This window comes from Subtercola boreus, assembly GCF_003399625.1.
GTDB classification, from domain to species: domain Bacteria; phylum Actinomycetota; class Actinomycetes; order Actinomycetales; family Microbacteriaceae; genus Subtercola; species Subtercola boreus_C.
The window spans coordinates 169,653-284,180 of the sequence record NZ_NBXA01000026.1; the positions used below are offsets into that span (position 1 = coordinate 169,653).

The 114,528-nt window shown below is 69.1% G+C and carries 102 protein-coding genes (2 of these 102 running past the window's edge); 44 read left to right on the forward strand and 58 right to left on the reverse strand.

Annotated features, from left to right (window positions below; translation table 11 throughout):
• The 3 genes from B7R21_RS14260 to B7R21_RS14270 all read right to left on the reverse strand — a co-directional run.
• Window positions 1-962, reverse strand: partial view of a DNA-directed RNA polymerase subunit beta' gene (locus B7R21_RS14260; RefSeq protein WP_116283910.1) — the beginning only. The gene continues 2,938 nt to the left of window position 1, outside the view; the window shows 962 of its 3,900 coding nt (coding positions 1-962); it begins with the start codon at window positions 960-962; the stop codon falls past the left edge of the window.
• 83 nt (window positions 963-1,045) lie between these two features.
• Window positions 1,046-4,537 carry a DNA-directed RNA polymerase subunit beta gene (gene rpoB, locus B7R21_RS14265; RefSeq protein ID WP_116283911.1) on the reverse strand — a complete coding sequence of 1,164 codons (3,492 nt, stop codon included), beginning with the start codon at window positions 4,535-4,537 and terminating at the stop codon, window positions 1,046-1,048.
• 382 nt (window positions 4,538-4,919) lie between these two features.
• The gene (locus tag B7R21_RS14270) at window positions 4,920-5,849 is read right to left on the reverse strand and encodes a hypothetical protein (RefSeq protein WP_116283912.1); all 930 of its coding nucleotides are present in this window, start codon (window positions 5,847-5,849) and stop codon (window positions 4,920-4,922) included.
• A 454-nt stretch (window positions 5,850-6,303) separates the two neighbouring features.
• Between B7R21_RS14270 and B7R21_RS14275 the strand changes: the two genes are divergently transcribed.
• The 4 genes from B7R21_RS14275 (at window position 6,304) to B7R21_RS14290 (ending at window position 9,832) form a co-directional block, all read left to right on the forward strand.
• Window positions 6,304-7,134 carry a spermidine synthase gene (locus B7R21_RS14275; protein ID WP_116284258.1) on the forward strand — a complete coding sequence of 277 codons (831 nt, stop codon included), beginning with the start codon at window positions 6,304-6,306 and terminating at the stop codon, window positions 7,132-7,134.
• A 45-nt stretch (window positions 7,135-7,179) separates the two neighbouring features.
• Window positions 7,180-8,571, forward strand: coding sequence for a PQQ-dependent sugar dehydrogenase (locus tag B7R21_RS14280; protein WP_253259822.1), 1,392 nt, complete (start codon window positions 7,180-7,182; stop codon window positions 8,569-8,571).
• 40 nt (window positions 8,572-8,611) lie between these two features.
• Window positions 8,612-9,124 carry a tetratricopeptide repeat protein gene (locus B7R21_RS14285; protein ID WP_253259823.1) on the forward strand — a complete coding sequence of 171 codons (513 nt, stop codon included), beginning with the start codon at window positions 8,612-8,614 and terminating at the stop codon, window positions 9,122-9,124.
• Window positions 9,125-9,265: 141 nt separating this feature from the next.
• Window positions 9,266-9,832 (forward strand): SprT-like domain-containing protein, encoded by a 567-nt coding sequence (locus B7R21_RS14290; RefSeq protein ID WP_116283914.1) that lies wholly within the window; start codon window positions 9,266-9,268, stop codon window positions 9,830-9,832.
• On the opposite strand, the gene B7R21_RS14295 is transcribed toward B7R21_RS14290, so the two are convergent.
• Window positions 9,822-10,124, reverse strand: coding sequence for a DUF427 domain-containing protein (locus B7R21_RS14295; RefSeq protein ID WP_116283915.1), 303 nt, complete (start codon window positions 10,122-10,124; stop codon window positions 9,822-9,824). The two genes, B7R21_RS14290 and B7R21_RS14295, sit on opposite strands and share 11 nt — an antisense overlap.
• Window positions 10,125-10,181: 57 nt before the next feature.
• The gene (locus tag B7R21_RS14300; RefSeq protein ID WP_116283916.1) at window positions 10,182-10,727 is read right to left on the reverse strand and encodes a hypothetical protein; all 546 of its coding nucleotides are present in this window, start codon (window positions 10,725-10,727) and stop codon (window positions 10,182-10,184) included.
• 61 nt (window positions 10,728-10,788) lie between these two features.
• On the opposite strand from B7R21_RS14300, the gene B7R21_RS14305 reads away from it, so the two are divergent.
• The 4 genes from B7R21_RS14305 (at window position 10,789) to B7R21_RS14320 (ending at window position 15,165) form a co-directional block, all read left to right on the forward strand.
• A complete protein-coding gene (locus B7R21_RS14305) occupies window positions 10,789-11,406 on the forward strand; it encodes a hypothetical protein (RefSeq protein ID WP_253259824.1) in 618 nt (205 codons plus the stop codon).
• Window positions 11,406-12,065 (forward strand): DUF1684 domain-containing protein, encoded by a 660-nt coding sequence (locus B7R21_RS14310; protein WP_116283917.1) that lies wholly within the window; start codon window positions 11,406-11,408, stop codon window positions 12,063-12,065. The genes B7R21_RS14305 and B7R21_RS14310 overlap by 1 nt, the downstream gene beginning before the upstream one ends.
• A gap of 355 nt (window positions 12,066-12,420) precedes the next feature.
• Window positions 12,421-14,067, forward strand: coding sequence for a DEAD/DEAH box helicase (locus tag B7R21_RS14315; RefSeq protein ID WP_116283918.1), 1,647 nt, complete (start codon window positions 12,421-12,423; stop codon window positions 14,065-14,067).
• Window positions 14,068-14,205: 138 nt separating this feature from the next.
• Complete coding sequence (locus B7R21_RS14320) at window positions 14,206-15,165, forward strand: nucleoside hydrolase (RefSeq protein WP_116283919.1); 960 nt, start codon at window positions 14,206-14,208, stop codon at window positions 15,163-15,165.
• A gap of 43 nt (window positions 15,166-15,208) precedes the next feature.
• Here the strand turns inward: B7R21_RS14320 and B7R21_RS14325 are convergent, their stop codons facing one another.
• The gene (locus tag B7R21_RS14325) at window positions 15,209-15,748 is read right to left on the reverse strand and encodes an NUDIX hydrolase family protein (RefSeq protein WP_116283920.1); all 540 of its coding nucleotides are present in this window, start codon (window positions 15,746-15,748) and stop codon (window positions 15,209-15,211) included.
• Window positions 15,749-15,882: 134 nt separating this feature from the next.
• Here B7R21_RS14325 and B7R21_RS14330 point away from each other — a divergent pair, with 134 nt between their 5' ends.
• Genes B7R21_RS14330 through ybaK form a run of 5 tightly spaced genes read left to right on the forward strand, consistent with a single transcriptional unit; the run spans window position 15,883 to window position 23,662 of the window.
• Entirely contained in the window at window positions 15,883-21,237 is a 5,355-nt protein-coding gene (locus tag B7R21_RS14330) for an ATP-dependent helicase (RefSeq protein WP_116284260.1), read from the forward strand.
• Window positions 21,230-22,009 carry a DNA-formamidopyrimidine glycosylase family protein gene (locus B7R21_RS14335; protein ID WP_116283921.1) on the forward strand — a complete coding sequence of 260 codons (780 nt, stop codon included), beginning with the start codon at window positions 21,230-21,232 and terminating at the stop codon, window positions 22,007-22,009. The genes B7R21_RS14330 and B7R21_RS14335 overlap by 8 nt, the downstream gene beginning before the upstream one ends.
• Before the next feature lie 43 nt (window positions 22,010-22,052).
• Window positions 22,053-22,334, forward strand: coding sequence for a metal-sensitive transcriptional regulator (locus B7R21_RS14340; RefSeq protein ID WP_116283922.1), 282 nt, complete (start codon window positions 22,053-22,055; stop codon window positions 22,332-22,334).
• A gap of 30 nt (window positions 22,335-22,364) precedes the next feature.
• Complete coding sequence (locus B7R21_RS14345; protein ID WP_253259826.1) at window positions 22,365-23,132, forward strand: alpha/beta hydrolase; 768 nt, start codon at window positions 22,365-22,367, stop codon at window positions 23,130-23,132.
• A 29-nt stretch (window positions 23,133-23,161) separates the two neighbouring features.
• Window positions 23,162-23,662 (forward strand): Cys-tRNA(Pro) deacylase, encoded by a 501-nt coding sequence (ybaK, locus tag B7R21_RS14350; RefSeq protein ID WP_116283923.1) that lies wholly within the window; start codon window positions 23,162-23,164, stop codon window positions 23,660-23,662.
• 36 nt (window positions 23,663-23,698) lie between these two features.
• Here ybaK and B7R21_RS14355 read toward each other — a convergent pair whose 3' ends face one another.
• From B7R21_RS14355 to B7R21_RS14365, 3 genes are all read right to left on the reverse strand, one after another.
• On the reverse strand, window positions 23,699-24,553 hold the full coding sequence (locus B7R21_RS14355; RefSeq protein ID WP_253259827.1) for an ATP-binding cassette domain-containing protein: 855 nt from the start codon (window positions 24,551-24,553) through the stop codon (window positions 23,699-23,701).
• Window positions 24,550-25,596, reverse strand: coding sequence for an ABC transporter permease (locus B7R21_RS14360; RefSeq protein ID WP_116283925.1), 1,047 nt, complete (start codon window positions 25,594-25,596; stop codon window positions 24,550-24,552). Before B7R21_RS14360 ends, B7R21_RS14355 begins: the two co-directional genes overlap by 4 nt.
• Before the next feature lie 69 nt (window positions 25,597-25,665).
• A complete protein-coding gene (locus B7R21_RS14365) occupies window positions 25,666-26,631 on the reverse strand; it encodes a sugar ABC transporter substrate-binding protein (RefSeq protein WP_116283926.1) in 966 nt (321 codons plus the stop codon).
• A gap of 149 nt (window positions 26,632-26,780) precedes the next feature.
• Between B7R21_RS14365 and B7R21_RS14370 the strand changes: the two genes are divergently transcribed.
• Window positions 26,781-27,947, forward strand: coding sequence for a Gfo/Idh/MocA family protein (locus tag B7R21_RS14370; RefSeq protein WP_116283927.1), 1,167 nt, complete (start codon window positions 26,781-26,783; stop codon window positions 27,945-27,947).
• A gap of 78 nt (window positions 27,948-28,025) precedes the next feature.
• Here the strand turns inward: B7R21_RS14370 and B7R21_RS14375 are convergent, their stop codons facing one another.
• Genes B7R21_RS14375 through iolC form a run of 8 tightly spaced genes read right to left on the reverse strand, consistent with a single transcriptional unit; the run spans window position 28,026 to window position 37,172 of the window.
• On the reverse strand, window positions 28,026-28,799 hold the full coding sequence (locus B7R21_RS14375) for a TIM barrel protein (RefSeq protein ID WP_116283928.1): 774 nt from the start codon (window positions 28,797-28,799) through the stop codon (window positions 28,026-28,028).
• A complete protein-coding gene (gene iolG, locus B7R21_RS14380) occupies window positions 28,796-29,806 on the reverse strand; it encodes an inositol 2-dehydrogenase (protein ID WP_116283929.1) in 1,011 nt (336 codons plus the stop codon). The genes B7R21_RS14375 and iolG overlap by 4 nt, the downstream gene beginning before the upstream one ends.
• A 53-nt stretch (window positions 29,807-29,859) precedes the next feature.
• The gene (locus B7R21_RS14385) at window positions 29,860-30,777 is read right to left on the reverse strand and encodes a sugar phosphate isomerase/epimerase family protein (protein ID WP_116283930.1); all 918 of its coding nucleotides are present in this window, start codon (window positions 30,775-30,777) and stop codon (window positions 29,860-29,862) included.
• Entirely contained in the window at window positions 30,774-32,684 is a 1,911-nt protein-coding gene (gene iolD, locus B7R21_RS14390) for a 3D-(3,5/4)-trihydroxycyclohexane-1,2-dione acylhydrolase (decyclizing) (protein WP_253259828.1), read from the reverse strand. The genes B7R21_RS14385 and iolD overlap by 4 nt, the downstream gene beginning before the upstream one ends.
• 17 nt (window positions 32,685-32,701) lie before the next feature.
• Window positions 32,702-33,676: a 5-deoxy-glucuronate isomerase gene (iolB, locus tag B7R21_RS14395; RefSeq protein WP_116283932.1), complete on the reverse strand. Its 975-nt coding sequence runs from the start codon at window positions 33,674-33,676 to the stop codon at window positions 32,702-32,704.
• 31 nt (window positions 33,677-33,707) lie between these two features.
• A complete protein-coding gene (locus B7R21_RS14400; RefSeq protein ID WP_253259829.1) occupies window positions 33,708-35,243 on the reverse strand; it encodes a CoA-acylating methylmalonate-semialdehyde dehydrogenase in 1,536 nt (511 codons plus the stop codon).
• A 58-nt stretch (window positions 35,244-35,301) separates the two neighbouring features.
• Window positions 35,302-36,201 (reverse strand): class I fructose-bisphosphate aldolase, encoded by a 900-nt coding sequence (locus tag B7R21_RS14405; protein WP_172592224.1) that lies wholly within the window; start codon window positions 36,199-36,201, stop codon window positions 35,302-35,304.
• Between the two features lie 8 nt (window positions 36,202-36,209).
• Window positions 36,210-37,172, reverse strand: coding sequence for a 5-dehydro-2-deoxygluconokinase (gene iolC / locus B7R21_RS14410; protein WP_116283934.1), 963 nt, complete (start codon window positions 37,170-37,172; stop codon window positions 36,210-36,212).
• A 150-nt stretch (window positions 37,173-37,322) separates the two neighbouring features.
• Between iolC and B7R21_RS14415 the strand changes: the two genes are divergently transcribed.
• Together B7R21_RS14415 and B7R21_RS14420 are read left to right on the forward strand one after the other, a co-directional pair.
• Window positions 37,323-38,084 (forward strand): GntR family transcriptional regulator, encoded by a 762-nt coding sequence (locus tag B7R21_RS14415; protein ID WP_116283935.1) that lies wholly within the window; start codon window positions 37,323-37,325, stop codon window positions 38,082-38,084.
• Between the two features lie 23 nt (window positions 38,085-38,107).
• A complete protein-coding gene (locus tag B7R21_RS14420; RefSeq protein WP_116283936.1) occupies window positions 38,108-39,493 on the forward strand; it encodes an 8-oxoguanine deaminase in 1,386 nt (461 codons plus the stop codon).
• 169 nt (window positions 39,494-39,662) lie between these two features.
• Here the strand turns inward: B7R21_RS14420 and B7R21_RS14425 are convergent, their stop codons facing one another.
• The 5 genes from B7R21_RS14425 to B7R21_RS14445 all read right to left on the reverse strand — a co-directional run bounded on the left by B7R21_RS14425 (window position 39,663) and on the right by B7R21_RS14445 (window position 44,912).
• Complete coding sequence (locus B7R21_RS14425) at window positions 39,663-41,144, reverse strand: mannitol dehydrogenase family protein (protein WP_116283937.1); 1,482 nt, start codon at window positions 41,142-41,144, stop codon at window positions 39,663-39,665.
• Between the two features lie 129 nt (window positions 41,145-41,273).
• Window positions 41,274-42,260, reverse strand: coding sequence for an ABC transporter substrate-binding protein (locus B7R21_RS14430; RefSeq protein ID WP_116283938.1), 987 nt, complete (start codon window positions 42,258-42,260; stop codon window positions 41,274-41,276).
• A gap of 71 nt (window positions 42,261-42,331) precedes the next feature.
• The gene (locus tag B7R21_RS14435) at window positions 42,332-43,420 is read right to left on the reverse strand and encodes an ABC transporter permease (RefSeq protein ID WP_116283939.1); all 1,089 of its coding nucleotides are present in this window, start codon (window positions 43,418-43,420) and stop codon (window positions 42,332-42,334) included.
• A complete protein-coding gene (locus tag B7R21_RS14440; RefSeq protein ID WP_116283940.1) occupies window positions 43,417-44,184 on the reverse strand; it encodes an ATP-binding cassette domain-containing protein in 768 nt (255 codons plus the stop codon). The genes B7R21_RS14435 and B7R21_RS14440 overlap by 4 nt, the downstream gene beginning before the upstream one ends.
• Window positions 44,181-44,912: a nucleoside/nucleotide kinase family protein gene (locus B7R21_RS14445; protein WP_116284263.1), complete on the reverse strand. Its 732-nt coding sequence runs from the start codon at window positions 44,910-44,912 to the stop codon at window positions 44,181-44,183. The genes B7R21_RS14440 and B7R21_RS14445 overlap by 4 nt, the downstream gene beginning before the upstream one ends.
• Before the next feature lie 204 nt (window positions 44,913-45,116).
• On the opposite strand from B7R21_RS14445, the gene B7R21_RS14450 reads away from it, so the two are divergent.
• The 3 genes from B7R21_RS14450 to B7R21_RS14460 are packed head-to-tail and all read left to right on the forward strand — an operon-like array spanning window position 45,117 to window position 48,322.
• A complete protein-coding gene (locus B7R21_RS14450) occupies window positions 45,117-45,845 on the forward strand; it encodes an SDR family oxidoreductase (RefSeq protein ID WP_116283941.1) in 729 nt (242 codons plus the stop codon).
• A 57-nt stretch (window positions 45,846-45,902) separates the two neighbouring features.
• Window positions 45,903-46,982: a LacI family DNA-binding transcriptional regulator gene (locus B7R21_RS14455; protein WP_253259861.1), complete on the forward strand. Its 1,080-nt coding sequence runs from the start codon at window positions 45,903-45,905 to the stop codon at window positions 46,980-46,982.
• 2 nt (window positions 46,983-46,984) lie between these two features.
• The gene (locus tag B7R21_RS14460; RefSeq protein WP_172592186.1) at window positions 46,985-48,322 is read left to right on the forward strand and encodes an AGE family epimerase/isomerase; all 1,338 of its coding nucleotides are present in this window, start codon (window positions 46,985-46,987) and stop codon (window positions 48,320-48,322) included.
• 244 nt (window positions 48,323-48,566) lie between these two features.
• Here the strand turns inward: B7R21_RS14460 and B7R21_RS14465 are convergent, their stop codons facing one another.
• From B7R21_RS14465 to B7R21_RS14475, 3 genes are read right to left on the reverse strand one after another with little or no spacing between them, the layout of a single operon-like run.
• The gene (locus B7R21_RS14465; RefSeq protein WP_116283943.1) at window positions 48,567-49,466 is read right to left on the reverse strand and encodes a tagatose-bisphosphate aldolase; all 900 of its coding nucleotides are present in this window, start codon (window positions 49,464-49,466) and stop codon (window positions 48,567-48,569) included.
• A complete protein-coding gene (locus tag B7R21_RS14470) occupies window positions 49,463-50,920 on the reverse strand; it encodes an FGGY-family carbohydrate kinase (protein WP_116283944.1) in 1,458 nt (485 codons plus the stop codon). The genes B7R21_RS14465 and B7R21_RS14470 overlap by 4 nt, the downstream gene beginning before the upstream one ends.
• Window positions 50,921-50,923: 3 nt before the next feature.
• Entirely contained in the window at window positions 50,924-51,958 is a 1,035-nt protein-coding gene (locus B7R21_RS14475; protein ID WP_116283945.1) for a LacI family DNA-binding transcriptional regulator, read from the reverse strand.
• A 157-nt stretch (window positions 51,959-52,115) separates the two neighbouring features.
• On the opposite strand from B7R21_RS14475, the gene B7R21_RS20465 reads away from it, so the two are divergent.
• On the forward strand, window positions 52,116-53,405 hold the full coding sequence (locus tag B7R21_RS20465) for an HAD-IA family hydrolase (protein WP_116283946.1): 1,290 nt from the start codon (window positions 52,116-52,118) through the stop codon (window positions 53,403-53,405).
• 77 nt (window positions 53,406-53,482) lie between these two features.
• On the opposite strand, the gene B7R21_RS14485 is transcribed toward B7R21_RS20465, so the two are convergent.
• From B7R21_RS14485 to B7R21_RS14495, 3 genes are all read right to left on the reverse strand, one after another.
• Window positions 53,483-54,886, reverse strand: coding sequence for an alpha-amylase family protein (locus B7R21_RS14485; RefSeq protein WP_253259830.1), 1,404 nt, complete (start codon window positions 54,884-54,886; stop codon window positions 53,483-53,485).
• Window positions 54,887-54,913: 27 nt separating this feature from the next.
• Window positions 54,914-55,939 (reverse strand): NADPH:quinone reductase, encoded by a 1,026-nt coding sequence (locus tag B7R21_RS14490; protein ID WP_116283947.1) that lies wholly within the window; start codon window positions 55,937-55,939, stop codon window positions 54,914-54,916.
• A gap of 125 nt (window positions 55,940-56,064) precedes the next feature.
• Entirely contained in the window at window positions 56,065-56,988 is a 924-nt protein-coding gene (locus tag B7R21_RS14495) for a LysR family substrate-binding domain-containing protein (protein WP_253259862.1), read from the reverse strand.
• Between the two features lie 51 nt (window positions 56,989-57,039).
• On the opposite strand from B7R21_RS14495, the gene B7R21_RS14500 reads away from it, so the two are divergent.
• Together B7R21_RS14500 and B7R21_RS14505 are read left to right on the forward strand one after the other, a co-directional pair.
• Window positions 57,040-57,486, forward strand: coding sequence for a DUF5997 family protein (locus tag B7R21_RS14500; protein ID WP_116283949.1), 447 nt, complete (start codon window positions 57,040-57,042; stop codon window positions 57,484-57,486).
• A 71-nt stretch (window positions 57,487-57,557) separates the two neighbouring features.
• Window positions 57,558-58,778, forward strand: coding sequence for a VIT1/CCC1 transporter family protein (locus B7R21_RS14505; protein ID WP_116283950.1), 1,221 nt, complete (start codon window positions 57,558-57,560; stop codon window positions 58,776-58,778).
• Between the two features lie 121 nt (window positions 58,779-58,899).
• Here B7R21_RS14505 and B7R21_RS14510 read toward each other — a convergent pair whose 3' ends face one another.
• Window positions 58,900-59,382, reverse strand: a complete 483-nt coding sequence (locus B7R21_RS14510; RefSeq protein WP_172592187.1) for an FBP domain-containing protein — start codon at window positions 59,380-59,382, stop codon at window positions 58,900-58,902.
• A 14-nt stretch (window positions 59,383-59,396) separates the two neighbouring features.
• Entirely contained in the window at window positions 59,397-61,322 is a 1,926-nt protein-coding gene (gene nhaA, locus B7R21_RS14515; RefSeq protein ID WP_116283952.1) for a Na+/H+ antiporter NhaA, read from the reverse strand.
• 146 nt (window positions 61,323-61,468) lie between these two features.
• On the opposite strand from nhaA, the gene B7R21_RS14520 reads away from it, so the two are divergent.
• The gene (locus B7R21_RS14520) at window positions 61,469-62,452 is read left to right on the forward strand and encodes a LacI family DNA-binding transcriptional regulator (RefSeq protein ID WP_116284266.1); all 984 of its coding nucleotides are present in this window, start codon (window positions 61,469-61,471) and stop codon (window positions 62,450-62,452) included.
• Window positions 62,453-62,522: 70 nt separating this feature from the next.
• Here B7R21_RS14520 and B7R21_RS14525 read toward each other — a convergent pair whose 3' ends face one another.
• Window positions 62,523-63,023, reverse strand: a complete 501-nt coding sequence (locus B7R21_RS14525) for a glutathione peroxidase (RefSeq protein ID WP_116283953.1) — start codon at window positions 63,021-63,023, stop codon at window positions 62,523-62,525.
• Between the two features lie 43 nt (window positions 63,024-63,066).
• On the opposite strand from B7R21_RS14525, the gene B7R21_RS14530 reads away from it, so the two are divergent.
• Both B7R21_RS14530 and B7R21_RS14535 read left to right on the forward strand, forming a co-directional pair.
• Window positions 63,067-63,876 carry a thymidylate synthase gene (locus B7R21_RS14530; protein ID WP_116283954.1) on the forward strand — a complete coding sequence of 270 codons (810 nt, stop codon included), beginning with the start codon at window positions 63,067-63,069 and terminating at the stop codon, window positions 63,874-63,876.
• 10 nt (window positions 63,877-63,886) lie between these two features.
• Window positions 63,887-64,381, forward strand: a complete 495-nt coding sequence (locus B7R21_RS14535; RefSeq protein ID WP_116283955.1) for a dihydrofolate reductase — start codon at window positions 63,887-63,889, stop codon at window positions 64,379-64,381.
• A 326-nt stretch (window positions 64,382-64,707) separates the two neighbouring features.
• Here the strand turns inward: B7R21_RS14535 and B7R21_RS14540 are convergent, their stop codons facing one another.
• Together B7R21_RS14540 and B7R21_RS14545 are read right to left on the reverse strand one after the other, a co-directional pair.
• Window positions 64,708-64,974, reverse strand: coding sequence for a thioredoxin family protein (locus B7R21_RS14540; protein WP_116283956.1), 267 nt, complete (start codon window positions 64,972-64,974; stop codon window positions 64,708-64,710).
• Window positions 64,975-65,027: 53 nt separating this feature from the next.
• Window positions 65,028-65,894, reverse strand: a complete 867-nt coding sequence (locus B7R21_RS14545) for an HpcH/HpaI aldolase/citrate lyase family protein (protein WP_116283957.1) — start codon at window positions 65,892-65,894, stop codon at window positions 65,028-65,030.
• 231 nt (window positions 65,895-66,125) lie between these two features.
• Between B7R21_RS14545 and B7R21_RS14550 the strand changes: the two genes are divergently transcribed.
• From B7R21_RS14550 to B7R21_RS14565, 4 genes are all read left to right on the forward strand, one after another.
• Window positions 66,126-67,277: a LolA family protein gene (locus B7R21_RS14550; protein WP_116283958.1), complete on the forward strand. Its 1,152-nt coding sequence runs from the start codon at window positions 66,126-66,128 to the stop codon at window positions 67,275-67,277.
• An 8-nt stretch (window positions 67,278-67,285) separates the two neighbouring features.
• Window positions 67,286-68,296 (forward strand): ABC transporter ATP-binding protein, encoded by a 1,011-nt coding sequence (locus tag B7R21_RS14555; protein ID WP_116284267.1) that lies wholly within the window; start codon window positions 67,286-67,288, stop codon window positions 68,294-68,296.
• The gene (locus tag B7R21_RS14560) at window positions 68,283-69,173 is read left to right on the forward strand and encodes an ABC transporter permease (protein WP_437184191.1); all 891 of its coding nucleotides are present in this window, start codon (window positions 68,283-68,285) and stop codon (window positions 69,171-69,173) included. Before B7R21_RS14555 ends, B7R21_RS14560 begins: the two co-directional genes overlap by 14 nt.
• 213 nt (window positions 69,174-69,386) lie before the next feature.
• Window positions 69,387-70,040, forward strand: coding sequence for a hypothetical protein (locus tag B7R21_RS14565; RefSeq protein ID WP_253259831.1), 654 nt, complete (start codon window positions 69,387-69,389; stop codon window positions 70,038-70,040).
• Between the two features lie 27 nt (window positions 70,041-70,067).
• Here the strand turns inward: B7R21_RS14565 and B7R21_RS14570 are convergent, their stop codons facing one another.
• Window positions 70,068-71,012, reverse strand: a complete 945-nt coding sequence (locus tag B7R21_RS14570; protein WP_116284269.1) for a LysR family transcriptional regulator — start codon at window positions 71,010-71,012, stop codon at window positions 70,068-70,070.
• 174 nt (window positions 71,013-71,186) lie between these two features.
• Here B7R21_RS14570 and B7R21_RS14575 point away from each other — a divergent pair, with 174 nt between their 5' ends.
• From B7R21_RS14575 to B7R21_RS14595, 5 genes are all read left to right on the forward strand, one after another.
• Window positions 71,187-74,678 carry a proline dehydrogenase family protein gene (locus tag B7R21_RS14575; RefSeq protein WP_116283960.1) on the forward strand — a complete coding sequence of 1,164 codons (3,492 nt, stop codon included), beginning with the start codon at window positions 71,187-71,189 and terminating at the stop codon, window positions 74,676-74,678.
• Window positions 74,679-74,854: 176 nt separating this feature from the next.
• Window positions 74,855-75,889: a hypothetical protein gene (locus tag B7R21_RS14580; protein WP_116283961.1), complete on the forward strand. Its 1,035-nt coding sequence runs from the start codon at window positions 74,855-74,857 to the stop codon at window positions 75,887-75,889.
• Between the two features lie 116 nt (window positions 75,890-76,005).
• Window positions 76,006-77,643, forward strand: a complete 1,638-nt coding sequence (locus B7R21_RS14585; protein WP_116283962.1) for an ABC transporter substrate-binding protein — start codon at window positions 76,006-76,008, stop codon at window positions 77,641-77,643.
• Between the two features lie 115 nt (window positions 77,644-77,758).
• Entirely contained in the window at window positions 77,759-78,493 is a 735-nt protein-coding gene (locus B7R21_RS14590) for a LysR family transcriptional regulator substrate-binding protein (RefSeq protein ID WP_116283963.1), read from the forward strand.
• A gap of 4 nt (window positions 78,494-78,497) precedes the next feature.
• Complete coding sequence (locus B7R21_RS14595; protein WP_253259832.1) at window positions 78,498-79,067, forward strand: GNAT family N-acetyltransferase; 570 nt, start codon at window positions 78,498-78,500, stop codon at window positions 79,065-79,067.
• 44 nt (window positions 79,068-79,111) lie between these two features.
• Here the strand turns inward: B7R21_RS14595 and B7R21_RS14600 are convergent, their stop codons facing one another.
• The 7 genes from B7R21_RS14600 to B7R21_RS14640 all read right to left on the reverse strand — a co-directional run bounded on the left by B7R21_RS14600 (window position 79,112) and on the right by B7R21_RS14640 (window position 87,600).
• Entirely contained in the window at window positions 79,112-79,666 is a 555-nt protein-coding gene (locus B7R21_RS14600; RefSeq protein WP_116283964.1) for a YbaK/EbsC family protein, read from the reverse strand.
• A gap of 202 nt (window positions 79,667-79,868) precedes the next feature.
• Window positions 79,869-80,489: a YdeI/OmpD-associated family protein gene (locus B7R21_RS14605; protein WP_116283965.1), complete on the reverse strand. Its 621-nt coding sequence runs from the start codon at window positions 80,487-80,489 to the stop codon at window positions 79,869-79,871.
• Window positions 80,490-80,874: 385 nt separating this feature from the next.
• Window positions 80,875-82,479 (reverse strand): MFS transporter, encoded by a 1,605-nt coding sequence (locus B7R21_RS14615; RefSeq protein WP_116283966.1) that lies wholly within the window; start codon window positions 82,477-82,479, stop codon window positions 80,875-80,877.
• A complete protein-coding gene (locus B7R21_RS14620; protein WP_216364247.1) occupies window positions 82,472-83,167 on the reverse strand; it encodes a PadR family transcriptional regulator in 696 nt (231 codons plus the stop codon). The genes B7R21_RS14615 and B7R21_RS14620 overlap by 8 nt, the downstream gene beginning before the upstream one ends.
• Window positions 83,168-83,171: 4 nt before the next feature.
• On the reverse strand, window positions 83,172-85,196 hold the full coding sequence (locus B7R21_RS20750) for a galactosyltransferase-related protein (protein ID WP_253259833.1): 2,025 nt from the start codon (window positions 85,194-85,196) through the stop codon (window positions 83,172-83,174).
• Window positions 85,193-86,467 (reverse strand): glycosyltransferase, encoded by a 1,275-nt coding sequence (locus B7R21_RS14635; protein WP_116283968.1) that lies wholly within the window; start codon window positions 86,465-86,467, stop codon window positions 85,193-85,195. The genes B7R21_RS20750 and B7R21_RS14635 overlap by 4 nt, the downstream gene beginning before the upstream one ends.
• Window positions 86,464-87,600 carry a glycosyltransferase family 4 protein gene (locus tag B7R21_RS14640; protein WP_147305901.1) on the reverse strand — a complete coding sequence of 379 codons (1,137 nt, stop codon included), beginning with the start codon at window positions 87,598-87,600 and terminating at the stop codon, window positions 86,464-86,466. Before B7R21_RS14640 ends, B7R21_RS14635 begins: the two co-directional genes overlap by 4 nt.
• Before the next feature lie 164 nt (window positions 87,601-87,764).
• On the opposite strand from B7R21_RS14640, the gene B7R21_RS14645 reads away from it, so the two are divergent.
• From B7R21_RS14645 to sufU, 5 genes are all read left to right on the forward strand, one after another.
• A complete protein-coding gene (locus tag B7R21_RS14645) occupies window positions 87,765-88,787 on the forward strand; it encodes a WcbI family polysaccharide biosynthesis putative acetyltransferase (protein WP_116283970.1) in 1,023 nt (340 codons plus the stop codon).
• Complete coding sequence (locus tag B7R21_RS14650) at window positions 88,784-89,899, forward strand: hypothetical protein (RefSeq protein ID WP_172592188.1); 1,116 nt, start codon at window positions 88,784-88,786, stop codon at window positions 89,897-89,899. Before B7R21_RS14645 ends, B7R21_RS14650 begins: the two co-directional genes overlap by 4 nt.
• A complete protein-coding gene (locus tag B7R21_RS14655) occupies window positions 89,896-91,344 on the forward strand; it encodes a glycosyltransferase family 2 protein (RefSeq protein ID WP_116283972.1) in 1,449 nt (482 codons plus the stop codon). Before B7R21_RS14650 ends, B7R21_RS14655 begins: the two co-directional genes overlap by 4 nt.
• Before the next feature lie 77 nt (window positions 91,345-91,421).
• On the forward strand, window positions 91,422-92,801 hold the full coding sequence (locus B7R21_RS14660; RefSeq protein ID WP_116283973.1) for a cysteine desulfurase: 1,380 nt from the start codon (window positions 91,422-91,424) through the stop codon (window positions 92,799-92,801).
• The gene (sufU, locus tag B7R21_RS14665; RefSeq protein ID WP_116283974.1) at window positions 92,798-93,250 is read left to right on the forward strand and encodes a Fe-S cluster assembly sulfur transfer protein SufU; all 453 of its coding nucleotides are present in this window, start codon (window positions 92,798-92,800) and stop codon (window positions 93,248-93,250) included. The genes B7R21_RS14660 and sufU overlap by 4 nt, the downstream gene beginning before the upstream one ends.
• 352 nt (window positions 93,251-93,602) lie before the next feature.
• Here sufU and B7R21_RS14670 read toward each other — a convergent pair whose 3' ends face one another.
• From B7R21_RS14670 to B7R21_RS14740, 15 genes are all read right to left on the reverse strand, one after another.
• Window positions 93,603-94,313: an esterase/lipase family protein gene (locus tag B7R21_RS14670; RefSeq protein WP_253259834.1), complete on the reverse strand. Its 711-nt coding sequence runs from the start codon at window positions 94,311-94,313 to the stop codon at window positions 93,603-93,605.
• Window positions 94,310-95,260, reverse strand: coding sequence for an alpha/beta fold hydrolase (locus tag B7R21_RS14675; RefSeq protein WP_116283975.1), 951 nt, complete (start codon window positions 95,258-95,260; stop codon window positions 94,310-94,312). The genes B7R21_RS14670 and B7R21_RS14675 overlap by 4 nt, the downstream gene beginning before the upstream one ends.
• A gap of 3 nt (window positions 95,261-95,263) precedes the next feature.
• Window positions 95,264-95,545, reverse strand: a complete 282-nt coding sequence (locus B7R21_RS14680) for a hypothetical protein (protein ID WP_116283976.1) — start codon at window positions 95,543-95,545, stop codon at window positions 95,264-95,266.
• A gap of 105 nt (window positions 95,546-95,650) precedes the next feature.
• On the reverse strand, window positions 95,651-95,971 hold the full coding sequence (locus B7R21_RS14685; protein WP_147305903.1) for a hypothetical protein: 321 nt from the start codon (window positions 95,969-95,971) through the stop codon (window positions 95,651-95,653).
• Window positions 95,972-96,076: 105 nt separating this feature from the next.
• A complete protein-coding gene (locus B7R21_RS14690; RefSeq protein WP_116283978.1) occupies window positions 96,077-96,796 on the reverse strand; it encodes a GntR family transcriptional regulator in 720 nt (239 codons plus the stop codon).
• Between the two features lie 104 nt (window positions 96,797-96,900).
• Complete coding sequence (locus B7R21_RS14695) at window positions 96,901-97,992, reverse strand: LLM class flavin-dependent oxidoreductase (RefSeq protein WP_116283979.1); 1,092 nt, start codon at window positions 97,990-97,992, stop codon at window positions 96,901-96,903.
• Window positions 97,993-98,074: 82 nt separating this feature from the next.
• The gene (locus B7R21_RS14700; RefSeq protein WP_116283980.1) at window positions 98,075-99,409 is read right to left on the reverse strand and encodes an NtaA/DmoA family FMN-dependent monooxygenase; all 1,335 of its coding nucleotides are present in this window, start codon (window positions 99,407-99,409) and stop codon (window positions 98,075-98,077) included.
• On the reverse strand, window positions 99,406-100,713 hold the full coding sequence (locus B7R21_RS14705) for an NtaA/DmoA family FMN-dependent monooxygenase (protein WP_216364249.1): 1,308 nt from the start codon (window positions 100,711-100,713) through the stop codon (window positions 99,406-99,408). The genes B7R21_RS14700 and B7R21_RS14705 overlap by 4 nt, the downstream gene beginning before the upstream one ends.
• On the reverse strand, window positions 100,710-101,576 hold the full coding sequence (locus B7R21_RS14710) for an LLM class flavin-dependent oxidoreductase (protein ID WP_216364251.1): 867 nt from the start codon (window positions 101,574-101,576) through the stop codon (window positions 100,710-100,712). The genes B7R21_RS14705 and B7R21_RS14710 overlap by 4 nt, the downstream gene beginning before the upstream one ends.
• Window positions 101,573-102,385 carry an alpha/beta fold hydrolase gene (locus tag B7R21_RS14715; RefSeq protein ID WP_116283981.1) on the reverse strand — a complete coding sequence of 271 codons (813 nt, stop codon included), beginning with the start codon at window positions 102,383-102,385 and terminating at the stop codon, window positions 101,573-101,575. The genes B7R21_RS14710 and B7R21_RS14715 overlap by 4 nt, the downstream gene beginning before the upstream one ends.
• Window positions 102,385-103,692 carry an NtaA/DmoA family FMN-dependent monooxygenase gene (locus B7R21_RS14720; protein ID WP_116283982.1) on the reverse strand — a complete coding sequence of 436 codons (1,308 nt, stop codon included), beginning with the start codon at window positions 103,690-103,692 and terminating at the stop codon, window positions 102,385-102,387. The genes B7R21_RS14715 and B7R21_RS14720 overlap by 1 nt, the downstream gene beginning before the upstream one ends.
• Window positions 103,693-103,765: 73 nt before the next feature.
• Window positions 103,766-105,301: a sugar ABC transporter ATP-binding protein gene (locus B7R21_RS14725; protein WP_172592189.1), complete on the reverse strand. Its 1,536-nt coding sequence runs from the start codon at window positions 105,299-105,301 to the stop codon at window positions 103,766-103,768.
• On the reverse strand, window positions 105,298-106,329 hold the full coding sequence (locus tag B7R21_RS14730; RefSeq protein ID WP_116283983.1) for an ABC transporter permease: 1,032 nt from the start codon (window positions 106,327-106,329) through the stop codon (window positions 105,298-105,300). Before B7R21_RS14730 ends, B7R21_RS14725 begins: the two co-directional genes overlap by 4 nt.
• 119 nt (window positions 106,330-106,448) lie before the next feature.
• Window positions 106,449-107,591 (reverse strand): sugar ABC transporter substrate-binding protein, encoded by a 1,143-nt coding sequence (locus tag B7R21_RS14735; protein ID WP_116283984.1) that lies wholly within the window; start codon window positions 107,589-107,591, stop codon window positions 106,449-106,451.
• 247 nt (window positions 107,592-107,838) lie between these two features.
• A complete protein-coding gene (locus B7R21_RS14740) occupies window positions 107,839-108,510 on the reverse strand; it encodes a LuxR C-terminal-related transcriptional regulator (RefSeq protein ID WP_116283985.1) in 672 nt (223 codons plus the stop codon).
• A gap of 217 nt (window positions 108,511-108,727) precedes the next feature.
• Between B7R21_RS14740 and B7R21_RS20185 the strand changes: the two genes are divergently transcribed.
• Together B7R21_RS20185 and B7R21_RS14750 are read left to right on the forward strand one after the other, a co-directional pair.
• Window positions 108,728-109,888 carry a sensor histidine kinase gene (locus tag B7R21_RS20185; protein ID WP_172592190.1) on the forward strand — a complete coding sequence of 387 codons (1,161 nt, stop codon included), beginning with the start codon at window positions 108,728-108,730 and terminating at the stop codon, window positions 109,886-109,888.
• Window positions 109,885-111,141 (forward strand): hypothetical protein, encoded by a 1,257-nt coding sequence (locus B7R21_RS14750; protein WP_116283986.1) that lies wholly within the window; start codon window positions 109,885-109,887, stop codon window positions 111,139-111,141. Before B7R21_RS20185 ends, B7R21_RS14750 begins: the two co-directional genes overlap by 4 nt.
• Window positions 111,142-111,211: 70 nt before the next feature.
• Here the strand turns inward: B7R21_RS14750 and B7R21_RS14755 are convergent, their stop codons facing one another.
• Together B7R21_RS14755 and B7R21_RS14760 are read right to left on the reverse strand one after the other, a co-directional pair.
• Entirely contained in the window at window positions 111,212-111,478 is a 267-nt protein-coding gene (locus B7R21_RS14755; RefSeq protein ID WP_172592191.1) for a hypothetical protein, read from the reverse strand.
• A 90-nt stretch (window positions 111,479-111,568) separates the two neighbouring features.
• Window positions 111,569-112,483, reverse strand: a complete 915-nt coding sequence (locus B7R21_RS14760; RefSeq protein WP_116283988.1) for a LysR family transcriptional regulator ArgP — start codon at window positions 112,481-112,483, stop codon at window positions 111,569-111,571.
• Window positions 112,484-112,551: 68 nt separating this feature from the next.
• On the opposite strand from B7R21_RS14760, the gene B7R21_RS14765 reads away from it, so the two are divergent.
• The 3 genes from B7R21_RS14765 to B7R21_RS14775 all read left to right on the forward strand — a co-directional run.
• Window positions 112,552-113,184: a LysE/ArgO family amino acid transporter gene (locus B7R21_RS14765; RefSeq protein ID WP_216364252.1), complete on the forward strand. Its 633-nt coding sequence runs from the start codon at window positions 112,552-112,554 to the stop codon at window positions 113,182-113,184.
• Between the two features lie 269 nt (window positions 113,185-113,453).
• A complete protein-coding gene (locus B7R21_RS19760; protein WP_147305904.1) occupies window positions 113,454-113,717 on the forward strand; it encodes a hypothetical protein in 264 nt (87 codons plus the stop codon).
• Window positions 113,718-114,200: 483 nt separating this feature from the next.
• A protein-coding gene (locus tag B7R21_RS14775; RefSeq protein WP_172592192.1) for an MBL fold metallo-hydrolase crosses the window boundary here: on the forward strand, window positions 114,201-114,528 show its start. 677 nt of this gene lie beyond the right edge of the window; the window shows 328 of its 1,005 coding nt (coding positions 1-328); it begins with the start codon at window positions 114,201-114,203; its stop codon lies beyond the right edge, outside the window.

Genomic DNA, 114,528 nt, shown 5'->3' on the forward strand with positions numbered 1-114,528 from the left:
GGGATCACGGGGACCACGTCGAGAACCATCGCGGCCGGCGAGTTGCCGGTGATCAGGAACGAGTTGACGACCCGGAGGCGCTTGATGGCGCGGATCTTCTTCTGGCCCTTGCCCTCGGAGATCTGCAGGTGCAGCGTGTCCGACTCAGTTGCAAGATCAAAAGCTTCCAGGCGCTTCTTGATCGCCTCGGCACCCATGTAGGCCTCGAAGTACTGGCCGTAACGGTCCTGCAGCTCGTGGAACACGGAGTCTTCGGGCTTCAGCTCGCCGACCTTGAGGCTGCGGAAGTCCTCCCACACGCGCTCGAGCTGGGCGATCTGCTCGTCGAAGGACTTGCGGGCCTGGCCCATCTCCTTCTCGGCGCCGTCTTTCGTCCGGCGCTTCTGGTCGCTCTTGGCGCCTTCTGCCTCGAGGGCAGCCAGGTCGTTCTCGAGCTTCTGAAGACGGTCGGCGATCCGGCTGTCGCGCTGGTCGCTGAGGGCCTTGATCTCGAGCCGGAGCTCGTTCTCGAGGCCGGGCATGTCTTCGTGACGGCCGTCCTCGTCGACCGAGATGATCATGTAGGCCGCGAAGTAGATGACCTTCTCGAGGTCTTTCGGAGCCATGTCGAGCAGGTAGCCGAGGCGGGACGGAACGCCCTTGAAGTACCAGATGTGCGTGACGGGGGCGGCGAGCTCGATGTGGCCCATACGCTCACGGCGCACAGACGACTTCGTCACCTCGACACCGCAGCGCTCACAGACGATGCCCTTGAAGCGCACTCGCTTGTACTTGCCGCACGAGCACTCCCAGTCACGGCTCGGCCCGAAGATCTGCTCTCCGAAGAGGCCGTCCTTCTCGGGCTTCAGTGTGCGGTAGTTGATCGTCTCGGGCTTCTTGACCTCACCGTGCGACCACTTGCGGATGTCATCAGCCGTAGCGAGACCGATCCGCAGTTCGTCAAATGTTGTAACGTCGAGCAATTTTTTCTTCTCTCCTGGAAAAACGTCAGCTAAAGAGGGTTTTGACCCGATTCGCGATCTCGCGAATCACATCATTGGCTAACTCAGATGTCGTCGATGGACGAGTTCTCGAACCGCGTGGAGATGTTGATACCGAGCTCTTCCGCAGCGCGGAACACCTCGTCATCGGTGTCGCGCAGGCTGACTGCGGTGCCGTCCGCCGAAAGAACTTCGACGTTGAGGCAGAGCGACTGCATCTCCTTGATGAGCACCTTGAAGGACTCGGGGATACCCGGCTCCTGGATGTTCTCACCCTTGACGATCGCTTCGTACACCTTCACGCGGCCGAGGATGTCATCCGACTTGATCGTCAGAAGCTCCTGCAGTGCGTACGCGGCGCCGTAGGCCTCGAGTGCCCACACTTCCATCTCACCGAAGCGCTGCCCACCGAACTGTGCCTTACCACCCAGCGGCTGCTGCGTGATCATGGAGTACGGACCGGTCGAACGAGCGTGGATCTTGTCGTCGACGAGGTGGTGGAGCTTCAGGATGTACATGTAGCCGACCGAGATGGGCTCGGGGAACGGCTCGCCGGAGCGGCCGTCGAAGAGCGTCGCCTTGCCGGTGCCGTTGATGAGACGGTCGCCGTCACGGGTCACGAGGGTCGAATCGAGCAGACCACCGATCTCCTCCTCGAGCGCGCCGTCGAACACCGGGGTGGCGACCTTGGTGTTCGGGGCAGCCTCGTGCGCGGCCTCGGGAAGACGGCCGGCCCACTTGTTGCTCTTGCCCTCGACCTTCCAGCCCTGCTTGGCGATCCAGCCCAAGTGGATCTCGAGAACCTGGCCGAAGTTCATTCGCCCAGGGATACCGAGCGGGTTCAGGACCACGTCGACGGGGGTGCCGTCTGCAAGGAACGGCATGTCCTCCACCGGCAGGATCTTCGCGATGACGCCCTTGTTGCCGTGGCGGCCCGCGAGCTTGTCGCCCTCGGTGATCTTGCGCTTCTGGGCGATGTAGACGACCACGCGCTGGTTGACGCCGGAACCGAGTTCGTCGTCGTTCTCGGCAGAGAACTCCTTGACGGCGATGATGGTTCCGCGCTCGCCGTGGGGCACCTTCAGCGAGGTGTCGCGCACTTCGCGGCTCTTCTCGTTGAAGATCGCGCGGAGCAGGCGCTCCTCGGCACTCAGCTCGGTCTCACCCTTGGGTGTGACCTTGCCGACGAGGATGTCGCCGGGGCGGACCTCTGCGCCGATCCGGATGATTCCGCGCTCGTCGAGGTCGGCGAGCAGCTCCGGGCTGACGTTCGGGAGGTCACGGGTGATCTCCTCCTTGCCGAGCTTGGTGTCGCGGGCATCCACTTCGTACTCTTCGATGTGGATCGAGGAGAGCGTGTCGTCCTTCACCAGGTTCTGGCTGAGGATCATCGCGTCTTCGAAGTTGTAGCCCTCCCACGGCATGAACGCCACGAGGAGGTTCTTGCCGAGCGCGAGCTCACCGTTCTCGGTGGCGGGGCCATCGGCGATGACCTCTCCGACCTCGACGCGGTCACCCTCGTTGACGATGACGCGCTGGTTGTAGCTCGTGCCCTGGTTCGAGCGGTCGAACTTGCGGAGGTAGTAGGTCTCGACCCCACCCTCGTCGAGGAGCACCGACACGGCATCGGCACTGACCTCCTGCACGACACCGGCGTGCTGGGTGGTGACCACGTCACCGGCGTCGACGGCCGCGAAGCCCTCCATACCGGTTCCGACCAGGGGGCTGTCGCTCATCAGGAGCGGCACGGCCTGGCGCTGCATGTTCGCACCCATGAGGGCGCGGTTCGCATCGTCGTGCTCGAGGAAGGGTATGAGGGACGTCGCGACGGAGACCATCTGGCGCGGGGAGACATCCATGTAGCCGATGTCCTCGATGGGGAAGAGGTCGACCTCGCCACCCTTCTTGCGGGCGAGCACGCGGGGCTCGGCGAAGCGGGCCTCCTTGGTGAGCGGCGCGTTGGCCTGCGCCACCACGTACTCATCCTCTTCGCTCGCGGTGAGGTAGTCGATGGTCTCCGAGACGACGCCGTCGATGACACGACGGTACGGGGTCTCGATGAAACCGAACGAGTTGATGCGGGCGAACGACGCCAGCGAACCGATCAGGCCGATGTTCGGGCCCTCAGGGGTCTCGATGGGGCACATGCGGCCGTAGTGGCTGGGGTGCACGTCGCGAACCTCGACGCCGGCACGCTCACGGGACAGACCACCCGGGCCGAGCGCAGACAGTCGACGCTTGTGCGTCAGGCCGGCGAGCGGGTTGTTCTGGTCCATGAACTGCGACAGCTGCGAGGTGCCGAAGAACTCCTTGATCGCGGCGACGACGGGGCGCACGTTGATCAGGGTCTGCGGGGTGATCGCCTCGATGTCCTGCGTGGTCATCCGCTCACGCACCACGCGCTCCATACGGGAGAGTCCTGTACGGACCTGGTTCTGGATGAGCTCGCCGACGGCACGGATGCGACGGTTGCCGAAGTGGTCGATGTCGTCGATGTCGAGACGGATCTCCACAGCCTTGCCACCGCGGGTACCCGGGAGCGTGGTCTGGTTCTCGTGGAGGGCCACGAGGTACTTGATCGTCGCGATGATGTCGGCGTTCGTCAGAACGGAGTTCGACAGCTCGCTCTCGAGACCGAGCTTGCGGTTGATCTTGTAACGACCGACCTTCGCGAGGTCGTAGCGCTTCGGGTTGAAGTAGAAGTTGTCGAGCAGCGCACGTGCGGCCTCGGCAGCAACCTGCTCGCCCGGGCGGAGCTTCCGGTAGATGTCCTTGAGGGCTTCTTCCTTCGTCAGGATGGAGTCCTTCTCGAGGGTTGCCTCGATGGAGGAGTAACCCTTGAACTGCTCGAGGATCTCCTCGCTCGTGAGGCCGAGGGCCTTCAGGAACACGGTGACGCTCTGCTTGCGCTTGCGGTCGATGCGCACGCCCACCTGGTCGCGCTTGTCGATCTCGAACTCGAGCCAGGCACCGCGGCTCGGGATGACGCGGGCCGAGTAGATGTCCTTGTCGGAGGTCTTCTCGAGCTGGCGGTCGAAGTAGACGCCCGGGCTCCGCACGAGCTGGGACACGACGACACGCTCGGTGCCGTTGATGATGAACGTGCCCTTTTCGGTCATCAGGGGGAAGTCGCCCATGAAGACGGTCTGGGTCTTGATCTCGCCGGTGAGGTGGTTCATGAACTCGGCCTCGACGTAGAGCGGGGCGGCGTAGGTCTTGCCGCGCTCCTTGCACTCGTCGATGGTGTACTTCTCGGGCTCGAGGAACGGGCTCGTGAAGCTGAGCTGCATGGTCTCGCCGAGGTCTTCGATCGGGGAGATCTCCTCGAAGATCTCATCGAGGCCGGAGTGCTCAGGAAGGTCTTTGCGACCCTGCTCCTTTGCTTCAGCGACGCGTGCCTTCCACACGTCGTTGCCCACGAGCCAGTCGAAGCTCTCGGTCTGCAGGGCAAGCAGATCGGGAACAGTCAGGTTGTCAGAAATTTTGGCGAACGAGAGTCGCGATGCTCCGCGACCGTTCTTGGGTGTGGTGGTGGTTGCGTTGCTCGCAGCAGCCAAGGAAATAACCTCCGTGGACCCCGTCGGGTCTCAGTACTGGGTTTACTTTTGGTCGAACTCGCCAGACCCTCGAACAAAACCCGCCTGACTTTTGATGTGCACAGGGGTTCTGGAGTGATGCTGCGGTTTCGCCTGACGAAGAAGAAACTGCAGCGCGAGCCGACCGCAATATGAAGGCATAGGAGTACTGGGAGCGCAAGGAACAACTATATGCCGTTCCCGGCCCGCTGTCCACTCGAATGTTGACCATTTTCGTGCTCTGCGGTATAACCGCGCCCTGCGTTCCCCCATTCCCATCCGCCGGCGCCCCCTGCCCGCCTCGTCGGACCCCCTTTTCCCCGCCCGCCGCTGCTTCGTCCGCCGAGGTGCTCCTGAAAGAGGTTCAGGGTGACGATGCGTCCCTGGCGGACGCAACGACGGTCTCCATCCTCTTCTGATCCTTCTCCTGCGGGGTCTGAGACGATCTCCAGCGATGCTCACGCCGACGCACCCGATGGAGGATGATCCGTTCGATCTCTGGCCAACGGAACATGACGTGCTCGTACGTCAGCCGCAGGTTGAGATGGTCGGTGCGGAAGAGTTCGAGGTTGCGTTCATGATCGACGGCGAAGGCACGGTCGTCGTCATGGAAGGCCCGCCCGTCGAGTTCGATCACGAACCGGTCGCCGACCAGGAGATCGACCCGGCCGACGCCACGCCGACGCGCCTGGGTTCTCACCCCGATTCGGAGGGAGGCCAAGCGGTAACGCACCAGCGACTCAAGCCCGGACTCGCTCGCGGGATCCGACCGGTCGATGACTCGACGGTGCTTCTCTGAGCGCGATCCCACTGAGGCGCGCAGCCGCCAGATCGTCACGAGTCGCTTGTTGAGCGCCGAGTCGACGATGGCCACGGCATTCTCCGGAGTGCAGCATGAAATGGCGTGGTCGAGCGCAGCGGGGATCGGCTGGATGGCGATCGGAAGTCTCCCTCGATCCGGCAGCCAGTGCACGCAGAGGTCGCTGCTCCGACTCGACACAGACGGCACTGTGCTCGAATTGCTCGGAACAGCCACGTGGAGTCTGAGGTCGGGCGGAACCCACAGCCCGTACAGTCGCGCCGCTGATGGCCCGGTCAGAGATCCGCCGGCCCTGACCGCACGCACGACCGTGATGTGCGCATCCGGCAGGGCATACCAGCCGCGGGCAATGCGTCTGATGAACCCGGCTCGGCATGCCCGCTGCAGATCGCGAAAAGCGATGCCGCGGCCGCTCAGCTGGGAGCCGTGGACCACGCCGGGCCACGGGAGGAGTTCAGGAGCAAAATCGTTCATGGTCAGCATCCTGCGCGCGCCGCGCACGACCCCCTGGCCGAACAGGGGAATCTGTGGACAACTGCCGTGATTCGGCTCCTGTGGAGGAGACTCGCGGGGCCCTCCGGCGCGGCCGGGCTTGATTCACCGACGACAACAAACCCGGGCCGTAAAAGAGGTTGTGACGCCCGCGCTGGCACTGAGCGACGTGTTGCCACCTCTGTTCCTCTTTTACGCATGAGACGGCTCGCGGGAGTCGGCGGGGGTGACGAGGGTGGGGAATGGGAGGGGGCACGGGGGTGGGGAATGGGGGGTGGGGAATCGGGGGGTGGGGAATCGGGGGGTGGGGAATCGGGGGGTGGGGAATCGGGGGGTAGGAAGGGGGGCGGGGTAGCGTGGGGGCGTGAGTGAGAACCGCGGCAGGCGCCGCACGGGAAGCGGCGGCGAGCATCCGAGCGTGACGCTCGGGAACGGGATGCGCGCAGTGGTCGAGGCCGACCGGCATCAGCCGGGGGCCTTCACGCTGGTGGTCGACGGCACGCCGCAGTCGCATGTCGCACTCGACGACCCGACCTACCTCGCGTTCGAGTACGTGCGACGCATCGGGCACGGGATCGACCTCGTGGCGCCGGAGGGCGAGGCGATCACGGCGCTGCACCTCGGCGGCGGGGCGTTCACACTCCCCCGGTACGCGGCGGCGACGCGGCCCGGGTCTCGGCAGCAGGTCGTCGAGCTCGAGAGCGAGCTGGTCGACTTCGTGCGGGAGCAGTTGCCGCTTCCGCAGGGCGCGCAGATCCGGGTGCGGCACGGCGACGCGCGGGAGGTGCTCGGCAAGCTTCCGCCTGGGCTGAAGGGCACGATCGACTTTCTTGTGGTGGACGTGTTCTCCGGGGCTCGCACGCCTGCACACGTGACAAGTGTGGAGTTCTACGCGTTGGCATCCGCGCTGATGGCGCCGACGGGCATCCTCGCCGCCAATGTGGCCGACGGCGCAGGGCTCGCCTTCGCACGCAGCCAGGCCGCGACGCTCTCGGCGGTGTTCGCGCACGTCGCCCTGGTCGTCGACCCGCAGGTGCTGAAGTCCAGGCGGTTCGGCAATGTGGTGATGTTCGCGTCGGATGCCCCCCTGCCGTTCGAGCGGATGCCCCGGCTGGTGGCGAGCGATCCGACCCCCGCGAAGGTGGTCGACGGAGGGGAACTGCGGGCGTTCATCCAGAGCGCGCCGGTGGTGACCGATCAGACGGCCGTGCCGTCGCCGCCGCCTGCACGCAGCATCTTCCAAGTGAAACCGGGCAGTGTGGGGTAGGACCGCAGTTCCCGCTGAGAGACCGGAGGCCGACCGATGACGAGAATGGCGAACAGCTCACTCGGCGGGCGGCGGATGGATGACGGGCAGGGGCGGCCCGGGCGCCGGGGCGCGATCGGGGCTGTTGCAGGACTCGGGGTGGCCATCGTGTTGGCGGTCAGTGGGTGTACCGACGGCGATCCACTGGTGACGCAGCCGGGGCCGGGCGCGGGCGGGACGGCGAGCGTCGCCCCGACGGGTACGGGCGTGCCGACGGCGGCCGCGACCACGCCCGCGACGGGCGGGGCGGCCACGGGTACCGGAGCTGCGTGGGGCGGCGCGGGGACCGGCGGTGTGGGGGCGTCGACGACGGGTGGGTTCCACCCCGTGGGCGACCCCGTGACCGTCGCCGTCGAGCTGGATGCGCCGTGGGCCATCGCGACCCTGCCCGACGGAACGGTGCTCGTGGACGAGCGGGACACCGGTGTGGTGAAGGAGATCCGGTCCGATGGGAGTGCGGGCGCGATCGGCACGGTGCCAGGAGTGGCTGCCGCCGGGGAGGGTGGACTGCTGGGTCTCGCAGCCTACGTCGACACGGCTGGCGTCATCGGCGGCACGGCGGCTGGCGGCACCGGGGCGGCTGGCGGCACCGCGCCGACCTACCTCTACGCCTACCTCACCACCGCGAGCGACAACCGCGTGGTGCGGATGCCACTCGAGGGCAGCCCCGGCGCCTTCAGCCTCGGCGCCGCGAGTGACGTTCTCACGGGCATCCCGAAGGCCTCGAATCACAACGGCGGACGGATCCTGTTCGGGTCCGACGGGATGCTGTACATCACTGCCGGCGACGCCAACCAGTCGGCGAATGCTCAGAACGTCGAGTCGCTGTCGGGCAAGATCCTGAGGGTGACGCCGACGGGGGCGATTCCGGCCGACAATCCGTTCGCCGGGTCGCCGGTCTACAGCCTCGGGCACCGCAATCCGCAGGGTATGGCATGGAGCTCGGATGGCACGATGTACGCGGCCGAGTTCGGCCAGAACACGTGGGACGAGCTGAACGTCATCACTCCGGGCGCCAACTACGGCTGGCCGGGTGTCGAGGGGCTCGGCGACGGCGGGCCCGGCGGCACCCTAAATGGCTTCACCAACCCGATCGTGCAGTGGACGACGGATGAGGCGAGCCCGAGCGGGCTCACCATGATCGGCGGCACGCTCTTTCTGGCGGGACTCGGCGGCGAGCGCCTCTGGTCGATCAGCCCGAGCGGTGACACTCCCGTCCTCAACAGCACCCTCGTGACGAACTACTACCAGGGATCGCTCGGACGGATCAGGGACGTGGCGGTGACCGCCGATGGCACCGGACTTCTTCTCGTCACCAACAACACCGATGGCAGAGGTTCTCCACAGGCTGGAGACGACCGACTGGTCCGTGTTGCTCTCTCCCCCGGCGCATCCTGAGCCGTAAGCTGAAGCAGAACCGAACCAGGAGCGCCCACCCTTGAGCATCATCACCGGCTACGACCCGAAGACCCTCCGCGAGACCGTCGACGTGGCCGCCGCGGAGCAGCGGCTCACCGAACTCGGCTCGCTCCGGAGCCTGTCGGCACTCAACGAGAAACTGTCCCTGCTGCGCCTGCTCGGTCGACTCGACGAGGCCTGGGACATCGCCAACGAGGCGCTTCGCCAAGCCCGATTCTCGGGCGATCGCGAGCAGGGGCTGGCCGCCCGCATCCGCCGCGCCCAGGTCCAGCAGTACCAGGGCAAGCTCGTGCCCGCCCTCACCGACCTGACGATCTGCGCCGAGGAGGCGCACGGTCACGAGTGGACTGCGCTCGAGGCCACGGCCCTCCACAATCGCGGGCGAGTGCTCTTCGACCAGCGCGAGTACCGCGAAGCCCTTGCCGACTTCAAGAATGCGGTGGTGCTGTGGGAGAAGTCCGGGGCCTCCATGGACCAGCTCGAGAGCTCCCTCGTGGCGATCGGCGTGGCCGAGGCGTTCCTCGGCAAGTAGCCGCCCGGTGCGGCGCGGCCTCCGCCCGGTGTGGTGCGGTGGGCGCCCGGTGTGGCGCGGTGGGCGCCTGACATGGCGCGGCCGAACGGACCGAGGGCGAGGTTCGGCGGCGATGTCGGCCGGGTGACTTAGGCTTCAGGCGTGGCAGACCTACACCGCGTGAGAACCTGGGCAGAAGCCCTCATTGCGCTGCACCTCGACAGTGATCCGAACCGCGGTGATCCGACCCGCAGTGATCCGAACCGCGGGGATCCGACCCGCGGCCGGTGGACGTTCGGGTTCGACAACGCGAAGACCCGGGCCGGCCAGTGCAACTACTCCCTGCGACGGATCACGGTCTCGCGCTACCTCGCGGCGCGCTACGAGGACGACGAGATCCACCAGGTGCTGCTCCACGAGATCGCACACGCCATCGCCGGATCCCGGAGCGGTCACGGCCCGAGGTGGCGGGCCGTCGCAAAGGAGCTCGGCTACGAGGGGAAACGCCTGCACCAGGGTGCGATCGCCGACGAGCTGGCACCCTGGATCGGCACCTGCCCGAGCGGACACCTGCACTACCGCTACCGCAAGCCGGCACGGGTGCTGGGCTGCGGGGCGTGTTCGAAGCGCTTCGACAGGGCCCACGTCATCCAGTGGGTGCACCGCGAGATCCCGGCCGCATCGAGGCGACAGGCCGGGACCCCGCGGCAGGGGGCGGCTACTCGGTGACGTTCACTTCTTTCCAGAACGCCACGTAGTCGCTGAAGTCCTTACCGACGCGGTCGATGCCCGACGCGTACGGCTTCGGGTAGCTCCAGGCGCGATCCTTGAGGGTCTCGTCGCCGGATTTCACGCTGAAGTACTGGCACTCGCCCTTCCACGGGCAGGTGTAAGGCGTTGCGCTCGTCACGAGGTAGTCCGAGTTGACGCTCGACGGCGGGAAGTACCAGTTGCCCTCGATGGCGATCAGGTCTTCTTTCGGGGCCTCAGCGATGACGGTTCCGTTGATGACAGCTTTCATGGGTGACCTCCAGATCGTTCGCGACCACCGATCGGCCGCTCACCACCATGCAACCACTCAGCTCTGTGAATCGATACCGCTTGCTTCGGCGACCACCTCGGCGTAGCCGGCCGACACGAGCGCGCGCCCGTTGACGGATGCCGACAGCAGGTGCCCGACCGCACGCTCGAGCCCGGTGAACGAAGCACACGCGGCGGCGGCCTCCGGCGAGGAGAAGTCGATCCCGAGGGCTGCCAGCGCATCGATCACGGCTCCGGCGGCGAGGGTGTCTTCGACAGTGTCCTCCGCGGCGATGACGGCGACCGAGACACGGTCGCCGGCCAGAACCTGCTGTTCGAGCATCCACCGTGCCGCGCGAGTGCGCGTTCGGAGATCGGCATGGATGACCGGCACCCCCTCGAGCGTCGGCACCGCGATGGGCGCAAGCGGTTGGCCGGCAGCCGGCACGTCGGGGAGGGCATCCACCCAGACCAGCACGTCCGCCTGCCGCCCCACGGTCTCGAGCGCTCCGGCACCCCTGCCGAACCGCACCTGGTAGTGGGTCTGGGCGGAGGTGGCGCGGGTCTCGGAGACGGGCTGCGGGTCGGTCTCACTCGTGTTCACCCGACAATCGTAGTGCTGTCAACAGGGCGCGGACGGGGCCGGGGTGAGTGAGACTGGGAGCATGAAGGTGATGCTGAAACTGACTCTCGACTGTTCCGTCGACGCCGCATGGCGGGCGCTGCAGAGCCCGACGGTGTTCCGTGAGGTGTCTGCGCCGCTGCTGAAGGTGGTGTCGCTCGAGGAGGGCGGCTTCAGCACGACCTGGCCCGAGGGCAAGAACCGGGTGGAGATCGAAGCGCTCGGGCTGGTTCCGATGGGTCGGCAGGTGATCGACATCGACCGCACGCGCACCCAGCACCCGGGGGTGCGCATCATCCACGACAAAGGGTACGGGGCCTCGGGCGCTCTCACGCTGATGAAGACGTGGGACCACCGGATGGCCGTGTCGGCCGACCCGTATGACCCGTCGAAGACGCTCTACCGCGACCGGTTGATCATCGGAGCGGGCGCGCTGACCCCGGCGATCTGGGTGAGCATGTGGGCGTTCTGGCAGATCCGCGGGATCCGGCTGCAGCAGCTCGCGCCGACCTGGTCGTTCGAGCCGAAGCATGCGGCGCCGGTGGTGGACGAGGTGGCGGAGGAAGTCGCGGCGTCGGGCCGTGGCGCCGCGCCGGGAGAAGCTGGCGCGGCGCCATTCAGCGGCGGCGCGGCGGCATCCAGCGGCGGCGCGGCGCTCTGATGGCCGACGCACGCACCGCGATCGAGACGCTCGACTGGCGCCAGCAGGTGTTCGCGCTCTACGCCGAGACGAGGAGGCTGGCGGCCGGCCCCGACACCGCGGTCGGATCGCACGGCACCGATCCCGCCGTGGAGGCGCACACCTTCTGGCGGGGAGCGCGCGACGAACTGTTCGCCACGCATCCGCAGACCCCGCTGTTGCCGGACGAACGGGAGGGGTTCGCGGGCCTGCCCGTCGCAGACTACGACCCGGCATGGCGGTTCGAGGTCGAGCTCGTCGAACCCGAGGAGCCCGCCCGCTTCGACTTCGAGACCGGCACCGACGGGGTCGTTCCGTTCGAGCTGGTGGGCCGCGCGGATGTTCCTGGCGTGGGCCTCCTCGACGTGTGGCGGCTGCAGTCCTACGGCGGCGGGCTGTTCCTGCCGATACGGGATGCCCTGGCCGGACGGCGCGGCGGCACGTACGGGGGCGGCCGGTACCTGCTCGACACCATCAAGGGTGCATTCCTCGGCGAAGGGGCCGCGCCGGCCTCGCTCGTGCTCGACTTCAACTTCGCGTACAACCCGTCGTGCGCATACGACCCCGCGTGGGCCTGCCCGCTGGCCCCGGCCGGCAACCGGGTGGCTGCCGAGATTCCGGTGGGTGAGCTGTACCACTGAGCGGACGGTCGCGCCGGTCGGGTGACCGTGCGCGGTGCGGGCGTCATACGCTAGGCTTGGACTACTTGCGAGCGCAATCGCGCGCTCCCTGCGTCGTAGAACGCACCTCTTCGTCACCGAACGGCTCTCAGAAGGCCCTCGTCACGGAGATGAATTCTCACGGCGAACGGATGTGCCCACCGGCACCTTCGCCACACTTCCACCGAAGTCCGGCCAACGATCGTGCGCCCAGCCCCGAGCTGAGGCCACGTGAGCCGGAATGAGATCGCGCAGACGCACTCCGCCAGGCACCAGAACGTGCCCGGCACGCGCAGTTCTCCGGCGGAACCGATGCCTGGAAGGCACCGAAACCCCCATGACCATTGCTCCTCCCACCACTCTGGCCGCTGCATCCGAAGCCACCGGCCCCTCGTTCGCCACTCTCGGCGTTCCCGCCCCGATCGTCGCCAAGCTGACAGCTGAAGGCATCACCAGCCCGTTCCCGATCCAGGTCGACACCCTTCCCGACACCCTGAACGGGCGCGACGTGCTCGGTCGCGGCAAGACGGGCTCGGGCAAGACGCTCGCGTTCTCCATCCCGATGGTCGCCCGCCTCGCCGGCGCGCTGGCCGGCGGCAAGCGTCGCCCGGGTCACCCGGTCGGGCTGATCCTCGCGCCGACGCGTGAGCTCGCCACCCAGATCTCGGCCGTACTGCAGCCGCTCGCCGACGCCTACGGGCTGAAGTCGACCACCATCTTCGGTGGCGTCTCGCAGGGCCGCCAGGTCACCGCGCTGAAGGCCGGCGTCGATGTCGTCGTGGCATGCCCCGGCCGCCTCGAAGACCTCATGAAGCAGGGCTTCGTGTCGCTCGACGCCGTGGAGATCACCGTGCTCGACGAGGCCGACCACATGGCTGACCTCGGCTTCCTGCCCGTCGTGACCCGCATCATGTCGAAGACTCCCGAGCACGGCCAGCGCCTGCTCTTCTCGGCCACGCTCGACAACGGCGTGGACAAGATCGTGAACCGGTTCCTCCACAACGAGGTTCTGCACTCGGTGGATGAAGCCAACTCCCCCGTCGCGGCCATGACCCACCACGTGTTCGAGGTGAACGACGCCGAGGCGAAGACCGCTCTCGTTCGAAAGCTCGCCTCGGGTACCGGCCGCCGCATCCTCTTCATGCGCACCAAGCACCACGCCAAGAAGCTGGCGCGCCAGCTGATCGACGCGGGCATCCCGGCCGTCGACCTGCACGGAAACCTCTCGCAGGTGGCCCGTGACCGCAACCTCGCCGCGTTCAGCGCCGGCGACGTGAGCGTTCTGGTGGCGACGGATGTCGCGGCCCGCGGTGTGCACGTCGATGACATCGAACTCGTGATCCACGTCGACCCGCCGGCCGAGCACAAGGCGTACCTGCACCGCTCGGGCCGCACGGCTCGCGCCGGCAGCGCGGGTGACGTCGTGACGATCATCCTGCCCGCCCAGCGGAAGGATCTCGACCAGCTCATGCGGAAGGCTGCGATCTCCGTGGCCGTCGAGCGCGTCGGTCTCGAATCGCCGTCGGTCGACGAGCTGGTCGGCGAGGTGGCTGCGTACGTCAAGCCGTCGGATGCTCCCGTGACGCTCACCGGTGGTGGCCGTTCCGGCGGCCAGGGTGGCGGCTCGCGCGGCGGCAACGGCGGTAACGGTGGCGGTCGCGGTGGACGCGGCGGCCAGGGCGGCGGCTCGCGTGATGGCGGCGGCTCGCAGGGAGCCAACGCCCAGCGGAAGCGCGGCCTGCGTGACGGCGCTTCGGCCGGTGCTGGTGCAGGGACCGGTTCCGACCGCCCGCGTCGCGGCGGTGCCGGTTCGGGTTCCGCCGGCGGAGCGGGCGGTGCCGGCGGCGGTGCCCGTCGCGGCGGCGGCCAGGGCGGCGGCGGTCGCGGCGGCCAGGGCGGTTCGACCACGGTGTGGTCGAGTGCCGGCGGATCGCAGACGGCTCCGCGCCCGCAGCGTTCGGCCCCGCGCCGCGCCCAGGGCTAGCCTCCCCCGGGGCCATCCCCGGGTCTCCGTCTCATCGAAGGGACCCCTCTCGTTCGAACGCTTCAGCGTCGGGACGAGAGGGGTCCCTTTGTCGCGCGGTGAGCGAGGGAGCAGGCGGGGGTGGGGTATTTTGGGCTGATGAGTCACACGAATGTCCTGCTCGACGTCGACACGGGGGTGGACGACGCCATGGCGATCCTGTTCGCTGTCGCGCATCCCGCGATCAACCTGCTGGGGGTGAGCTGCGTGGCGGGCAACGCCGCCCTGCCGCAGGTCGTCGAGAACACGGTGAGGGTGCTCGACGCGGCGGGGGCGGGCGACATCCCGGTCGCCGCCGGCGCGACGCGACCCCTCCTGGCGCCGGCCCGCGATGCGTCGCACGTACACGGCTCAGACGGGCTCGGCGGCATCGAGCTGCCCTCGACGACCCGCAGGTCGGTGGCCCAGGGTTCCGTCGCGATGCTGCGGGAGCAACTGCTCGCGAGCTCCGAGCCGGTGACGATCATCGCGCTCGCGCCTCAGACGAACCTCGCGCTGTTGCTCCGTACGCATCCGGAGGTCGCGGAGAAGATCGAGCGGATCCTGTTCATGGGCGGATCCGCCAGCGTCGGCAACGCCACGCCCACTGCGGAGTTCAACGTGTGGCACGACCCCGAGGCGGCCGCGATCGTGCTCGACTCGGGCATCCAGACGTTCATGTACGGTCTCGACGTGTTCAACCGGGTGGCTGTTCCGCTCGAGACGAGCGAGGCCTTGCAGATGAGCGGGAAGCGGGCAGAGCGGCTGGCGGGGGCCCTGCTCTCGCACCGCATCGGCATGGGGCCCGGCCGGCAACCCGTGTACACCGGGCTGATCGGCGACGCGGGCGCGGTGTGCGCTCTCGTCGATCCCGACGCCCTCACGGTCGAACGGCTGCCTGTCTTCGTCGAGCTCGCCGGAGCGAGCCGCGGCCAGACGGTCGTCGACCGGCGCCAGTTTCCGGGAGAGGACCGGATGCACGGGCTTCACTCGGCCGTCGGACTCACGGATGTCGCGCTCGAGGTGGATGCGGAACGCTACGTCGAGCTGTTCCTGCGCACGGTCGCGCTGCTCGACTAGCGAGGGCGGGGGCGCCGGCGCACGCAGGCGACGCGAGCGGCCGTCAGGCCAGCCGGCCCACCGACGCGAGCGCCGCGCGCAGCAGGGCGCCCCGGCCGCCTTCCATCTCCGCGTGGACAGCGTCGCTCGATGCCTCCTCGGGCGTCATCCACGTGAGTTCCAGGGCGTCCTGGCGTGGGTCGCAGGTACCGGTGACCGGGATGACGTAGGCCAGCGAGACCGCGTGCTGGCGATCATCCGTGAAGGCGCTGACACCCGGCATCGGAAAGTATTCGGCCACCGAGAACGGGATCGGGCTGGTGGGCAGCTGCGGGAACGCCATCGGGCCGAGGTCCTTCTCGAGGTGCCGGAACAGGGCATCGCGCAGGGTCTCGCCGTACATCACGCGGCCCGAGACGATCGTGCGTGTCATGTTGCCGCTCGACGAGACGCGCAGCAGCACGCCCACCTCGGTGACCTGCCCGAGACCGTCGACCCGCACGGGAACCGCCTCGACGTAGAGCAACGGCAACCGCCGTCTGATCTCTTCAAGCTCCTGGTCACTCAACCAGCCGGAGTTCGGGTCAGGGGTGCGAACGCTCATGCTTCATTCTCACCCATCCCGCAAGGGTTGCCGCTCACTTGGAGTCGAACGAGGCGAGTGTCAGTGGTATCGGCGAGGATGGAGGGGTGAAGAAGCAGACGGGAAGAGCGGCACGTGGCGGGGCGGTCTCCAGCGTGCTCGCACGGTTCTCGCCCGCGACCCGTGAGTGGTTCGCCGGCGCCTTCGCCGCGCCGACGGAGGCTCAGATCGGGGCCTGGCAGGCCGTGTCGGAGGGTGCGCACGCCCTGGTGGTGGCGCCCACCGGGTCGGGCAAGACGCTGGCGGCATTCCTCTGGGCGATCGACCGGCTGATCGCCGAGCCGGTGGGGGTTCCGGATGCTACGCCCGCAGCCGGGGCGAACGAGAAGCCTGTCGGTACACGCGTGCTCTACATCTCGCCGCTGAAGGCCCTCGCCGTCGACGTGGAGCGGAACCTCCGCGCCCCGCTCGTGGGCGTCACGCAGACCGCGAAACGCCTCGGCACGACGCCGCCCGTCGTGACCGTGGGCGTGCGTTCGGGCGACACGACGGCCAGTGACCGTCGCACCATGATCAAGAACCCGCCCGACATCCTGATCACGACGCCGGAGTCGCTCTTTTTGATGCTCACCTCCGCGGCCCGGGAGACGCTGTCAGATGTGCAGACGGTGATCATCGACGAAGTGCACGCTGTGGCCGCCACGAAGAGAGGTGCGCACCTCGCCGTGAGCCTCGAGCGGTTGGATGCCCTGCTGGAGCGACCAGCGCAGCGCATCGGTCTCTCTGCCACTGTACGACCGCCTGAGGAGGTGGCGAGGTTCCTGGCCGGCGGGGTGCCGGTGACGATCGTGGCACCCGTGTCGACGAAGAAGTTCGACCTGCGGGTCGTGGTGCCGGTCGAGGACATGAGCGACCTCGGCGCCGCCCCTGCCCTCGAGGGTTCCGCCGCAGCAGCGACACCTCAGCAGGGCTCGATCTGGCCGCACGTCGAGGAGAGCATCGTCGACAGGGTGCTGAAGCACCGCTCGTCCATCGTGTTCGCGAACTCTCGTCGGCTCGCCGAGCGATTGACAGCTCGATTGAACGAGATCTACGCCGAGCGCCAGGGTCTCGAGGTCGATGGCGACGGATTCGTGCAGCGGGTCGACGGTGCGGGAACGGATGCGGCATCCACCGCCCAGCGTTCGGCTGGCGCGCCCGCCCAGGTGATGGCGCAGAGCGGCCAGACCAGCGGAGCATTGCCGCTTCTCGCCCGCGCACACCACGGTTCTGTGAGCAAGGAACAGCGGGCGATCATCGAGGACGACCTGAAGAGCGGGCGGCTTCGCTGCGTGGTTGCGACATCGAGCCTCGAACTCGGCATCGACATGGGAGCGGTCGACCTGGTGGTGCAGGTCGAGTCACCGCCCTCGGTCGCCAGCGGGCTGCAGCGTGTCGGGCGGGCCGGGCACCAGGTCGGGGAGGTGTCGCGCGGGGTCATCTACCCGAAGCACAGGGCCGACCTCATCCACTCGGCCGTGGCCGCCGACCGCATGACGAAGGGTCTCATCGAGACGCTCAACGTGCCGAAGAACCCGCTCGACATCCTCGCCCAGCAGACGGTCGCGGCCTGCGCGCTCGAGTCGATCGACGTCGAGGAGTGGTTCGACCAGGTCAAACGGAGCGCCCCGTTCAACGCGCTGCCCCGTTCGGCCTACGAGGCCACGCTCGACCTGCTGGCCGGGCGCTACCCTTCCGACGAGTTCGCCGAGCTCCGCCCGCGCATCGTGTGGGATCGCGACGCCGGAACGATCACCGGCCGGCCGGGCGCCCAGCGGCTCGCGGTCACCAGCGGCGGAACGATTCCCGACCGCGGCCTGTTCGGCGTGTTCATGGTCGGCGAGAAAGCGTCGCGGGTCGGCGAGCTCGACGAGGAGATGGTCTATGAGTCGCGTGTCGGCGACGTCTTCGCGCTGGGGGCCACGAGCTGGCGCATCCAGGAGATCACCCACGACCAGGTGCGCGTGACCCCGGCATTCGGCGAGCCGGGCCGGCTGCCGTTCTGGCGCGGAGACGGGCTCGGACGACCGGCCGAACTCGGCCGCGCGATCGGGGCATTCACTCGGGCTGTGGGCGGGGCCACCGAGGCCCGCGCCCTGGAGCTGGCCCGCGCGGCAGGCCTCGACGAGAACGCGGCGACGAACCTCGTGACGTTCGTCTCCGAACAGCGCGAGTCGACCGGGCACGTGCCGAGCGACCAGACGCTGGTGGTCGAGAGGTTCCGCGACGAGCTCGGGGACTGGCGCGTCATCCTGCACTCCCCCTACGGGATGCAGGTGCACTCGCCGTGGGCGTTGGCCATCGGGGCGCGAATCCGCGAGCGGTTCGGGGTCGACGGCGGGGTCGTGGCAAGCGACGACGGCATCGTGGTGCGACTGCCCGACACCGAGAGCGAGCCGCCGGGCGCCGACCTGTTCGTGTTCGACGCCGACGAACTCGAACTGCTCGTGACCACCGAGGTGGGCGGGTCGGCCCTGTTCGCGTCGAGGTTCCGCGAGAGCGCGGCGCGGGCGCTGCTGCTGCCCCGGCAGAATCCCGGCAAACGGTCACCGCTCTGGCAGCAGAGGCAGCGATCGGCAGCGCTGTTGGAGGTCGCCCGGCGGTATCCGACGTTCCCGATCATCCTCGAGACCGTTCGTGAGTGCCTTCAAGACGTCTACGACCTGCCCTCGCTGAAAGCGTTGGCGGGGGAGATCGAGAGCCGGCGCATCCGCATCATCGAGACGGAGACGCCCGAGCCGTCGCCATTCGCGCGGTCGCTGCTGTTCGGCTACGTGGCCTCGTTCGTGTACGAGGGCGACAGTCCCTTGGCGGAGCGCCGGGCCGCGGCGCTGTCGCTCGACCCGACACTGCTGGCCGAACTGCTGGGGCGGGCAGAACTCCGTGAGCTGCTCGACCCCGGCGTCATCGAGCAGACCGAACGCGAACTGCAGCGGGTCGCTTCGGGGCGGCAGGCGACGGGAGTCGAAGGAGTTGCCGACCTGGTGCGGATGCTCGGCCCACTCAGCATCGACGAACTCGCCGAGCGACTGACCGACGGGGACTCCGCCTCTGGGCATGTGGCTGCGCTGCTCGACGCCCGGCGGGTGCTGGCGGTGACGATCGCGGGCGATGCCCGGTTCGCGGCCATCGAAGACGCGAGCCGGCTGCGGGATGCCCTCGGCGTGCCGATCCCGTTCGGCGTGCCCGATGCCTTCATCGAGCCGGTGGACGACCCGCTCGGCGACCTGGTCGGGCGATACGCCCGCACGCACGGGCCGTTCACAGCGCCGGAGGTGGGCGTGCGGCTCGGCCTCGGGTCGGCGGTGGTGCACGAGACGCTGAAGCGGCTCGAGGCGGCGCGGCGTGTGGTGGAGGGCGAGTTCCGGCCGACCGGGGTGCCGGGGGCACGGGGAATGGGCGGCACGAGTGCTGTGGGCGCGGGTGTCGGCGGCGCGGGTGCTGCTGGCGCGGGACTTGTCGATGGCGCGGACGGTGGCGGCAGTGCTGCCGGGGGCGCTGACTCCCGCGGCGACGTTCGCGAGGTCATCCCGCTCACGCCGGAGTTCTCGCGGTTCGCCCACGCTGCTGCGTCGAGCGAGTGGTGCGACAACGAGGTGCTCCGGCGGCTCCGCAGTCGTTCGCTCGCCGCCTTGCGGCACGAGGTCGAACCTGTCGACGCCGCGGCGTTCGCACGTTTCCTGCCGGTCTGGCAGCACGTCGGAGCAAACCTCCGCGGGGTGGACGGCGTTCTCACGGTGATCGAGCAGCTCGCCGGGGTGCCCGTGCCCGCCTCCGCCTGGGAGACGCTCGTGCTCCCCGCGCGCGTGCGCGACTACAGCCCGGCGATGCTCGACGAGCTGACGGCGGCGGGCGAGATCGTCTGGTCGGGCAGCGGATCCCTGGCCGGCAGCGACGGCTGGGTGTCCCTGCACCTCGCCGACACGGTGCGCGTCACCCTCCCCGAGATGCCGGAACTCGAGCCGAGCGACCTGCAGTCCGCTGTGCTCAAGACGCTGGCCGGTGGCGGGGCGTACTTCTTCCGGAACCTGTCCGACGCGGTCGCCGACGAGCTGGGCAGCGCGGCCGAGAAGGCCCGGGTCGAGGCGGCCGAGAGCGCCGCCGATGCGCAGCGCGTTCTCGCCGAGTCACTCCGGCCGAGGAGTCCGCGGCGCACGCCGAAGTCGGGCGTCGGGGCGGGCGGGTCAGGGGTGGGTGCTGGACCGTCAGGTGCGGGTTCATCGGCCGCGGGTGTATCAGCGGGCAGCGAGCTCGAGGCTGCGGCCGTGGGCGCCACCCCCGTGCATCCGGTGCCCTCTGCCCTGCCCGGTGCGGGATTCTTCACCGACGAGCAACTTGTGACCGCACTGTGGGATCTCGTCTGGGCCGGCCGCATCACGAACGACACCCTTGCACCGCTGCGTACGCTCACCGGCGGGGGCGCATCGGCGCACACCGTCAAACGCTCTGCACCGCGGGCGCGCATGTACCGGGGTCGCGCGTACTCACGACCGACGATGGCCACCCGGGTGGGCCCGCCGACGGCCGGTGGGCGCTGGTCGATGCTTCCGCGAGCGGAGCGGGATGCGACGCTCCGCGCCCACGCGACCGCTGAGTTCCTGCTCGACCGGTACGGCGTGGTCACCCGTGGATCTGTGATGAGCGAACACCAGCCCGGCGGATTCGCGCTGACCTACCGCGTTCTCAGCCAGTTCGAGGAGACCGGGCGCTGCCGTCGCGGCTACTTCATCGAAGGGCTCGGCGCCTCGCAGTTCGCGACCGGCGGCACCGTCGACCGACTGCGAGCGTTCTCGGCCGACGTCCTGCGCGACCAGCGCGGCGAGTCGGGCGATGCGCCGCGCTCCGCGGGCGGAGCTGGTGAGCCACGCGGCGGAGGCGGGATGCTCGGGCACGACCCGCGCGCTCCGCAGGTGTCCGATGCGGCAACCGTCCAGCAGTCGACTTTCCCCTTCGAGCAGGGATCGCGCCCAGTGGGTGCGCAAACGGGAAAGTCGACAGCCCGTGGGGGCGCGGAGGCGGGGGCGGGAAGCGCCCGGGCGGGCGCGGGGGCAGGAGGCGCGGGAGGCGGCGGCGCTCCGCGCGGGCGGGGGCGCGGGCGGGAGGAGCGCACGCGTGCACTGACGCTCGCCGCCACCGATCCCGCGAATCCGTACGGTGCCGCGCTGCCTTGGCCGCAGGGCGAGGGGCACCGCCCGGGACGGAAGGCGGGGGCACTGGTGGTGCTCGTCGACGGGGAGCTTGCGCTCTATGTCGAACGCGGAGGCAAGACCGTGCTGGCGTTCAGCGAGAACGAGGAGGCGCTCATCGAGGCAGCCGATTCTCTCGCCCAGACGGTGTTGTCGGGGCGGGTCGACAAGCTCACGATCGAGAAGATCAACGGCGAATTCTCGGTGGGGACATCCGTGGGCCGGATGCTCGAGATCTCCGGGTTCAGCAACACCCCCCGAGGACTGAGGTTGCGGAGTGCCTGAGGGCGATACCGTCTACCGCACGGCGGAGCATCTCAACGCGGTGCTCGCCGGTACGGTGCTGACCGGCTGCGACATCCGCGTTCCGAAGTTCGCGACCGTCGATCTGACCGGCGAGACCGTGGACGACGTTGTCAGCCGCGGCAAACACCTGCTCATGCGGATCGGAGAGTTCAGCATCCATTCGCACCTGAAGATGGAGGGCACCTGGCACCTCTACCGGCAGGGAACCCGCTGGCGGAAGCCCGCGTGGAAGGCGCGCGCGATCCTGTCGAACGCGGAATGGACGGCCGTCGGCTTCGAACTCGGGCTCGTCGAGGTGCTGCCACGGGATCGCGAGGACGAAGCCGTCGGATACCTCGGGCCCGACCTGCTCGGGCCGGGCTGGGACGCGGAAGAGGCCGAGCGACGACTGGCGAGCGACCCGGCCCGCGAGATCGACGTCGCCCTGCTCGACCAGCGGAACCTCGCCGGGCTCGGAAACGTGTACGCGAACGAGCTGTGCTTCCTGCGCGGGGTGCTGCCCACCCGGCCCGTCGGCGAGGTGCCGAGACTCGAGGCGGTCGTGGGGCTCGCCTCCCGCCTGATTCTTGCCAACCGGGACCGCGTGGAGCGCACGACCACGGGCGACCTCCGGCCGGGAAAACAGGTCTGGGTCTACAACCGGGCAGGCCAGCCGTGCCGGCGGTGCGGCACGACGATCCTGGCCGGCAAGCTCGGAGCGACGGAACTCTCGCTCCGCGACACCTACTGGTGCCCGCGCTGCCAGACCTGAGCCGCCGGCCTCAGCTCCCAGCGGTCCGCAATAGGGTGAACCTGTGATCGAAGACATCAAGAAGCGGGCGCTGCACCGCACCAAGATCCTCGAAGGCCAACTCCGCGGGCTCGAGAAGGCGATTGAGAACGAGGACTACTGCATCGACATCATCACGCAGTCCCTCGCTATCCAGAAGTCCCTGGGCTCCCTCAACAAGCTCATGGTCGAGAACCACCTGAAGACGCATGTGAGCGAGATGTTCGACGAGGGCGGGGAGCAGCGCGAGACAGCCATCGACGAGCTGGTGCGCATCTTCGAACTGAGCCGTAACCGCAGCGAGTAGCCAGCCGAACCGGCTGGTAGATTCAGGGGCGTGACCGACTTCCCCCTCCGCAGTGCCATCGACGATGCCGTGGTCGTCTGGTCGGTTCCGGCCGCCGAACTGGCCGAGCGACTGCCGAACAGCCCCCTCATTGTCATCATGCACGGCTACGGCTCGCACGAGAACGACCTGATCTCGCTCGCACCGCTGCTCCCGGCGGGCACGATCGCGGCCTCCCTGCGGGCACCGCTGGTCGCGCCGCAGCCCATCGTCGACGGTTTCGCCTGGTTCACGATCGGCCGACCCGGCAACCCTCGCATCTCGGGGCTCGACGACGCTGCCGCATCTGTTCTCGAGTGGCTCGACCGGGTCGAAGCCGCCTGTGGAACCCCGCCGAGCATCACAACGCTCGGCTTCTCGCAGGGCGGGGCCATGGCCGTGCACCTGCTGCGCACGGCTCCCGCGCGGTTCGCCGCCGCAGTGAATCTGTCGGGCTTCACCGTCACCGGCGACGCACCCGGCGACCAGGTTCTGGCCGAGGTGAGGCCCCCGGTGTTCTGGGGGCGGGATGTCGCGGACCCGGTCATCACCGCCGAGGCCGTCGCGCGCACCGAAGCGTGGCTGCCCGGCCACTCCACCCTCACGGCGAAGCTCTACCCCGGCATCCTGCACGGGGTGTCGCAGGAGGAGATCGGCGACGTCACGGTCTTCCTGCAGGCAGCGCTCGGCCTGGGCGACCCAGCCGGCGCAGCCGAAGCACCGGCACCGGCACCGGCACCGGCACCCGCACCCGCACCCGCACCCGAAGCTCGCGGCTAGCGGCGACCGGGCCTTCGGGATACTCCGTCATGGCACGATCACCGGGGCCGGGCGAAGGCCCGACGACGGCCGCCACGGTCGCCCTCACCGCAGCCGGTGTCGCGTTCATCCCACACCCCTACCCGCACGACGCTTCGACCTCGGACTTCGGCTCCGAAGCCGCAACGGCACTCGGCATCGACCCTGAGCGCGTCTTCAAGACCCTCATGGTCGACACCGACCGGGGGCTGGCGGTCGGCATCGTCTCCGTCTCCTCGAAGCTCGATGTGAAGGCCCTGGCCGGCGCGATCGGCGCCAAACGGGGCGCGATGGCCGAGCCGGCCGTCGCCGAGCGGAAGAGCGGCTACGTTCGGGGCGGTATCAGCCCGTTCGGCCAGAAGACGCCGCTCCCGACGGTTCTGGATGACCTCGCCATCCTGTTCGACACGATCTTCGTCTCGGGCGGCCGCCGCGGGTTCGACATCGAGGTGAGGCCCGAGGACCTGCTGGCCGTCACCGGCGCACAGCTGGCGACGATCCGCCGCGAATGAGCGCGGAGAAGGATCGTCGCCAGCAGTGCCCCGGGGTCATTCGGCCTGCTGGTTCTCGGCTTCCAGCTCTTTCACCAGGGGCGAGTCCGCCCCGAGCTCCCGTTCGAGTTCATGTGTCAGCGAATCGAGTTCCGCGCCGCCCGCCATCAGGCTGGTCAACTCCCCCAGCGTGATCTTCGACTTCTCGAAGTCGCCGATGCTCTCGCCGCGGTTCAGCAGCAGGAACCGGTCGCCGACAGGGAAGGCGTGGTGCGGGTTGTGGGTGATGAACACCACCCCGAGACCCCGATCGCGGGCCCTGGCGATGTAGCGCAGCACCACTCCAGACTGCTTGACGCCGAGCGCGGCGGTCGGCTCGTCGAGAATGAGCACCCGTGCACCGAAGTACACAGCCCGGGCGATCGCCACGCACTGGCGCTCTCCGCCGGAGAGGGTGCCGATCGGCTGATCCACGTCGCGGAGGTCGATGCCCATGTTGAGGAGCTCGGTGAGGGTGATCCGCTTCATCTCCTTGACGTCGAGACGACGGAACGGACCCGAGCCGCGGGTCAGCTCGGAACCCAGGAAGAAGTTCCGCCAGACCGGCATCAGGGGAACCACGGCGAGGTCCTGGTAGACCGTCGCGATACCCCGGTCGAGCGCCGCCCTCGGCGACGAGAAGGTGACGGGCTCGCCGTCGAGCAGCAGCTGCCCCTCGCTCGGCGTGTGAGCCCCGGCGAGGATCTTGATGAACGTGGACTTGCCGGCCCCGTTGTCGCCGAGCACGCAGGTGACCTGCCCCGCGTTGACGACGGTGGAGATACCTGCGAGAGCGTTGACCGCCCCGTAGCTCTTGCCGATGTTGTTGACCTCGAGGATGGTGATCCGGGTCTTCGGTTCTGTGCTGGTCACTGGGCTCCTCCTGAAGCTCGTCTGCGAACCCAATGGTTGAGGAAGACGGCGAGCAGCAGCATGGCGCCGAGCACCGTGCGGAGCCAGTTCGTGTCCCACTGCGCGAAAGTGATGCCCTGGAAGACCATTCCGTAGATCAGCGCGCCGAGTGCCGCGCCGACCGCCGATCCGTATCCGCCGGTGAGCAGGCAACCGCCGACGACCGCGCAGATGATGTAGATGAACTCCTGGCCGACGCCGGTGTTCGCCTGCACGGTCGAGGTGCGGAACAGCGAGATCATGCCGACCAGCCAGGCAGCGCCCGCGGTGGTCATGAAGAGGCCGATCTTGGTCTTCATCACCGGCACACCCACCTGGCGGGAGGAGTTCAGGGCGCCGCCGACGGCGAAGATCCAGTTGCCGGCGCGGGTGCGCAGCAGCACCCAGGTGGCGATCGCCGTGACGACGATCCACCAGACGACGGAGACGTAGAACACCCCGCCGCCGATCGTGATCGACGAACCGAACAGGGGCTGGATCGAGTCGTAGTTCGGAACCTTGGCCATGCCCTGGATCGAGACCTGCCCGGTGAGGAGCTTCGTCACGGCGAGGTCGGCCCCGGCCAGCACGAAGAACGTGCCGAGGGTGACGATGAAGCTCGGCAACCCGGTGCGCATCACCACGTAGCCGTTCAGGGCGCCGATGGCGAGCGCGACGATCAGCGAGATGACGGCCGCAACCCAGATGTTCAGCCCGAACTGGGTGGTCAGGATGCCCACGATCAGGGCGGTGAAACCGGTCATGACGCCGGCGGAGAGATCGAACTCGCCGCCGATCATCAGCAGGGCCACGGCAACGGCCATGATGCCGAAGGTGGAGGCGGATTCGAGCCACACTCCCGCCCCGGGGAGGGTCAGGAAGGTGTTCGTGTAGATCGAGAAGAAGACGAGAACGGCGAGGGCGGCAACGAAGGCCCCCGTCTCGGGCCGGGCGAGAACGCGCCGGATCGGACGGCGTTCGACACGGGGTCTGAGAGCGATCGTCATGATGTCGGTCGTGGTCACGGTGTGTCCTTTCGGGAGAGGGATGCGGCGGGGCGGCCCACGGGCCGCCCCGCCGTCTGGACCAGCGTGTTAGCGCGTGCCGTTCTTGGCGAACTCCGCAACCGAGGCGGCATTGTCCTTCGTGATGAAGGCCGGGCCGGAGTACACGGGCTGGCCGCCTCCGATGATGTTTCCGTTGATGCTGTCGAGGTACAGCGCCGTCACGCCGAGGAATCCCTGCACGTAGGGCTGCTGGTCGACGGCGAACAGGATGGTGCCGGCCTGGATGTCGGCCACGACGTCCTCGGAGAGGTCGAAGGTCGCGACCTGCGCCTTGCTGCTCGACTCGCTGACGGCACCGACGGCGTCGAGGGCGTACTGGCCGCCGAGCGTGAGAACTCCGTCGATGCTGGGGTCTGCCTGCAGCTTCGACTTGATGGTCGCCTTGACCTCGGAGTCGTTGGTGCCGTCGACCTGGAGGTTGGTCATGGTTCCGGAGAACTTCGATGCTGCGGACTTGCAGCGCTCTTCGAGACCGACGTTTCCGGCCTCCTGGATGACGCAGAGCACGTTCTTCACACCGGAATCGCTGAGCTTGGCGCCCACCGCTTCACCGGCGACGGTCTCGCTCTGCCCGATGTGGGTGATGGCTCCGAATTCGGCGGAGCGCTCGATGCCCGAGTTGATGGTGACCACGGGGATGCCCGCGGCGACGGCCTTCTTGATGCTCGACTCGAGCCCGTCGGGGTTGGCCATCGAGACGACGATGCCGTTGACCTTCTGGGCCACGGCGTTGTCGATGAGCTGCGACTGCTTCGCCGGGTCGGGATCAGCGTTGTAGGTGATCGTCGAGCCGTAGTTCGTTCCGGCCTGTTCTGCTCCGGATTTCACGCGGTCCCAGAAGGCGTCGCCCGGTCCGGAGTGCGTGATGACCGCGTAGGTGAACTTGCCACCACCCGCGGCTGCGGTGTTCGTCGTCTGGCCTGTGCCTGAACAGGCTGTGAGCAGAAGACCGGCAACGGCGGCAATGCCGATGCCTGCGAGGAGTCTCTTCATTGGGTGCATTCCTTTTTGTGGGCGACGTCTGTGTCGGCATGAGTCTGCGCTACCGACAGACCGGCTGTCAATAGTTTGTCCATACATTCTGTCATTAGACGTATTCTGGATACTCTCGATCGCTTTCAACGAAGAACTGGGGATACCGGATGACCGACCGCACACACATCGGAGTGGGACTCGTCTCTGTGGGATGGATGGGGCGCCTGCACTCGCGCGCCTACCTCGCGGCAGCACACCACTATCCGGAGCTCCCCGTTCGGGCCGAACTCGTCGTAGCCGCCGATCCGGATGCCGCCTCGAGGGAGCACGCCACCGATGTGCTCGGTTACCTCGATGCTGTCAGTGATTACCGCGAGGTGCTGTCCGACCCGCGCGTGGACGTCGTTTCCATCTGCTCCCCCAATTTCCTCCACCATGAGATCGCCCTCGCCGCAATCGCGGCCGGCAAGCCGTTCTGGATCGAGAAGCCGATGGGACGAGGCGTCGCCGAGTCCCGCGAGATCGCCGAGGCTGCACAGGCCGCCGGCCTCGTCTCCTCCGTCGGCTTCAACTACCGTCACGCACCCGCGATCGGACACGCCCGGCACCTGGTGCAGAGCGGAGCTCTCGGCACGGTCACGAATGTGCGTGTCGCCTTCCTGGCCGACTACTCGGCCGATCCGCTCGGCGCCCTGACGTGGCGCTTCAAACGTGAGCTCGCCGGCAGCGGTGTGCTCGGCGATCTGCTCTCGCACGGCGCCGACCTCGCGCAGTATGTGGTGGGGCCGATCTCGTCGGTGACGGCGATGACGGAGACGTTCATCCGGGAGCGTCCGCTTCCAACGGGCGGCGCTGCGAGTCACTTCAGCCGGGGTGCGGAGGATGCCCCGATGGGCACCGTCGAGAACGAGGACTACGCAGCCCTCCTCGCGCGCTTCGCCGGCGGCGGGGTCGCCGTGCTGGAGTCGAGCCGCGTCGCCGTCGGGCCGCGCGCCCAGTACGTGCTCGAAGTCTTCGGAACGAAGGGGTCGCTCCGCTGGGACTTCCAGCGGATGAACGAGCTCGAGATCGCCGACGACCTGTCGGGCTACCGCACGGTGCTGATGGGACCCGGGATGGGCGAGTTCGCGCGCTTCCAGCCGGGGGCCGGCACCGCGATGGGGTTCGACGACCTCAAGACCGTCGAGGCAGCCCTGTTCCTCCGCTCGGTGCTGGAGAAGCAGCAGTACTCGGCGTCGGCGACCGATGCCTGGGCGGCGGCGGAGATCGTCTCAGCCGCAGAGTCGAGCGCAGCGTCGGGCGGCTGGGTGAACGTCGGCCAGACGACGGCGTGAGTCGCAGGCCGGGCGGCAGCTGGCTCCCGGCATCAGTGCCCGCCGCCGCCCGAGCGGCGCCCCGCTGCCCCGCCGTCGCTAGGCGAACGCGGCCGCGAATGCGTCGAGCGCAGCATCCGTGTCGCCGCTCGCCCAGCCCTCGAGGCCGACGACGCCCTCGTAGCCGAGCGACCGCAGTTCGGCGGCGACGGCTTCGTACCGGATCTCCCCCGTGCCCGGCTCGCAGCGCCCGGGTACGTCGGCGACCTGGATCTCGCCGATCCACGGCAGAGCCTGCCGCACGAGTTCGATGAGGTTCCCCTCACCGATCTGCGCGTGGTAGAGGTCGAGGTTGAGCCTCAGGGCCGGGCTGTCGACCGCCGAGACGAGCGCGATCGTGTCTGCGGCCCGGGCGAACGGGGTTCCCGGATGGTCGACCGCCGTGTTGAGGTTCTCGAGCGTGAAGACGCGGCCCGCCTCCTCGCCGAGTTCAGCGATGCGCCGGAGGGTGTCTGCCGCCGTGATCCAGTCGGCCCCGCTGACCGCGAGGCGCGGCAGCACCGGCAGGCCGTCCGTATCCAGCCCGGTGCCGTGCAGGTTGAGCCGGGGAGAGTCGATGACCTCCGCCCGGCGGAGCGACTCGGCGGCCGTCGAGAGCAGCTCGGCGATACCGTCCTCGCTGGTCAGATCCCCCCGGAGGTAGCCGGTCATCGACGAGATGACCGCCCCGGTTGAGGCGATCGCGGGGAGGTCTTTTGTGCTCCAGTCCCAGATCTCCACCTCGAAGCCGCGCTGGTGGAGGCGCGACACCCGTTCGGTGAACGGCAGGTCGAGGTACAGCATCTCGGCCGACGCGGCCAGCCGGAACGTCATGCGAGGTCCACGGTCACCGAGACACGCTGCTCGGCTGAGCGCTGGGCGGCGTCGGCCAGGATCAGCGCCGCGCGGCCGTCTTCGAAGGTCGGACTGCTGGAGGCCTCCCCGCGAGCGAGCCGGATGAACTCCTCGAGCTCGGCCGCGTAGGCCCCGGCGTAACGCTCCAGGAAGAAGTCCTGGAACGGCGGGCGGGCTTCAACGGCTTTTGCCGTCGACACGCTCACGAGACTGGTGCCCTCATTGGCGACGTGCAGCATGCCCTTCGCGCCGAAGGCCTCGATGCGCTGGTCGTAGCCGACCGCGCTGTGCCGGGAGTTCGTGATGGTCACGATGGCTCCGGATGCTGCGCGGAGCACTGTCACGGCGGTGTCGAAGTCCCCGTGCTCCCGTGCGCCCGGGTCGAACGTGCGGGTTCCCGTGGCGCTCACCTCCACGATGTCGGAGACGAAGAACCGGGCCATGTCGAAGTCATGGATCGTCATGTCGCGGAAGATGCCGCCCGAGACGCCCACGTAGGCCGCGGGCGGAGCCGAGGGGTCGCGGCTGATGATCGAGAGCTGTTCGATGTCGCCGATCTCCCCGGCGGCCACCCGGCGGCGGGCTTCAGCGAACCCGGGATCGAACCGGCGGTTGAAGCCGAGCGCGATCGGGACCCCGGAGGAGGCGACCCGGGGCCGGAGGGCTTCGACCCGCGAGATGTCGAGGTCGATCGGCTTCTCGCAGAGCGCCGGGATGCCGGCGTCGATGGCCGCCGAGATGAGGTCGACGTGCGTGGCGGTGGGCGAGGCGATCAACACCGCATCGACCTCACCCGAGGCGAAGACCTCCTCGGCGGAATCGGTCACCCGGCCGCCATAGGTTGCCGCGGCCTTCTTCGCGCCGTCGATGAACGGGTCGCACACCCAGCTGAGGGTGGCGTTCGGGGAGGCCGCGATACTGGCGGCGTGCACCATGCCGATGCGGCCGGTGCCGATGAGACCGAAGCGGAGGGGTTTCTGGGTCACGTGCGTCTGTTCCTTCGTTGGGGTGGTGAGGGCTGAGGGTGAATTGGGGCGCGTCACGCCCACGCGCTGAGCGCGTCGCGGTTCCGTCGCTGGTCGTCGGCACGCTGCTGTTGGAAGGTCGTGAGTGACAGGTCGGCACCGTTCAGTACGTCCTGTTCCACCACGACCCAGCCGTCGAAACCGCGTTCGTCGATTGCGGCCATGACGCCCGCGAGGTCGATGTCGCCGCGACCGAAGGCGACGAACGATCCGGAGGACCAGACCTCGCGCATCCCGCCTCCCGCGGCCAGCACGCGCCGGAGTTCGGCGAGGTCGACGTCTTTGAGGTGCAGGTGGTTGATGCGGTCGCCCCAGCGGCGGGCGGCATCGATCGGGTCGCCGCCGGCGATGAAGAGGTGGCCGGTGTCGAGGGTGAGATCGATGTCGACGACAGAGAGGAAGCGATCGATCTCGGCGGGCGATTCGACGAAGGTGCCCGCGTGGTGGTGGAAGGTGGGCTCGAAGCCGGCCTTCCGCACCCGCTCCGCAGCGCGCCCAGCGTTCGCGGCGAGCCGCTGCCAGCCGTCGTCGGTGAGCGGATCCTCTACGGCGCCTCGCCCGGGAGCGGCGCGGCGCGGCGCCGATCCGTCGTCGGCCAGGGTCGGCAGCGGCAGTCGCGCCGGCCCTGACTCCGCCGCATCCGAGAACACCCGGAGCGCCTCGTCGAGGCTCGGCAGCGAGGCCTCGAACGCCTCATCGTCGGAGAAGGGCAGCTGCACCCAGCCGCCTGCCAGCTCGAGCCCGAACCGGTCGAGGCGCTCCCTGAGTTCCTTCCCCCGGCCGAAGTAGCCGAGGGGCCCGAGATCGACCCCGCCGTAGCCGGACGCTGCAAGGATGTCGAGCATGTCGTCGGCGGCGACGGTCTCCGCCCCCTCCGGTGTCAGCTCGAAGACGCCGAAACTCACCGGCGCGCCGGCGACTGTTGCCTTCATGGTGTGTGTTCCTCTCCGAGGAGCGGCCGCTGGGCGGCACGCAGGGTTTCGTATTCGACCCGGGCGTTCCGGGTGGAGGGCAGCGTCGAGACCTCGGCCACCGGCACGTCCCACCAGCCCCCGCCGTCGGGGCCGTAGATTCGGGGGTCGCTGTTGATGTGGATGAACGTCGACCGGGTCGACGCCTTCGCCGTACGGATGGCCCTGCCGAGGTCGTCGATCGCGCCGGCACCGGGCTCCACCTCGATCACGTCGATGCCGTAGCTGCGGGCATTCATCGCGAGATCGACCGGCAGCGGCTGTTCGCTCTGGAAGTTGCGGGCCTCGGGGTCGTAGTGCCGGTAGAGGGTGCCGAACCGCTCCGATCCCACCGTCTCCGAGAGGTGCCCGATCGAGGCGTAGCCGTGGTTCTGGATCAGCACGACGATGATCTTGATGCCCTCGGCGACAGCGGTGACGAGCTCACTGTTCAGCATCAGGTACGACCCGTCGCCCACCATGACGATGACATCGCGGTCGGAGCCGTCGGCGAGCGCCCCGCGCTTCACGCCCAGCCCGCCGGCGATCTCGTAACCCATGCACGAGAAGGCATATTCGACGTGGTATCCGAGGGGATCGCGCACCCGCCACAGTTTGTGGAGGTCGCCCGGCAGCGAACCGGCCGCCTGCACGATGACGTCTGCGGGATCGCTCGCCGACTGCACGGCGCCGATGATCTCGGGTTGGCCGGGCCGGTCGAGTCCGGATGGCGCGAACGCGGCATCGACGGAGGCATCCCACTCCGCCTTCTCCCGCCTGATGAGGCTGGCATAGTCGGCTGTCACGGCGACCCCGTCGGTGTGGGCCAGCAGTTCGTCGAGCGCCTCCCGAGCGTCGGCGATGACAGGCAGCTGTGTGCCGTGCTTGTAGGCGTCGAAGGGTGCCACGTTGATGTTGACGAACCGCACCCCCGGATCCTGGAACACGGTGCGCGACGCGGTCGTGAAGTCGCTGTAGCGGGTGCCGATTCCGATGATGAGGTCGGCCTCGGCGGCCAACCGGTTCGCCGCCGTCGTTCCGGTCGCGCCGATGCCGCCGAGGTACTGCGGGTGGTTCCAGGCCAGGGCTCCGCCGCCCGCCTGTGTGGTGGCGACCGGGATGCCCGTCTTCTCGGCAAACGCCTGCAAGGCCTTCTCGGCGCCGGAGTACAGCACGCCTCCCCCGGCGACGATCAGCGGGCGCCGGGCATCCCGCAGCGCCTCGATCGCGCGGGCGAGCGCCAGACGCTCGGGAAGGGGACGCCGGAGGTACCATTCCCGCTCCTCGAGGAACGCCGCCGGCACGTCGAGCGTCTCGGCCTGCACGTCTTCGGGCAGTGCGATGGTCACCGCTCCCGTGTCGGCGGGGTCGAGCAGCACGCGCATGGCGCCGAGGGCGATCGAGTAGAGCTGCTCAGGCCTCTGCACGCGATCGAAGAACTTCGAGAGCGGCCGGAAAGCGTCGTTCACCGTGAGCCCGATGTCGTGGGGCTGTTCGAGCTGCTGCAGCACCGGATCCGCCACCCGGGTGGCGAAGGTGTCGCTCGGCAGAAGGAGCGCGGGCAGTCGGTTCGTGGTGGCGAGGGCGGCGCCGGTGAGCATGTTCGTGGCCCCGGGGCCGACGGAGGCGGTGGAGGCGAACGTCGCCAGGCGGCGGTGCATGCGGGCGTAGCCGACCGACTGGTGCACCATGGCCTGCTCGTTCCGAGCCTGGTAGTACGGCATCGACGCGGGTGAATCCACGTTGACCTGCTTCAGCGCCTGGCCGATACCCGCCACATTGCCGTGCCCGAAGATGCCGAAGACGCCCGGGATGGTGCGCTCACGGTGGTCGCCGTCGACGGTGTACTGGTTGGCCAGGAAGTGGATGAGGGCCTGGGCGACCGTCATTCGCTGTGTTGCCGCCATCAGTGCCGGCCTCTCTCTTCGGGTGTCTGGGTGGGGTCGGGGCCGTAGGGCAGCCGGGGGTCGACGTGCTGGTCGTTCCACGTCTCGCGCACCCACGCATGGGCGGGGTCGTCGCTGATCAGCCACACCCGCTCGGGACCTGGGCCGGCCATCACGTTGAGGTAGTACAGGTCGTATCCCGGTGCAGCGACGGCGGGACCGTGGTAGCCGAACGGCACCAGGGCGATGTCGCCCGTCTGCACCATCCGGTTGATGTCGATCTGCCCGGCCGGGGAGGAGTAGGTGCTGAACAGGCCGAAGGCCGCATCCGTTGCATTCTGCGCCACGGATGGCGCGCCCGCCACCGGCGCCGTCTCGAAGTAGTAGATCTCCTCGAGCCGCGACTCGTGACCCGGCACCAGCTCGTCGTGCTTGTGAGGGGGATACGACGACCAGTTCGCAGCCGGCGTGATCACTTCGCAGACGATGAGGCGCGCCGCATCCAGAGCCGCAGGCGTGCCGAAGTTGTGCACCTGGCGACTGGATGCCCCGGCCCCCCGCAGTTCGACCGGCGTCTCGCTCGCGGCGATCAGGCGGGTGGGATGGAGCTCGGTGGTGGGCGACTCGGCTACCGCCACTCGTCCTTCGCCCCGGAGCTCGGCGGTCTCGTCGGCCGAGAGGTAGAGCACGTCGGTCGGGCCCGAGAAGACGGAGGGGCGACCGGCGAGGGCCGTCTCCGTCCTTTCGGAGGCCGGCCGTTCGGAGGCTGCGGTTCCGGATGCCGCCCCGTGCGTCACGGTGAAACTCCCGGAGAGCGGCACGATGATGCGTTCGACCCCCGTCTCGCCGAGCGCCAGCACGTCGCCCGCAGCGAGCGCCGCCACCCGCAGCCCCGTGTGCTGCCACCCGTCGATTGCGCCGTCGACGATACTCTCCCAGCCCTCGCGTGAGAGGCCGCCCCTCTGATGGAACCAGCGATCATCGGTTGTCGTCATTGACTCCTGCTTTCGGGGAAGGGACGAGCGGTCAGTCGTTCTGCGGGAAACCGAGGTTGATGCCGCCGTGGCTCGGGTCGAGCCAGCGGCTGGTGATGGCCTTCTGCTGGGTGAAGAATCGCACACCCTCCGCACCGTGCGCCTTGGTGTCGCCGAACAGGGAGTCCTTCCAGCCGCCGAACGAGAAGGTGGCGACCGGCACGGGGATGGGCACGTTGATTCCGATCATGCCGACCTGGATCTCGTTCTGGAAGCGCCGGGCGGCGCCGCCGTCGTTCGTGAAGATCGCCGTGCCGTTGCCGAAGGCGCCGGAGTTGATGAGGTCGACTCCCTCCTTGTAGGTCTGAACCCGCACGACCGAGAGCACGGGACCGAAGATCTCCTCGGTGTAGGCGCGCGAGGTGGTGGGCACGTTGTCGAGGAGGGTCGGGCCGAGCCAGAAACCGTTCGCGTCACCATCCGGGTTCACATCACGGCCGTCGACCACCACGGAGGCACCGTCTTCTGCGGCGATGCCGATGTAGGAGGCCACCTTGTCACGGTGCGCGGCGGTCACGAGCGGCCCCATGTCGCAGCCACGGCGGCCGTCGCCGATACGGAGGCCAGCCATCCGGTCGCTGATCTTGGAGAGCAGCTCGTCTGCCACCGGTTCGACGGCCACGACCACCGAGATGGCCATGCAGCGCTCACCGGCCGAACCGAAGCCCGAATTGATGGCGGCGTCGGCCACGAGGTCGAGGTCGGCATCCGGGAGCACCAGCATGTGGTTCTTCGCCCCTCCAAGCGCCTGCACGCGCTTGCCGTTGCGGGTGCCGGTCTCGTAGACGTAACGGGCGATGGGCGTCGAGCCGACGAACGAGATCGACCGCACGTCCGGGTGTTCGAGCAGCCCGTCGACAGCCTCCTTGTCGCCGTGCAGCACGGTGAAGACGCCATCGGGAAGACCGGCTTCCTTCCAGAGCGCTGCCATCCAGTTGGCGGCAGAGGGATCCTTCTCGCTGGGCTTCAGCACGACGGTGTTGCCGGCCGCGATCGCGATCGGGAAGAACCAGGCCGGCACCATCGCCGGGAAGTTGAACGGGGAGATGATGCCCACCACACCGAGCGGCTGGCGGAGCGAGTACACGTCGATACCCGTGGAGACCTGCTCGCTGAACTCGCCTTTCAGGTGATGCGACAGCCCGCAGGCGAACTCGACGACCTCCTGGCCTCGGGAGATCTCGCCGAGAGCATCGGAGACGACCTTGCCGTGCTCGCTCGTGATCAGCTCGGCGAGTTCGCCCTTCTTCGCATCCAGCAGTTCGCGGAACCTGAAGAGGATGGTCTGGCGCCGGGCCAGGGAGGTGTCACGCCAGGCCGGGAAGGCGGCGTCGGCCGACGCGATCGCCGCGTCGATCTCGGCCCGGCCGGCGAGCGCGACGCGCTTGGTCACGACGCCGAGGGCGGGGTCGTAGACATCGGCGAAGCGGGCGCTGTCGCCTTCGAAGGGTGCGCCGTCGATCCAGTGGGTGACGACGGGCAGGGTGTCGGTGCTCATGGCGGCAGTGCTCTGGGTGTCAGTGCTCATGGTGCGGGTTCCTAACGAGGAGAGGAAGAGGGATGCGGGAACGGTTCGAGAGCGAGGGTCAGTGGGCGAGCACGCCGGCAGAGTGCACGAGCGACGCGGCCGTGTCGACCGCCGCCGCGACATCCCCGTCAGGCGGGTAGAGCAGGGTACGGCCGGCGGTGAGCCCGCGCACGCCCGGGAGGGAGAGTGCGTCGCCCCAGGCCGCGAAGGTCTCGTCGGGATCGGCCCCGGAGTCGCCACCGAGCAGCAGGGTCGGCAGCGTGGTCGCCTCCATCACCCGTTCCATCTCGGCCACCACCGGCAGTTTCATCCAGGTGTAGGCGCTGCTGCCGCCGAGGCCCGAGGCGATGGCGATCGAGAGGATGACGGCCTCCGTCGACAGGTCGTTGACGATGCGGCCGTCCGAGCGCCGCGACAGGAAGGGCTCGAGCATGATGGGCAGGCTCGCAGCCGAGGCCTGGGTCACCGCACGGGCCGTTGCCTCCAGCGTCGTCACTGTGCCCGGGTCGTCGAGGTCGACGCGCAACAGGGTCTTGGCGAAGTCGATGCCCGACGAGACCATCGTCGGCACGTCGTAGCCGGTGAAGCGGTCATCCATCTCGAAGCGGGCACCCCGCAGGCCCCCGCGATTCATCGAGCCCACGATGATCTTGTCGTCGAGCAGCCCGAGCGCGGCGAGATCGTCGATGATGTCGGGCGTGCCGAGTACCCCGTCGACACCGGGCCGGCTGAGGGCGATGGCCAGCCGATCGAGCAGCAGGTAGCGGTTCGCCATCGCCAGCGGGTCGCTGCCCACGGCGAGCGCTCCCCGTGCCGGGTGATCGGCCGCCACGATGAACAGGCGACCATCGCCGCGGGTCACCTCCCGACGGCGACGTGCGATGAGCGCCTCGCGGATGGCCTGGGGCCGCGTGGCCCGGATCGTCCGCAGGCGGTCGAAATCCGCTCCGGTCAGCATTCCGTCGGTCACAGTCGGGCTCCTGTCAGGAGGATGTCGTCGATCTCCCGGGTGGTGGGCATGGCAGTGGAGCATTCCCGGCGAGAAGCCACGATCGCTCCGGCGACATTGGCGAAACGGAGGATGGTCTCGAGATCCCAACCGGAGAGCAGCCCGTGACAGAGCGCCCCGCCGAAGGCATCCCCGGCGCCGAGCCCGTTGACGACGTCGACGGGGTGGGGCGGGACCTCCACCGTCTCCGATCGCGTCATGGCAAGGACACCCTTCGGCCCCTGCTTCACGATCGCGAGTTCGACCCCGCGCTCGAGCAGTGCGGAAGCTGCGCGCCTCGGCTCGGTCTCCCCCACCGCGATCTCGCACTCCTCCCGGTTGCCGACCGCGACGGTGGCGAAGGCGAGAGCTTCAGCGACATGCGTCGAGGCGGTCTCGGCGTCGCCCCAGAACATCGGCCGGTAGTCGAGGTCGAAGATGGTGGTGGATGCCCGTTGACGGGCCTCGAGCGCAGCCAGGTGCGCTCCGCGGCTCGGTTCCTGGCTGAGCCCGGTGGCCGTGAACCAGAAGATCGTTGCGGCGCGCACCGCGTCGAGATCGATGTCGTTCGCCTCGACGTTCAGATCCGGCGCTTTCGGTTGGCGGTAGAAGTACAGCGGGAAGTCGTCGGGCGGGAAGATCTCGCAGAACGTCACCGGCGTCGGAAGCTCCGGGTCGACAGCGACGAAGTCGGTTCCGACCCCCAGTCGGTCGAGTTCCCTCAGCAGGTACCGGCCGAAGGGATCGTCGCCGACCCGGGAGATGAGCGAGACGCTCCGCCCGTGGCGTGCAGCCGCGACGGCGACGTTCGCCGCACTCCCGCCCAGGTATTTGCCGAAGGTGGAGACATCTTCGAGGCCCACGCCGTCCTGCAGGGGATAGATGTCGACGCCGAGTCGGCCGAAGGCCAGCACGTCACTGTGAGGAGGCGAAGTCGTCATTCTCAGGTCTGAACTCTCTTGTGTGGAGGTTCGCGGCAGGCCGCTTGGAATGTCCTAACAATAGCACATGGGGTGGTTTGGGCAAGCGCATGTAATATTGTTCCGACAATAGGTCGTACGTGCTCAGCTCGAGATTGGATGCCCCCCCTCATGGTCAGCTCCGACACCGTCTGGCCCGAGCACCTGTTCACCGATCTCGACCGAACGGGCCCTGTTCCGCTCTACTTCCAGGTCTCGAGCCGACTGGAGACGGCTATCCGGTCCGGCGAGCTGCCTGCCGGATCCCGACTCGAGAACGAGATCGCGATCGGCCAGCGGCTCGGCCTGTCCCGCCCGACTGTTCGACGCGCCATCCAGGAACTCGTCGACGTCGGCCTGCTGGTCAGGCGCCGCGGAATCGGCACCCAGGTCGTGCAGGGCCAGATCACCCGTCAGGTCGAGCTCACGAGCCTCTACGAAGACCTCAAGAACACGTCGCAGGAGCCCGGCACCCGGGTTCTGCTGCACGAGATCTCCGCCGCCAGCGAGACGGTGGCCGAGCGGCTGAGGGTGGATGCCGGATCCGATGTCGTGCACCTGAGACGACTCCGCACGACCGGCGGCATCGCGATCGCCATCCTCGAGAACTACCTCCCGTCCGCCTTCGCCGACATCACCACCGAACTGTTGCAGGAACTCGGGCTCTACCAGATCCTCCGTGCCCGGGGCGTCACGATCCGGGTCGCCAACCAGCGGATCGGCGCGCGGCGAGCGGAGCACGACGAGAGCGAACTGCTCGGCGTCGAACGGCACGGGCCGCTCCTCACCATGGAGCGGATCGCATTCGACGACGCCGGAGAGGCGATCGAGTACGGTCACCACTGCTACCGCCCCGACATGTACAGCTTCGAGACGACACTCGTCGCCAAGTGAGGGGCAGCCGCTAGCGTGAACGCATGACCGAGCGCACGATCATCCGGAACGCCCACATCGTCACCGTCAACCCTGCCGACGAGGAGTTCAGTGACGGGTACCTGGTGATCGACGACGCGGTGATCGTCGCCGTCGGGGCAGGCCCGGTTCCGAGCCAGTGGACCGGGACCGGCGCGCACGACGGCACCTCCCCGCGGATCACCGTGGTCGACGCCCGCGGCCACCTCGTCACCCCCGGGCTCATCAACACGCACCACCACCTCTACCAGTGGCTGACCAGGGGTCACGCGCAGGACGCGATCCTGTTCGACTGGCTGACCGCCCTCTATCCGCTCTGGTCGATGATCGACGCCGACCTCGTGGAGGCGGGAGCGCTCGGTGCGATCGCTGTGGCTGCACGCTCCGGATGCTCGACCGTCGGCGATCACCACTATGTGTTCCCGGGCGGAGCCGGCGACATCCTCGGCGGGATCGTGAACGCAGCGAGCACGGTGGGCGTACGGCTCCACGCGACGCGCGGATCGATGGACCTCGGCCGGAGCGCGGGCGGGCTGCCGCCCGATTTCGCGGTCGAGACGATCGACGCGATCCTCGCGGCCAGTGACCTCGCGATCGACCGGTACCACGACGCCGGAGCCGGAGCGATGACGCAGGTCGCCCTGGCCCCGTGCTCACCGTTCTCGGTGACGGCCGAGCTGCTGACGGAATCCGCCGCACTCGGCCGGGCGCGCGGGGTGCGCCTCCACACGCACGGTTCCGAGACGGTGGAGGAGGATGCGTTCTGCCTGGCGACGTTCGGCCGCACCCCGACGCAGTACCTCGAAGACCTCGGCTGGCTGGGCCCGGACGTCTGGATGGCGCACTGCGTGCACCTCGACGAGCACGCGATCGGGCGGTTCGCTGCGACGGGCACGAGCGTGGCGCACTGCCCGTCGTCGAACGCGCGGCTGGCCGCCGGCATCGCACCTGTTCCCGCGATGCTCGACGCCGGGGTGACGGTCGGGCTCGGTGTCGACGGCGCCGCATCGAACGAGTCCGGGCAGCTGGGTTCGGAGATCCGGATGGCCGTGCTGATGAACCGGCTCGGCTCCGGCGCCGACCGGATGACCGGGCGCACAGCCCTCCGGATGGCGACGATGGGCGGGGCCCGCACTCTGGGGCGCGCAGCCGAGATCGGCTCGCTCGAAGTCGGCAAGCTTGCGGATGTCGCGGTGTGGAAGGTGGACGGCGTCGAGCACGCCGGCATCCTCGACCCGGTCGCGGCGCTGACGCTCGGCGCGCAGCCGCCGCTTGCGCTGCTGCTGGTGAACGGGCGCGCGGTGGTGCGCGACGGCGCCCTCACCCGGGTGGACGAGGGAACTGTCGCGCGCGGGGTGGCCCGGGCATCCGCAGCGCTGCGCCTCCGCTGACGCACCCCGCGCCCGGATTCGCGGAATAGACGGCCCTGGCCGCATCCGCAGGGCTATCTGCCGCGGATCGGGCTGTGGCCGCCGATTCCGCGATACGTGGGGCCGGCAGTTCGTTCGGCGACGCGCCACCCCCGCACCGCTCAGGCGAGGCGAGGGGGGGCGGGTACAGCTAGTCGCGGGCGAGGGCGAGGGCGCGGAGCGCGCCGACCGAACCGTCCGCAAGGAGCGTCGCGCGCGCCTCCCGGTAGGCGGCGCGGAAGCGCGCATCCGTTCCGAGGTCGCCGAACACGTCGGTGAGGTCGAGGAGTGCCCCGGGGCTGGTCGCCTCGGCGTGCGCCGCCTTCGTGAGCACGTCTTTCCGCACATCGGTGACCACGATCGGCGCACCCGACTCGGTCGAACCCTCGAGGTAGACGCTCCAGGCGGCGATGACGAGCGCGCAGTGCTCGATCGGCCCGCCCGAGGCGAGCTGCGCCCGAACGACCGGGAGCAGGAACTTCGGGATGCGCTCCGACGCATCGACGACCTGCCGGGCCAGCGTGTCGGCGATCGCTGTGCTCGAGAAGCGCGCGATCAACTCGTGCCGGTAGGCCTCGAGATCTATTCCGGGCACCGGCTGGAGCGTCGGCGTGGCTTCGAGGGTCATGTAGTCGAGTAGGAATTGCCGGAACAGCGGCGCCTGGCACACCTCGTGCACGTACTCGTAGCCCGCGAGCATTCCCAGGTAGCTCATCGCCTGGTGCGACGCGTTCAGCAGCCGGAGCTTCATGAGTTCGTAGGGCTCCACGTCGGCGACCACCTGCACGCCCACCGATTCGAGGTCGGGCCGGCCCAGCGTGAAGGCATCTTCGAGCACCCACTGTTCGAACGCCTCCGAGACGACCGGCCACTCGTCGTCGATTCCGTAGGCCGACGAGACCTCAGCGCGCGAGGCGTCCGTGGTCGCGGGGGTGATGCGGTCGACCATCGAGTTCGGGAATGACACGTTGGCAGCGATCCACTCCCCCAGGGACGGATCCTTCAGCAGGGCGTAGGAGGTGAGGGCCTGACGGGCGACATGTCCGTTGCCCTGGATGTTGTCGCACGACATGACGGTGAACGGCGGGATGCCCGCCTCCCGGCGGCGGCGGAGACCCTCGGTGATCAGCCCGAAGACGGTTGCGGGCACGGCGCCGTCTTTCAGGTCATCCAGAACCGCGGGGTTGGTGCCGTCGAACTCGCCGGTCGCGTCATTCACGTTGTAGCCGCCTTCGGTGACGGTCAGCGAGACGATGCGGGTCTGGGGATGCGCGAGCTTGGCGATCACGGCCTCGGGATCGTCGGGCGCGAAGAGGTACTCGGCGATCGAACCGACGACCCGCGCCTCCGCGGCGCCGCCGGGGTGCTTCACGACCAGGGTGTACAGGTTGTCCTGGTCGGCGAGCACATCGCGCATCTTCTTGTCGGAGGCCAGTACGCCCACACCGCAGATGCCCCAGGTGAGGTCGACGCCTGCTGAGAGCGAGCGGTCGACGAACATCGCCTCGTGCGAGCGGTGGAACGCCCCGACGCCGAAGTGGACGATCCCCGTGGTGATCGCTGTTCGGTTGTAGTGCGGCACGGCGACCGTCTGACCGATCGTCGAAAGGGTGGAACTGTTCAGACGGACCATGGGAGAGCCTCCTGGGAAATGGAACACGCGAGTGAAAGGGTCACGGGCCCCCCTTCGGCACAGTGCGAAGGAAGGCCCGTGAGTGGGAGTGGAGCGTTGCCGCCCTGTCAGCAGAGCGTCACAGCCCGGTCAGCAGCTGGACTTGTAGACGTAGTCCTTACCGGTGGTGTCGATGTTCTCGAGCGTCAGAACCTGGAATCCGGTCTGCGTGTTCTTCGTGACCGTCTCACCCTTGAGGGCGGCGACCGCTGCGTCGACGCCGTCGGCGCCGATCAGGGCCGGCTGCTGCGCGACGAGGGCGGAGATGGTGCCGTCGCGGAGGTCCTGCACCTGGGCGGGGCCAGCATCGAAGCCGGCGATCTTCACGGTGTCCTGCTTGCCGGCCTGGCGGACGCCGGTCGCGGTTCCCTCGGCAGCGAAGGTGTTCGTGGCGAACACACCCACGATGTCGGGGTCCTTGGCGAGGGCGGCCGTCATGAGCCGGGCGGCTTCTGCGGGGTCGTTGTGGCTGTACTGCACACCGATGTAGTTGAAGCTCGAGTCGGCCTTGATGCTCTCCTCGAAGCCCGCGATACGGGCGTCGGTGGTGGAGATGCCGGGGTCGGTGGCCATGATGAGCACCTTGCCGCCGTTCGGGTTCAGCTGCTTGATCGCGTCGAACGCGCTCTTGCCGCCGCCGGTGTTGTCACTGGCGATGGATGCCGTGGCGAACGACGGGTCGTCGACCGTCGTGTCGACGAGAACGACCTTGATTCCGGCGCTGGCGGCCGCCTTCAGCGGGGCCTGCATGGCCGTCACGTCGGTCGGTGCCACCAGGATGGCGCTCGGGTTGGAGGCCACAACGGAGTCGACGATCGGCTTCTGCAGGGTCGGGTCGAACTTGGCGGGGCCCTGGGTGTTCAGCGTGACGCCGAGCTTCTTGGCCTCGGCTTCAGCGCCGCACTGCATCGAGATGTAGAACTCGTCTCCGGCGACGCCCTGGATGAACGAGATGTTGTAGTTGCCCGACGCGTTCGTCGAGCCTCCGGTGCTTCCGCCGCCAGCGCAGGCGCTGAGGGAGAGAACGGCGACCGCGCTGAGTGCGGCCAGGGAGACGAGGTGTCTCTTCGACTTCATTGTTAAAGCTCCTCTTGGTTCTTCGGGTGTGTTGGTGTGGGTGGTGACTGTGTTGCGGTGTGAAGGGACTGCTATTTCTTCCGTGTCCAGAGGCTGGACAGCGAAACCTTGGATTTCGACCCGCTTCCGCGAGCCGCGGCTGCACGCCGTCGCTGGTCGATGAAGACCGCTGCGACCAGCACCGCGCCGACGGCGACCTGCTGCCAGAACGGCTGCACGCCGATGATGACGAAGCCGTTCTGGAGGACCGCCGGGATGAACAGGCCGACCATGGTGCCGAACATCGTGCCGAGACCACCGAAGATGCTCGTTCCACCGATGACGACGGCGGCGATGACGTTCAGGTTGGTCTGCGACTGGCCGGCGATGGCCGTCGTGCCGTACTGCGACAGGGAGAGCAACCCGGCGAGACCGGCGAGGGCACCCGACAGGGCGTAGATCGAGATGAGCTGGCGGTCGACCTTGACGCCCACTCGGCGGGCAGCCTCCTCGTTCGAGCCCACCGCGAAGGTGTAGAGGCCGAACTTGGTCTTGTGCAGGATGATGCCGAAGATCACGACGATCACCAGCGCGAGGAGCGAGATGAGCGGGATGGTCGTTCCCACGACGTTCCCGTAGCCGATGGTGTCGGTCAGCACGGTGGGGACCTCGCGGATGTCGACACCGTTGGTGATGACCTGCGCGAGCCCGAGGGCTGCGCCCAGGGTACCGAGGGTCACGATGAGAGGTGGCACCTTGGCCTTAGCGATCAGGAATCCGTTCAGCAGTCCCCAGAGCAACCCGACGACGATCGCAACGACGAGGCCGACGAGGGCCGTGCCCCAGCCGCTTCCGCCGATGGCCTGCATGACCTTCGCGCTGACGACGCCGGAGAACACGAGCACAGAGCCGATCGACAGGTCGATGCCGGAGGTGATGATGACGAACGTCATACCGATGCCGAGCACGGCGAGGATGGAGACGTTCTGCACGATCTGGCGGATGTTCGTCCAGTTCGGGAAGATCGTCGGCGCGAGCAGAGTGAAGATCAGGAAGATCACGATCAGCACGAGCAGGATCTGGAAGGACTGGATGCCGGTCAGCCGGGCCAGGAAGTTCGGGGCCTTGCCCTGCTCGTTCGGTGCCACGGGTACGCCCGTGGGGGCGGCTGTCTGGGTCATGCTCCTGCTCCGTCCAGTGCGCCGGTCATCGCAGCGACGAGTTCTTCCATGTTCGTTTTCTTGGCCTCGAACGTGGCGATGCGGCGGCCGAGGCGCAGAACCTGCACGCGGTCGGCGACCTCGATCACGTTGGGCATGTTGTGGCTGATGAAGACCACTCCCACGCCCTTGTCACGCACGCGCCGGATGGTCTCCAGAACGTTCTTCGTCTGCACGACGCCGAGCGCGGCCGTCGGTTCGTCGAGAAAGATGACGCCCTTGGCCCAGGCCACCGCGCGGGCGATGGCGATCGCCTGGCGCTGGCCACCCGACATCCCGCCCACCGGGTCGGTCATGCTGCGCACGGTCGCACCGAGGTCGTCGAACGCGGCCTTCGAACGCAGGCGCATCGCCTTGGTGTCGAGGAAGCCGAGCTTGCCGAGAACGCCGGGGGCCGGGATCTCACGTCCGAGGAACATGTTCTGCGCAGGGTTCAGGTGCGGCGCGAGCGCCAGGTCCTGGAAGACCGTCTCGATGCCGAGCTTCGATGCTGCGGTGGTGGAGTTGAGGTCGACGACGCCGCCGGCGTAGCGGATCTCGCCGGAGTCGAGCGCGAGGTTGCCCGACAGTGCTTTCACCAGGGTCGACTTGCCGGCTCCGTTGTCGCCGATCAGCGCGACGACTTCGCCTGCGTTGATGTCGAAGTCCACGTGGTCGAGAGCCCGCACCGCGCCGAAGCTCCGTGTGAGGCCCCGTGCTTCGAGGATGGGGATTGTGCTTGTCATGAGGGCATTCCTTGTTCCTTCGGTGAAATGGATGTGGTCGTGGGGGCCGCGGCATCCGCCGGCGCGGCGAGTTCGACGACGAGGTCGGCCCGGCCCTTCGCCGCTTCGATGAGCGTGCCGTTCTTCAGGTCGACGTTCTCCACCCAGCTCTCAGCCTCGGCCAGCGTGCGCCCGAACGATTCGTGTCGGAGCACGAGGCGGCGCTGCCGCTCGGCGCGGGGCACCTCGAGGTACCAGACCTGGTCGATGGCCCGTCGTGCCCGAGGCCAGCCGGCGTCGTCGGAGAGCAGGTAGTTGCCCTCGGTGATGATGAGCGGCGTGGCCGGGTCGACCGGGACCGCGCTGCCGATGGACTCCTCGATGCCGCGGTTGAAGAACGGTGCGTAGACCGTCTCCGTGGCGGTGCCGAGTCGTTCGAGAAGTGCGGCGTACCCGTGCGAGTCGAATGTGTCGACAGCGCCCTTGCGGTCCGCGCGGCCGAGGCGGGCCAGTTCCTCATTGGAGAGGTGGAAGCCGTCCATACCCACGATCACGGCGTCGGCGCCGAGGGCATCGAGGAGGGCAGCGGCAACGGTCGACTTGCCGGCGCCCGGGGCACCGGTGAGACCGAGGATGTGCCGTTCCCCCGGCACGATGAGCGCCCGTGCACGCTCCACCAACCCGGCGACATCCAGAACCAGCGGGGTATCCGCGGTCTGGGTCTCCCGAGTGGGCGTGAAGGCGTGCATCGAATTCTCCATTGGTCGATCCGGTCGCAACTGCAACCGCTTGAGAGACGGTAAACCCGCCATGTCACCGGTGTCAAGCGATTTGCAGAATTTTCATGTCACCGGTGTCAATCCCGGAACGAAAGTGGCTATAGTGGCATTCACGCACCGCCTGCGCGCTTCTTCGCCGCGCTTTTCACCGTCGAAAAGAAAGACACCCGAACCATGACTGACCTCACCGGCCGCACCATCCTCGTCACCGGCGCCAGCGGCGGAATCGGCGGGGAGACCGTTCGCCATCTCGTTGCCAAGGGCGCTGACGTCATCGCGAGCGGCCAGTCCGAGGAGTCGCTCGCCGCGATCGTGGCCGAGACCGGCGCCCGCCCGCTCGCCTTCGATCTCACGAGCGAAGCGAGCGTGAAGGGGGCCCTCGAGGGCCTCGACCTCTGGGGCGTCGTGAACTGCGGCGGCTGGGGCGGCGAGATCGCGAGCCCGACAGAGACCGACATCGACGTCTTCGACAAGGTGATCAGCATCAACGCCCGGGGCAGCCTGCTGGTCATAAAGTACGCGGCAGCCTCGATGATCCGCCTCGGCAAGGGTGGCTCGATCGTCAACGTCTCGAGCCAGGCGAGCCTGGTGGCCCTCAAGGGCCACATCTCCTACGGCTCATCGAAAGCCGCACTCGACAACATCACGCGGGTCTCCGCCCTCGAGCTCGGAGAGTACGGCATCCGGGTGAACGCGGTGAATCCCACCGTCGTGATGACCCCGATGAGCGCCTGGTACTGGGGTCGCCCCGAGATCGAAGGCCCGTTCCTCGCCGCGATGCCCCTGCACCGCTGGGCGACGGAGGCCGACATCGCCGCTCCCATCGCATTCCTGCTGAGCGACGGCGCGGCTATGATCTCCGGTGTGTCCCTGCCGATCGATGGTGGCTTCACGGCCCAGTAAGTCAGCGGAGCGCTCTGGACACCAGGCGGACGGAAGGGATGTGATGCTGTGACCACGATGCACGATGTGGCTGCCGCCGCGTCCGTCAGCGCCAAGACCGTCTCCCGCGTGTTCAACGACGACCCGCACGTGGCTCCGGCCACCAGGGAGCGGATCCTCCGGGCGATGAAGGAGCTGAACTACGTTCCGAACACGCTCGCCCAGACCTTCCGTTCGGGTCGCGCTCCCGTGGTCGGGGTCGCCGTGCCCGACATCGCCGACCCCTTCTTCTCGGCGATCGCCCGCGGCGTCGAGGAAGTCGCCGTCGAGAACAACATCGCCGTCTCGGTGACGAGCCTCGGTGACGAGCCGAGCCGCGAGCAGCCGGTGATCGAGTCCCTGCTGCGCTTCCAACTGACCGGGCTGATCGTCGCCCCCACCTCGAACGACCAGTCCTACCTGGAGCGCTGGTCGGGCAGTACTCCCATGGTCTTCGTCGACCGTGCGCCCACCCGGTTCGCCGGCGACTGCTTCGTCGAAGACGACCGCGGCGGGGCGCACACCGCCACCACGCACCTGATCCGCCACGGCCACACGCGCATCGGGTTCATCGGCGACACTCTCTCGATCCCGACGACGCACAACCGGCTGGAGGGATACAAGGCGGCTCTGGATGACGCGGGGATCCCGTACCGGCCAGAGCTCGTCACGTTCGGTGCCCGGAGTGCCGCAGGGGCGATCGCCTCACTCGAATTCCTGCTGGCCGCCGGCCCGACCGCCCTCTTCTCGTCGGACGCCCGGTGCTCGATGAACGTCATCCCCGGCATGCAGGAGGTGCACAGCGCAGACCTCGCGCTGGTCGGTTTCGGCGACTTCCCCATGGCGAATGCGCTGCGGCCGGCGACGACCGTGATCGATCAGAACCCGTCGAACCTCGGACGCCTGGCGATGAACCGCATTCTCGACCGGATCGCGAGCCCCGCGAAGAAGTTCCGCCGTCGCACGGTGCTGCCCGTGAACCTGGTGGAACGGGCATCCTGCCTCGTGTCGTGGGAGGCCGGGACGGCTGGGGCGGCCGGGGTCGCCGCCACGGTTGGGGTCGCCGGGACGGCTGGGACGGCTGGGAACCTGCCGAGCGAACTGCGCCCGGCGGTCTGACCGTGGGCGCGCTCGGCTGGCTGCAGAGCCCCTCGCACGCGGCCTGGCTCCGGGCGGAGGAGTCGCGGCTGCTCGGGTTCGCCGCCGGGCCCCGCGACCTGGTCGACGCCGACGGGCGCGGTGTGCTGCTCGATGCGTATGGACGGGCGCAGCCGGCCACCGTGCCGCCGACGTTCCACACGGCGCGGATGGCGCATTCCTACGCGATCGCGGCGCTTCGCGGGCATCCCGGGGCGCGGCCTGTCGCGAGCGCGCTGCTCGCGGGGCTGGCGTCAGAGCCGGGGCCCGGGTGGGCTGACCTGCCGGGGTCCGGGACTCGCGCCGAGTCGGCTCCGGCGGCGGCTCCGGATGCCACAGGGCCGGGCGGTGCGGCGGCTCAGGATGCCCGGCAGAGCCTCTATGCGCTCGACCACGTCCTGCTGGCGGCGGCCTCCGGGGTTGCGCTGGGCGACGCGTCGGCCCCCACCCTGCTCGAGCGCGCGCTCGCCCGGCTGGACGACGTGTTCTGGGAGCCGGCAGCCCTCGACGGGGTGGGGCTCGGCATCGACCGCGTCGACTCGCAGGGAGAAGCCACCGACTACCGCGGTATGAACTCGAACATGCACCTCGTCGAGGCGCTGCTGGCGGTCTCCGACGCCACGGGTGACCCGGAATGGCGGGAGCGTGCGCTCGGTGTCTGCCGCTTCGTGGTGGCGGAGGCATCGGGGCGCGACGGGCGGATCCTGGAGCACTACGACGGCAGCTGGCATCCACTTCCCGAGCACAACCGGGCCCGCCCCGATCATGCCTTCGCGCCGTTCGGTTCGACCATCGGTCACGGCTTCGAGTGGTCGCGGCTGATCGCCGGGCTCGCTGACGCCGAGGGTGACGCCGAACTGCTCGACGGGGCTCGGTCGCTCTATGCGCGGGCCGCCGCCGACGGTTGGAACCGCGACAGCAACGAGGGCTTCGTCTACACGGTCGACTGGGCGGGTGAGCCGGTCAGCCGGCAACGGCTCTGGTGGGTCGCCGCCGAGGCGGTGGCCGCGGCATCCGTGCTCGCGCGCGTGCCCGACCGATCGGCCGGGTCAGCCGACACGAACCCGGAGGCGTATGGCGCCGACTACGAGCGCTGGCTCGACCACATCGCGACGCACTTCATCGACCGCGAGCACGGGTCGTGGCGGCAGCGCCTCGAAGCGACCGACGCCGGGCAGGCCGAGGTCGAGGCCGCCGAGCGTTCAGCAGGCGGCACTCTGCCCGGCAAGACCGACCTGTACCACGCGCTGCAGTCGATGATGATCCCGCTGCTGCCGGTGGCGACCAGCGTGATCGCAGCCATCGCGGCGAATCGCAACTGAAGGCACCCTCTCGGCCGAGCCCGCCCGTACGGGAGGAGCTCAGCGAAACTGGTGCCGTATACGCCCGTACCTTCGCCCAGCTCCTCCCGTGCGGTGTCCACCGCGCCAGAACGGGCCACCACCGGCGTGGACGCCGGCTGAAGCGGTGCCGGAAACGGTGCCGGAAGCGGAGGAATGCCGGAAGGGCGGCCCCGCGAGGAGACCGCCCTTCCGTGCGCAGTAGCGCGCAGCAGCGCGCAGGTGGCTAGACCAGCACGTGCTTTCCGTCGAGCACCGCTTCGAGCTCCAGCAGGCGCGGCAGGGCGCGATTCGTGAGCAGGTCTTCGCGGTTGGTGGGGTCGACCGTGAGGCTGTCCTTCCAGAGCGAGCGACCGGCCATGGCGCCGCTGGCACCGTGAGCGACGGCGATGGCGACCTGGCCGATGAAGGTCTCGTGGTCGACACCCGCGCTGAGCACAGCCCACGGGGTTCCGTTCGCGGCGGCGGTCACCGCGGCGGCGGCCTCAGCCGAGCCCGGGTACTGCAGCTTCAGCACCTTCACGCCGGCTTCGACGCAGAGGCGTGCCGAGTCGATGATCAGCTGCGGGAAGATGGCCTTGTACTCTTCCTCGGTCTCACCCTCGAGACGGTAGACAAGGATCTCGACGATCAGCAGCAGGCCCTCGGCGTTGCAGGCGGTGACCAGGTCGCGAACCTGCTGCACGACAAGCGATCCCTCGTCCTGCTTGTCGGGGCGCATGTAGAACAGCATCTTCGCCGCGTCGCCGCCCATGTCACGAACGGTGCGGGGGGTCACGCCGTCGACGTACTTGGTGTACTGCAGACCGTCGATGAGCTCAAAGCCTGAGGCGTCGAGGCCCACGACGAGGCCGGTGTTGCTGGCGATGATGCCGTCGTCGACGATCTTGGGCAGTGCCACCTCGGGGTCGAGCAGGATGGCCGGGCCATGGTTCGCGAGGTAGGTCACGATGTCGCTCTTCGCGTCGACGAGCTGGTCGAAGGTGACCGAGCTGGCGCCGGCGGGGGCATCCTTCATGACGGCCTTCATGCTGTTGCGCTGGTCTGCTGCGACGATCAGGAGGCGTCCGCCGGGGGTGGAGATCCGGGCCAGGGCGCGCTTCTCGAGTGTGGTCAGTTCGTTCATGAGTGAGTGTCTCCTCGTTCTGTGGTGGGGTGTGTGGGGTGTGGGGTCGGAAGGGGGTCTGGGTCTGCGGGCTCGGCACCGGGCGTGCGGATGCTCGCGCCTGCCTGCGGGGTCGGCAGCAGCCGCGCGGCGAACATCGTGGCGCCATAGGACGTGTCCTGAGCGCGCTGGGAGACGGTGAGCGTGGGCAGCACCAGGGCTCGTGCGCGCTGCACACTGCCCATGTCCGCCCAGCCACCGGTGAGCACCGTCGACGTGGCGGGTGGCACTTCCCTGTCCATCGCGTCGATCAGCAGCTGCAGTTCGTCGTTGCCGTGCCGCAGCACCGCGGCGAACAGTTCGGCGGGGCTGACCCCGTCGCCGCGCACGGTGAGAGCGAGCACCCCGTCGTCATTGCGGGCTCCGCTCACCTCGATTGCGCCGTTCTCGAGGGCTCCGCCGACGGGAAGCGCGAGCACCTCGTCGTCGAGCCGGTCACGCCCCGCGCGGTCGGTGATGCCCGACAGCTGCAGAACGCGCCGCATCAACAGCCCGGTCTTCACGCCGGCGACCAGCACGAACTTGCCGGGTACGACGTGCCGCACGACGTTGATCAGGCGCTCACCGAGCCTGTCTCGGGCCTCCGCCGTGAGCGGATCGTCGATGACCCGCAACAGCACCTCGGCCGTGCCCATCGATGCGAAGTAGCGGTCATCCGCCATCGCTCCGCCCGAAACGCTCGACACGAGGTGGTCGTGTCCGGCGACCGTGAGCCGGGCATCCCGGAACGCCGGCGGCAGCCAGTCTGCGGATGCCGCACCGAGGTCGGTTCCGGCATCCACCAGCTCGGGAAAGATGTCAGGTCCGACGCCGAGGTAGTCGAGCATCTCGGTCCAGGGCTGGCCAGAGGTCTGGTCGAGCAGGCCGGTGCGGCTGGCGAGCGAGTAGTCGCTGACCGCACGCCCACCGAGGATGAAGGCCACGAATTCAGGCAGGTTGAACCAACGGAGGCCGGCCAGCGGCAGCCCGCCGTCGCGCAGCCACATCAGCTTCACAGCCGAGACCTGCACCCCGAGCGGCAGACCGGTACGCCCGGCGAATCCGGTGGCGAGGTGCTCGGGAAGGGCATCCACCTGCTGCTGGCCGCGGGGGTCGAACCAGGCCATGCCGGGCGCGACCGTGCGGTCGTCGGCGTCGAGCAGGAAGCCGGTCTCCCCCATGCCGGAGATCGCGACGGCAGCGACGGTCGCGTCGGGATTCTCCGTGATCTGGGCCAGGCGGAGCGCGGCCGATTCGAGCAGGCTCCGGATGCTCGCGACGAGGCTGTCTCCGTGCATGTCGGTGGTTCCGCCGGAACCGGCGCGCCAGGGCGTCGGACGCTGCTCGACGAAGAGCTCGGTGCCGTGTTCGTCGACGAGCAGGATCTTGACGCCGGTGCTCCCGAGGTCAAGGCCCGCGAGGTAGGTGGGAGGCAAGGCTCAGCCCCTTTCGGTGGGCGCTGGGGCGCGGTCGGCGGGCGCCAGCGCCCGGATGGTGTGCGAGACGCGCGAACGGAACTCGGTCGGGGCCGTGCGGTCGACAGGTTCGAGGGTGGGATCGGCCAGTCTCTCGACGAGCCGCTCGAAGGCGAGGGCGCCGAGCAGGTACGGGTCCTGGTCGATGGCGCTGATCGACGGCTGAACCGAGTCGGCGAGCGAGAAGTCGCCGAACGAGAGCACGGCGAGATCGGTGCGGCCGAGGTGGTGCATTGCGGCCACGACGGATGCCGCGTGCCGGGCGTTCGCGAGAAAGAGGGCTGTCGGCGGCTCTTCTAGAGCGAGCACGTTCTGCAGCGCGCCGCGAGCGGCCTCACTCTCGAAGGACACCTCGGGAACGAGCTGCGGGTCGAGCGGGATGCCGTGCGCGACGAGCACGTCTTCATAGGCGCGGCGACGGCGGTTGGCGGTCTGGATCCGTGAATCGAACCCGACCATGGCGATGCGGCGGTGACCGCTCGCAACCAGCAACTCGACACCCTCGCGGGCAGCGGAGTAGTCGTCGACGGTGACCGAATCGAACCCGGGCACCGAGCGGTCGACGGTGACGACCGGCATGATCGAGCGGTACGGCTCGAGGAAGTCGTGCTCCTCCCCCACCGGCGCAAGGATGACGCCGCGCACGTTCTGGCCGGCCAGGCGCAGCAGCTGGTCGCGTTCGCGGGCGGCGTCGAACCCGGTGCTGCCCACGATGACGGCGAGGCCCATGGGGATGGCGCGATCCTCGATGGCGCTCACCAGCGAGGAGAAGAAGACGTCATCGATCGAGTCGACGACGACGCCGACCGTGTTGCCCGCGCCTGTCTTCAACGAGCGGGCCGCGGTGTTCGGAACATAGTTGAGCAGGGCGATCGCCTCTTCAACACGCTTCCGCATGGCGGGCTCGACAGTGCTGACGCCGTTGATGACACGGGACACCGTCTTGATGCTCACGTTCGCCGCGGCGGCGACGTCTTTGATGCCTGCTCGCTCCTGCATGGTGCTGGGGTCTCTTGGTCTTTCGGTAGCTGTTCGGGGAGGACTCTGATGATGGAATCAGGCGTCTCGATGAGGCAAGGTTGTCTCGCTGTGATCACGGCGGTCTGAGGCGGTCAGTCTCGTCGGAGACAACGTTGTCTCTGCTATATTGACTCCTATGGCAGAACAAAGTCAAGTCGCTCAGGTGAACACGGAGCGAAAGCCCTTCGTTCTCGTCGTTGCAGGGGTTGCCGGCAGCGGCAAGACCACTCTGGGCCGAGCACTCGCGGCGCGGCTCGCCCTGCCGATCCTCGACCTCGACACGCTCACCAACCCGCTTCTGGATGCCCTGTCCGACGTTCTGCCCGGCGAACACTGGCTGACGGGGCCGCACGCCCCTGTCATCCGGAACGGTCGGTATGCCGTACTCCGTGAGGCGGCCGCAGATCTCACTCGCGTGGGCCTCGGCGCCGTGCTGGTCGCGCCGTTCACAGCGGAACTGCGGGGCGGGGCGGAGTGGGACGCGCTCGTCGCGGCCGCTGCACCCGCCGAGATCGTCGTGGTGCACGTCGACGGGTCTCCGGCGCTGCTCGCGGCACGCAGGGCTGCGCGGGGCGAAGCGCGCGACGCATTCAGGCCGGCGGATGCCGTGGCGGGCGTTGGGGCTGGCGTTGGGGCTCGTGCCGAGGCGGGCGTGGCGGGCGTCCCCGCCCCGCGGGTGCCGCATCTGCGCATCGAGGCCGCCCTCGCCACCACGCAGCAGGTGCCGCGGGTGCTTCGGGAACTCGGCATCCGTGAGCCGGTCGACCCGCTGTCGCCGCTCTTCGGAAAGACGTTCGACGCGGTGCTCTTCGACCTCGACGGAACCCTTCTCGACTCGACGGGGGCGGTACTGCGGAGCTGGGAGACTCTGGCTCTGGAGTACGGGTTCAGCGCGCAGGCGGTACAGGAGAACCACGGGCGCACCGCTGGTGCGCTCATCCGGGCGGTCGTCGCTGCGGAGCGAGTGAGCGAAGCTTCGGCACGCATCCAGCAGCTCGAGGTCGAGGATGTCGACGGCATCGTTCCGATTGCGGGCGCACTCGACCTGCTCGCCGCGCTCCCGGAGGGGGCGAAGGCGATCGTGACCTCGGGCACGCGCGCGATCGCGACCGCCCGGATGGCGGCTGCGGGCATCCCGGCACCGGGCGTGGTGATCACCGCCGACGACGTGGTGAACCCGAAGCCCGACCCCGAGCCGTTCCTCCGCGCGGCTGCCATGCTGGGCGTCGACCCCGCGCGCTGCCTCGTCGTGGAGGATGCCCCCGCCGGCGTGGCGGCAGCCCGGGCCGCCGGCTGTCTCGTGCTCGGCGTCGGCGGCACCGCCCCCCGCGAGGCGCTGGCCGCCGACCTCTGGGTGGACGCGCTCGACCGCGTCACCATCGCCCCCCACCCCGCCGGCGGCTTCGGCCTCGCCCTCGCGCCCTGACCTCCGCTCGCGGCGTCGCACCCACCGGGTCAGGCGGGGTCGCGCTCTCCGGGTCGGGCAGGGGCTCACTCACCGGGTCAGGCGGGATCGAGCACGACCCAGCCGTGTGCTGGCACCGTGGCGGAGGTCGCCCCGCCATCGGCCGGCGTGAGCGAAGCCTCACCGGCCGCGACACTCGGGCCTCCGCCCACCGTCTGCGTGGACGCAGCGTCGCCGAGGTTCAGCATCACGACGAGCCGCTCGGACCCTCCGGTTGCCGCCACCTCGTAGGCGAAGAACTCGTTCGTCAGCGTGATGTTCGTTGTGCGCGCGGAGTGCAGCCACGGGTGCCGTCGACGCAGGCCGATCAGCTCCTGGTGCAGGTGGTACACCGGCCAGCCGCCGGGCGGCAGGGCATTCGGGCCGGCCGGAGAGAATTCGGGCCGGATCGCATCGTCACCGCCCTCGCGCTCCTCCTTCGCCGCCGCCAGCCCCTGCTCGTCGCCGTAGTAGACCGTGGGCGTGCCCCCGACGGTCATCAGCACGACGAGAGCGTGGGCGCGGTGGCGATCGTCGGCGATCGAGGTCGCGAGACGGTTCACGTCGTGGTTGCCCACGAAGGTCACCGGCCCAAAGCTCTCCAGGAACCCGTTGTGCCTCTCAAGGGCCGCGCTCAGCTCCCAGAAGTTCGCATCGGAGATCGAACTCCAGATCGCCTTCCAGAGTTCGTACTGGGTCACCGAATCGAACGCCGACTCGCGCGCGATCGCGGAGTAGTCGCCGTGGATCACCTCGCCGAAGACGAACGCCTGCGGATGCTCGGCCCGAACCCGTGGCAGAACGCGGGCCCAGAACGCCGCGGGAACCGCATACGCCGCATCGAGGCGCCAGCCGTCGACTCCGCGGGCGAGCCAGTGGTTCATCACCTCCGTGACGAAGTCGACCACCGCCGGCTCGTCGTGGTTCAGGCGCACAAGCGCATCGTGGCCCTCGAAGTTCTCGAACTGCTGGTGCGACGGATCGGCCGGCGGGTCACCGATCGCCCGGAACCAGCCGAACTCCGGCGCTGCCTGCCCCTCGGCAAGCGCGCGGCGGAACGGCTGGAAACTCCGCCCGACGTGGTTGAACACCCCGTCGAGCACAACCCGGAGCCCGCGCGCGTGCGCCTCATGCAGAAGCACCTCGAAGCTGTCCCCGGTGGTCGTGCCGGCCAGGCGCGGGTCGATCCGGAAGTAGTCGACCGTGTCGTACCCGTGAGTCTCGGAAGAGAAGACGGGCCCGAGAAGAAGGCCCGACACTCCCAGTTCGACGGCGTAGTCGAGCCACCCGACCAGACGGTCGAGCGAGTGAGTGCCGTCGGCTCCACGGGCGGCCGCGGCATCCTGGGCCCCGACCGAGATCGGAGCACCGGTGAAACCGAGCGGGTACACCTGCCAGAGGATGGCGTGCGTGACCCAATCCGGCTCTGCCACCGCGCGTTCGTCCGCTGACTCACCGGTCACGGTCGCCTCCGTCACAGCGCGCCTCCGTCACAGCCCGGCCACGTCGATCAGCACCTTGCCGACGGCGCCGCCCTCGACCGCCGCGTGGGCGGCAGCCGTGTCGGCGAGCACGAAGCGGACAAGAGGCAACCCGTGGTCGTCGCCGACCTCGAGCGCGCCGGCTGCTGCTGCGGCCGTGACCGCCGCGACCGCGTTGGCCTTCTCGACCTCGCTCGTCGTGTAGGTGAGCACGAACTGCAGGCGCACGTTCTTGATCATGCTCGCGCGGGCCGGCACCGGGATCTCATCGGGCTCGTCGGAGACGTAGATGGCGACCGTGCCGCCCCGGGCGATGACGGCCACATCGTCGGCCATGTTCTCGAGCGGGTTGACCTCGACGATGACCTCGACACCTCTCGGGGCGAGCTGCTTCACGCGGGCAACCACGTCTTCAGTGCGGTAGTTCACGATGTGGTGCGCACCGGCCGCCGCTGCCAGGCCGGCCTTCTCGGGGCTGCTCACGGTCGTGATGACCGTCGCACCCGCCCAGGTGGCGAGCTGGATGGCGGCGTGGCCGACTGCTCCCGCACCGCCGGCGACGAGCACGGTCGTGCCGAGCAGCGAGCCCGGCGACAGCCGCGCAGGGCCGGACTCCCGCGCCGTGAGGGCACGGTGGGCCGTCAGCGCGGGGATGCCGAGCGACGCACCCACGTCGAACGAGACACCGTCGGGCAGGGGGTTCACGAGGTGGTCGGGCAGCACCGTGTACTCGGCCGCGGTGCCGGTGGGTCGCTGGAACGCGGAGTCCCGCACCCACACCCTGTCGCCCACGGCGAAACGCGTGACCCCGAGCCCGATGGCATCGACGACACCGGCGCCGTCCTGATTGGGAACCTGCTCCGGGTCGACCTCAGCAGAGGTTCCCGAGCCTGCCCGTGACTTCCAGTCGGTCGGGTTGACGCCGGACACCGCGATCTGCACGCGCACCTCGCCGGCCTCGACCGCGGGAAGTTCACGGTCTACGAGCTCCAACACCTCTGGCCCGCCTGTACGGGAGTAAACAACGGCTTTCATGGCCTGCCTTTCGTCACGTCCCACACTGCCAGCACACGAAGATCGGCGCTGCCTCTTGCGGTCGATTGTGGAAACCCCGACAGATCAGCGGTCTGTGGACGAGAGGAAGGAGGCGCGGAGGAGCGTCAGCGCTTCCCGCCGAACTTGCGCCTCCGCGCCTGCGCAGCATTGGCAGCATCCGACTGCTTCTTCTTGCGGGCGGCCTGGGTGGCGGCGGGTTTCTTCGCGCCGGAACGCTTGCCCGATGCCGCTTCGGCCTCCGCCGCGGCACGGGCCTTGGCCTTCGCTTTGGCCACCGGTCCGATCTTCTTGACCCGCGCATCCGGTGCCGCATCGTCGGCCTCCCGCGACGGAGCCCTCGAACTCGACGCCGAACGCCCCCGCACGATGCCGACGAACTCCTCGATGTCGGCGGTGGCGCCCTCGGTCAGCCAGGCGAGCGCGATCCGGGTCTCCGCGACATCCGAAACCGGGCGGTAGACCACGTCTTTACGACTGGAAAGCCGAGCGATCGCCTGGGGCACGATCAGAATGCCGACACCCGCGGCGACCTGTTCGACGGCGTCGTCGATGCTCCGGATGTCGCGAAGCGGCCTCCGCGAACCGTCGGCGACCTCGGTGGCGATGTCGCGCCACTCCGGCACGTCGTCGGGATCCTGCAGCAGGTGCTCATCGGCCAGGTCGGAGACGGTGACGGCGTCGAAGACGGAGGCCGGGTGATCCTTCGGAACGACGACGACCTGCACCTCGCTGTAGAGGTTGATGACACTGAGCCCCTCCTGTTCGACAGGGAGCCGCACGAAACTGACGTCTGCAGACTGCTCGTGGAGCACGGCGACCTGCCGGTCGGTCTCCGAGCGGAAGACCTCGAGCGGGGTCTCGGCGCGGCGTTCGGCCCAGAGCCTGGTCCACTTCGTGACGGTGACGCCGGCGACGAAGGCGAGGGAGAACGGCCGGATGCCCGGGGCGGCATCCTCGGTGCGCGGGGGCGTCGTGGCGACATCCGGTGCCGGCACGGGGGCGGCATCGCCGGAGTGCTCGTTCGTCATGGTCACGCCCCGATCATCCGCCAGCAACACTGGTCAGGATACGCTGGCCTCATGACGCCCGCGAAATCACCCCAGACCATGAAGCCCGCCACAGCGGCGAAGAAACTGGGAATCTACCTCCCCGCGGCGCCGGCCGACTTCCAGGAGGGCGACGTGACGCGCGCTGAGCTCAACGCGCTGCTCGAGTCCCCGCCGGAGTGGCTCGTGGAGCTGCGACTGAACGGGCCGTTCCCGCGGCAGGAGGTCGCTCGCAAGCTCGGCGTCTCGATCTCGGGCCTCACGCGCGGCGGTGTCGACGAGGCGTTCACGACGCCGGAGATCAAGGCGCTGCTGGAGGCCCCGCCGGAGTGGCTGGTCGTCGAGCGCGCCCGCCAGGCCGGCGTGATGGACGACAACGCACGCATCAAGACGGAGCGCGCCGAGAAGGCAGCCCAGAAGGAGCGCGCAGAGCGTCACGCCCGCACGAACCCCAACTCGATCGCGCCGAAGCCGCGCTGAGCCGAGCCCGCCCAGCGCGCCGCCCGGCACCCGTGCCAGCTGGCGCGCGAGCGCCCGGCGATAATGGGAGCATGAGTCACGACCTGGCGCCCGCAGCACCGAAACCGCGCGGCTCCGACATCCGGCGCTGGCGGCAGTACCTGGCCGACGAACGCGCCGAGGCGGCCGTCTACCGCGACCTGGCCGAGCGGCGCACCGGTGAGGAACGGGCGATCCTGCTCGCCCTGGCCGAGGCCGAAGCGCGCCACGAATCACACTGGCGCGCCCTGCTCGGCGACAACATCGGCAACACGCACCGGGGCGACATCCGCACGCGCATCCTCGGCTTCCTGGCCCGGCGGTTCGGTTCGGTCTTCGTGCTGGCGCTGGCCCAGCGCGCCGAGACACGCTCGCCCTACGCCAACGACTCCGACGCGACGCCCGCGATGGCCGCCGACGAGCAAGTTCACGCCGAAGTGGTGCGAGGCCTCGCCGCGCGCGGACGCAACCGTCTGTCGGGAACGTTCCGCGCCGCCGTGTTCGGAGCGAATGACGGACTCGTGTCGAACCTGGCCCTGGTGATCGGCATCTCGGCGAGCGGGGTTCCGAACGCCGTGGTACTGGTGACGGGACTGGCCGGACTATTGGCCGGCGCGCTCTCGATGGGGGCCGGGGAGTACGTGTCGGTGCGGTCGCAGCGGGAGCTGCTCGAGGCCTCCACGCCGAACCCCGAAGCCACGCGCGCGGTGCCCCACCTCGACGTCGACGCGAACGAACTCGCGCTGGTCTACCGGGCGCGGGGTATGAGCGCCGAGGATGCCGAGGCTCACGCGACCGAGGTGCTCCGCGGGCACGCCGTCATGACCGGCGCGATCGACCTCACGGCGGTCGCGAAGGCGGCTCCGGATGTCGCGACCGACCGTTCTGCGAGCGCCGCAGCCGGGCCAGCGGAACCCGGCGACACAACCGGCCCGGGCGCCCCAGCCGGCACGGCCGACGCCGCAGCCCACGAGGAGGTCGACGAGCACGAAGCGGTCGGCACCGGCCTGAGCGCCGCCGTCTCGAGCTTCTGCTTCTTCGCGTCCGGTGCGATCATCCCGGTGCTGCCCTACCTGTTCGGCCTGCAGGGCCTCCCGGCGCTGATCGTCGCGGCCGTTCTGGTGGGCATCGCCCTGCTCGGCACGGGCGCTGTCGTGGGCATCCTGTCGGGAGGTCCGCCGCTTCGCCGGGCGCTCCGCCAGCTCGCCATCGGCTACGGCGCCGCGGGTGTCACCTACCTGCTCGGCCTGCTCTTCGGCACGGCCGGTCTCTGACCGCCGCTGGTCGTCCGGCCAGCCTGAACCACCCTCGGGCGGGCTTGGAAGAGGATGGCGGCCGAGCGGAGGCCCCGTGGTCCACAACGACCATCTGGCCCTCTTCTGCGCACAGCGCCGCTCAGTCCAGCGGCCGCATCACGTCGCCGAGGAACCCGTTCACCCGCGACTGGAGCCCCTCGACCTTCTGGTCGAGCACGCTCTGCGGGTCGGCGTAGTACGACGCGTGCGGAACCTCTACACGGATGTTCGCCGAGCAGCCGAGGTTCGCGCAGATGTACGTTCCGACCGTGTTGCCGGCAAGCCCCGCCTCCCCCGAGCGTTTCGCGCTGAACAGCGAGACGCCGTGCTCGGTGTGGGTGGCCCGGCAGAGCTGGCACATCATCATGCGCCGCCTCGAGAGCGGGCCGTCGGCCTCGCGCACGATGATGCCCTCCGGCTCGTCACCGTTCCACCGGATGATGTACCCGAGGTGCGGCGAGTGCGAGTCCCGCCAGCCGAGGAAGTCGAGGTTCGCCCAGTCGAGTTCGACGAAGTCGGACGGGAGCACGATGTTGGCGACTTCGGCCGCGGAGCCGTTGACGATCGAATGCCGAATCTGCATTCCGGTCATCCTGTTCACACGCTCTCCTCGCTGCTCGGTGGCGTACGGAAATAGCCTAAGCCAGCATCCTGAGGGGTCTGCCCCGACTCGTACAGCTCGCGAATCAGCGTCGCCGCGTCGTACGGCCCCGAGTGCCGCTTGCCGCAGATGAAGAACGTCGGGGTGGAGTGCACATCCATCAACTCCGCATCGATCGCATCGTCGCGCACCCGGTTGACGACCTCGCTCGATCTCATGTCCTCCTCGAACCGGTCGAGGTCGAGTTCGAGCGACGCAGCGTAGCCCAACAGGTCGTCGAGTTCGAGCGCGTCCTGGTGGGCGAACATGATCGGTGCCAGTTCGAAGAACTTCCCCTGGTTCGCTGCGGCCTCGCTGGCCCGCGCGGCGAGCAGGGCGTGTGGATGCACGCGGGTGAGCGGCAGGTGCCGCCAGACGTAGCGGAGGCTGTCGCCGAAGTGCGCCCGCACCTCGTCGATCGAGCCCGTCGCGCGCGAACAGAACGGGCACTCGAAGTCTCCGTATTCGACGAGCGTGAGCGGGGCATCCACCGGCCCCCGGATGTGGTCGCGAGCCGGATCGACGGGGCGGGCGAGCACGAGACTGAGGCGGGATGGCGGCTGCACCCTGTCGACGATGCGGAAGATCGCCCAGCCGAGCACGAACGCGATCAGCGAGGCGGCGAGCACTCCCACGCGGGCCTCATCCTGCAGCTGCGGATCCTCGATGGCGAGATCGATGATGAACAGCGAGATCGTGAAGCCGATGCCCGAGAGGGCGGCGCCGCCAGCGATCCGCCCGAGGGTGAGGCCGGGTGCGAGAACGCCGAGCCTGAAGATCCTGATCAGCGCCGTGATTCCGGTGATGCCCACCAGTTTGCCGATCACGAGACCCGCAATCACACCCCACGTGAGGGGCGAACGGATGGCCGCCGCGAGCGTCTCCGCGCTGAGGTGCACTCCCGCATTCGCGAGCGCGAAGATCGGCAGGATGAGAAAGCTCGTGTACGGAATGTAGAGGGTGTGCAGACGGTCGTTGACCGAGACCGAGTTCAGCAGCCCGCGCACGGCCGCCTGCGCGTACGCAGGATTCGGCGACTGGCGGAACGCCCGGCTGAGCTCGGCGGCCCTCTCGACCTCCATCCGCCTCGGAGTGAAGACGGGGATCAGCAGCGCAATCGCCACCCCGCCGAGCGTCGGCTGCACGCCCGAGGCGAGCAACGCCACCCAGACCACGATCGACAGCACGACATACAGCGGACCCTGGGCGACACTCACCCACCGCAGCGCCCAAATGCCGACGAGGGTCACGGCTGCCACGATCAGGGGCACGAAATGCACCTCGTCGGTGTAGAAGATCGCAATCACCGCGAGCGCCCCGATGTCATCCACCACGGCCAGCGCGAGAAGGAAGGTGCGGAGGTGACCTGGCAGGCGCGGGCCGACGATCGCCAGTGCCCCGAGCAGGAAGGCGGTGTCGCTCGAGATCACGACGCCCCACGCGTGCGTGGCCGGGCCCTGGTTGTTGATGAGCACGAAGATCACGGCCGGGATCGCGAGACCGGCCACCGCCGCACTGACGGGAACGACCGCCCGCGACCACACGCTGAGCTCGCCCAGCGCGAACTCGCGTTTCACTTCGAGCCCGACGACGAAGAAGAACAGCGTCATCAGGCCCTCGTTGACGAGCGACCGCAGGTCGAGCTCCAGCGTGTTCGTGCCGACCTGCAGGGAGACCGTCGAATGCCAGAAGTCATCATAGGAACTGCCGAGTGGTAGGTTCGCCCAGACCAGCGCGAGAACCGTCGCAACCAGCAGCAGGGCGGCTGCCGTCTTCTCGCTGTCAGAGAAACCACGGCGCTGGTTCACCAGCTCCCGCAGTCGGGGAAAACGGGGGGCGCGGTCGCCCTCGGTCACCTCTGGTGCGGGATCTGTGCGCTGCATGGGTACCAGTGTTGCAGGATGCGCGGCCGGAGCGCTCTCCCGGAACCGGATCGGCCGCGCCCTACACTGGGGGGCAGACAATCGGCGTCGAACGGAGGTGGGGAGAACACGTGACCGGCATCCAGGGCGGCTCACCCACACTCGAGATGGTCGCGGCCCTCGCCGGCGTCTCCCGGGCGACGGTCTCGCGGGTCGTCAACAACTCCCCGAAGGTCTCCCCGCGGGTCATCGACACGGTCAACGACGCGATCACCGCGCTCAACTACGTTCCCAACCGGGCCGCACGCAGCCTCGCCAGCCGGCGAACCCGCACCATCGCCCTGGTCATGCCGGAGTCGACGGCTCGGCTGTTCTCCGACCCGTTCCTCGCCAGCGTCACCCAGGGCATCGCCCTGCACCTGGCCGACACCGAGTACACCCTCACGATGCTCATTGCGTCGGATGCGACCCCCGAGAAGACGCAGCGCTACCTGCTCGGCGGCAACGTCGACGGGGCGCTCGTGGTCTCGCACCACAGCGGCGACCACTCGCTCGGTGAGGTGAGCCGCACCCTCCCCGTGGTCTTCGGCGGCCGGCCGCTCGTCGAAGGCACGGCTGCCACCTACTTCGTCGACGTCGACAACTACGCGGGCGCCCGCGCCGCGACGGAACACCTGATCGGGCAGGGGTTCCGCCACCACGGCACGATCGCGGGGCCGCAGGACATGCCGCCGGGCCTCGACCGCCTCACCGGCTGGCGCGACGCCCTGGAGGCGCACGGCCTCGAGCACTCGTTCATCGAGGCCGGCGACTTCACTCCGGACTCCGGGGCGGCAGCGATGACGCGGATGCTCGACCGGGGCATCCCGCTCGACGCCCTCTTCGTCGCGAACGACCAGATGGCCGCCGGTGTCTACTCTGTGCTGAACGAACGCGGCCTCTCGATCCCCGGAGACATCGCCGTCGTCGGATTCGACGACAACTTCTTCGGGGCGACCGCCACGCCCCCGCTCACCACCGTGCGCCAACCGTCGAACCAACTCGGTGCGAAGATGGCCGACGTGCTGGTGAGGGTCATTGAGGGGCGTGACGTCGCCCGAGTGACGATGCTCCCGACCGAGCTGGTGGTGCGGGGGTCGACGGCGGTCTGAGACGGCGGGGGCGGTGGCTGGCCGCAGGAGCTCTGTGCTGCCCCACCCCGCCCCGCCCCCTGCGGCCCGCTCAGGCCTCGGGCAGCGACTGCTCGATGAGCGAGACGATGGCCGGGTCATCCGGCTCCGTGCGCGGGCGGAACCGGTGCACGGCACCGTCGGGCGTCACGACGAACTTCTCGAAGTTCCACTTCACCTTGCCCGCCTTGCCCTCGGCGTCGGCCGCCTTCTTCAGCTCGGTGTAGAGCGGATGTTCGCTCCGCCCGTTCACCTTGATCTTCTCGAAGATCGGGAACGTGATGCCCCAGGTCGTGGAGCAGTACTCGCTGATCGCCTCGGCGGTTCCGAGCTCCTGCAGGAACTGGTTGCTGGGAAAGCCGAGCACCGTGAAGCCGCGCTCACCGTAGGTCTTCTGCAGCTGCTCGAGCTTCTCGTACTGCGGCGCGAGCCCGCAGCGCGAGGCCACGTTGACGATGAGTTTGACCTTGCCGTCGAACTCGGCGAGCGAGGTGTCGGTTCCGGTCGTGGTGGCGATCGGGATGTCGTTGATCTCTGTGATGTTGGTGGGCATACCGAAACGCTACTCCCGCCCTGAGTCAAATAGGCTGGGTGCGATGAATACGTCACTGAGCACGCCCTATGAAGATCTGCTGCGGCACACACTCGCAACGGGTGTGGCGAAGTCCGACCGCACGGGAACAGGCACCACGAGTGTCTTCGGCGCGCAGCTGCGGTTCGACCTCAGCGAGGGGTTCCCGCTCATCACGACGAAGCGCGTGCACTTCAAGTCGATCGCGTACGAGCTGCTCTGGTTCCTCCGCGGCGAGTCGAACGTGAGATGGCTGCAGGAGAACGGCGTCACCATCTGGGACGAATGGGCCGACGCCGACGGCGAACTCGGCCCGGTATACGGCGTGCAGTGGCGCTCGTGGCCCTCTCCGAGCGGCGAGCACATCGACCAGATCAGCCAGGTCATCGACACGATCAAGACGGATCCCGACTCACGCCGGATGATCGTGTCGGCGTGGAACGTCGCCGAGATCCCTCAGATGGCGCTCGCGCCCTGCCACGCGTTCTTCCAGTTCTACGTGGCCGACGGCAAGCTCAGCTGCCAGCTCTATCAACGCAGCGCCGACCTCTTCCTCGGGGTGCCCTTCAACATCGCCTCCTACGCCCTGCTCACCCACCTCGTCGCCGCGCAGACCGGACTGGGCGTCGGCGACTTCATCTGGACGGGCGGCGACTGCCACATCTACGACAACCACCGCGAGCAGGTCGCCGAACAGCTCACGCGTCAGCCTTTCCCCCTGCCCTCCCTGTCGCTGGGCCGGGTGCCGGAGAGCATCTTCGACTACACCTACGACGATCTGGACGTGGCCGGCTACCAGCACCACCCGGCGATCAAAGCGCCGGTGGCGGTGTGAGGATGCTCGCATGAGCCTCGCGCTCATCTGGGCCGAGGCGCGGGGCGGCGTCATCGGCTATGACGGCACGATGCCGTGGCACCTGCCCGAGGATCTCGCGCACTTCCGTGAGCTGACCACGGGCAGCGCCGTCGTCATGGGGCGGCGCACCTGGGACTCGCTGCCCGAGCGGTTCAGACCTCTCCCCGGCCGGCGCAACCTTGTGCTCAGCCGCGACCGCACGTGGTCGAGTGCGGGCGCGGAGCCGTTGCACGACCTCGGTGCTGTGCTGCACGACTTTCAGGCACCGGGTGCGGCGCTCTGGGTGATCGGCGGTGGCGAACTCTATCGACTGGCCATGCTGTCGCCGCTCGCCACCCGGCTGGAGGTCACGGAGCTCGACCTCGGCGTCAAGGGCGACACCTTCGCCCCACCTGTCGACGCGTCGTGGGACCGGGTGGCGAGCACCCCGTGGCTCGAGTCGAGCACGGGCATCCGGTACCGCTTCGTGACCTACGCGCGCTGACCACCGACTCCTTCCCGGCACCGCCCTCACCTGCCGGCCACTCGGCTCACGGCAACCCGATTCGCCAGCCAGCCGGTTCGCAGCCGCCCGATTCCCCGGCCAGCCGGTTCGCAGCCGCCCGATTCCCCGGCCACTGGGCTCACCGCAACCCGATTCGCCAGCCAGCCGGTTCGCAGTCGCCCGATTCGCCAGCCGGCCGGTTCGCAAAAGAGGATCGGGCGGACAGATGGCGGCCCCTGCGACGTAACGGCGCCACCCTCCTCTTCTGCGCCCACCGAGGTGCGGGTGTGCTGCGCACGCCACGGTGCGGGGGGGGTACCGGCGGGTCAGTCGAGCAGCGCGAGCGCGACGGCGCCGAGCACCTGGGGCAGGGTGGGCACGCCCACGGCACGGAACACCTCCCTGCCGTTGTCGGTCGTGACGATCACGGTCGGCGTGGCAGTGATCCCGTCGCTCTCGGCGGCGGCCGGCGACAGGGCGACATTCGATTCGGTGAGTGCCGCATCCGGAACCAGCTCGTGCGCACGCTCGAGCACAGCGCGCGTGGAGGCGCATGCCCCGCAGAACGACGACGACCAGAGCTCAACCCTCATGCAGGGTAGAGCGCCCGGGGACTCGCGTTCATTCCCTGCACCCGTGCCGAGGGCTACAGCGGGCGGATTCCGAACGCCTGTGCCAGCTTGTCGATCTTCTGCGCACGGCCGAGGCGGGGCAGGTCGCTGCCATCCCGGATGACCCTCCCCCGGGACTCGAAGTCCGCCAGGAAGTCGCGGGCCCAGGTGGCGTCGGAGCGCGTCGGGCTGATGACCTCGTTGATGACCGGCAGCTGCTCGACGTCGAGGCAGAGCTTGCCGGTGAGGCCGAGGGTGACGGCGAGCGCCGACTGCTCCCGCAGCACCGGGTGGCTGCTGCCGACGGTCGGACCGTCGATCGGGCCGGGCAGCCTGCCGATGCGGCTCGCCACGACGAGGCGGGAACGCGGATACGCCATGGCGAGGTCATCGGCACCGGTCCCGGTGTCGCGGCGGTAGTCGCCACTGCCGAACGCGAGCCGGAAGGCACCGCGCGCCTCAGCGATGGAGCGCGCCTCCTCGATGCCGAGCGCCGACTCGATGAGCGCGATCACCGGGGTGCTGCCGCCCAGGCGGTCGAAGGTCTCCGTGACATGCGCACCCGACTCGGCCTTGGCGAGCATGACGCCGCGGAGTCCGGGGATGCCCTTCAGGGCATCCACATCGCCCGACCAGAAGTCGGTCGTGCGGTCGTTGATGCGCACCCAGGCGCTTCCGCCGCCCGACAGCCAGGAGGCGACATCCGCCCGCGCCGTCGGCTTGGCGGCGGGGTCGACGGCATCTTCGATGTCGAGGATGACCTGGTCGGCCCTCGAGGCCGCAGCGGCGTCGAACGTGTCGGTCTTGGTGGCGTTCACGAGCAGCCAGGAACGGGCGATCTCTGCGGAGACCTCTTCGGCATGGGTGTCGACGGCTTTCGCGTGCTCGGGCAGGTACGTCATGTGCAGCTCTCTCTCGCGCGGTGCCGCGTGGCCGCGATACCGCCATGCCGCGGTTCGCCCGCGGCGGGTCCCGGCGTTGGGTCCGAATCGAGCCTACGGCAGAGGGCGGCGGTGGCCCGAATCGGGCCGGAGGGGTGGCGGTGTGGCGCGATCTGCATCCCTTCAGAAGATTCAGCGGAACTCGCAGAAAACGGGTGTAATGTCCCCGACAGATCTCAAGGAGCGAACTCGATGAGCACGGTGTGGAAGCGTTGGATCCCGGCGGCAGTGGCCGGTGTGGTGGTGGCCGGAGCGGCCGTTGCAGTTCCCCTCTCGGCCGGTGCGACAGCGGGTCTTCCCGGCAAGTCCCCGCAGGAGGTGCTCGCGCTGGTCGCCGGCAGTTCGGTCACCGCATTCTCGGGAACCGTCGAGCAGACCTCCGACCTCGGGCTGCCGACGTTGCCGTCGGGCACCGGATCGGGTTCTGGGTCGGCATCCCATTCTGGCGGGGCGACTTCGGGCGGCACGTCCGGCTCCGAGGGCAGCGCCGGCACCGCCGCCGCGGCATCCTCGGCCCTCGATCTCCTCACGGGCACCCATACGGCGCGCGTGTACGTCGACGGCACGACGGGCTCGGGCAACCTCCGCGTGCAGGTTCTCGACCAGCTCGCCGAACGTGATGTCATCAAGCAGGGCGACACTCTCTGGCTCTACGACTCCGGCAAGCAGACGGCCGTGCACGCGACCACGTCGGCGACTGCGGATGCCGTTCCCACCGGCCCCGAGCAGACCGCGACACCCCAGCAGCTGGCGGCGAAGTTCCTCGACGCTGCCTCCTCCACGACCGACGTCTCGGTCGGCGGCGACGTCACCGTGGCGGGGCGCTCGGCCTACGACCTCGTGCTGACTCCGCAATCCGGCAGCACCCTCGTCGGAGCCGTGTCGATCGCCGTGGACTCCGCGACCGGGCTCCCCCTCCGTGTCGAGGTCACCGCGGCTGGGGCGAGCGACCCCGCCTTCTCGAGCTCGTTCACATCGCTCGACCTGTCCACCCCGCCGGCCGACCTCTTCTCGTTCACACCCCCGGCCGGCACGACCGTGACCGAGAAGACTGTGGAGAAGCCGTCGGCGCCGAGCGGTGACGCCACCGCACCCGCACACTCAGCCTCAGATGCCGCGAAGCCGATCGTGACCGGAACGGGCTGGAGCTCCATCGTCGAGCTGCCCGCCGGCTCCGATTCGTCAGCCCTCACCTCCTCTCCGCTGCTCGCGCAGCTGACCACGCCGGTGAGCGGAGGTCATCTGCTCTCGACCACCCTGCTGAACGTCTTCGTGGCCGACGATGGTCGAGTGTTCGCCGGATCCGTCTCGGCGGAAGCCCTCGAGGCCGCCGCCGCCCAGTGATCCCGGTCATGCCTGACGGTGGGCTCGCCATCCAGACCCGGGGCCTGACCAAGGTGTTCGGGCGCCAGACGGTCGTGAACGGGATCGACCTCTCCGTTCCGCGCGGGTCGGTGTTCGGCTTCCTCGGCCCCAACGGCTCCGGCAAGACCACGAGCATCCGGATGCTCCTCGGCCTCGCCTCCGCGACGAGCGGCGAGATCAGCGTGCTCGGCCAGCAGATGCCCAAACGCGCGGGAACCGTGCTCCCCCGGGTGGGGGCGCTCATCGAGGGGCCCGGGTTCTACCCGTTCCTCTCGGGCACGGCCAACCTGCGGCGACTCGACAGCGCCGATCGGTTCGCGCAGAGTTCGACCCGTACCGTGCGGGTCGGTGAGGCACTCGAGCGAGTGGGCCTGACGCACGCGGCGGGCAAGAAGGTGCGGGCGTACTCGCTCGGTATGAAACAGCGGCTCGGCATCGCGAATGCCCTGCTGACCCCGCGCGAGCTGATCGTGCTCGACGAGCCGACGAACGGACTCGACCCGCAGGGCACCCGCGAGGTGCGGAACCTCGTCCGCTCGCTCACCGCCTCGGGAACGACGGTCTTCGTGTCGAGCCATCTGCTCGCCGAGATCGAGCAGATGTGCACCCACGCCGCGGTCATGCGATCCGGGCACCTGGTGGCCCAGGGCAGCCTCGACGAGCTTCGGCAGGCCGGGCAGGCGCGCGTGCGGGTGCTGACGCCCGACCCCGGTGCGGCGAGGCGCGTGCTCGCTCAACTCGGGCTGGCGGCGGATGCAGATGCCAGCGACACCCACCCTCTTGACGGCGAGACCGTGACGGCACCGCTCGACGCCGGGCAGGATGGTGACGGGGCGATCGGTCCCGGCACGCTGGCCGACCGGCCCCTCGACCCGGAGCACATCGTCGCCGCGTTGGTTGCGGGCGGTGTGCGCGTGCGCGGCTTCGCCGTCGAGCGTGCCACCCTCGAGGATCTCTTCGTCGCGCTCACCGGGGAGGGTTTCGATGTCGCACAGTGACGAGGCGGATTCGCCCACAGCATCCGGAGCTCGCGTGACTCAGCCGCTCACCCGTCGGCCCACCGCGGGCTGGGCGCTGATGGGCTCAGAACTCGCGGTGCTGTTCCGGCGACGGCGTACCTGGGTCATGCTGCTCGCGCTGGCCCTCATCCCGGTGCTCGTCGCCGTCGCCGTGCGCATCTCGTCCGCCGGATCCTCGGGCCGGGGCCCCGCGTTCATCGACCAGATCAGCCAGAACGGCCTCTTCGTCGCGCTGGTGGCGTTGACGATCTGCATCCCGCTCTTTCTGCCCCTCACCGTCGGAGTCGTGGCGGGCGACACCATCGCGGGCGAAGCGAACCTCGGAACCCTGCGCTACCTGCTCGTCTCCCCCGTCGGCCGCGTGCGTCTTCTCGTCGTGAAGTTCGTGGCCGCGATGGCTTTCTGTCTGGCAGCAACGGTGGTCGTTGTGCTGGCAGGGGTGCTGATCGGGGCGGCTCTCTTCCAGGTCGGCCCGGTGACGCTCCTCTCCGGCGACACCATCGGCGTCGGCCAGGCGGGCCTTCGCGCCCTGCTCATCGCGGGCTACGTGACCGTTTCGCTGCTCGGGCTGACCGCGATCGGACTCTTCGTCTCGACCCTCACCGACATTCCCGTCGGCGCGATGGCCGCGACCGTCGTGATCTCGATCGTGTCGCAGGTGCTCGACTCTCTCCCCCAGCTCGACGCCCTACACCCGTGGCTGTTCAGTCACTACTGGCTCGACTTCGCCGATCTGCTGCGCCAGCCCATCGAGTGGTCGTCGTTCGGGTCGAACGCCCTGCTCCAGCTCGGCTACGTCGCTGTGTTCGGCGCACTCGCCTACGGCCGTTTCGCCTCGAAGGATGTGCTGTCGTAGGTCTGTCGCCGATCTCTCGCCGATCTGTCGCCGTCGCCGGGCACACCGGCAGCGTTCCCGAGGTCAGAGGTCGAGCACAAGCCTCAGCCCGGCATCGATCTCCGACATGAGGTAGGCGGGCATCATCGAACCGCTCGGTGTGACGTCTGTCGTGAGACGCTGAAGTCGAAGAGAACTCAGACCGGCTCGAATATGGCTGGGTAGGCTGGAATGGTGAATTCGATTCAAGCGGGGCGGCTCAGCCGGTTCGAGGGGCGGATCGCCGGGTTCGGCACCAAGGCGGGGCCCCGCCTCGTGATCGGTATGTGGGAGCGTTCGCCGTTCGGGCGGTTCGCCGACGTGATGGTGGAGTCTGATTCTGGTCACCGGCTGCTGATGGCGCCGAGTGAGGCGGTGGCCGAGTACGTGTCGAGCACCTACACGTTCGATGAGGTGCAGGTGGTCGAGGTTCGGTTCGGGCAGGCGACCGGTGGCGAGGGCGCTGGCGGCGACCTCGCCCGGCGCATCCGGATCAGCGCGGGGCCGCTCGAGGTGACGCTGCAGATCGGCGGGCCGACGGCGGTCGGGCGGCTGCTCCGAAGTGTTCCGCGGGCGTTCGCCGTGCATCCGGTCTGGCTGCAGGCGATCGATCCGGTGGCACGGATGCTCGTGCCGGGCGCCCGCACGAGTGGCTCCGCGGGCGGCGGGCGGCGAGAGTTCTACGGCGTCACCCGGGCGCGCGCAATCACGGCGGTGGATGCCACGTGGGAGGGTTCCGCGTTGGGCGGCGTGCAGCGGCTGGAGCCGCCCGTGACGTTCGGCTTCGGTTCTGCACCGGCGACGCCCACCCTCGTGGACATTGTCACGACCATCCGCGAGCGCGCCTGACCCTGCGCGCGGCGAGACCCCGACGGGCTACCGGAGCGGAAGGAGCAGGGCGGCCGCGGGGGCTGCTGCGACGCGGGCGAGCACCTCTCGGCACGCGATGATGCCGGGGCGAGCCGCGCTGGCCCGCCGCACCGACGTGAAGACGCTGCGGCGCGGGGCGGACGGGAGGTCGATGAGGCGGGCCGTCGTGCCGCGGTCGGTCCAGACGAGGTCGGGCATCAGCGCGATGGCGTTGCCCGATTCGACGAGGCGCATCTGGGCCTGGAGGTCGGCGGTCTCGAAGCGCACGTCGGGCTCGAAGCCGGCCTGGCGGCAGGCCTGTTCGGCCCAGTGCCTGGATGCTGCACCGCGCGGCTCCATGACCCAGGCTGCATCCGCGGCCTCCTCGAGCGAGGTGATGCGCCAGAAGTCGGGGCCGCCCGCATCGCGCGGCCAAGGCGCGTCGGGCACCGCCAGCCGCAGAGCATCCGTCGTGAGATTCAGCCGGTCGAGCTCCGGGTGGTGCGGGGCCGCGTGGCCGGGGTACTGCTCGGCGATCACGAGGTCGAAGTCGCGCGCCCACGTCTCGTAGAGGGCGGTCTCGGGTTCGCGCTGCGTCATCTCGACACGGAGCCGCGGGTGTTCGGCCGCCAGCAGGCTGAGCGCTGCAGGCATCAGCGCAAGCGCCGCAGACTGGAAGACCGCAATGCGAACCACACCGGTGGCCTGGTGCAGCGACGCGTCGAGGTCGGCCTCGGCGAGTTCGAGCCGCTCGAGCACCGCCGCTGTGTGCTCCACGAGGATCTCGGCCTGCGCGGTGAGCTGCACCCGCCGCCCGCTCTTACGGAGCAGTTCGACGCCCACTTCGGCCTCGAGCAGCGCGAGTTGCTGCGACACGGAGGAGGGGCTCTGGTTGAGCGCGAGCGCGACGCCCGCGAGCGTTCCGCGGAGCTTCAGTTCACGCAGGAGCCGGAGGCGGCGAACGTCGAGCACGATCATCCGATGGTCGATGGGACAGGGAGCCGAACTGTCAAGAGATCAGAGGAGCTGTGGACAAATCCGGTAAGCAGAACTTATCACTACCAATAAGAAAACATCGCTTTACCTGACGAGACCGCAGCCGGAGACTGGACGGAACGCACGCACCTCTGACCGCAGGAGCACCCGATGACCGACCTCGCCACCCCCGCAACCGACGCCGCCCAGGCCTCGCAGCCCGACACCCTGCGCGACGAGGCCGTCGCTCTGGTGCCCGACGTGGTCGCACTCGTGCGGCGCTGGCTGACCGAGTCGCAGGCGGAACCGGTCGATTCCTCGGCCACCCAGCTCGCTGGAGTGCTGAAAGACCCCCACGGGCTCGCCTTCACGGTCGGCTTCGTCGACGGGGTCGTGCGCCCCGAAGACCTGCGTGTCGCAGCCCGCAACCTGGCCGAGCTCGCCCCGAAGGTGCCGGCGTTCCTACCGTGGTACCTCAAGGCCGCCGTGCGCGTCGGTGGCGTGATGGCTCCGGTGCTCCCCGGAGTCGTCGTTCCCGCGAGCCGCACGGTGCTGCGCCGGATGGTCGGCCACCTCATCGTCGATGCGACAGACCAGAAGCTGGGCGCGGCCATCGCGAAGATCAGAACCGAAGGCGTGCGCCTCAACGTCAACCTGCTCGGCGAGGCCGTGCTCGGCCAGCACGAGGCGGAGCGCCGGCTGCAGGGCACCCACCGCCTGCTCGACCGGCCCGATGTCGACTACGTCTCGATCAAGGTCTCCTCGACGGTCGCCCCGCACTCCGTCTGGGCCTTCGACGAGGCGGTCGACCACGTTGTCGCCAGCCTCACCCCGCTCTTCGAGAAGGCAGCATCCTTCCCCGCCCCCAAGTTCATCAACCTCGACATGGAGGAGTACAAAGACCTCGACCTGACGATCGCGGTCTTCACGCGCATCCTGGACCTGCCGCACCTGCAGACCCTCGAGGCGGGCATCGTGCTGCAGGCCTACCTGCCCGATGCGGTCGCCGCGATGGTGCGACTGCAGGAGTGGGCGGCGACGAGGCGCGCCGCGGGAGGCGCGGCCATCAAGGTGCGCATCGTCAAGGGCGCGAACCTCTCGATGGAACTCGTCGAGGCCTCGCTTCACGACTGGCCCGTCGCCACCTGGAGCACGAAGCGCGACTCCGACACGAACTACAAGCGCCTGATCGGGTATGCGCTCCGCCCCGAGCACATCGGCAACGTACGCATCGGCGTGGCCGGTCACAACCTGTTCGACCTCGCGTTCGCCTGGCTGCTCGCGAAGCAGCGTGGAGTCGAGGCGGGTATCGAATTCGAGATGCTGCTCGGCATGGCGCAGGGCCAGGCCGAAGCCGTGAAACGTGACGTGGGCGGGCTGCTGCTCTACACGCCGGTGGTGCACCCGAAGGAGTTCGACGTGGCGATCGCGTACCTGATCCGCCGCCTCGAGGAGGGCGCCAGCCAGGACAACTTCATGTCGGCCGTCTTCGAGCTGACCGAGAACGAAGCACTCTTCAACCGGGAGCGCGAGCGTTTCGTCAGTTCTCTCGAACGGCTCGATTCGAGCATCCCTGCCCCGCGGCGGAACCAGAACCGCGCCACCGAGCACGACGGTGCCGCAACGCCGTCGAACACGGTGCCGGATGACTCCACCCCCCTTCCCCCGTTCGAGAACACTCCCGACACCGACCCCGCGCTGCCCGCGAACCGGGCCTGGGGCCGCGACATCCTCTCCCGCGTCGAAGCGTCGACCCTGGGCAGCACGGGTGTCGCCGAGACGACGCTCACCACCGAGGCCGAGCTCGACACCGTGCTGTCGGATGCCGGGAAGAACGCGCCCGCCTGGGCCGCTCTCGGCGGGGCCGCGCGGGCGGTCATCCTGAACCGTGTCGCCGACCGGCTGGCCGAGCGCCGGGCAGACCTGCTCGAGGTGATGGCCAGCGAGACCGGCAAGACACTCGACCAGGCCGACCCCGAGGTCAGTGAAGCCATCGACTTCGCCCGGTTCTATGCCGAGCTGGCGCTCGAACTCGACCAGGTCGAGGGGGCGCGGTTCGTTCCCGCCAGGCTGACGGTCGTCTCGCCGCCGTGGAACTTCCCCGTGGCCATTCCTGCCGGGTCGGTTCTCGCCGCGCTGGCCGCCGGGTCGTCCGTCGTCATCAAGCCCGCCCCGCAGGCCGCACGCTGCGGCGCCGTCCTGGTCGAAGCGCTCTGGCAGGCCGGGGTGCCCCGCGAGGTGCTGACGCTCGTGAACGTCGACGAACAGCAGCTCGGCCGCCAGCTGATCGCCGACCCGCGCGTCGACCGCGTCATCCTCACCGGCGCGTTCGAGACGGCCGAGCTGTTCCGTTCGTTCCGTCCCGACCTGCCCCTGCTGGCCGAGACAAGTGGAAAGAACGCGATCATCGTCACGCCGAGCGCAGACTTCGACCTCGCCGTGAAGGATGTGGTCTCCTCTGCCTTCGGCCACGCAGGCCAGAAGTGCTCGGCCACCTCGCTCGTCATCCTCGTCGGATCGGCCGGCACCTCCGCGCGCTTCAACAACCAGCTCGTGGATGCAGTGCGCGCCCTCAAGGTGGGCTACCCGGCCGACCCGACCACCCAGATGGGCCCCATCATCGAACCCGCGAGTGGCAAGCTGCTGGATGCCCTGACCACCCTCCAGCCGGGTGAGAGCTGGGCCGTGCGGCCGAAGAAGCTCGACGAGACCGGCAGGCTCTGGAGCGCCGGCCTCCGCACGGGCGTCGCACGCGGCTCGCAGTTCCACCTGACCGAGTACTTCGGCCCGGTGCTCGGCATCATGACGGCAGCGACGGTCGAGGAGGCCATCGCCATCCAGAACGAGGTCGACTACGGGTTGACCGCCGGGCTGCACTCGCTCGACCCCGAAGAACTGCGCCTCTGGCTCGACACGGTCGAGGCCGGCAACCTCTACGTGAACCGCGGCACCACCGGTGCGATCGTGCGCCGGCAGCCGTTCGGCGGCTGGAAGAAGTCGGCCGTGGGCGCGGGAACCAAGGCCGGCGGCCCGAACTACCTGATCGGTCTGGGGTCATGGCTGCCGGCTGAGGGTGCGGTGGATGGCGCACCCGCTGCCGGGGCGTACGAAGCCGCAGCACCAGATGCGGGCTTCCTCGCGCGCTCCCAGGAGAGCGACCGGGCGGCGTGGGCCACCGAGTTCGGCGTCAACCACGACGTCTCGGCGCTGACCGCCGAGCGGAACGTGTTCCGCTACCGGGCGCTTCCGGTCACCGTGCGGCTGAGCGAAGGCCAGCCCGTCGAACTGCTGCTGCGAGTGCTCTCTGCTGCCGCGACAGCGGGCGCACCCGTCGACGTGTCGAGCGCCGTTCAGGTGCGGGCGGCGACACTCGCCGGGGCGATCGGATCGGCGAAGGCCGGTGCCGTGCGCATGCGAGTCGAGACCGACGCGGAATGGCTGGCCGGGGCATCCGATCTCCGTGCCCAGCGCGTGCGACTGATCGGCGGCAGCAGGAGCGCCCTGGCAGCGGCCGCCGGCGGACGACCCGACCTCGCGATCTACGACAACCCCGTAACATCCGCGGGCCGGCTCGAACTGCTGCCGTTCCTGCACGAGCAGGCCGTGAGCATCACGCGGCATCGGTTCGGCGCACCCAGCACGCTCTCCGACGACGTGATCTAGGTCTATGGCGCGGTCGACGGTGAACGGCTAGGGGTGCCGCCACAAGCCCGAGATTCCGGCGTAGACGTACAGGAACCTGACAGATATTCTGTAAACGCGTCCCGAAGGTGCGCCAGCAGACTAGGTTGAGCCTCAGGGCACGACGACCCCAGACCCGGTCGCCGGGCGGGGCGACCATGACAGCGAGTACGCGTGCACACATCGAACTCTCGGGAGCCGTCGGCCTGTCCCTCACGGAGGGAGAGATCCATTCGGACGATCCCGCGGAATTCTGGCTGCGCGGAGTGCACTGGACGTTCGGCGACGTGCTGGTCTCCGACCTCGCGGTCTCACCGGTTTCCGCCTCGCCCTCTGGCGCTCTGAGCACAGACCACGATTACCTCAGCATCGCGTTCCTCCTCTCCGGCGACATCACGATCGACCACCATGGCAACCATCTGCGTTTCGCCTCCGGAACAGCAGCCTTCCTCACCAGCATCTTCACGCTGGCGGCTGTGAACTCCGTGCCATCGCGCGTGCTGCTCGTCTCGGTGCCCCGGGAACTCCTGGCCGGGCACGGCATCGAACCGACCAGCGACTTCGGGGCGCTCAGCTATTCCGCGCTGCTGCGAGACCCGCTCCTCCCCTTTCTGAAAACGCTGCTGCCGATCATCCAGAACCATTCGATTCCGACCGAACCGACGGCGACGATCCTGGTGCAACTCGTCGCAGCGCTCTTCATCGCCGATGCCGCCCAGATCAGTTCGGGCCGGATGGATGAGCGGGCCCTCCGCTACGCGGCCGAGGAGGAGATCGGGCGGGCGTATCGCATTGCCTCGTTCGACTCCGCGGCACTGGCAGGGCGCCTCCAGGTCACTGAGACGGAGCTGAACACGGTGTTCGGCGACACCGGCGGCGGGGAGACGGTGACGGCGACGATCACCGCTCGCCGGCTGACCCGCGCGATCTCGATGCTGGGTGCTCCGGTCGATGGTGCGCTACTCGGCGGGGATGCGGACGACGTCGGCCCTCTCTCGATTCTCGAGGCGGCCGTCGGCTCCGGTTTTGGCAGCATCGAGGGTCTCGAGGCGGCTGTGCAAGCGACCTACGGAATGTCGGTGTTCGCCGTCGTCACGGGCCTTCGACGTCTCAATGGCTTCGACAACCCCGATCTCGGCGGTGTCCAGAAGTTCGTGGGTCGTGTTCGAGGGGTCGATCCGCTCTCCCCCTGAGCACCCTCCGCATCCCGCCTCGTGAAGGGATCCGCCACCCGCGGGGCAGACGGGGTCGCAGGCACCGTAGGATTGTGGACTGAGTCCAGCAATACCCACCAGCCAGTCAGAGAGTCATTCCTGTGCGCCGTTTCGCCCTGCCCCTCCTCGCCGGCCTCGCCGTCGCCACCCTGCTCGCCGGGTGCACGTCGACCCCGGCAGCCACAAGTTCCACGCCCGTTGCCGGCGGAAAGCTGGTCTACGCGAGCGGCGACGCCGAACCGACCTGCCTCGACCCGCACGTCGGCGGCAACTACCCGCAGGCCCTCGTCGCGACTCAGTACCTCGAATCCCTCGTCTCGAAAGACACAGACGGCACCGTCATCCCGTGGCTCGCGACCGAGTGGAAGGTCTCCGACGACGCCCTCAGCTGGACGTTCACCCTCAAGCCCGGGGTGACCTTCACCGACGGAACCCCCTTCGACGCTGCCGCTGTCGCTGCGAATGTGGCGCACATCCAGAACCCGGCGACCGGCTCGTCGACCGGCTATCTCGCGCTGGCGAAGGTTTTAAAAGTCGAGGCTCTGGATGCCCAGACCGCCCGTTTCGACCTGTCGGAGCCCGACAGCGCCCTGCTTGACTCGCTCTCGCAGCCCTGGCTCGCGATGGAGTCGCCCACCGCGATCGCCCGCCCCCAGGCCGACAACTGCGTGTCGCCCGTCGGCACCGGCCCGTTCATGGTGAAGCAGTGGAACCGGCAGCAGTCGATCATCCTGACCCGGAACGACAGCTACACCTCGCCGCCCGCCGACGCCGGACACACCGGCCCCGCGTACCTCGACGAGATCGACTGGACGTTCCTGCCCGACTCGACCTCGCGCTACGCGGCCCTGCAGACCTCGACCGTCGACATGATCGACAATGTGCAGCCCGATATCCTCTCGCAGGCGGCCTCGAACCCGTCGGTGGTCGCGATCGACGCTCCCCGGCCAGGAGCCTCCAATCGCCTCGAACTGAACTCCAGCAAGGCACCGTTCGACGATGCGAAGGTGCGGGAGGCGTTCATCCGGTCGGCCGACGTCGACAGCGCCGTGAAGAGTCTCTTCTTCGGCACCGCCACCCGCTCATACTCGGCGCTCTCTAGCGTGGAGAAGGACGGCATCTCGGAGCCCGATCTCTTCACCTACGACCAGTCGGCAGCCGCTTCGCTTCTGGATGCTGCGGGCTGGACGGGCCGCGACGCCGACGGTTACCGGACGAAAGACGGCAAGACGCTCGAGCTGGCATTCCCGGTGTCGACGAACCAGTCGATCCCGGCCGAGCAGTCCCTCTTCGAACAGCTTCAGGCCACCGCGAAGCAGGCCGGATTCAAGGTCGACCTTGCCCCGCTCGATCTGTCGAGCTGGTACGCGGCGCTCGGCTCGAACTCCTACGACCTCGTCAGCGCGCCCTACACGAAGGTCGGGCCCGACGTGTTGCGCGTCCTGTTCGACAGCTCGGGCACGGTGCCGGCGCCGAGCGGGTACTTCGCCAACCACGCCCAGGTGAAGGACCCGGCTCTGGATGCCCTGCTGACCCGCGCCTCGGAGACGACCGATGGGGCAGAGGCCGCCACGCTCTACGCCCAGGCGCAGAAGATCGTGCTCGAGGGGTTCTACATCCTTCCGCTCTACGACCAGCAGAACCACTACCTGCTGCGCTCGGCGGTGAAGGGCGTGCGGGCGATGCCGACAGTGTCGACGCCGACGCTCTACGACGCGTGGGTGCAGCGCTAGCGTTCCGGCGATCGGCGGGGCGACCTGGTGCGCGGCCGACGGCGCATGGCGCACTCACGGCTGGCAGGCGTACGCTGTCGGGGTCGACGTGGGCGTCGACGTCGAAGGAGACCGCATGACAGTGAACACCCCGCTCTCCGAACTCGACCAGCTCGTCTTCGCCGCCTCGCGGCACGCGGGCACTCCTGAGGGCGATGCGCTGGTCGCTGCCGCGCGGGCGCTCCGCGCCTCGGTTCCGGATGCCCGGAGCCCGGTGTTGCGCATCACCGCAGCCCCCGGCATCCCCCTCGACGACCTCGTCACAGAGTTCAGGGCTCTCAACCCCCAGATCGAGGTGGAGTTCACCGTCTCGCGCGCTGGCGTGCGCGCCCTCCGCGGGGGCCGGGCCGACGTCAGCGCCGTGTGGTTGCCACAACACCTCCGCGGGCTCGGATCCGCTCCTCTCGGCTCGTCGCACCCGGTCGTGGCGCTGGCACCCTCCGACCCGTTGGCCAGCCTCGACCGCATCGAGCTGGCCGCGCTCGGCGAGCACCACCTGCTGCAGAACCCCGACACGGTGCCCGAATGGCGGGAACTCGCCCGTGAACTCCGCGGGCAGACGATCGGCCAGAGGAAGAGCCTCGAACTCGGGTTGCTGGCCACTGTCGGGCTGCAGCTCGACCACGTCGCTGCCGGAAACGGGATCGTGATCCTCCCTCGACCGGTCGCCGAAGCCGAGCAGCGGAACGACGTGGTGCTCGTACCCGTCGAGGGGCTGGGTGAGCACACCAGCGCGCTGATCTGGGCCGACGAACGGGTTCCACGGCCGGAGGTCGCGGACTTCACCAGGCTCGCTGCGGGCTTACGCTGAAACGGTGACCACCGAACTTCCCACGCCCCGGCCCTTCCACTTCGAGCACGTCGCGTGGGACGACCCGCGCGCGGTCGCTCTTCGTGCGCGCATGGATGTCGAGATGGGTGAGCGATACCACTCCGGCCTGCCGATGGACGCCGCCGTTGTGGCCGCCCTCACGGTCGACCCGGGCACGGTGCGGGCGACCGTGCTGGTGGTCGACGGGGACGGCGGTGCGGATGCGGGCGGCACGGGTGCGCCTGCGGGCGGCACGGGTGGGGGCGACACTGCGGGCGGCACGCCGATCGGGCACGCGGCGCTCCGGCTCCTGCGCGGCGACTGGGAGGTCAAGCGGGTGATCGTCGACGGCGACCAGCGCGGGCGCGGGGTCGGCCGCGCCCTGATGAATGAACTGGAACGTTTTGTGCGGGAAACGGATCCGGCCGCTAGACGCCTCATCCTGCAGACCGGCGATCGGCAGCCCGACGCAGTCGCGCTGTACACGCGGCTCGGTTACACGCCCATCCCGACGTACGAACCGTACATCGAGGCCATCCCGAACTCGCTCTGCTTCGAGCTGCCCCTCGGCTGACGCCGGCCGACACGAACGGGCGAAGCTCGGGCGGCACACGCGAGTCAGGGGGCGATCGGGTGGCCGAGGCCGTCGACGACCTCCACGCCGGAGATCGACGCGAGGGTGCTTCCGGCGAGAAGGAGTTTGGTGCGGCGAAGCCCAGATCCGACGACGATGAGTGGGGCATCCAGAACCGCCCGGTCGACGAGGACCGGCCACCCCTCGGGAAGTCCGATGGGGGTGATGGCGCCGAACTCCATTCCGGTGAGCGAGACGGCGTCTTCGCGGGGCAGGAAGGAGGCCTTCCGCACGTCGAGCCGCCGCTTGACTACGTTGTTCACGTCGGCGCGGGTGGTCGCGAGCACCAGGCATGCCGCGATGCGTTGCTGACCCTCCCGCCGGCCGGCGACGATGACGCAATTCGCGAGGGCATCAGACGGGAGATCGTAGGCGGCCTGGGTCGCGGCGGTGTCGGAGAGCTCCGGATCGATCTCGACGACGCCGACCCGGTCGCCGATCCCGAGTGCTTCGACCGCGGCGCCGACGCCGGGCGAGACGAGGTCGGGTCGCGTGCCGACCGGAACGGACCGGAGCGCGCCGAGCGTGAAGGTTCCCATCCCCCCATTCTCTCCCCCACGTCTCGCGCTGCGCTCCCGCGGCTCCCGCGCCTCCCTGCGACTCCCGCGCCTCCCTGCGCCTCCCGCCTCCCGCGGATCCCGCGGCACTGTGTCGCTTCCGCGCCTGCGCGCCGGGGTGCGGAAGCGACAAACGACAGCGCAACCCGCCGTCGAGGGGTGGGAGGGTGGGAGGGGTGGGGGGTCAGTGGAGGGTCTCGCCGCGCTCGAGCATCTGCACGTACTGCGCGATCTTCCGCGCTCGCGTCTCGGGGCGCTTCACCGAACCGATGCGGAACAGGATCGCGTAGCGGTTCACACTCGAGAGCGTCTCGAAGAAGGCGGCGGCATCGGGGTTCTGAAGGAGGGCGGAGGCCAGGTCATCCGGAACCTCGATCGTCTTCGAACCGGCGTAAGCCCGCTCCCAGCGACCGTCGACTTTCGCGCGGTCGACCTCGGCGAGGCCCGCGGGCTGCATGCGTCCGGATGCGATGAGGACCATCGCCTTGTCACGGTTGATCTGCGACCAGATGCTGCGTGCGCGGCGGGGGCCGAAGTTCTGCAGGAAGTGGTGCTCGTCGAGGCGGTTCTTCTGACCGTCGATCCAGCCGACGCAGAGGGCCTCGTCGAGGGCTTCGGCATAGCTCACGCCCTCGTGGGCGCCACCCTTCTTCGCGATGGCGAGCCGGATTCCGTCACTCGAGCCCGCGTTCTGCCGGAGCCACACGCGCCAGTCTTCGGCGCTCGCGCAGTACACGATCTCGCGCTCGCCCGTCGCGCCCGGCCCGCCCGGCGTGCCCGTCGTGCCCGTCGTCCTGGTCGTCATGCCCCCACCCTATTCCCCCACCGAGTGGGCAGTTCGGGCCCTGAAACTCCGATCTCGGGGACGGAACTGCCCACTCGATCCAGCGCCGAGGCGGGGGGACGGAACGAGGCGGGGGGGACGGGACGAGGCGGGAGACGGGAGGCGAGAAGCGAGCGGCGAGAGACGGGCGGCAGAAGGCGAGCGTGGGAGGCGGGCGTGGCAGGCGAGGGTGGCCGCGGCCGGGCCTGACTGCGGCCGGGCCTGACTGCGGCCGGGCCTGACTGCGGCCGGGCCTGACTGCGGCCGGGCCTGACTGCGGCCGGGCCTGACTGCGGCCGGGCCTGACTGCGGCCGGGCCTGACTGCGGCCGGGCGGTCGGAGAACCCGACCGCCCGGCCGGTGCGGGTTACTCGCGTCCGGTGGGGTTCTCGGATGCCGCGTGCACGGGCGCACCGGGCTTTCCCGCGGAGTCGCCGGACGCGCCTGCGCCGGGCTTGCCCGCGCCCGGAGCGCCGGGCGCGCCGCCGCCCCAGGTGGCGACGCGCTTCGGAAGGGCGAAGACCAGCAGGAAGGCGGCGACGGCGAAGATCGCGCTGACCATCATCGCCGAGCCGGCGGCATGCGTGAAGCCGGTGGCCACGGCATCCTGCGAGGGGCCGGAGATGACGAGCGAACCGAACAGCACGCTGCCGATGATCGCGATGCCGACGGCGCTTCCGATTCGCTGCACCGCCGAGATGACACCGCTGGCCGCGCCGGCGTCACGCTTGTCGACCGTGGCGACGATGAACTGGGCGTTCGGGGCGATGAAGAACCCGTTGCCGACGCCCGCGATGAACAGGGGTGCGATGAGCTCCCAGTTCGTGAGGTCGGAGGCCGGAGTGAGCACCAGCGCGAGCCAGAGCCAGATGAGCCCGATCGAGACCAGGGCGGTACCGATGGTGAGAACGGTGCGCCCGAGCTTCTGCGAGAGACGGTTGCTCTGCGACGAGCCGAGGATGCTGCCGATCGCGAAGGGGATCGAGACCGCACCCGACTCGAGTGCCGTGTGCCCGAGCCCGGACTGCCAGAGCAGCGAGATCGTGAAGAAGATGCTGGTGAACGCGGCGAAGTAGACGAGGGCGAGGATCACTCCGCCGGTGAAGGCGGGGTGTTTGAACAGCGTTGGCGGAACCAGCGGGGACTTGCCACGCCGGGTGTACGAGACCTCCCACAGCCCGAACAGTGCGAGCAGGACGACCCCACCGGCGATGGTGACGTAGGTCCAGAGGGGCCAGCCCTCGTCCTGGCCCTGGATCAGGGGCACCAGGAGCGCCACGAACGCGCCGGAGACCAGCACGAGACCGATCCAGTCGATGCCGCCGCGCGGCTGGGCATCCGGAGCGCCGGCTGCGAGCTCGCGGCGTGCCGGGAGGAGGAACACCGCGGCGACCAGGGTGATGACACCGATCGGCAGGTTCACGAAGAACACTCCGCGCCAACCGTTCTCCTCACCGAAGGCCTGGATGATCAGCCCACCGATGATGGGGCCGAGTGCCGACGAGACTCCGATGACGGCGCCCATGATGGCGAACGCCTTGCCGCGCGCCTGCGCCGGGAAGAGCAGCTGGATGAACGCGGTGACGGCCGGAACGAAGATACCGCCGGCGAGGCCCTGCACGACACGCGCGATGACGAGCTGCGTGTCGTTGGCTGCGAAGCCACAGGCGAAGCTCGCCATCGTGAAGAGGGCGATGCCCGTGAAGAACACCCACTTGTGTCCGATCCGGTCGCCGAGCCGGCCGGCCGGGATGAGGGCGAGGCCGAAGGCGAGGGCGTAGCCCGAGATGATCCACGACAGGGTCGACTCGCTGGCGCCGAGGGTCTGGCGGATGGTGGGCAGCGCGACGTTCACGATCGTGGTGTCGAGCAGGGCGATGCACATGCCGAGCAGCAGCACGACGAGCGCCTGCCAGGCACGCTTGGGAATGGCGGGCGCGGCCTGGGGCGCCCGCGCGGTGGTTTCAGACATGAGTGGGGGCCTTTCCGGGCGGGGTGACGGTGTGGTGGTTCGGGTCGGTGAGGTGATCCGGCGCCGGGCCGGCCTGCGCCGTATGGTGCGAGTGCGAATGCGATCTCGTCGGCAGCGGCGGACGCCCCCCGGCGTTTCGTATCCGCTCGTCGGCGACGATGTCGGGCACGCGGGCCTGGAGCTCGCGCAACCAGTCCAGTTCGGAACGGATGCGGTGCTCACGATGCTCCATGGCGAACGTCTCGCTGATGGTGAGGTACGGCTGGGCGCGGAGATTCGCTTCTTCCGTCTCTTCGAGCAGCACTTCGAGCGCGCGGATCCGGCTCTCGACGATGTGCGGAACGTCGTCGAGCCGGTCGCCGTCGAGCCGGGTGAGAGCGAGGTCGAACGGATCCGACCGGAACGTCAGGGTGCTCAACTGCTCGAGCCGGAGGCCCGCCAGCGCCTGGCGCCCCGCGTCGCTGATCTCGTAGATCTGGCGTTCGGGGAAGTTGCCCTCCCGTTCGACGCGCACGACGTCGATCAGACCCTCTGCGGCCAGCCGTTTGATGGCTCCGTAGAGGGCGCCGACGCTGATGTCCGTCCAGAGGTGCACATGCTCCTCCTCGGCCAGGAGCCGCAGCTGGTGGCCGTGCATCTCACCGCGCTGCGCGAGCGAACCGAGAATGTAGAGACGGATGGAGGACATGTGACTACTCTCGCAAAAGTAGTCTTGCATTGTCAACCCCTGCGGGATCGGCGGTGCGAACGGCCGTTCTCTGCCAGATCCCGTCGACCAGCGTGATCGCCCCGGCCTCGGCGAACGCCGTCAGCCACCCCTCCATCGGCCACGACCCCCAGCGTTCCAGGTAGAGCGCCGCATTCCGCAGGATGTCGTCGAGATGCTGCCACGGAGGTGACGACGTCGGGTGGTACTGGTGGTAGGCGTGCGCTCCGCCCACCCACCGCAGCTCGATGGCCGACGAGCGGAGCCGTGCGGCGAAGTCGGTGTCCTCGGCCCCATAGCCCTCGTAGGCTTCGTCGAAACCGCCCGTTCGCTGCCAGAGCCGGGCCGTGCACGCGAAGGAGAGCGACCAGAACAAGTCGTACTCACCCTCCGTCGCCGCCCTGGTCTCGCCGGTCGGCAGGTTCGGTCGCGCGGCGTGCGGGGCCGTCTCGGCACGCAGCTGGTCCTGCGTGACCGGGTGGGTTCCCTCAGGCAGGTAGGTCACGGGCCCGCAGAGCACGGACTCCGGATGCCCGCCAGCAGCTTCAGCGTAGAGGCCGAGCAGATCGGAGCCGGGCACGCAGTCGGCGTCGAGGAAGACCAGCACCTCGGCACCTCCCTCGATCGCCGCGGCCGCACCGGCATTCCGGCCGCGGGCCAGCCGGAGTCCGTCGGCACCGGGCGGCTGGTGGAGGAGCGTGACCCCATCGATCGCCGGCGGGGGTTCCTCGTCGAGCCAGACCCCGATGACCCGGTCTGGTCGTTCGGATGGCGCAGCACCGGCCAGCCACGCGAACTGGGTGAGCGCGTGCTCGAGCCGGGCCGCCGAGAACAGGGTGACGACCGCGATGCGGGTGGAGGCCGGCGACGCGTCACCCTGCGCGGTGGAAGCGGCTACGCCAGCGTCGTTCATCGCGGCAGCGACAGGCACAGGGGCGCGGAGCCCGGCGACCTCGGCGATGACCGCGGCGGCGCGGCGTGCGGCACCCGCAACCTCCCAGGCCGACCAGTCCGGCGTCGAGGCGCGGGCCCGGTCGAGGAGCTCGGGCCACTCCGAGGCCTCCGGCCACGACGGGACGACGATCGCGAGTCCTGCGGCCGCGAGCGCTTCCGCAGTCGCCTCCTGCTCGCCGAACGGGCGGGGCTGGCCGATCACGATGGCGCGAGCACCTATGGCAGCGAGGTCGGCGATGGCGTTCTGTCCGGCGAACGAGACCACGACATCCGCGGAGTGCAACAGCTCGAACGGATCGGCCTGCCATCCTGCCGACGAGACGTGCTCGGTGGCGGGCATGCCGAGCGCCAGCCACGAGCTCTGGAGGGGGCCCGACGAAGCGCCGATCGTCGCCACGGCTGCCGCCTCGACGTCGTCGGCGCCGACAGACGCTCCCCCGGCCCCGACGAGCAGCAGAACCGTCCCGGGCGACGCGGGGGTCGTGGGCCGTGGCCGCCCGTCGAACCGGCTGATGCCGCCGACATGACGCACCGCTCCGGCGAAGGGCTCGAGCGACCGGGGGGCGTACAGCGCCTTCGGCCAGGGCGCGATGATCCGCTCGGCGAGGGAGTAGGCCAGCTGGTGCGGGGCATCCGCCCTCTCCCCGGGCTGCGCCACGGTGACGACCGCTACTCCGAACAGGCGAACCAGGAGAGTGACCTCGACCGAGACATCCACGACGAAGCAGTCGAAGCGCTCAGACGCGAGGCGGGCCGCGATCGCGCCGAGCCGCGAGGCGTGCCCGCTGTGGCCGACGGGCGCCCAGTGCAGCGCTCCGCCGGCGGTCGGATCGGCGTCGACCGGATCGAGTCGGTCCCCGCCGGCCAGGCGCTCGGCCTCGTCATCTCTGTCGAGCATGACCCAGAGCGTGTGCTCGGGCACGACCGTCGGCGGCGGGAGCGTCGAGAACACAATGACATCGGCGTCGAGTTCACGCCGCACCGATTCGAAGCGGGTGCGGTGCCCGGCACCCTGGTGGTGCAGGTACCAGCCGACGAGCGGGCGGCGCGCGGTCATGCGAGGGTCCCCACCGGCTCGTCGGAGCCGGGAGGCGCCGCAGCAGTGCCCGGCCCCGCCCCCGCACGAGCAGAAGCGGCACCCGCACGAGCAGAGTCGGCAGCAGCCCCGAGTACCCCGGGTACCCCAACCACCCCGAGCGTCCCGTCCAGCGCGAGCTGGCGGTACATCGTCTCGAGCTCGAGAACCCGGGCGTCGAGAGAGAACCGCGCGACCGCTCCCGCCCGGGTGCGGCGCCGGATGCCCGCATCCGCCTCGCCGCGGGCGATCAGTTTTGCGGCCGCGGCTGCCAGGCCCGCGACGTCGCCCATCGGCACCAGCCGCGCCGACGACGAGCCGGCCCCAGCGGCCCTGGCCGCCCCGACGACCTCCGCGACGCCACCGGTCTCGAAGCACGCCACCGGGGTGCCGGTCATCATGGTCTCGGCGATGATGAGGCCGAACGGCTCCTGCCAGACCGGCGTCACCAGGGCACAGCTGCTCTGCCCCACGAGGCGTGCGAGCTCGTCGGGTCGGAGTTCGCCCACGTATTCCGCGTCGGGCCCGAGCAGGGGCTCGACCTCGTTCTCGAAGTAGTCGGGCTCGCCGATCCGTCCGGCCAGCACGATCCGCCGGCCGAGCAGTTGCGCCGCCCGGATCGCCAGGTGCGCCCCCTTCTCCTCCACAATGCGCCCGAACCAGACGAGATCGGGTCCGCCGGGGCCGAGCGGCCACCGATCGGCGTCGACCGCGTTGGGCACCACGGTCGAGGAGATGCCGGCGGGCATCCACTCCTCCGCAGTGTGCGTGCTCACAGCGGTGAACTGGCTCGTGGGCGCTGTGGAGCGGGCGTGCGCCTGCACGAGGTCGACGAGCACCGGAGTGTGCAGCGTCGACACCATCGGTACGCCGAGCCGCCCGGCCCAGGCGAGCGGAGTGCCGTGCAGGCTGTGGTTGTGCACCACGTCGAAGTCGCCGGAGTGCCGGGCGATGTGGGCCAGGGCCCGCTCCAGCGCCGGGAGCGCGCGCGCCTCGTAGCCGACCGGATAGTCGACGTCGTTGGGTTGCTCGTCGGAGCCCCAGACGACCGGGGGGAGCACGAATTCGGGTGGCCCGTCGTGCAGGAAGTCCGAGCCCTCGACCGCGGCGAGAACGACCCGGTGGCCCCGTCGGCGGAGGCTGTCGACCTGGTGCCAGATCGACGATTCCAGCCCGCCGGCGTGCGGCTCACGGATCGGGTAGCGGAGAGGTGCGATGACCGCGATGCGGAGGGGGTTCGCGGTGGGCTTCATACGGCGACCGCCGCGAGCGCCCGGCGGTACACGGAGAGGTGCGCCCGGTGGATGTCGCGCTGCTGCCCGGCACGCCACGCCGACCGCTCGCGCACCAGCGTTGTGCGGCGCTCGGCGCCCGCCGCCTCGAGGGGCGTGATCAGCTGCAGCAGTGCCTGCACCATCGACGGGACGGAACCCGGCTGGAAGACCGCGACCTCGCCCCGACCTGTGTGCTGCTCGGAGAAGAAGCCGACGTCGGGTGCCGCGACGGCCACGCCGAGGTCCCAGCAGAGTTCGAGCCAGCCCGAGTGTGTTCCGTGCCGGTAGGGCAGCACCTCGACGTCGACCTGCGAGAGCGCTTCGGCCAGCTCGCTGTCGCTGAGCCGGGGATGCTCGCGGAGCTCCACCCCCGGCTCGCCTGCTGTTCGCCGGCGGAGCTCCTGCCGTACGTCTTCATCGCGAACCCGCTCATTCAGGTCGACGATCACCGCGAGGTCGAGCCCGCTCTCGCGGAGCACTCCCACGGCATCCAGAACCGTCTCGACCGTGCCGAGCGCGTCGATGTTGGGCCGGAGGTCGCGGAGGTGCACGCCGATGGTGATCGGGGATCTGCGGGGACGGTGCGCAGCCGTGCCCGGAGCGTTCGAAGTGGCCGCGGGTGCGGCGAGCATCGGATGCCCGATCACGACTGCCTCGCGCCCCCACCGCTCGCCGACCAGGGCCGCCGCGCCCGCCGTCAGCGTGATGAGCTCGTCGGCGGCCGGGACCAGCAGGTCGAGCTGTGCGAGATGCGGCCCCTGGTCGACGAGCTGCGGGTTCGTGAGGTCGTGCACGGTGAACACCAGCGGTCGGCCGGCGGTGTTCAGGGCATCCAGAACCGCCTGCAACTGCGGGAGGGTGAACGATTCGATGCCGAAATGGAGGTGCAGCAGGTCGAAGGTGTGCGCGTTCGCGCGGATCCACTCCGCCTCGAGCATCACGGGTGGCCACCACTGGCCGTGCAGAGCGCCCGGCGGAGTGGGATCGGGCAGCAGAACGATGCCGTCGCCTGGCCCGGCCGCGGGGTCGAGCAGGTGCTGGGCGTACGGATGACCGGCGGGTACGGCCGCGATGCGCAAGGGGTTCCCTGCTTCTGAATCGTGGAGTGACATGGCGGTAGGGTTCCTTAGCGGAAGTGGAGCCGAGGCGTGCGAATGCGGCGCAACGGGCGGTGAGTGAGGCCCGGCGTTCTCCAATGTATGACGTGGATCCTGTTCCCCCGAAAGGCAGATGGGGGGTTGACGAGAGGCAGATCCGCGCGAACCGGAAGGTGACTATGAGTGCGAGCGAACCACACCGGGGTGTACAGCAGGGGTCAACAGCGCGTCAGGTGCACTACGGCGAGTTCTACGGGCTCGTTCCCCTGCCGGATGACGCTCCCCTCGCGGTGGTCTCTGGCAACTGCCAGGCCGAATCGCTGCGGATCATGCTCGACGGTCCCGACCTCCGTACGGTGCGCATCCCACCCGTGTTCGAACTGGTCGCCTCGGACCTGCCGCACCTCGCCCGCCTGCTCGCCCGAACCCGTTTCTTCGTCTCCCAGCCGGTGCACGACGACTACCACGACCTGCCGCTCGGCACAGCCCAGCTCGCTGCACTGCTCCCGTCGGGTGCACGTGTGGTGCGGATGCCCGTGGTGCGGTTTGCGGGGCTGTATCCGTTCCACGCGATCGTTCGGCCGCCGTTCGACCTCTCGCTTGTGCCGCCGGTGGTGGAGTACCACGATCTCCGCACGGTGATGCGGGCGTGGCGGAGGCGGGAGGAGGGCGATGTGGGTGCTGGTTTAGGTGCGGGTGCTGGTGTCGGCGCGGGCGCTGATGCCGCCTCGGAGGTCGCAGCCGCGACCGTCGCAGAGGTCCGGGCCGTCGCACGGCAGTCGATTGCGGAGCTGTCGAAGCGGGAGGTGTTCCACGACACGGTCGTGCTGTCCGACCTGTTCGCCGCGCCGGACTTCGGTCTCATGCGCACCATCAACCACCCGGGCAACGCGATCTGGTCGGCCGCGGCCAGCCGGGTGCGGTCGCGGCTCTCGCTCGCCGAGCATGCGCGCGACCCTGGCCGGCCGCTCCTGAACGCGGTGCACGCGCCGCGGGAGGCCGTCGTGATCGAGGCGTTCGGGCTCGAGACCGACCCGCAGCCGGACTGGATCGTCGACGGACAAACGGTCGCAGCCTCTGACGTCGTGGCGGCCCACCTCGACTGGTACGCACAGTACCCGGCGATCATCGACGCCGCGATCGCGCGCCATCGGGGCACGCTCGAGACGCTGGGGCTGCTGGCGGCGGGGGCGCCCGCGTGAGGGCGGGTGGCGGCGGAGGTGCCGGAGGTGCGGGAGGCGCCGTTCCCCGGCAACTCGTGCTCGGGTCGTTGCGGCATGCCGTGACGAGGTACGCGTCCGATCTGGCCGAAGCGGTCGATGCGCTCATGGGTGCCGCAGATTCCCCGCGAGCAGTGGCACCGGCAGTGGGCGCGGCAGGCAGCGCAGTGAGGGTCGAGACCGCCGGCGAGGTGATCGGAGCGGTGGCGGGCATCCACAACCTGCACCTGCAGTTCACCGACCGGCTCTTCGGCCAGGCACCCGAGCTCGCTGCCGACCTGGTGGAGGAGCTCGCCAGGAGCGCACGGGTCACCGTGACGCTCCACGACCTGCCGCAGCCGTCGGATGGGGCGAAGAACCTTCCCCGGCGCGCCGCCGCGTATGCCCGAGTGGCCGAGGCGGCAGCGGGAGTGGTGTGCAACAGCCGGCACGAGGCCCTGCTGCTCGCCGAGTACTCCGCGCCTCATCTGACGCGCGAGGTCGCCGTGATCCCGCTGCCCGTCGGGGCTGGTGGCAGCGCTATGGCGTCGGTGCCTGTGGCGACCCCGATGCCGCTGCCGATGCCGTTGCCGCTGCGCGAGGAGGCCGCGATCCTCGGATTCTTCTACCCGGGTAAGGGGCACGCCGAACTCATCGACGCCGTCGCCCGGAGCGGGCTCGATGTCACCGTCACGGCCCTCGGCACCGCCGCGCCCGGGCACGAGGCCGAGCTCGCCGCTGTCTCTCTCTCGGCGAGAGAGGTCGGTGTGCGCTTCGAGTGCACCGGGTACCTCACCGACGCCGAACTGCTCGAACGATGCCACCGAATCGCCGTGCCGGTTGCGGCCCACCAGCACCTCTCTGCCTCCGCCTCGATCAACACCTGGATCGAGGCGGGCCGGCGTCCGCTCGTTCCGACTGGCCGTTACACCCGCGAGTTGGATGAGCTCCGCCCCGGCACAGTGACGCTGTACGACCCCGACCTGCTCCCCCTGGCTCTCGCCGTGGCGGCCGCCGAGCCGGCGTCGACCTGGATCGCGCCCGGAACGAGCATCCGCCCACACCCGGCAGACACCGCCGAGCGGTACCTCGCGTGGTGGCAGGGCCTCGGATGAGCGGGGCAGCGCCGAACAGCCAGCCTGAGGAAGCCCCCGGCGGCGGAGCCTCCCGCGGCATCCCACCCCGCGGCGGAGCACCCCGCGGCATCCCACCCCGCGGCATCCCCCTTCGCGGCAACGACTGGAGCCCGCTCGACGGACGTACCCCGGCCGAACCGCCGTCGATCTCGGTGATCGTCGCCCACTACAACCAGCAGGCGGAGCTCGACCGCACGCTCGCCGCCCTCAGCCGCCAGACCCATCCCGCCGACCGCACCGAGGTGATCGTGGTGGACGACGGCTCCATCGAACCGCCGCGGGTGCCGCCCGGAGTGCGGGTGCTGCGCCAGGATGACCGGGGCTTTCGCCTGGCCGCCGCCCGCAACCTCGGAGCGGGGTCGGCCGGTGGCGACATCCTCTGCTTCCTCGATGCTGACACGGCGCCCGAGCCCGGCTACCTCGACGCTCTCACGCGCCTGCCCGCGCTCTCTCCCGACGTGGTGGCGGTCGGCCTCAGGCGGCACAGCGACTTCACGGGCCTGTCCGTCGACGCACCGGTCGAGATCGAGGCGCCGCCCCGCGAGTTGCCCTCCCCCGAGTGGTTGCAGCGTGCCTACGCCGACTCGCTGAACCTGCTGGTGTCGGATGACCGTTCCTACCGATTCATCATCGGCGCGGTCATCGCCTGCAGCCGGGTGCTGTTCGAGGAGGTCGGCGGTTTCGACGAGACCTTCACCGAGTACGGGGGTGAGGACTGGGAGTGGGCCCACCGCGCCTGGACCGCCGGCGCGGTCTTCGCACACGTTCCCGCTGCCGTGGCGTGGCACGACGGGCCGGAGTGGGCGGGCCGCGAGGGTGACACCGCGGGTCTTGCACAGAAGAACATCGAGACGCTGGCGCTCGCTGCGCGGATACCCGTCGCTGGCTCGCGACCGTCGGCGATACGGCTGGGCGGCGACGTGATGCGGGGCACGAGCACTGAGCCCGGAAGCGGCGCGATGCAGGGCACGCCAGCGCGTGTTCCCACAACCGATGTGCTGGTAAGCATCCACACTGCCCCATCCCTTGCAGCGCTTGTGATCTGCGTCGACACGGTGCTGCAGGCGATTCCCGGTGCAATCGTTCGGGTTCCGGCGGCCTTCACAGCCGCTCTGGCGTCGGATGATCGCATCGGCCCTCTCGAACGAGCCGTGTCGTCGCGCCTCACCGTCGAGGTGCCCGTCGCCGTGCGTTTCGACGTGCCCGAACTGCGTGCCGCGGTCGAACGGGTGACGGTGGAACAGCTCGGCTCGCTCGAACTCACCGACGGCAGTCGGATCGCTCTGCTCACCTCCCAGCGGGCACTCTCGCGGGAGGCGCGGTGGGGGCGACACGATCTGTTCCCGCACCTGTCCGCGACGTGCTCAGCCCGTCCCCTCGCCGACGAGCCCGGTCTCGCGGCGTACTTCGGCGGCTGGGGCTGAGGCGCTGCGTCACGAAGGGCCCCCGGCCCGAGGCGCTGTCTAGACTGGGAGGGCATCAGAAAGCAGAGGTCCGGTCGATGACCACCACGCCCGCAACAGCCGTCGCATCACGAGCCGGCAGAGCCGCAACCCCCGCCGAACCCTTCACCGCCGCCGAGCTCGAGGCACTGCGCGCCGACTTCCCGATCCTTCGCGAACAGGTGAACGGGCATCCACTCGTCTACCTCGACTCGGGCGCGACCTCGCAGAAACCGCTCGCCGTGCTCGACGCCGAGCGCGACTACTACCTCCGCCAGAACTCCGCCGTGCACCGGGGCGCGCACACGCTCGCGGCCGAGGCCACGGAGCTGTTCGAAGATGCCCGGCACGCCGTCGCGCGCTTCGTCGGAGCAGGCGACGACGAGATCGTCTGGACGTCGAACGCCACCGAGGCGATCAACCTCGTCGCCTACGCGATGTCGAATGCCAGCGTCGGCCGCGGCGGGCCGGCAGCCGAACGGTTCGCCCTGCGGCCGGGCGACGAGATCGTCGTGACCGAGATGGAGCACCACGCGAACCTCCTGCCGTGGCAGGAACTCGCGGCCCGGACGGGAGCGACGCTGCGGTTCATCCCGCTCGCCGACGACGGCACGCTGCGCCTCGACCTCGCGCCAGACCTCATCGGCGAACGAACGAGAGTCGTCGCCTTCACCCACGTGTCGAACGTGCTCGGAACCATCAATCCCGTTGCCGACCTCGTGGCCCTCGCCCACGGTGTCGGTGCACTCGTGCTGCTGGATGCCTGCCAGTCCGCCCCGCACCTGGCCCTCGATCTCCATGCGCTGGATGTCGACTTCGCCGCGTTCTCGGGCCACAAGATGCTTGCTCCCACCGGAATCGGCGTGCTCTACGGCCGCCGCGAACTGCTCAACGCACTCCCTCCGTTTTTGACCGGCGGGTCGATGATCACGACGGTCACGATGGACGGCGCAGAATACCTGCCCGCCCCGCAACGTTTCGAGGCCGGAACCCAGCGCGTCTCGCAGGCCATCGCGCTCGGCGCGGCCGTCGGCTACCTCGAGGCAGTGGGCATCGACCGCATCGAGGCGCACGAAGCCCTCCTCGGCCAGCGCCTCGTCGAGGGCCTCAGCGCGATCGACGGCGTCACCGTGCTGGGCCCGGCGGCCGGCCGCGAACGGGTGGGGCTTGCGAGTTTCGAGGTTGCGGGCATCCACTCGCACGACGTCGGCCAGTTCCTGGATGACCGGGGCATCGCCGTGCGCGTCGGCCACCACTGCGCGCAGCCGCTGCACCGGCGCTTCGGCGTGACGGCGTCGACCCGCGCCAGCGCGTACCTCTACAACACGCAGGCCGAGGTGGACGAGTTCCTCGCCGGAGTCGCCGACGCCATCACGTTCTTCGCCCCGCCCGCTGTGCAGGCGGCGCCCGCGACCGGTGATCAGGATGCCCGCGCATGAGCTCGGGCGAACTGCAGGGTCTCTACCAGCAGGTCATCCTCGACCATTCTCGTGAGAAGCACGGTTTCGGGCTGCTGCCGGAGGGCGACGCCGAGTCGCACCAGGTGAACCCGACGTGCGGTGACGAGATCACGCTGCAGGTGCATCTGGCCGCCGACGGCTCCGTCTCGCGGCTGGCTTGGGAGGGGCAGGGCTGTTCGATCTCGCAGGCCTCCGCCTCGCTGCTCTCCGACCTCGCGCCCGGCGTCGATGTGCCGGGGATGCGCGAACGGATCGACTCCTTCCGCACCGCAATGCGTTCGAAGGGCCAGATCGAGCCCGACGAGGACCTGCTCGGCGACGCCGTCGTGCTCGGCGGCACGTCGCGGTACATCGCCCGCGTGAAGTGCGCGATGCTCGCCTGGGTCGCCCTCGAGGATGCCCTGTTGAAGCTGCCCGCGCGCGCGTAGCGCGCCCGCGGGGCCCGCACCGCGGGCACGTCTCGCGCCCTCGTCATCGCGGCCACGTCCCGCGCCCTCGTCACCGGGGCGCGCCCTCCTCGGCACGCTTACGGGAGGATCTGGGCCACCGCAGGGTCGCAGAGAGCACCACAGAGGCTCAGATCCTCCCGTAGGGCGAAGACGAACCGCATCGGCCGCGCGCTCGAGCGCCGAGCGAATGCCCTGGCTCGATGATCGGAAAGGAACGTGGGGTCCGACACCCCGGATGATTCTTGGTGGATACGGGTGCCCTGGCAACGTCGTGTGGGCCCAGGGTCGGCGGCGCGGGCGTCAGCGAACGGCGGGCGCGGCGGCGCGGGCGTCAGCGCACGGCGGGCGCGGCGGCGCGCGCCAGCACCGCCGCGACCGTGCGCGGGTCGGCCAGCACGCGGAAGTGGCCGCCCGTGTCGAGCCGCACGTTCTCGGCTCCGGCGAGTGCGCTGCCCTCGGGGATGTGCGGGTCGAAGACGCCGAACACAGAGACGATCCGCGCGTTCGCACTGAGGTCCCGGCCGAGGGCGGAGAGTCCGGCATCCGTCGCCCGGAACGCGCGGAGCGACCGCAACGGCAGGAACCGTGCGTAGCGGGATCCCCCGAACGGCGCCGCCACCGCGACCATCCCGTCGATGCGGGAGGCCGTCGACGGCTGCAACATGAGGCGCTTGCCGACCAGCCCGCCCTTGCTGTGCGCCACGATCACCACCCCGCGGAGGTCGCGCGGGAGAAGGTAGTCGGCGACGATCCGTGCGGCCGCGTCGAGCGGTACCCGGTTGTTCTGCAGCGCCGTCACCACGTGCACCGGATGCCCGGCCGAGTGCAGCGCCTCGATCGTCGGCCGGAGGAACTGCCACGTCTCGAAGATGCCCGGAATCACGAGAACGGGTCGCGCGCTGCCGGTGAGGTACTGGCGCGGGTCGGCCCGCGAGATCGCAGCCCGCGCCTGCCACATCACCGCGTAGAGGTAGTCGAGCGCCCACCAGCGCGCCTCGGCAAGCACCCGCCCGCCCCGCGAGCCCCAGATGCGGCCGATCACCGGGATTCCTCCTCGGCAGGATGCGCACCCTCCACACCCGCGGCGCCCGCCGCGGTCGCGGCAGCGGCCACACGCGATGCACCCTCCGCTGTCGCCGCGGTCGCCGAACCGTCCGCAGCCTGCGCACCCGCCGCAGTCGCCACATCGGCCGCGGCCGGAATGCCCGCCCCGCCCCGCGACGCCCCCGCCCCGGGCGCCGTCGCCCGCACCAGGCCCAGGATCTGCGCCGCCACACGGCGCGGCGCCGTGAGATGCACGACGTGGCGCTGCCCGCGCACTTCGACGAGCCGGGTACCCGGAACCGACCCCGCCACGGCGGCGCACCACTCGTGCCGGGCGATGGGATCATCCGTTCCGCGCACCACCAGCACCGGAACCCGCACCCCCGAGAGCCGCTCCCGCAGCGGGTAGGCGAGCATCGGCGACGTCTCCCGAAGGAACCACCGGAGGCCCGCCCGCGCGGTGTCGGCGAGGGCAATGCGCTTGACGAACAACGGCTCCCCGAGGCTGTCGCGCGCCAGAGCGGCGGCCTGTCGCAGCAGGGTGTCGCGAGACGGGTCGACGACCGGTGCGATGAGTACGAGGTGGGAGACGAGCTCCGGACGCTGCAGCGCCAACTCGGTCACGATCTGGGCACCCATCGAGTGCCCGATCAGCACGGCATCCGCCAGGTGCAACGCGTCGAACACCCGTCCGATCATGCTCGCGTAGGCTTCGATGCTGAGCGGATGCCCGGGGGTTTGCATCCCGCCGAAGCCGGGCAGGTCGAGCGAGAGCGACTCCCCCGCCAGCGCGAGTTCGTCCTGCAGCCTTGTGCTGTACCGGTGCGAGGAGCCGATACCGTGCACGATGACGAACACCGGGCGGCTCATCCGCCCCTCGAGGCTGCTCTGCACCACCCGGAACTGCAGCCCACCGACGCTGAGCAGACGACCCGCTGCGATCACAGGTCAGCCGCCCGGGCGGTAGGGGGCGTCGTCGCGTACGTCGATGCGCTTCGTGTGCGGTGCCACCTCGGTGACGTCGATGCGCGGTACCGCGTCGTGCTCGTCGGCCTTCGGCGCTGTCAGGAGTTGTTCGCGGCGCTCTGCGGCGAAGTCGGCATCGTCTGCGGCGAAGTCGGCATCGTCAGCGGCAGCGTTCTCGGCGTCTGTCGGGTTCTCGGCGTCTGTCGGGTTCTCGGCGTCTGTCGGGTTCTCGGCGTCTGTCGGATTCTCAGTGTCTGCGGGCACGCACCAACGCTAACCCGTGGAACGATTTCGCTGAGGGGGTTGCGCCTCGCGGGGCGGGCGTTCGTGAGGGCGCGATCCTCAGTCGTCTCGCCCCCTGCGGAGTCCCTACGAGTCCCCGCCCACAGCCGGCTCCCCTACGAACGTGTGCGCCTCGCCGGCGAGCTCCGGCCAGAGCTGCTGGTCGTCGACACGCACCCAGTCGCGGGCCGGGCTGCCGTCGGCGGCGTGCGCCCGGGCGATGCCGCGCTCCCGCAGGTCGGCGCCACGCGCGGCGGGCAGCTCGACGATGAGGTCGTCGCCGTCGAGGAACGCAAAGACCGTGCCGTGCACCGTGAGACCGTCGCCGGTCACGGCCACCCCCTCCTCATCGCGCATCAGAAGAGCGAGGTTCTCGTAGCTCTCGGTTGCCGCAACGGAACTGACCATGTCTCTGCCTCCCAGCAGCTCGAACGACGGCACCGCGGGAGTGCGCGGCGCCCTCCCACGCTAGAGCAGAACGGTCCAGAGCAGAACGGTCTGGAGCAGAACGGTCTAGAGCAGAACCGTCGCCACCGGGAAGGTCACGCTGTCGGCGCGGTAGTACGAGAACGCGTACTCCTGCGGCAGGCCTCGCCCGTCGACCAGCACCTGTTCCCGCACCAGTACCGGCGAGCCGGTCGGGATGCCCAGCATCTTCGCCGTCGCCGCCTCGCAGGCGGTCGCGTCGATCACCGAGCGGATCTCCTTCAGCGGCGATCCGTACACGAATTCGAACGCCTCCGCGAGGCTCGGGAAGTGTTCCCAGGTGGCTGGCTGCTCGAACTCCCGTCGGAAGTAGGCGATGCGAACCCCGAACGGATCCCCGTCGTTGTAGAAGCAGTGCTCGACGAGGCCGACGTACTCCTCGTCGGTCTGGAGGTTCTCGGCGATCGTCGCGGTGGAGTGCACCGTGCGGTAGTCGGTGCGGATGACCGAGAACCGGTTCGACGACTTCCACGGCAGGATGTCGTCGACCGGGAGCTGCATCACCGCGGCCGTGATCTTCGTGCCCGCCCGTCGCTGGCGGCTCACCCGGCCCTCGGCGGCCAGAAGCTGGAGGGCCTCCCGCACCGCGGTGCGGGTGATGCCGAGCGAGCGGATGAGGGTGTCCTCCACCAGCTTCTCGTCGGCCACGATGTCACCCGAGCGGATCAGAGCCTTGATCTGGTCGTAGGCTCGCCTGGTCTGGTTGCTCGAGGCCGCGGTGCCCACAGGGGGTCGGGCGTCTGGCATGTACCCTCCCGACGATGAGACTGCCTGTGACGAATTCTGGGTCTGAGGGTACCAATCTGTCGTTTCGAACATGTGACCGCGACCTGACAATGCGGCGGGCCCGCTCACGTCGTCGTCATGAGCGGCACGACCTTCTCGGCGAACCGCACGACGTCGACCTCGTAGTCCGCGAAGGTGAGGGCGGCCAGCGTCACGCCGGCCTCGGTGTCGAGGGCGTCGAGGTAGGCCGCGATGCGCGCGTATGAACCGACGATGTGTGGGGAGTACCAACAGGAACCCGAGAGATAGGTCGCCCGCTCCGGGTGTTCGAACACGATCTCGGGCACATCCTCCGTGCGGGAATCGTGCTGCTGGGCGGCAGCGGTTCCCGAGCGGTCGTTGCTGGCGGCGGCGAGCATGCCCGCGGCGGCCCCCAGATCGACGCCCGCCATGTAGTGCCGGGCCTGGACGATGGCCTCCTCATCGGTCTCGGCCATGATGATGCCGAGCAGCACCGCGCTCTCGCACGTGCGACCGTTCAGGTCGAGCCGCTCCAGGAGCGCATCCCGGGCGACCTTCAGCACCTCCTGCGGGCCGAGGATGAAGTTCACGTCGGCGTGGGCCGCGGCCACGTCGAGGCTCGCCGCCGACTGGCCGGGCACGACGACCGTGATCGGGTGCGCCGGTTTCGGCTGCACGATGCAGTCGTCGAGGTCGAAGAACCGGCCGTGGTGGGTGACCCGCCCGGTGTCCCAGAGCTTGCGCATCACCTCCACGAATTCGCCGCTGTAGACGTAGCGGTCGCTGTAGTACTCGTCGCTCGGCCAGAGCCCCATCTGCTCGTACTCGAAACGGTTCCAGCCGGCCACGATGTTGACCCCGAACCGACCGTTCGACGCGTCGTCGAGCGTGGAGACGGTGCGGGCGATCATGGCGGGGTTCGCCGCGGGCACCCCCACCGACGCCCAGAGCTTGACGGTCGACGTCGCCTCGACGAGGGCGGCCATCAGCGCGGTCGACTCGACGGCGTGGTTCCAGAAGTCGGTCTCGCCGCCGAATCCACGATATTTCACCATCGACAGCACGAAGTCGTAGCCGTGGGTCTCCGCATCGACGGTGATCTGCCGGTTCAGCGCATAGGTCGGCATGTACTGCGGCGAGTTCACCGAATAGATGTACCCATTGTTCGTGGTGGGGAGGAACACTCCGCATTTCATGTGGCGCTCGATTCTGTCGGGTGGATGTCGCGGAGTGGATGTCGCGGGCCGGATGTCGCGGGCCGGATGTCGCGGGCCGGGCTCAGTGCTCGAGCAGGTTCTCGCGGAGCGTCGTCCCGGAATACCCGTCGCGGATCAGCCCCCGCCGCCGGAGCGCCGGCGCCAACCCGTCGGCGACCTCCGCCATGTTCCGCCTGGTCGTCGGCAGGTAGAACAGGAACCCGTCGCCGCCCACCTCGTCCATGATCTCGCCCATCCTGGCCGCGACCGTGTCGGGGCTGCCGACCAGGCCGAGGTCGGTGATCTGGTACGACGTCGCCACGACTTCCCTGAGCGACAGATCGGCCGAGTTCTGGAAGATCGCCGCCACCGAGCTGTTCTCGCCGTTCTGCCGGCTGAAGTCGATGTCCCGGATGAGCGTATCGGGGTCGATCGCCCCGAAGTCGATGCGGCCACCGCTGGTGTACGACATGTTCCAGAGGTTGTACTCGATCGAGGCGTCGCTGAGACGAGCGGCCGCCATGGCCTTCTTCTTCTCCTGGGCCTCGGCATCCGTCTCGGCGATCACCGGTGTGACGAGGAAGAGGAACTTCACCGCATCCGGGTCCCGACCATAGACGGCGACCCGGCGACGCATGTCGAGCCGGTACTCCTTCATCTCCTCGACGCTCTTGCTGAGCGACATCATCGTGTCGTCGTAGCGGGCGGCGAGGTCGCGCCCGGCCTCGGATCCCCCGGCCGACGCGATCGGCGGCCGGCCCTGCGGCCCCGGGATCGTGTTCAGCGGACCGCGGGAGGAGAAGTACTTTCCGACGAAGTCGATCGGCTGCACCTTCGTGTGGTCGGCGTAGACCGCGTTCCAAACGTCGGCGAGCACCGCGCCGGGCTTCCACGAACCCTGCAACTGCTGTACGACATCCACCCATTCCTGAGCCATCAGGTAGCGCTCGTCGTGCTCGAAATGCTCGGCATACCCGTAGTTCTGCGCGACCCTGTCGGTGACACTGGTCACGACGTTCATCCCGACCCGCCCCTCGGTGAGGTGGTCGAGAGTTGCGAAGAGCCGGGCGGCGAGGTAGGGCGGGTACTGGATGACCGAGGCCGTCGGGATGATCCCGATGTGCTTGGTGCGCTGGGTCATCAGCGGCACCAACGGCATCGGGTCGTTCTTCGGGGCCATGAAGCCGCGCCGGAGCGAGGTCTCCGCGGTGCCCTGGTAGCTGTCCTCCACCATGGCCGTGTCTTCGATCAGGATGTAGTCGAAGCCCGCGCGCTCCATCGAGGTCGCGAGATCCACGTAGATGTCGGGCTTCATCCAGTCGGTGACGTTCGATCCGGTCCAGAGACCGTCACCGCCCTTCTCGCTCCAGGGCTGGATGCCGAAGCCTGCGCCGAGAAACCAGCCGAGGTGGATCATGTCGTGCTCCTGAGTGTGTCGTTCGTGAGTCGGTCGTGGAAGGTACCGGGGCCGTAGCCGCTCTGGGCGAGCCCCCGGCGTTGCAGTTCGGGTACGAGGCCGTCGAGCACGTCGTCGAGGTAGTGCCGGCTGATCAGCCCGCCGCCCCCGTGGAAGAGCAGGAAGCCGTCGCCGCCGACCTGGTCGATGGCCGCCTCCATCTCATCGGCGACGCTCTCCGGCGTACCGACGAGCCGGAGCGAGGTGGACTCCCCCTTGCCCGACATCGCCTCACGCAGTGATGACCCGCGGGTCATCTTCTTCATGCCCTCGAGGATGCTCTGGGCTCCGTTCGTCGTGGCGTCTTCGGGAATCGGCGCATCCAGGTCGTACTCGGCGAAGTCGATCTCGGCGATGTTCGACAGCTGCACCAGGCGCCGCAAAAAGTTGTCGCCCTCGGCCGAGTACATGCGCGCCTCCTTGTCCTCCGCCTCGGCGACGCTCTCCCCGAGGATCGGCGTCACCATGTACAGCACCTTCGTCGCATCCGGGTCGGTGCCGGCCGCCTCCGCGCGCCTCCGGATGCCGTCGCGGTAGGCCTTCATCGCATCGATTCCGCTCGGCACCGACACGATCAGGTCGGCCCATTTCGCCGCGAAGTCCATGCCCGACGACGAGCCGCCGGCCTGGCAGAGCACGGGACGGCGCTGAACCAGCGGGGTGGTGCCCGGGGCATCCAGCGCGAAGGAGCGGCCCTCGAAGACCGCCCGGCCCCGGGCATCCGGAACCGCGCCCGCCCGCCAGAGAGACGAGACCGCCCGCAGGTACTCATCGGCCCGGGCGTAGCGTTCGTCGTGTTCCCAGAGCGTGTCGAGGCCGATGTTGCGGGCGGCGAGATCCTCGAACGAGGTCACCACATTCCAGCCCGCACGCCCGTCGGAGAGCTGGTCGAGAGTCGCCTGCAGCTGGGCGATGCGGTGCGGCGGGTAGAGACTCGTCGACATCGTGGTGACGATGCCGAGCGAGGTGGTGGCCGCGGCGATCGCGGCGGCCAGGGGCAGAGGATCGTGTTTCGGCGCCTTCACTGTCGCCTTGAATTCGGCCTCCATCGTGCCGCCGAAGTTCTCGGGCACCACGCTCGAATCCTCGAGCATGATCAGGTCGATGGATGATCTCTCGAGCGCCCGCGCCATGTCGATGTAGAACTGGCCGTCGGTCCAGCCGGTCACGTTCGGGCCGGCCCAGGGCCGGTTCCAGGCGGTCGGCATGTAGTTGACGAACCAGCCGAGGATCATCCGCCTGCGGGCGGTGCTGTCGAGGCTCATGCGTTCTCTCCCGGTGTCCAGGCGAAGCGCGCCTCGGGAAGTCCGAGACGGTCGCGGAGCAGCGTGGCGGGGTCACGCGCCTCCACCAGCGCCGGCAGCACACCGTGGATCAGCTGGCCGGCGAGCGCGCCGTCGGCCACTCCCGTGACGAGATACCCGTCGGCGGCCGTGGGCGGCGGCGCGAGGGCAGCCTCTCCGCGCACCTCCAGCAGCACTCGGCACCCCGCCTCCTGTGCCCCGTCGACGTCAGCCTCGGTGGCGGCGATCACCACGTCGGCCACGGCTGCCGCGCCGCTGCCTGAGGCCGCGAACACGACGGGCCGGCCCTGCGGCGAGCGCGGCATGTTGAGCGGGCCGCGCACCGAGAAGAAGTCACCGCGGTGGTTCGTGACGTGCACCTTCGCCGGATCGACGTACTGGCCGCGCGCGACGTCGGCGACGAGGGCCCCGGGTTCCCACGAGTTCCAGAGCGCGAACACCGCGGCCAGGTAGTCGTCGGCCGCCTGTTCGAGGGCGAGATCATCGGTGACCCCCGACGCGTTCCAGCGGTCGGTGTCGTCGGTCGAGCTGAACGTCGGCGCTGCGGTGTCGACGAACCAGCCCGCACGGCCCGAGGTGAGCGCGTCGAGCGTTCCGAGCGCCCGCGCGGTGTGGAACGGCGGCTGCAGCCACGGCATCAGAGTCGGCACGAGGCCGATCGACGGTGCGCGCCTGCTGGCCGCACCCGCGATGAGGATGGGGTCGGGCGACGCGAGCGACTCGCAGGGCAGCAGTGCGGCATCCGCGCCGGCCGCGTCGAGCGCCGCGATGAGGTCGAGCTGGGCGCGCACGGGCGCCTGTTCGAGGCGCCAGGCGACGATCACCGCGGCACCTGCTTGAGAAAGTCGAGGTAGGTGCCCGCGACCAGCTGTGGCTGCTGGTCGAGCACGTAGGCGCCCGCCGCCAGCTCGTGGTACCGGATGCCGGGGCGGGCGGCGAGCGTGGCGCCGGCGTAGGGGTGAAGCACGTCGGCCGTGCCGCTGAACAGCACCGCCGGGCATCCGGTTGCGGCCAGCTGCGAACCCAGGTCGGCGCCGAAGACGGCGAGGTACGCCTCGTGCCAGCGCTCCCCCGCGCCGAGCTTGTCCACCACCTCACGCTGGCGGAGGGCGAGGCCCGGCGGGTAGGCGTCCGGGTCGCCGTCGATGGCCGCGACCTGCTGCCAGGCGATGCCGAGGTGGGAGCCCTCATCGTCGACCGTCATGCCGTGCACGGAGGCGTGCCACCGCGCGGCCTCATCCTGGGAGAGCACGAGGCCGCCGATCATCCCGAGGCTCAGCACCCGGCCGGGGTCGGCTGCGGCCACCGCGATGGCGATGGCCGCGCCGGTGTGGTGCCCGAGGAGGTGGAATTCCCGGGCATCCACTGCCGAGGCCACGTCGAGCACGACGTCAGCCCACTCCCCGAAGCTGTAGGGCGCGGCGGGCGTGTACGAACTCCCGAAGCCCGGGGTGTCGAGAGCGACGAAACGGTAGGTCGCGAGCGGCGAGCCACCCAGTGCCTCCACGAACGACTCGAACATCGCCGACGACGCGGCCGTCTGGTGCAGCAGCAGCACGACCTCCTCCCCCGTGCCGGCCGTACGCACGTGCACCTGTCCGGCGCTCGTGTCGACGTACCCGCGGCGCATCATCAGAAGGAGTGCAGGTTCTCGAGCAGGGTCTTGTGCGAGTAGTCGTTCCGCATGAGACCGCGTCTCTGCAGCGCCGGAGCGACCCCGTCGGTCATCTCGGAGATGTACTGGCGGCTGATCGGCTGGCCGTAGATGAGAAACCCGTCGCCGCCCACCTCCTGCATGAACTCGTCCATCTGGCTGGCGATCGCATCGGGCGTGCCGACCATCTCGGTCGTCTGCACGCGCATCCCACTGAACCCCTCGCGGATGGTCTTGCCACCGAGCTGCTTCCGCCAGATCTCGAACTGGCTCTGGTGACCGTTCGTCGAGAGGTCGTCGGGGATGGGCTGGTCGGGGTCGAACTGCGAGAAGTCGATCTCGGTGAGCGCGCCGAAGTGAGCCATCTGCACCTCGAAGTTCTGCTGCTTGCGGGCGTACCATGCCTCGTTCTTCGCCTGCGCGTCAGCCATCGTCTCGCCGACGATCGGGTAGACCACCGAGAAGACCTTGATGTCGTCGGGGTTCCGGCCGAACGACTCGGCCCGGCGACGGATGTCGGCGCGGTACGCCTTCGCACCGGCGGCCTCATTCGGGATGGTCAGGATCACATCGGCGTACTGCGCGGCGAAGTCCCGGCCGCGGGGCGATCCACCGGCCTGGCAGATGACCGGGCCGCCGTTGGGGCCGGCTGGAAGGTTCAGCGGGCCGCGGGTCTTGTAGTACGTGCCCTCGTAGTTCACCGGGTTCACCTTCGTGAAGTCGGTGTAGTAGCCGCTCTCGGCGTCGGCGAGGATGGCGCCCTCCTCCCACGAGCCCCAGAGCGCCTTGGCCGCGAGCATGAACTCCTCGGCCATGTCGTAGCGGAGGTCGTGCTCGGGCAGCTTGTCCATCCCGTAGTTCTTCGCGGCGAGGTCTTCGCTCGACGTCACGACGTTCCAGCCGACGCGGCCGCCCGAGAGATTGTTGATCGTCGCGAACTGCCGGGCCAGCTGGTACGGGTGGTAGAACGTCGTCGAGGCGGTAGCGATGATGCCGATGTGCTGGGTGGCCTTCGCGAGCATCGCGGCCGTCGCCACCGGATCCATCTTCGGCGCGTAGCGGGCGTGCTTCAGCTCGATCTCCGAGGTGCCCTGATAGATGTCCGACACCATCAGCGAGTCCTCGAGCATGATGAAGTCGAAACCGGCGCGCTCGAGGTTTCGCACCATGTCGATGTGGAACGAGCCGTCGAACCAGGTCTTCGGGTCGTTGCCCGGGTAGGGCGACTTCCATTCGGGAGCGGTGAGGTTGGCGAACCAGCCGAGACGGAACGGGTCAGCAGACATAGCGGTACTTCCTTAGGGTGTGGTGCGGGTGTTCTTTCGGTCAGGTTCGAAGGGCCGGATGCGCGGCCCGTGCTCACGCGGCCGCGGAGATCTCCGACGGGGCGGCCTCGCAGGCCTCCAGGAGCGCATGCTCGGTGAGGCCGCCGCTGCCCCGGGTGAGCTCGGCGATGACCTCACCGTGGTGGAGCACGATCACGCGGTGGCAGATCGCCGCGAGCTGTTCGTGGTCGCCCGAGAACACCACCACCGCGCTGCCGGCGGCTGCGGCATCCATCGCGTCGCCCAGCAACGCCTTCGCGGCGCCCGGATCGACGCCCTGGGTGGGCTCGTCGAGCAGCAGCACGCCGGGGTTCAGCTGCAACCACTTCGCGAAGACGATCTTCTGCTGGTTGCCGCCGCTGAATGCCGCGAGCGCGTAGTCGGGGCGGTTCGGGGTGACCTGCACGTTGCCCATCAGCTCGGTGGCGCGCTTCCGGAGTGCCGGGCCGCGGATGCCGAAGAGGGCTGAGAACGACCCGATCACCGGAAGAGTGACGTTCTCCTCGGCGGTGCCCGCGATCCAGACCCCGTCGCGGAGCCGGTTGCCGGGCACCAGGGCCACACCGGCCGCGATCGCCGCCGACGGGGTGCTGAACTCGGCTCGGCTGCCGTCGATGGAATAGCCACCGGCGGTCGCCTTCTGTTCACCGCACAGCAGGAACGGCAGTTCCTCCTGGCCCATGCCGGCGAGTCCCGTGACGCCGACCACTTCGCCGCCGTGGGCTGTGAAGCTCACATTCGATACCCGGTCGCCGCTCAGGCCCTCGACGCTCAGCCGGGTGGGGCCGCCCGCAAAGGCCGGGGGCACGGGGAAGAAGTCGTCCATCCGGCGGCCGAGCATATGGGCGACCAGCTCGGCGCGACTGGTGTCGGAGATCGCCACGTGCACGACATCCCGGCCGGCGCGCATCACGGTGGCGCGGTCGCAGACGTCCATCACCTCGGAGAGGCGATGGCTCACGAAGATGACACCGGCACCGAGGTCGGCGACCCGGCGCATCAGCACCAGCAGCCGGTCGGCCTCGGGCTTCGAGAGCGCGGCGGTCGGTTCATCCAGAATGAAGAGCTGCTTGTCGCTCTCGGTGTCCATCAGGCGCATCGCCCGGGCCACGGCGAGCAGCGCGCGCTCGGCGGGGCTGAGGGTGGAGACCTCGGCGTCGAGGTCGAAGCGCACGCCCAGCCGCTCCATCAGCTCCTCGTAGATCGCCTTCTCACGTCTCACGTTCACCGGGGCGAGCAACCGGGTGCCGTAGCGGGCATTGATGCCGAGGTTCTCGAGCACGGTCATCGATTCGACCAGGCCGATGTCCTGGTGGATGACCGCGATACCGCGGGTGTGCGGGTCGATCGTCGGCATCGCGAGCGGTTCACCGAACACGTCGACACTCCCGCTGTCGGGTACGACCACTCCGGTCAGGCTCTTCACGAGCGTGCTCTTGCCGCAGCCGTTCTGGCCGAGCAGGGCGTGCACCTCACCGGCCCGCACCGTGAGCGAGACGTCTTCGAGGGCGACCGAGCCACCGTACGACTTCGCGAGATTCCGCACCTCGAGGGCGAAAGGGGCGCTCACTTCGCCTGACCTCCGCCGCGCCGGCTGCCCGCGATCTTCGCGGCGGTCACCGCGACCATCAGCGCCACGCCGTAGAAGACGTTCGAGACCCAGGTCTGTGCTCCGAGGAGCTGCAGGGCGGTGATGCCCACGGTCAGCAGGTAGAGCGCTGCGACTGTGCCGAAGGCGTTGAACCGGCCGACCGAGATGGCCGTTGCCCCCAGGAAGGCTGCGGCGAACGGCTGCAGCATGTACTGGCCGCCCACACTCGGGTCGACCGCGCCGAAGTAGCCGATGAAGCAGATGCCGATGAACGACGCCAGGAGTCCGGAGACGATGTACGCGCCGGCACGGATGCGGTTGACCGGCACTCCCGAGAGACGGGCCGCGTTGCGATTGCCGCCGATGAAGAGCGTGTAACGGCCGAGCGGTGTGCGCTGGTAGACGTACCAGAGCACGATCACGAGGATCCAGGCGTACCAGGTGATCAGCGGGATGCCGAGCAGCTGCGAGCGGGCGAAGTCCACGAAGCCGTCGGGGATGCCCGAGATGATCCGGCTGTTCGTGATGAGGTACGACAGGCCGCTGAGTGCGGTGAACGAACCGAGCGTCGCGACGAACGAGTCCACGCCGATCCTGACCACCAGCAGCGCGTTGATGAGGCCGACGATCACGCCGAGGGCGAGCCCGGCGAGGATGGCCAGCGGTGCCGGGACGCCGAGCTTCACCAGCTGCGCCACGATGGCGCCCGTGGCGACCATGGTCTGGGCGATCGAGAGGTCGAAGTCGCCGAGGCGCAGGATGACCGTGGCGGTGAGCCCGAGAAGGAGCACGAGCGACTGCGCGTTCACCATCGTGGTGAACAGTGACGCCGTGCGGAACTGCGGGAAGATGATGATGCAGGCAATCACCAGCACGGCGAGTCCCCCCACGAGGGCCCAGCGTTCGGTGAAGCCGGCCCACGAGAACTGCGACTTCGGCGGTGCGGTGAAGTCGTGTTTCAGCGGCGGCGGGTTCGTGGCTGTCGGCGTGGCGGTTGAAGCGCTCATGCGTGCGGCTCTCTCCTGGTGATGGTTGGGGTGCGAACGACGGGAGGGTGCGGGGGGGGTGTGGTGTGGCCGGGCGACCTGTTCGGGATGATCGCATCGCCCGGCCACAGCGGTGCTGCCTAGCTCTTCCAGGCGGTGGTGAACGCGTCGGCGTACCCGTCGTACTCAGGGAAGGTCGATGAGGCCGAACCGTCACCGACATTGGTCGAGTCGATCATCCGGGTCGGGATCACGTAGTCGAGCAGGGCCGAGCCGGTCATCTCGCGGGCGATGTCGTCGAAGGCCGCCCAGCCGATCCAGGCGGTGGGAGGCATTGCCGTCGTCATGGCCTGGTCGCCGGCCACGATCGCGTCGAGGTTGACCTGGAGGCCGTCACGACTCAGCACTTTGGCCTTGGAGTTGGCCGCGGCGAGCACGGGTGCCACGAACGGGGTCGCGCTGTCCCACACGGGGTAGACGTAGTTCACGTTCTGGTCCTTCTGCAGGGCCGTTCCGAGCTGGCTGCCGATGTCGGTGGAGACGTTCGCCACGTCGACGTTCAGGCCCGTGAACGTGCAGTCCTCGGGGCAGTACTCGTCGAACACGCTCTTGGCACCGTCGTACATCTTCTGCCACACGCCGACCGAGCTGGAGTAGAGCGAGACGATGTCGGCCGTGCATCCGGAGTCCACCAGGGCCCACTTGGCGGCGTTCTCGCCGTCCTTCGTGAAGTCGGAGGTGAAGTTGTCGTACATGCCCGCGGGAACGGGGTCGCTCGGGTCGCTGTTCAGGGTGTTCTGGATGGGGATGCCCGCAGCGGTCGCCTCCTGCAGGGCCGAGCTCACCACGGCGGGATCGATACCGACGAGGATGATGCCGCCGGCGTTCTGGGCGATCGCCTGCTGGATGCCCTCGTTGAAGCGGTTCGCGGCGCCCTGGCCGTCGTAGGTGACGATCTTCACGCCCGCCGCGTCGGCAGCAGCCTGCACACCCGTGGCCATGTCGGTCGAGAACTGGTTCATGCTGACGGTGATGAACCACACGGTCTTGCCGGAGAGCTTTGCCAGGTCGAGCGGTGCGGTGGGTGCGACCAGCGCGGTGACGGCGGTCGAGGCCTCGACATCGGCCTTGACGGCGGCGACGCAGGCCGTCTGCGCTGAGGTGAGCTCCGCTGTCGCGGTGCTCGCCGCAGAGGAGGATCCAGTGGCTGAGGTGCACGCAGCAAGCGAGACCGACACCCCCACGACGAGCACGAGGCTCGCGGCCAGTTTCGGGAATTTCATTCGGAACTCCAAGAGAGTAAGAGGTGCTCGGGTAGTTGTTCCAGTGAAGTGGGGCCCGGTTTCCCCGCAGTATCTACCCGATTAAGTGCCTATTACGCAGCGACCCCCGTGTTTCCAACAGCGCACTCCGAGAAGAAGGGCCGGTCAGGGGGCGGTTTCGGCGGCGTTGTTCGTACCGTGCTGGCGGGTCGGCCGAATAACGCGGCTCACCGTGGGGAAAACGCGGTGGGCGGCGTGCGCCGGAGAGTCAGGATTCGAAGCGCTCGAGCCGCTGCCGGTCATCCGGCCCGATCAGCCCACTGCGGATCGCCTCCTCGCGGAGTGCCACTTTCGTGCCGACGTCGATTCCCGCCAGCCGGTACTTCCGGCGGATCCGTTTGAGGTGCGACTTCGCGGTCTCCTCGCTGATGTGCAGCAGCGTCGCGATCCGTTTCGCCGAGTCTCCCGAACTGTAGAGGGCCATCACCCGCCGTTCCTGCGCCGACAGCCGCGACGCGTCGTCGCCCGCCTCGAGGTGCGGGACCAACCGGGCAGACACGAAGGTCGCACCGGAGTGGGCAGCATGCACGGCCAGCACGATGTTCTCGGCCTGCTCGCTCTTCACGAGGTAGCCGAGGGCGCCGGCGGCGAGCGCTTCACGCACGACAGCCGGCTTGGAGTAGGTGCTCATCACCACCGTCCTGACGCCGACGGTGCAGAGGGCCCGGAGTTTGACCGAGATCGGCAGGTTGTCGCGCAGGTCGAGGTCGAGCAGTACGACATCCACCGGGAACTGCGGATGCGCCAGCAGATCGGGCCAGCTGCTCACCGCGGCGACGAGCTCGATGTCGGTGGTCGCGGCCCTGATCCACTCGCCGAGGGCGGTCAGGAGCATCCGGTGGTCATCGACGATCGCGAGTCGGATTCCCGTTGCTGCCATACAGGCATCCTGCCAGATCGGCGGGAGCCATCCTGTCGGAACGACACCCGGAAGGGGGGCGCGGGCGGGCGACGACCGCCACCGTGCGCTCCGGGTTCCCCCGGAGTAGATTTCAGAGGTGACGACACGTTCTGGGGCCAGCCGTCGCCCGGCGTCCCCCGAAGAGGCCCCCTCTCCGGGTTTTCGACTCGGAGCTGTCTGTGCGCGGGGATTCGGCGTGGTCTTCTCTCTCTCCGCGATGCTCAACCTGGTGGTGCCGCAGCTGGACCGGGCGGGATCGTTCGCCCCCGCTCTGCTCGGGATCGCCCTCATGATCGCGGGCTTCGTGGTTCTCGGCAGCCGCCAGACCGCCGTGCGCGTGGCACTGGTCTACGGCGCCGGTCTGGCCACACTGGCGGCCTTCCTCCTGCCCGGCGTGAGCATCGACTCCCCGGCGACACTCGCCACGGTGACCGCCCTCTCCTCGATGGCCGTTCCGTCATTGCTCGTGGCCGTCGCCGATCGTCGCTCACTACCGGTCGTCGCGCTTGCCTCCTTCGTGCCCGTGCTCGTTCTCGCCGTCGTTGTGACCGCACCCTCCGGCCGCGCGCCCTTCGTCGCGGTGGCCGTGGTGGGCGGCTGGATGGCGATGACCTTCGCCGGGTTGTGGCTCGCACGGAGCGTCCGTCGTGCCGACACCGGCGTCGATCGACTGAGGGAGGGCTACGCCGCCGAGCGCCGCTCCACCGAGACGGAGGCGGAACTCCGCTATGGAGCACGGATGCTGCACGACACGGTGCTCGCAACGCTCACGGTCATCGCTCATTCCGGCGTCGGGGTGCGTCCGGCTGCGCTTCGCGAACAGGCTGCCGCCGACAGCGCTCTGCTCGCGCAGCTCCGCACGGCGGGCACTCTCGCGGTTCCCATGCCGGTGAGGCCGGAGTCGGAGGATCTGCCGGAGTCGCTGGACTCGCAGGAGGCGCTGGGGGCGCTGGACTCGCTGGACTCGCTGGCTGAGCATCCACAGAGTGCGCTCCACGCGGCGGTCGAGACGTGGTGCGCCGCCCGCGACTTCAGCGTGACCTGGTACGGCCGGGCCCGGTTGGCTGCGACATCCGGCCAGCTCGACGCCCTGACCCTGGCCGTCATCCAGTGCCTCGAGAACGTGCGCCGACACTCGGGCGAGACCGTCGCCGAGATCACCGTCAGCGAGGATGAGGCGCTCGTGCGTGTGGTCGTGACAGACACCGGCACGGGCTTCGAGCGGGCCCTCGTTCCCGCGGGTCGCCTGGGGCTGGCCGAATCGGTCGAGGCCAGGATCGCCGCCGCCGGCGGAGTCGCGCGGGTGTTCTCCTCCCCTGGCCGGGGCACGACGGTGCTCCTGGAGGTTCCGCGATGAGTACGCGGTTCGACCGGGCGCCCTCTGCGACGTCGGACCCGTCCCCGTCTTCGTCCCCGTCCTCCGTGCCCGACGCGACCAGCACCCTGTCGCAGCTCATCGCGGCGACCAGCGGTGGGCCGGCGGCGATCAGCCGGCTGCGCGCCCGCATCCGCCAGGACGGCAACGTGAGCGCGGGCTATCTGGGCCTCGGTTTCGTGGTTCTCGGCGGGCTGTTGATGGTTCGCGGACTCGCCTCCCTGGCGTGGTCATGGTCGGGCGGACCCTTCCGCTGGTTGACGCTTCTCGCCTGGGGGCTGCTCATCGTGCTCTTCGTCGGTTCAGTGCTGGCAGCGAAGCGGAACGGGGGAATCATCCCCGGGCGCCTCTCGCGGCTCCTCACCGGCACCGGGGTGCTGTGCATCGCTCTCGACCTCGCGGCCTTCACCGTCGACGGCGGCACCACAGCCCTCTACCCCACGACGATGATCGGCTTCGGGGCGTGCCTGCTCGCCTGCCTCCCCCTGCAGCTGCTCCGGCGGAGCGTCTTCGGCGCCGTCTGCCTGGCCGTCGGCGGTGGCGGCGCACTGGTGGTCGGCTACCTCTTCGACCCGTCCAGTCTCTCCGCCGGGGTGACCGGCCTCCTCCTCGGACTCACACCCGTCGTGGCGGGAATCTCGATGATCGGTGCCTCGGATCGGTATCTCGGGCGGAAGATCGACCGCGCGGTCACGGAGAGTCTCGTCACCGCCTCCGCCGTGGGCCACGGAATGGGTTCGGTCTCGGAACTCCGACGACTCGACAGCGCGGCGGAGAGTCTCCTGGCCTCTGTGTCGCGGTTGCCGGTCGACCATCCCATCGATGCCGACACGGCCGCGAGAGCCGAGCTCCTCGGCGACGATCTCCGGCTCGCTCTGCTCTCCGACCACGAGCAGACCTGGCTCCAGATCGCGGTGACGGAATCGGAACGCCTCAGTCGATCGGTCTCGATCGACGACCCCGGATTGCTCGCGGCGACTCTCGAACCCGGTCGTCGCGGGAACCTGCTCGCCCTGACCTGGCTCTGCGCAGCCACCGCGACCGCGCCCGTGCTCGAACTGGCCTTCTCCGGATCAGCCGGGGGCGGCGTTGCTCCCGTGACCGTGGTGTTCGCCCTCACCGACACGCGACGGCGGGGAATCGATCCGGCGGTGTGGCCACTGTTCGACCGGCTCGGCCGGTACACCATGGAGGTGGGGGCCGACCGGGCGCTTGTCAGGGTCGATCTCGGCTGACGCGGCTACGGCTACGGCTTCGGCTTCGGCCACAGCCGGCAGGGCATCCGAGCCCCGAACCGTCGTCCTGTCAGTGCGCCTCGAGGAACGGCACGCAGAACCCGCCGACCGTCACCACGACCATCCCGATTCCGACGGCGATGCCGGTGTGCAGCCGCTTCCGCCCCGATTCACCGCGGGTCGTCCCCCACATGTAGGCGCTGACATGCACCCGATGGGCCTCATCGACGAGTTGCTGGGTGCCGGGAAGGCTGAGATCGAGCGACCCGCTCGCGACCTGCGCCTCGATGCGGGTCGCCTCCTCCAGCGTCATCAGTTCGTTCCTGCTGCGCTTCAAACCCTCACCGCCCGTTCCGGATGCCCACCCTCAGCCTAGGCACACCAGGAGCCGAGGCACCACCCCCCGGCCGTGCCCCGAGCATCCTCGTCACCCGGGGCGGAGGCTCGACGCCGCCGCCCTCCGCACAGCGACGGTCAGGGCATCCAGCAGCGTCGACTCCAGGTTCCACCGCTGCCAGAACAGGGGCACGTCCGTCGGCCGTCGTGGAGCCAGCTCGACGAGGTCACCGCGGGTGAGTTCGGCCTCGCACTGCTGCTCGGGGAGCATCCCCCAGCCGAGCCCGGCCACGATGGAACGCGCGAAGTCTGCCGAGGTCGGCACGAAGTGCCGGGGAGCAGCACCGGCCCGGTCATCCGGAACCAGCTGGCGGAGGAACCCGCTCTGCAGCTCGTCGCGCCTGTCGAAATCGATGTGCGGCGCGGTCGGCAACCACGAAGCGAGTTCGCCGGCAACGCCCCGCCATCGCCCGATATACGACGGGCTCGCCACCGCCCGGTAGCGCATCACGCCGAGCGGCGTCACCGAGCATCCCTGTACCGGCTCGGGATTCGACGTGACCGCAGCCATCACGGAACCGGACCGGAGCATGGCCGTCGTGTACCCCTGGTCGTCGCGCCGCACGTCGAAGACGACATCGAGGCGCCCGGCCGCCTCGGCCAGGGCCGGCAGGAACCACGTCGCAAGGCTGTCGGCGTTCACCGCGACCGGGATCACCGGCCACTTAGCGCCCGGGCCCGCTCCCGCCTGGCCGAGCTCGGCGAGCGCCTCCGCCTCGACCAGCTGCACCTGGCGGGCGAGCCTCAGCACCACATCCCCCGCCGATGTCGGCCTCACCGGATTGCTGCGCTCGACGAGGATCTGGCCCGCCCGCTGCTCCATCGCCTTCACCCGCTGCGAGACCGCCGATGCGGTGATGTGCAGACGAGCTGCGGCAGCCTCGAACGTCCCCTCGTCGACCAACACGATGAGGGTCGCCAGCTGCTCTCGGGCGAATCCATTCATAAGCTCAGCTTAGGTTCACTGAAAATCTTTAGCTGGATTCATTCTGTGGAGGACCCTAGTGTCGGACCGTGCCCGCTTCCGAGACCCTCCTGCCCGCGCTGCTCGGCCTCCTCACCGGCCTGTCGCTGATCATTGCCATCGGCGCCCAGAACGCCTTCGTGCTGCGGCTCGGCATCGAGGGGCGGGGCCGGATGATCGCCGTCGTCGTCTCGATCTGCGCTCTCTCCGACGCCGTCCTCATCGTCGCCGGAACCCTCGGCATCGGAGCGCTGATCTCGGCCGCACCCCTCGTTCTCGTGATCATCCGTATCGTCGGATCGGGGTTCCTCATCGTCTACGGACTCTTCGCGGCCTACCGGGCCTTCCACCCGAAAGCGCTCGACCCCTCAGCCGACGGCCGGCCTGCGACACGCCTCTCCACCGCCGCCGTCACAGCCCTCGCCCTCACCTGGCTGAACCCGCACGTCTACCTCGACACCGTGATCTTCCTCGGCTCCGTTGCCAACCAGCAGGGTGCGACCGAGCGCTGGTGGTGGGTGGGCGGGGCCATCCTCGCGAGCTTCCTCTGGTTCTTCGGCCTCGGCTTCGGCGCTCGCCTCCTCCGCCCGGTCTTCGCCCGCCCCGGAGCGTGGCGCGTGCTCGACGCCCTCATCGCCGCAGTGATGCTGGCGCTCGGCCTCCGCATGGCGCTCGGCGCCTGACCACTCCGCGCCAGCGTTCACGGCCTCTCTGCAGCAACCTCACCGACGCGGCACTGGTCACGCACCCACGTCTCAGCGGCAGGGTCCATGAGACCGATCAGCCGGAAGCAGTCGTCGCGTCGCGCGATATGGGCGATTGGCCATACAGGTTCATGGTGGGCGATACGGTTTCGCAGCGAAAAAAGAGGTACAACTAGCTGGCGGAGATTCGCCATATCGTCATTCGTGTCACGCTTCAATGTGGGCAGGTGGCGCATGACTGCGGAACCATGGATCCTCTCGTAACGCACATCGAGAAGCCTCCGCCAGAAGCTCAGATTGAGTTCCGCGATGATGCGTCCCCGATCTCGTACAGCGCCCTCGGCGGTCGCCGCCTGAACCCGGGACGTAGCGTTGAGAATTGCGTTCGAAGCACTGGAGGTGAATTCGCCATGCTTGTCATCCAGCCAGTCACCATCTCACTTCTTGAAGCGGTGGCGCTCAGTCAAAGTCTTGTCGAGCAAGTTCCGGAGCATGATTTCGAAGTGACCTAGCGTTTCGAACAAAGCCCCCGAAATGCGAGAATTCCACGCGTAGAGCCTCAGTGCAGCGAACGGGTTGTGGCCGCATTCATTGAGGTAGGGCTGCAGACGAGACCGCGGGAGCGCGTTGTAAACGGCTTTGAGATGGCTCTGCTCGCCGTCTGTCATGTGCACGAGTTCGCCTCTCAGTGCTCGGCCGGAAAACCTCAGATGTCCTTCGTCGAAAGATAGTAAGCTCATCGCGTAAGCCGAGGAACAAGCGGTGTCGCAGGCTTCGGTCGGGCACATCGTCTGAGGCAGATTGTCTTTCCGTGTGGAAACCAAAAGGGAACAGCTTCGGTTGTTCCCTTTTGTGTTTTCCTGCGACAGCAGCAGTCACAATTCCAACGGAGAATGCGGCGCGCGCAGAACCCCGGGCGTGTCTTCGTCGGCTTCGCCACCGAGAGGATGAAACCTCGGGGGCGGCGCGGCGCGGCGCGCGCTAGCGTGAAGGGCATGCAGCCCACGAGCCCGATCCAGTACGCCGCATCCGAGAGCGGCACGGTGCCGCCGCTCGAGCAGGTCCGCGAGGGGATCTGGGCCCTGCCCCAGGCCATGCCGAACCCGCAGCTGCCGTACACACTGAGCTATCTGATCGTCGACGCGGATAACCGGGTGCACATCATCGACCCGGCCTGGGATTCCGACGATAACTTCGCCGTACTCGAACACGGCCTCGCCGAGATCGGCAGCAGCGTCGGCCGCATCGCGAGCGCGACGATGACCCACATGCACATCGACCACATCGGCCTTGCCGGGCGCCTCCAGACGGCGTTCGGGGCGC

Coding starts and splice junctions, on each gene's coding strand:
- B7R21_RS14490 (WP_116283947.1), bottom strand. CDS start 55,939: ATGAAAGCCGTTGTTTACTCCCGTACAGGCGGGCCAGAGGTGTTGGAG.
- B7R21_RS14760 (WP_116283988.1), bottom strand. CDS start 112,483: ATGAATGGATTCGCCCGAGAGCAGCTGGCGACCCTCATCGTGTTGGTC.
- B7R21_RS14475 (WP_116283945.1), bottom strand. CDS start 51,958: ATGCAGGAGCGAGCAGGCATCAAAGACGTCGCCGCCGCGGCGAACGTG.
- B7R21_RS14275 (WP_116284258.1), top strand. CDS start 6,304: ATGCGCGCAGTGGTCGAGGCCGACCGGCATCAGCCGGGGGCCTTCACG.
- B7R21_RS14325 (WP_116283920.1), bottom strand. CDS start 15,748: ATGAGCGTTCGCACCCCTGACCCGAACTCCGGCTGGTTGAGTGACCAG.
- B7R21_RS14315 (WP_116283918.1), top strand. CDS start 12,421: ATGACCATTGCTCCTCCCACCACTCTGGCCGCTGCATCCGAAGCCACC.
- B7R21_RS14560 (WP_437184191.1), top strand. CDS start 68,283: ATGTCGCACAGTGACGAGGCGGATTCGCCCACAGCATCCGGAGCTCGC.
- B7R21_RS14655 (WP_116283972.1), top strand. CDS start 89,896: ATGAGCGGGGCAGCGCCGAACAGCCAGCCTGAGGAAGCCCCCGGCGGC.
- iolD (WP_253259828.1), bottom strand. CDS start 32,684: ATGACGGTCGCCCAGGCCCTCATCCACTTCCTGGCCAACCAGTACACC.
- B7R21_RS14635 (WP_116283968.1), bottom strand. CDS start 86,467: ATGAAGCCCACCGCGAACCCCCTCCGCATCGCGGTCATCGCACCTCTC.
- sufU (WP_116283974.1), top strand. CDS start 92,798: ATGAGCTCGGGCGAACTGCAGGGTCTCTACCAGCAGGTCATCCTCGAC.
- B7R21_RS14455 (WP_253259861.1), top strand. CDS start 45,903: ATGCACGATGTGGCTGCCGCCGCGTCCGTCAGCGCCAAGACCGTCTCC.
- iolB (WP_116283932.1), bottom strand. CDS start 33,676: ATGACGACAACCGATGATCGCTGGTTCCATCAGAGGGGCGGCCTCTCA.
- B7R21_RS14520 (WP_116284266.1), top strand. CDS start 61,469: ATGGTCGCGGCCCTCGCCGGCGTCTCCCGGGCGACGGTCTCGCGGGTC.
- B7R21_RS14505 (WP_116283950.1), top strand. CDS start 57,558: ATGAGTCACGACCTGGCGCCCGCAGCACCGAAACCGCGCGGCTCCGAC.
- iolC (WP_116283934.1), bottom strand. CDS start 37,172: ATGACGACTTCGCCTCCTCACAGTGACGTGCTGGCCTTCGGCCGACTC.
- B7R21_RS14555 (WP_116284267.1), top strand. CDS start 67,286: ATGCCTGACGGTGGGCTCGCCATCCAGACCCGGGGCCTGACCAAGGTG.
- B7R21_RS14580 (WP_116283961.1), top strand. CDS start 74,855: ATGACAGCGAGTACGCGTGCACACATCGAACTCTCGGGAGCCGTCGGC.
- B7R21_RS20465 (WP_116283946.1), top strand. CDS start 52,116: ATGGCAGAACAAAGTCAAGTCGCTCAGGTGAACACGGAGCGAAAGCCC.
- B7R21_RS14435 (WP_116283939.1), bottom strand. CDS start 43,420: ATGACCCAGACAGCCGCCCCCACGGGCGTACCCGTGGCACCGAACGAG.
- B7R21_RS14700 (WP_116283980.1), bottom strand. CDS start 99,409: ATGATCCACCTCGGCTGGTTTCTCGGCGCAGGCTTCGGCATCCAGCCC.
- B7R21_RS14370 (WP_116283927.1), top strand. CDS start 26,781: ATGACCGACCGCACACACATCGGAGTGGGACTCGTCTCTGTGGGATGG.
- B7R21_RS14705 (WP_216364249.1), bottom strand. CDS start 100,713: ATGAGCCTCGACAGCACCGCCCGCAGGCGGATGATCCTCGGCTGGTTC.
- B7R21_RS14445 (WP_116284263.1), bottom strand. CDS start 44,912: ATGCACGCCTTCACGCCCACTCGGGAGACCCAGACCGCGGATACCCCG.
- B7R21_RS14720 (WP_116283982.1), bottom strand. CDS start 103,692: ATGTCTGCTGACCCGTTCCGTCTCGGCTGGTTCGCCAACCTCACCGCT.
- B7R21_RS14615 (WP_116283966.1), bottom strand. CDS start 82,479: ATGTCTGAAACCACCGCGCGGGCGCCCCAGGCCGCGCCCGCCATTCCC.
- B7R21_RS14540 (WP_116283956.1), bottom strand. CDS start 64,974: ATGAGGGTTGAGCTCTGGTCGTCGTCGTTCTGCGGGGCATGCGCCTCC.
- B7R21_RS14415 (WP_116283935.1), top strand. CDS start 37,323: ATGGTCAGCTCCGACACCGTCTGGCCCGAGCACCTGTTCACCGATCTC.
- B7R21_RS14500 (WP_116283949.1), top strand. CDS start 57,040: ATGACGCCCGCGAAATCACCCCAGACCATGAAGCCCGCCACAGCGGCG.
- B7R21_RS14400 (WP_253259829.1), bottom strand. CDS start 35,243: ATGAGCACTGACACCCAGAGCACTGCCGCCATGAGCACCGACACCCTG.
- B7R21_RS14440 (WP_116283940.1), bottom strand. CDS start 44,184: ATGACAAGCACAATCCCCATCCTCGAAGCACGGGGCCTCACACGGAGC.
- B7R21_RS14280 (WP_253259822.1), top strand. CDS start 7,180: ATGGCGAACAGCTCACTCGGCGGGCGGCGGATGGATGACGGGCAGGGG.
- B7R21_RS14600 (WP_116283964.1), bottom strand. CDS start 79,666: ATGGGAACCTTCACGCTCGGCGCGCTCCGGTCCGTTCCGGTCGGCACG.
- B7R21_RS14620 (WP_216364247.1), bottom strand. CDS start 83,167: ATGTCCTCCATCCGTCTCTACATTCTCGGTTCGCTCGCGCAGCGCGGT.
- B7R21_RS14605 (WP_116283965.1), bottom strand. CDS start 80,489: ATGACGACCAGGACGACGGGCACGACGGGCACGCCGGGCGGGCCGGGC.
- B7R21_RS14495 (WP_253259862.1), bottom strand. CDS start 56,988: ATGACGAACGAGCACTCCGGCGATGCCGCCCCCGTGCCGGCACCGGAT.
- B7R21_RS20750 (WP_253259833.1), bottom strand. CDS start 85,196: ATGACCGCGCGCCGCCCGCTCGTCGGCTGGTACCTGCACCACCAGGGT.
- B7R21_RS14660 (WP_116283973.1), top strand. CDS start 91,422: ATGACCACCACGCCCGCAACAGCCGTCGCATCACGAGCCGGCAGAGCC.
- B7R21_RS14730 (WP_116283983.1), bottom strand. CDS start 106,329: ATGAGCGCTTCAACCGCCACGCCGACAGCCACGAACCCGCCGCCGCTG.
- B7R21_RS14310 (WP_116283917.1), top strand. CDS start 11,406: ATGGCCGACGCACGCACCGCGATCGAGACGCTCGACTGGCGCCAGCAG.
- B7R21_RS14295 (WP_116283915.1), bottom strand. CDS start 10,124: ATGAAAGCTGTCATCAACGGAACCGTCATCGCTGAGGCCCCGAAAGAA.
- B7R21_RS14375 (WP_116283928.1), bottom strand. CDS start 28,799: ATGACGTTCCGGCTGGCCGCGTCGGCCGAGATGCTGTACCTCGACCTG.
- B7R21_RS19760 (WP_147305904.1), top strand. CDS start 113,454: ATGGATCCTCTCGTAACGCACATCGAGAAGCCTCCGCCAGAAGCTCAG.
- B7R21_RS14530 (WP_116283954.1), top strand. CDS start 63,067: ATGAATACGTCACTGAGCACGCCCTATGAAGATCTGCTGCGGCACACA.
- B7R21_RS14550 (WP_116283958.1), top strand. CDS start 66,126: ATGAGCACGGTGTGGAAGCGTTGGATCCCGGCGGCAGTGGCCGGTGTG.
- B7R21_RS14270 (WP_116283912.1), bottom strand. CDS start 5,849: ATGAACGATTTTGCTCCTGAACTCCTCCCGTGGCCCGGCGTGGTCCAC.
- B7R21_RS14575 (WP_116283960.1), top strand. CDS start 71,187: ATGACCGACCTCGCCACCCCCGCAACCGACGCCGCCCAGGCCTCGCAG.
- B7R21_RS14685 (WP_147305903.1), bottom strand. CDS start 95,971: ATGGTCAGTTCCGTTGCGGCAACCGAGAGCTACGAGAACCTCGCTCTT.
- B7R21_RS14750 (WP_116283986.1), top strand. CDS start 109,885: ATGAGTACGCGGTTCGACCGGGCGCCCTCTGCGACGTCGGACCCGTCC.
- B7R21_RS14450 (WP_116283941.1), top strand. CDS start 45,117: ATGACTGACCTCACCGGCCGCACCATCCTCGTCACCGGCGCCAGCGGC.
- B7R21_RS14695 (WP_116283979.1), bottom strand. CDS start 97,992: ATGAAATGCGGAGTGTTCCTCCCCACCACGAACAATGGGTACATCTAT.
- B7R21_RS14385 (WP_116283930.1), bottom strand. CDS start 30,777: ATGAAGGCAACAGTCGCCGGCGCGCCGGTGAGTTTCGGCGTCTTCGAG.
- B7R21_RS14535 (WP_116283955.1), top strand. CDS start 63,887: ATGAGCCTCGCGCTCATCTGGGCCGAGGCGCGGGGCGGCGTCATCGGC.
- B7R21_RS14740 (WP_116283985.1), bottom strand. CDS start 108,510: ATGGCAGCAACGGGAATCCGACTCGCGATCGTCGATGACCACCGGATG.
- nhaA (WP_116283952.1), bottom strand. CDS start 61,322: ATGCAGCGCACAGATCCCGCACCAGAGGTGACCGAGGGCGACCGCGCC.
- B7R21_RS14305 (WP_253259824.1), top strand. CDS start 10,789: ATGAAGGTGATGCTGAAACTGACTCTCGACTGTTCCGTCGACGCCGCA.
- B7R21_RS14715 (WP_116283981.1), bottom strand. CDS start 102,385: ATGATGCGCCGCGGGTACGTCGACACGAGCGCCGGACAGGTGCACGTG.
- B7R21_RS14425 (WP_116283937.1), bottom strand. CDS start 41,144: ATGGTCCGTCTGAACAGTTCCACCCTTTCGACGATCGGTCAGACGGTC.
- B7R21_RS14405 (WP_172592224.1), bottom strand. CDS start 36,201: ATGCTGACCGGAGCGGATTTCGACCGCCTGCGGACGATCCGGGCCACG.
- B7R21_RS14645 (WP_116283970.1), top strand. CDS start 87,765: ATGAGTGCGAGCGAACCACACCGGGGTGTACAGCAGGGGTCAACAGCG.
- B7R21_RS14430 (WP_116283938.1), bottom strand. CDS start 42,260: ATGAAGTCGAAGAGACACCTCGTCTCCCTGGCCGCACTCAGCGCGGTC.
- B7R21_RS14420 (WP_116283936.1), top strand. CDS start 38,108: ATGACCGAGCGCACGATCATCCGGAACGCCCACATCGTCACCGTCAAC.
- B7R21_RS14510 (WP_172592187.1), bottom strand. CDS start 59,382: ATGCAGATTCGGCATTCGATCGTCAACGGCTCCGCGGCCGAAGTCGCC.
- B7R21_RS14590 (WP_116283963.1), top strand. CDS start 77,759: ATGACAGTGAACACCCCGCTCTCCGAACTCGACCAGCTCGTCTTCGCC.
- B7R21_RS14525 (WP_116283953.1), bottom strand. CDS start 63,023: ATGCCCACCAACATCACAGAGATCAACGACATCCCGATCGCCACCACG.
- B7R21_RS14640 (WP_147305901.1), bottom strand. CDS start 87,600: ATGTCACTCCACGATTCAGAAGCAGGGAACCCCTTGCGCATCGCGGCC.
- B7R21_RS14365 (WP_116283926.1), bottom strand. CDS start 26,631: ATGAAGAGACTCCTCGCAGGCATCGGCATTGCCGCCGTTGCCGGTCTT.
- B7R21_RS14320 (WP_116283919.1), top strand. CDS start 14,206: ATGAGTCACACGAATGTCCTGCTCGACGTCGACACGGGGGTGGACGAC.
- B7R21_RS14690 (WP_116283978.1), bottom strand. CDS start 96,796: ATGCCAGACGCCCGACCCCCTGTGGGCACCGCGGCCTCGAGCAACCAG.
- B7R21_RS14735 (WP_116283984.1), bottom strand. CDS start 107,591: ATGAAATTCCCGAAACTGGCCGCGAGCCTCGTGCTCGTCGTGGGGGTG.
- B7R21_RS14465 (WP_116283943.1), bottom strand. CDS start 49,466: ATGAACGAACTGACCACACTCGAGAAGCGCGCCCTGGCCCGGATCTCC.
- ybaK (WP_116283923.1), top strand. CDS start 23,162: ATGGCACGATCACCGGGGCCGGGCGAAGGCCCGACGACGGCCGCCACG.
- B7R21_RS14545 (WP_116283957.1), bottom strand. CDS start 65,894: ATGACGTACCTGCCCGAGCACGCGAAAGCCGTCGACACCCATGCCGAA.